100 protein-coding genes, 1 tRNA gene and 1 pseudogene (2 of these 102 cut by a window edge) are annotated in these 113,360 nt (G+C 71.4%); 68 read left to right on the forward strand and 34 right to left on the reverse strand.

Translation table 11 applies throughout. From position 1 onward, the window contains the following. The 3 genes from GA0070612_RS15035 to GA0070612_RS15045 all read left to right on the forward strand — a co-directional run. Positions 1 to 222 carry the end of a glutamate synthase subunit beta gene (locus tag GA0070612_RS15035; RefSeq protein WP_088988464.1) on the forward strand. It extends 1,299 nt beyond the left edge of the window, so 222 of the gene's 1,521 nt are visible here — the last part of the coding sequence; its start codon lies beyond the left edge, outside the window; its stop codon occupies positions 220 to 222. 175 nt (positions 223 to 397) lie between these two features. Next, positions 398 to 1,798 carry an MFS transporter gene (locus GA0070612_RS15040; protein ID WP_088988465.1) on the forward strand — a complete coding sequence of 467 codons (1,401 nt, stop codon included), beginning with the start codon at positions 398 to 400 and terminating at the stop codon, positions 1,796 to 1,798. Between the two features lie 69 nt (positions 1,799 to 1,867). Further along, on the forward strand, positions 1,868 to 2,374 hold the full coding sequence (locus GA0070612_RS15045) for a hypothetical protein (protein ID WP_088988466.1): 507 nt from the start codon (positions 1,868 to 1,870) through the stop codon (positions 2,372 to 2,374). Positions 2,375 to 2,602: 228 nt separating this feature from the next. Here GA0070612_RS15045 and GA0070612_RS15050 read toward each other — a convergent pair whose 3' ends face one another. After that, positions 2,603 to 4,153 carry a M1 family metallopeptidase gene (locus GA0070612_RS15050; protein WP_408630551.1) on the reverse strand — a complete coding sequence of 517 codons (1,551 nt, stop codon included), beginning with the start codon at positions 4,151 to 4,153 and terminating at the stop codon, positions 2,603 to 2,605. 125 nt (positions 4,154 to 4,278) lie between these two features. On the opposite strand from GA0070612_RS15050, the gene GA0070612_RS15055 reads away from it, so the two are divergent. The 4 genes from GA0070612_RS15055 to GA0070612_RS15070 all read left to right on the forward strand — a co-directional run bounded on the left by GA0070612_RS15055 (position 4,279) and on the right by GA0070612_RS15070 (position 11,116). Further along, on the forward strand, positions 4,279 to 6,978 hold the full coding sequence (locus GA0070612_RS15055; protein WP_231924568.1) for a type 1 periplasmic-binding domain-containing protein: 2,700 nt from the start codon (positions 4,279 to 4,281) through the stop codon (positions 6,976 to 6,978). A gap of 98 nt (positions 6,979 to 7,076) precedes the next feature. Then, a complete protein-coding gene (locus tag GA0070612_RS15060; protein ID WP_088988467.1) occupies positions 7,077 to 9,608 on the forward strand; it encodes an FtsK/SpoIIIE domain-containing protein in 2,532 nt (843 codons plus the stop codon). Next, the gene (locus GA0070612_RS32505; RefSeq protein WP_231924569.1) at positions 9,605 to 10,450 is read left to right on the forward strand and encodes a hypothetical protein; all 846 of its coding nucleotides are present in this window, start codon (positions 9,605 to 9,607) and stop codon (positions 10,448 to 10,450) included. Before GA0070612_RS15060 ends, GA0070612_RS32505 begins: the two co-directional genes overlap by 4 nt. A 126-nt stretch (positions 10,451 to 10,576) precedes the next feature. After that, positions 10,577 to 11,116 (forward strand): MauE/DoxX family redox-associated membrane protein, encoded by a 540-nt coding sequence (locus GA0070612_RS15070; protein WP_157742479.1) that lies wholly within the window; start codon positions 10,577 to 10,579, stop codon positions 11,114 to 11,116. Here the strand turns inward: GA0070612_RS15070 and GA0070612_RS15075 are convergent. Beyond that, the gene (locus tag GA0070612_RS15075; protein ID WP_088988470.1) at positions 11,085 to 11,804 is read right to left on the reverse strand and encodes an ABC transporter ATP-binding protein; all 720 of its coding nucleotides are present in this window, start codon (positions 11,802 to 11,804) and stop codon (positions 11,085 to 11,087) included. The two genes, GA0070612_RS15070 and GA0070612_RS15075, sit on opposite strands and share 32 nt — an antisense overlap. Before the next feature lie 136 nt (positions 11,805 to 11,940). On the opposite strand from GA0070612_RS15075, the gene GA0070612_RS15080 reads away from it, so the two are divergent. From GA0070612_RS15080 to GA0070612_RS33055, 4 genes are all read left to right on the forward strand, one after another. Beyond that, positions 11,941 to 12,492 (forward strand): redoxin domain-containing protein, encoded by a 552-nt coding sequence (locus GA0070612_RS15080; protein WP_088988471.1) that lies wholly within the window; start codon positions 11,941 to 11,943, stop codon positions 12,490 to 12,492. After that, on the forward strand, positions 12,489 to 14,291 hold the full coding sequence (locus GA0070612_RS15085) for an ABC transporter ATP-binding protein (protein WP_197699380.1): 1,803 nt from the start codon (positions 12,489 to 12,491) through the stop codon (positions 14,289 to 14,291). The genes GA0070612_RS15080 and GA0070612_RS15085 overlap by 4 nt, the downstream gene beginning before the upstream one ends. Positions 14,292 to 14,712: 421 nt before the next feature. After that, complete coding sequence (locus tag GA0070612_RS15095) at positions 14,713 to 17,454, forward strand: ABC transporter permease (protein ID WP_157742480.1); 2,742 nt, start codon at positions 14,713 to 14,715, stop codon at positions 17,452 to 17,454. A 71-nt stretch (positions 17,455 to 17,525) separates the two neighbouring features. Beyond that, entirely contained in the window at positions 17,526 to 17,912 is a 387-nt protein-coding gene (locus GA0070612_RS33055; protein ID WP_408630570.1) for a S26 family signal peptidase, read from the forward strand. Here GA0070612_RS33055 and GA0070612_RS31455 read toward each other — a convergent pair. From GA0070612_RS31455 to GA0070612_RS15110, 3 genes are all read right to left on the reverse strand, one after another. Next, the gene (locus GA0070612_RS31455) at positions 17,834 to 18,487 is read right to left on the reverse strand and encodes a hypothetical protein (RefSeq protein WP_157742482.1); all 654 of its coding nucleotides are present in this window, start codon (positions 18,485 to 18,487) and stop codon (positions 17,834 to 17,836) included. The genes GA0070612_RS33055 and GA0070612_RS31455 overlap by 79 nt on opposite strands. A gap of 122 nt (positions 18,488 to 18,609) precedes the next feature. Further along, complete coding sequence (locus tag GA0070612_RS15105) at positions 18,610 to 19,029, reverse strand: hypothetical protein (RefSeq protein WP_167393630.1); 420 nt, start codon at positions 19,027 to 19,029, stop codon at positions 18,610 to 18,612. Further along, positions 19,026 to 19,790, reverse strand: coding sequence for a hypothetical protein (locus tag GA0070612_RS15110; protein WP_088988476.1), 765 nt, complete (start codon positions 19,788 to 19,790; stop codon positions 19,026 to 19,028). Before GA0070612_RS15110 ends, GA0070612_RS15105 begins: the two co-directional genes overlap by 4 nt. 498 nt (positions 19,791 to 20,288) lie before the next feature. On the opposite strand from GA0070612_RS15110, the gene GA0070612_RS15115 reads away from it, so the two are divergent. The 7 genes from GA0070612_RS15115 (at position 20,289) to GA0070612_RS15145 (ending at position 23,618) form a co-directional block, all read left to right on the forward strand. Then, a complete protein-coding gene (locus tag GA0070612_RS15115; protein ID WP_088988477.1) occupies positions 20,289 to 20,534 on the forward strand; it encodes a winged helix-turn-helix domain-containing protein in 246 nt (81 codons plus the stop codon). A gap of 183 nt (positions 20,535 to 20,717) precedes the next feature. Continuing rightward, entirely contained in the window at positions 20,718 to 21,035 is a 318-nt protein-coding gene (locus GA0070612_RS15120) for a DUF6244 family protein (RefSeq protein ID WP_231924570.1), read from the forward strand. A gap of 339 nt (positions 21,036 to 21,374) precedes the next feature. Then, positions 21,375 to 21,821, forward strand: a complete 447-nt coding sequence (locus tag GA0070612_RS15125) for a hypothetical protein (RefSeq protein ID WP_088988478.1) — start codon at positions 21,375 to 21,377, stop codon at positions 21,819 to 21,821. Further along, positions 21,818 to 22,300, forward strand: coding sequence for a hypothetical protein (locus GA0070612_RS15130; protein WP_197699381.1), 483 nt, complete (start codon positions 21,818 to 21,820; stop codon positions 22,298 to 22,300). Before GA0070612_RS15125 ends, GA0070612_RS15130 begins: the two co-directional genes overlap by 4 nt. Before the next feature lie 79 nt (positions 22,301 to 22,379). Beyond that, the gene (locus tag GA0070612_RS15135) at positions 22,380 to 22,832 is read left to right on the forward strand and encodes an N-6 DNA methylase (RefSeq protein WP_197699382.1); all 453 of its coding nucleotides are present in this window, start codon (positions 22,380 to 22,382) and stop codon (positions 22,830 to 22,832) included. Positions 22,833 to 22,905: 73 nt separating this feature from the next. After that, on the forward strand, positions 22,906 to 23,217 hold the full coding sequence (locus tag GA0070612_RS15140; RefSeq protein ID WP_088988479.1) for a hypothetical protein: 312 nt from the start codon (positions 22,906 to 22,908) through the stop codon (positions 23,215 to 23,217). A gap of 71 nt (positions 23,218 to 23,288) precedes the next feature. Further along, complete coding sequence (locus tag GA0070612_RS15145; RefSeq protein WP_231924639.1) at positions 23,289 to 23,618, forward strand: hypothetical protein; 330 nt, start codon at positions 23,289 to 23,291, stop codon at positions 23,616 to 23,618. On the opposite strand, the gene GA0070612_RS15150 is transcribed toward GA0070612_RS15145, so the two are convergent. From GA0070612_RS15150 to GA0070612_RS15160, 3 genes are all read right to left on the reverse strand, one after another. After that, positions 23,599 to 24,057, reverse strand: a complete 459-nt coding sequence (locus tag GA0070612_RS15150; protein ID WP_088988481.1) for a nitroreductase family deazaflavin-dependent oxidoreductase — start codon at positions 24,055 to 24,057, stop codon at positions 23,599 to 23,601. The genes GA0070612_RS15145 and GA0070612_RS15150 overlap by 20 nt on opposite strands. 35 nt (positions 24,058 to 24,092) lie before the next feature. After that, positions 24,093 to 25,079: an SEC-C domain-containing protein gene (locus GA0070612_RS15155; RefSeq protein ID WP_088988482.1), complete on the reverse strand. Its 987-nt coding sequence runs from the start codon at positions 25,077 to 25,079 to the stop codon at positions 24,093 to 24,095. A gap of 110 nt (positions 25,080 to 25,189) precedes the next feature. Further along, entirely contained in the window at positions 25,190 to 25,483 is a 294-nt protein-coding gene (locus GA0070612_RS15160) for an antibiotic biosynthesis monooxygenase (RefSeq protein WP_088988483.1), read from the reverse strand. A gap of 59 nt (positions 25,484 to 25,542) precedes the next feature. Here GA0070612_RS15160 and GA0070612_RS15165 point away from each other — a divergent pair, with 59 nt between their 5' ends. Further along, positions 25,543 to 26,175, forward strand: coding sequence for a TetR/AcrR family transcriptional regulator (locus GA0070612_RS15165; RefSeq protein ID WP_088988484.1), 633 nt, complete (start codon positions 25,543 to 25,545; stop codon positions 26,173 to 26,175). A 76-nt stretch (positions 26,176 to 26,251) separates the two neighbouring features. Here the strand turns inward: GA0070612_RS15165 and GA0070612_RS15170 are convergent, their stop codons facing one another. Beyond that, on the reverse strand, positions 26,252 to 27,718 hold the full coding sequence (locus tag GA0070612_RS15170; RefSeq protein WP_088988485.1) for an MFS transporter: 1,467 nt from the start codon (positions 27,716 to 27,718) through the stop codon (positions 26,252 to 26,254). A gap of 220 nt (positions 27,719 to 27,938) precedes the next feature. Here GA0070612_RS15170 and GA0070612_RS15175 point away from each other — a divergent pair, with 220 nt between their 5' ends. Further along, entirely contained in the window at positions 27,939 to 28,520 is a 582-nt protein-coding gene (locus tag GA0070612_RS15175; RefSeq protein WP_197699383.1) for a TetR/AcrR family transcriptional regulator, read from the forward strand. Between the two features lie 41 nt (positions 28,521 to 28,561). Here the strand turns inward: GA0070612_RS15175 and GA0070612_RS15180 are convergent, their stop codons facing one another. After that, positions 28,562 to 29,920, reverse strand: a complete 1,359-nt coding sequence (locus GA0070612_RS15180) for a pentapeptide repeat-containing protein (RefSeq protein ID WP_157742483.1) — start codon at positions 29,918 to 29,920, stop codon at positions 28,562 to 28,564. Between the two features lie 283 nt (positions 29,921 to 30,203). Between GA0070612_RS15180 and GA0070612_RS15185 the strand changes: the two genes are divergently transcribed. From GA0070612_RS15185 to GA0070612_RS15195, 3 genes are all read left to right on the forward strand, one after another. Continuing rightward, positions 30,204 to 30,971 carry an esterase/lipase family protein gene (locus GA0070612_RS15185; RefSeq protein WP_088988488.1) on the forward strand — a complete coding sequence of 256 codons (768 nt, stop codon included), beginning with the start codon at positions 30,204 to 30,206 and terminating at the stop codon, positions 30,969 to 30,971. Between the two features lie 172 nt (positions 30,972 to 31,143). Beyond that, on the forward strand, positions 31,144 to 33,348 hold the full coding sequence (locus tag GA0070612_RS15190; RefSeq protein ID WP_088988489.1) for a M48 family metalloprotease: 2,205 nt from the start codon (positions 31,144 to 31,146) through the stop codon (positions 33,346 to 33,348). 14 nt (positions 33,349 to 33,362) lie between these two features. Then, positions 33,363 to 33,755 carry an effector-associated constant component EACC1 gene (locus GA0070612_RS15195; RefSeq protein WP_088988490.1) on the forward strand — a complete coding sequence of 131 codons (393 nt, stop codon included), beginning with the start codon at positions 33,363 to 33,365 and terminating at the stop codon, positions 33,753 to 33,755. Positions 33,756 to 33,827: 72 nt separating this feature from the next. Here the strand turns inward: GA0070612_RS15195 and GA0070612_RS15200 are convergent, their stop codons facing one another. Beyond that, positions 33,828 to 34,700 (reverse strand): aldo/keto reductase, encoded by an 873-nt coding sequence (locus tag GA0070612_RS15200; RefSeq protein ID WP_088988491.1) that lies wholly within the window; start codon positions 34,698 to 34,700, stop codon positions 33,828 to 33,830. Positions 34,701 to 34,872: 172 nt separating this feature from the next. Here GA0070612_RS15200 and GA0070612_RS15205 point away from each other — a divergent pair, with 172 nt between their 5' ends. The 4 genes from GA0070612_RS15205 to GA0070612_RS15220 all read left to right on the forward strand — a co-directional run bounded on the left by GA0070612_RS15205 (position 34,873) and on the right by GA0070612_RS15220 (position 39,282). Continuing rightward, positions 34,873 to 35,238, forward strand: coding sequence for a YciI family protein (locus GA0070612_RS15205; protein ID WP_088988492.1), 366 nt, complete (start codon positions 34,873 to 34,875; stop codon positions 35,236 to 35,238). A gap of 132 nt (positions 35,239 to 35,370) precedes the next feature. Then, positions 35,371 to 36,747 (forward strand): FAD-binding oxidoreductase, encoded by a 1,377-nt coding sequence (locus tag GA0070612_RS15210; RefSeq protein WP_088988493.1) that lies wholly within the window; start codon positions 35,371 to 35,373, stop codon positions 36,745 to 36,747. A gap of 205 nt (positions 36,748 to 36,952) precedes the next feature. Further along, the gene (gene pyk, locus GA0070612_RS15215) at positions 36,953 to 38,401 is read left to right on the forward strand and encodes a pyruvate kinase (protein WP_088988494.1); all 1,449 of its coding nucleotides are present in this window, start codon (positions 36,953 to 36,955) and stop codon (positions 38,399 to 38,401) included. Further along, positions 38,398 to 39,282, forward strand: a complete 885-nt coding sequence (locus GA0070612_RS15220; protein WP_088988495.1) for an acyl-CoA thioesterase — start codon at positions 38,398 to 38,400, stop codon at positions 39,280 to 39,282. Before pyk ends, GA0070612_RS15220 begins: the two co-directional genes overlap by 4 nt. A 45-nt stretch (positions 39,283 to 39,327) precedes the next feature. Here GA0070612_RS15220 and GA0070612_RS15225 read toward each other — a convergent pair whose 3' ends face one another. Further along, the gene (locus tag GA0070612_RS15225) at positions 39,328 to 39,963 is read right to left on the reverse strand and encodes a YceI family protein (RefSeq protein WP_231924571.1); all 636 of its coding nucleotides are present in this window, start codon (positions 39,961 to 39,963) and stop codon (positions 39,328 to 39,330) included. Between the two features lie 290 nt (positions 39,964 to 40,253). Between GA0070612_RS15225 and GA0070612_RS15230 the strand changes: the two genes are divergently transcribed. Both GA0070612_RS15230 and GA0070612_RS15235 read left to right on the forward strand, forming a co-directional pair. Beyond that, on the forward strand, positions 40,254 to 40,718 hold the full coding sequence (locus tag GA0070612_RS15230) for an RrF2 family transcriptional regulator (RefSeq protein WP_088988497.1): 465 nt from the start codon (positions 40,254 to 40,256) through the stop codon (positions 40,716 to 40,718). 694 nt (positions 40,719 to 41,412) lie between these two features. Then, positions 41,413 to 42,399 (forward strand): sulfite exporter TauE/SafE family protein, encoded by a 987-nt coding sequence (locus GA0070612_RS15235; protein ID WP_088988498.1) that lies wholly within the window; start codon positions 41,413 to 41,415, stop codon positions 42,397 to 42,399. A 283-nt stretch (positions 42,400 to 42,682) separates the two neighbouring features. On the opposite strand, the gene GA0070612_RS15240 is transcribed toward GA0070612_RS15235, so the two are convergent. Further along, a complete protein-coding gene (locus GA0070612_RS15240; RefSeq protein WP_088991518.1) occupies positions 42,683 to 44,107 on the reverse strand; it encodes a pyridoxal-dependent decarboxylase in 1,425 nt (474 codons plus the stop codon). A gap of 260 nt (positions 44,108 to 44,367) precedes the next feature. On the opposite strand from GA0070612_RS15240, the gene GA0070612_RS15245 reads away from it, so the two are divergent. Further along, a complete protein-coding gene (locus tag GA0070612_RS15245) occupies positions 44,368 to 46,617 on the forward strand; it encodes a rhamnogalacturonan lyase family protein (protein WP_088988499.1) in 2,250 nt (749 codons plus the stop codon). Positions 46,618 to 46,817: 200 nt separating this feature from the next. On the opposite strand, the gene GA0070612_RS15250 is transcribed toward GA0070612_RS15245, so the two are convergent. Both GA0070612_RS15250 and GA0070612_RS15255 read right to left on the reverse strand, forming a co-directional pair. After that, on the reverse strand, positions 46,818 to 47,861 hold the full coding sequence (locus GA0070612_RS15250) for an LLM class flavin-dependent oxidoreductase (protein ID WP_197699384.1): 1,044 nt from the start codon (positions 47,859 to 47,861) through the stop codon (positions 46,818 to 46,820). A gap of 12 nt (positions 47,862 to 47,873) precedes the next feature. Further along, positions 47,874 to 48,353, reverse strand: coding sequence for an Lrp/AsnC family transcriptional regulator (locus tag GA0070612_RS15255; protein ID WP_088988500.1), 480 nt, complete (start codon positions 48,351 to 48,353; stop codon positions 47,874 to 47,876). A gap of 83 nt (positions 48,354 to 48,436) precedes the next feature. Here GA0070612_RS15255 and GA0070612_RS15260 point away from each other — a divergent pair, with 83 nt between their 5' ends. Next, on the forward strand, positions 48,437 to 49,615 hold the full coding sequence (locus GA0070612_RS15260; protein WP_088988501.1) for a trans-sulfuration enzyme family protein: 1,179 nt from the start codon (positions 48,437 to 48,439) through the stop codon (positions 49,613 to 49,615). Here GA0070612_RS15260 and GA0070612_RS15265 read toward each other — a convergent pair whose 3' ends face one another. The 3 genes from GA0070612_RS15265 to GA0070612_RS15275 all read right to left on the reverse strand — a co-directional run bounded on the left by GA0070612_RS15265 (position 49,616) and on the right by GA0070612_RS15275 (position 51,219). Continuing rightward, entirely contained in the window at positions 49,616 to 50,266 is a 651-nt protein-coding gene (locus GA0070612_RS15265; RefSeq protein ID WP_088991520.1) for a Rossmann-fold NAD(P)-binding domain-containing protein, read from the reverse strand. Positions 50,267 to 50,358: 92 nt separating this feature from the next. Further along, positions 50,359 to 51,126 (reverse strand): helix-turn-helix domain-containing protein, encoded by a 768-nt coding sequence (locus tag GA0070612_RS15270; RefSeq protein WP_231924572.1) that lies wholly within the window; start codon positions 51,124 to 51,126, stop codon positions 50,359 to 50,361. Positions 51,127 to 51,144: 18 nt separating this feature from the next. Next, positions 51,145 to 51,219 (reverse strand) — tRNA-Leu (locus GA0070612_RS15275). A 97-nt stretch (positions 51,220 to 51,316) separates the two neighbouring features. Here GA0070612_RS15275 and GA0070612_RS15280 point away from each other — a divergent pair. The 8 genes from GA0070612_RS15280 to polA all read left to right on the forward strand — a co-directional run bounded on the left by GA0070612_RS15280 (position 51,317) and on the right by polA (position 61,389). Next, positions 51,317 to 51,940 carry an ANTAR domain-containing response regulator gene (locus tag GA0070612_RS15280; RefSeq protein WP_088991522.1) on the forward strand — a complete coding sequence of 208 codons (624 nt, stop codon included), beginning with the start codon at positions 51,317 to 51,319 and terminating at the stop codon, positions 51,938 to 51,940. Positions 51,941 to 52,000: 60 nt separating this feature from the next. Then, positions 52,001 to 53,179: a hypothetical protein gene (locus tag GA0070612_RS15285; protein ID WP_088988502.1), complete on the forward strand. Its 1,179-nt coding sequence runs from the start codon at positions 52,001 to 52,003 to the stop codon at positions 53,177 to 53,179. A 364-nt stretch (positions 53,180 to 53,543) separates the two neighbouring features. Beyond that, the gene (locus tag GA0070612_RS15290; RefSeq protein ID WP_088988503.1) at positions 53,544 to 54,695 is read left to right on the forward strand and encodes a branched-chain amino acid ABC transporter substrate-binding protein; all 1,152 of its coding nucleotides are present in this window, start codon (positions 53,544 to 53,546) and stop codon (positions 54,693 to 54,695) included. Positions 54,696 to 54,762: 67 nt separating this feature from the next. After that, positions 54,763 to 55,746, forward strand: coding sequence for a branched-chain amino acid ABC transporter permease (locus tag GA0070612_RS15295; RefSeq protein WP_088988504.1), 984 nt, complete (start codon positions 54,763 to 54,765; stop codon positions 55,744 to 55,746). Next, complete coding sequence (locus tag GA0070612_RS15300; RefSeq protein WP_088988505.1) at positions 55,743 to 56,921, forward strand: branched-chain amino acid ABC transporter permease; 1,179 nt, start codon at positions 55,743 to 55,745, stop codon at positions 56,919 to 56,921. Before GA0070612_RS15295 ends, GA0070612_RS15300 begins: the two co-directional genes overlap by 4 nt. Continuing rightward, positions 56,914 to 57,855 carry an ABC transporter ATP-binding protein gene (locus tag GA0070612_RS15305; RefSeq protein WP_088988506.1) on the forward strand — a complete coding sequence of 314 codons (942 nt, stop codon included), beginning with the start codon at positions 56,914 to 56,916 and terminating at the stop codon, positions 57,853 to 57,855. Before GA0070612_RS15300 ends, GA0070612_RS15305 begins: the two co-directional genes overlap by 8 nt. Next, positions 57,842 to 58,555 (forward strand): ABC transporter ATP-binding protein, encoded by a 714-nt coding sequence (locus tag GA0070612_RS15310; protein ID WP_088988507.1) that lies wholly within the window; start codon positions 57,842 to 57,844, stop codon positions 58,553 to 58,555. Before GA0070612_RS15305 ends, GA0070612_RS15310 begins: the two co-directional genes overlap by 14 nt. 134 nt (positions 58,556 to 58,689) lie before the next feature. After that, positions 58,690 to 61,389: a DNA polymerase I gene (polA, locus tag GA0070612_RS15315; protein ID WP_088988508.1), complete on the forward strand. Its 2,700-nt coding sequence runs from the start codon at positions 58,690 to 58,692 to the stop codon at positions 61,387 to 61,389. A gap of 327 nt (positions 61,390 to 61,716) precedes the next feature. On the opposite strand, the pseudogene GA0070612_RS15320 reads toward polA, so the two are convergent. The 4 genes and pseudogenes from GA0070612_RS15320 to GA0070612_RS15335 all read right to left on the reverse strand — a co-directional run. Continuing rightward, positions 61,717 to 62,064: pseudogene (locus GA0070612_RS15320) on the reverse strand (DUF3140 domain-containing protein); the annotation flags it as partial. After that, positions 62,057 to 62,269: a hypervirulence associated TUDOR domain-containing protein gene (locus GA0070612_RS15325; RefSeq protein ID WP_088988510.1), complete on the reverse strand. Its 213-nt coding sequence runs from the start codon at positions 62,267 to 62,269 to the stop codon at positions 62,057 to 62,059. The pseudogene GA0070612_RS15320 and the gene GA0070612_RS15325, both read right to left, overlap by 8 nt. A gap of 35 nt (positions 62,270 to 62,304) precedes the next feature. Continuing rightward, positions 62,305 to 62,907: a Uma2 family endonuclease gene (locus tag GA0070612_RS15330; protein ID WP_231924573.1), complete on the reverse strand. Its 603-nt coding sequence runs from the start codon at positions 62,905 to 62,907 to the stop codon at positions 62,305 to 62,307. 57 nt (positions 62,908 to 62,964) lie between these two features. Continuing rightward, on the reverse strand, positions 62,965 to 63,771 hold the full coding sequence (locus GA0070612_RS15335) for a class I SAM-dependent methyltransferase (RefSeq protein ID WP_088991523.1): 807 nt from the start codon (positions 63,769 to 63,771) through the stop codon (positions 62,965 to 62,967). 465 nt (positions 63,772 to 64,236) lie between these two features. Here GA0070612_RS15335 and rpsA point away from each other — a divergent pair, with 465 nt between their 5' ends. Beyond that, complete coding sequence (rpsA, locus tag GA0070612_RS15340) at positions 64,237 to 65,745, forward strand: 30S ribosomal protein S1 (RefSeq protein ID WP_088988512.1); 1,509 nt, start codon at positions 64,237 to 64,239, stop codon at positions 65,743 to 65,745. A gap of 128 nt (positions 65,746 to 65,873) precedes the next feature. Then, positions 65,874 to 67,055 (forward strand): dephospho-CoA kinase, encoded by a 1,182-nt coding sequence (coaE, locus tag GA0070612_RS15345; protein WP_088988513.1) that lies wholly within the window; start codon positions 65,874 to 65,876, stop codon positions 67,053 to 67,055. A 10-nt stretch (positions 67,056 to 67,065) separates the two neighbouring features. Here the strand turns inward: coaE and GA0070612_RS15350 are convergent, their stop codons facing one another. After that, positions 67,066 to 68,652, reverse strand: a complete 1,587-nt coding sequence (locus tag GA0070612_RS15350; protein ID WP_157742484.1) for a hypothetical protein — start codon at positions 68,650 to 68,652, stop codon at positions 67,066 to 67,068. Between the two features lie 428 nt (positions 68,653 to 69,080). Between GA0070612_RS15350 and uvrB the strand changes: the two genes are divergently transcribed. Together uvrB and GA0070612_RS15360 are read left to right on the forward strand one after the other, a co-directional pair. Next, positions 69,081 to 71,189, forward strand: coding sequence for an excinuclease ABC subunit UvrB (uvrB, locus tag GA0070612_RS15355; protein WP_088988514.1), 2,109 nt, complete (start codon positions 69,081 to 69,083; stop codon positions 71,187 to 71,189). Between the two features lie 788 nt (positions 71,190 to 71,977). Further along, positions 71,978 to 72,835: a helix-turn-helix domain-containing protein gene (locus GA0070612_RS15360; protein WP_088988515.1), complete on the forward strand. Its 858-nt coding sequence runs from the start codon at positions 71,978 to 71,980 to the stop codon at positions 72,833 to 72,835. Positions 72,836 to 72,960: 125 nt separating this feature from the next. Here the strand turns inward: GA0070612_RS15360 and GA0070612_RS15365 are convergent, their stop codons facing one another. Next, positions 72,961 to 73,269: an antibiotic biosynthesis monooxygenase family protein gene (locus GA0070612_RS15365; RefSeq protein ID WP_088988516.1), complete on the reverse strand. Its 309-nt coding sequence runs from the start codon at positions 73,267 to 73,269 to the stop codon at positions 72,961 to 72,963. A gap of 83 nt (positions 73,270 to 73,352) precedes the next feature. Here GA0070612_RS15365 and pnuC point away from each other — a divergent pair, with 83 nt between their 5' ends. From pnuC to GA0070612_RS15380, 3 genes are all read left to right on the forward strand, one after another. After that, the gene (gene pnuC, locus GA0070612_RS15370; RefSeq protein ID WP_088988517.1) at positions 73,353 to 74,021 is read left to right on the forward strand and encodes a nicotinamide riboside transporter PnuC; all 669 of its coding nucleotides are present in this window, start codon (positions 73,353 to 73,355) and stop codon (positions 74,019 to 74,021) included. Positions 74,022 to 74,025: 4 nt separating this feature from the next. Further along, positions 74,026 to 75,105, forward strand: a complete 1,080-nt coding sequence (locus GA0070612_RS15375; RefSeq protein WP_167393631.1) for an AAA family ATPase — start codon at positions 74,026 to 74,028, stop codon at positions 75,103 to 75,105. Positions 75,106 to 75,417: 312 nt separating this feature from the next. After that, the gene (locus GA0070612_RS15380; protein WP_088988518.1) at positions 75,418 to 76,416 is read left to right on the forward strand and encodes a TerC family protein; all 999 of its coding nucleotides are present in this window, start codon (positions 75,418 to 75,420) and stop codon (positions 76,414 to 76,416) included. Positions 76,417 to 76,447: 31 nt separating this feature from the next. Here GA0070612_RS15380 and GA0070612_RS15385 read toward each other — a convergent pair whose 3' ends face one another. Beyond that, on the reverse strand, positions 76,448 to 77,371 hold the full coding sequence (locus GA0070612_RS15385; protein WP_088988519.1) for a C40 family peptidase: 924 nt from the start codon (positions 77,369 to 77,371) through the stop codon (positions 76,448 to 76,450). 60 nt (positions 77,372 to 77,431) lie between these two features. Next, positions 77,432 to 78,529: a mandelate racemase/muconate lactonizing enzyme family protein gene (locus GA0070612_RS15390; RefSeq protein ID WP_088988520.1), complete on the reverse strand. Its 1,098-nt coding sequence runs from the start codon at positions 78,527 to 78,529 to the stop codon at positions 77,432 to 77,434. A gap of 44 nt (positions 78,530 to 78,573) precedes the next feature. On the opposite strand from GA0070612_RS15390, the gene GA0070612_RS15395 reads away from it, so the two are divergent. Continuing rightward, the gene (locus GA0070612_RS15395) at positions 78,574 to 79,371 is read left to right on the forward strand and encodes a tyrosine-protein phosphatase (protein ID WP_088988521.1); all 798 of its coding nucleotides are present in this window, start codon (positions 78,574 to 78,576) and stop codon (positions 79,369 to 79,371) included. A 10-nt stretch (positions 79,372 to 79,381) separates the two neighbouring features. On the opposite strand, the gene GA0070612_RS15400 is transcribed toward GA0070612_RS15395, so the two are convergent. Together GA0070612_RS15400 and typA are read right to left on the reverse strand one after the other, a co-directional pair. Then, positions 79,382 to 80,224, reverse strand: a complete 843-nt coding sequence (locus GA0070612_RS15400; RefSeq protein ID WP_088988522.1) for a serine hydrolase — start codon at positions 80,222 to 80,224, stop codon at positions 79,382 to 79,384. Positions 80,225 to 80,335: 111 nt separating this feature from the next. Beyond that, positions 80,336 to 82,204 (reverse strand): translational GTPase TypA, encoded by a 1,869-nt coding sequence (gene typA, locus GA0070612_RS15405; protein WP_088988523.1) that lies wholly within the window; start codon positions 82,202 to 82,204, stop codon positions 80,336 to 80,338. A 133-nt stretch (positions 82,205 to 82,337) separates the two neighbouring features. Between typA and GA0070612_RS15410 the strand changes: the two genes are divergently transcribed. Further along, on the forward strand, positions 82,338 to 83,744 hold the full coding sequence (locus tag GA0070612_RS15410; RefSeq protein ID WP_088988524.1) for a DedA family protein: 1,407 nt from the start codon (positions 82,338 to 82,340) through the stop codon (positions 83,742 to 83,744). 33 nt (positions 83,745 to 83,777) lie between these two features. Then, a complete protein-coding gene (locus tag GA0070612_RS15415; RefSeq protein WP_088988525.1) occupies positions 83,778 to 84,659 on the forward strand; it encodes a lytic transglycosylase domain-containing protein in 882 nt (293 codons plus the stop codon). A gap of 51 nt (positions 84,660 to 84,710) precedes the next feature. Here GA0070612_RS15415 and GA0070612_RS15420 read toward each other — a convergent pair whose 3' ends face one another. After that, positions 84,711 to 86,837, reverse strand: coding sequence for an MMPL family transporter (locus GA0070612_RS15420; RefSeq protein ID WP_088988526.1), 2,127 nt, complete (start codon positions 86,835 to 86,837; stop codon positions 84,711 to 84,713). A gap of 125 nt (positions 86,838 to 86,962) precedes the next feature. On the opposite strand from GA0070612_RS15420, the gene GA0070612_RS15425 reads away from it, so the two are divergent. The 5 genes from GA0070612_RS15425 (at position 86,963) to GA0070612_RS15445 (ending at position 92,145) form a co-directional block, all read left to right on the forward strand. Continuing rightward, positions 86,963 to 87,478: a MarR family winged helix-turn-helix transcriptional regulator gene (locus tag GA0070612_RS15425; protein WP_088988527.1), complete on the forward strand. Its 516-nt coding sequence runs from the start codon at positions 86,963 to 86,965 to the stop codon at positions 87,476 to 87,478. A gap of 3 nt (positions 87,479 to 87,481) precedes the next feature. Continuing rightward, entirely contained in the window at positions 87,482 to 89,152 is a 1,671-nt protein-coding gene (locus GA0070612_RS15430) for a CocE/NonD family hydrolase (RefSeq protein ID WP_088988528.1), read from the forward strand. Positions 89,153 to 89,311: 159 nt separating this feature from the next. Then, on the forward strand, positions 89,312 to 90,184 hold the full coding sequence (locus GA0070612_RS15435) for a hypothetical protein (RefSeq protein ID WP_088988529.1): 873 nt from the start codon (positions 89,312 to 89,314) through the stop codon (positions 90,182 to 90,184). Between the two features lie 108 nt (positions 90,185 to 90,292). Continuing rightward, positions 90,293 to 90,868, forward strand: a complete 576-nt coding sequence (locus tag GA0070612_RS15440; protein WP_088991525.1) for an ArsR/SmtB family transcription factor — start codon at positions 90,293 to 90,295, stop codon at positions 90,866 to 90,868. After that, positions 90,865 to 92,145, forward strand: coding sequence for an MFS transporter (locus tag GA0070612_RS15445; protein WP_088988530.1), 1,281 nt, complete (start codon positions 90,865 to 90,867; stop codon positions 92,143 to 92,145). The genes GA0070612_RS15440 and GA0070612_RS15445 overlap by 4 nt, the downstream gene beginning before the upstream one ends. A 48-nt stretch (positions 92,146 to 92,193) precedes the next feature. On the opposite strand, the gene GA0070612_RS15450 is transcribed toward GA0070612_RS15445, so the two are convergent. Further along, positions 92,194 to 92,397 (reverse strand): cold-shock protein, encoded by a 204-nt coding sequence (locus tag GA0070612_RS15450; protein ID WP_007072071.1) that lies wholly within the window; start codon positions 92,395 to 92,397, stop codon positions 92,194 to 92,196. Between the two features lie 183 nt (positions 92,398 to 92,580). Between GA0070612_RS15450 and GA0070612_RS15455 the strand changes: the two genes are divergently transcribed. Beyond that, complete coding sequence (locus tag GA0070612_RS15455; protein WP_331716403.1) at positions 92,581 to 93,264, forward strand: class I SAM-dependent methyltransferase; 684 nt, start codon at positions 92,581 to 92,583, stop codon at positions 93,262 to 93,264. Between the two features lie 102 nt (positions 93,265 to 93,366). Then, positions 93,367 to 93,975, forward strand: a complete 609-nt coding sequence (locus tag GA0070612_RS15460) for a DedA family protein (protein ID WP_088988532.1) — start codon at positions 93,367 to 93,369, stop codon at positions 93,973 to 93,975. A gap of 185 nt (positions 93,976 to 94,160) precedes the next feature. Here GA0070612_RS15460 and GA0070612_RS15465 read toward each other — a convergent pair whose 3' ends face one another. Both GA0070612_RS15465 and GA0070612_RS15470 read right to left on the reverse strand, forming a co-directional pair. Continuing rightward, the gene (locus tag GA0070612_RS15465; protein ID WP_088988533.1) at positions 94,161 to 94,814 is read right to left on the reverse strand and encodes an MBL fold metallo-hydrolase; all 654 of its coding nucleotides are present in this window, start codon (positions 94,812 to 94,814) and stop codon (positions 94,161 to 94,163) included. A gap of 7 nt (positions 94,815 to 94,821) precedes the next feature. Continuing rightward, the gene (locus GA0070612_RS15470; RefSeq protein ID WP_088988534.1) at positions 94,822 to 95,538 is read right to left on the reverse strand and encodes a maleylpyruvate isomerase family mycothiol-dependent enzyme; all 717 of its coding nucleotides are present in this window, start codon (positions 95,536 to 95,538) and stop codon (positions 94,822 to 94,824) included. Between the two features lie 178 nt (positions 95,539 to 95,716). Here GA0070612_RS15470 and rsgA point away from each other — a divergent pair, with 178 nt between their 5' ends. The 4 genes from rsgA to uvrC all read left to right on the forward strand — a co-directional run bounded on the left by rsgA (position 95,717) and on the right by uvrC (position 103,083). Continuing rightward, the gene (gene rsgA / locus GA0070612_RS15475) at positions 95,717 to 96,805 is read left to right on the forward strand and encodes a ribosome small subunit-dependent GTPase A (RefSeq protein ID WP_088988535.1); all 1,089 of its coding nucleotides are present in this window, start codon (positions 95,717 to 95,719) and stop codon (positions 96,803 to 96,805) included. 279 nt (positions 96,806 to 97,084) lie between these two features. Then, positions 97,085 to 100,030, forward strand: coding sequence for an excinuclease ABC subunit UvrA (gene uvrA / locus GA0070612_RS15480; protein ID WP_088988536.1), 2,946 nt, complete (start codon positions 97,085 to 97,087; stop codon positions 100,028 to 100,030). Positions 100,031 to 100,224: 194 nt separating this feature from the next. Then, positions 100,225 to 100,707, forward strand: a complete 483-nt coding sequence (locus GA0070612_RS15485; RefSeq protein ID WP_088988537.1) for a Rieske (2Fe-2S) protein — start codon at positions 100,225 to 100,227, stop codon at positions 100,705 to 100,707. Between the two features lie 387 nt (positions 100,708 to 101,094). Beyond that, entirely contained in the window at positions 101,095 to 103,083 is a 1,989-nt protein-coding gene (gene uvrC / locus GA0070612_RS15490) for an excinuclease ABC subunit UvrC (protein ID WP_088988538.1), read from the forward strand. Between the two features lie 79 nt (positions 103,084 to 103,162). On the opposite strand, the gene GA0070612_RS15495 is transcribed toward uvrC, so the two are convergent. Continuing rightward, a complete protein-coding gene (locus tag GA0070612_RS15495; RefSeq protein WP_157742485.1) occupies positions 103,163 to 103,432 on the reverse strand; it encodes a hypothetical protein in 270 nt (89 codons plus the stop codon). A gap of 490 nt (positions 103,433 to 103,922) precedes the next feature. Here GA0070612_RS15495 and GA0070612_RS15500 point away from each other — a divergent pair, with 490 nt between their 5' ends. Beyond that, complete coding sequence (locus GA0070612_RS15500; RefSeq protein ID WP_088988540.1) at positions 103,923 to 104,579, forward strand: C39 family peptidase; 657 nt, start codon at positions 103,923 to 103,925, stop codon at positions 104,577 to 104,579. Between the two features lie 63 nt (positions 104,580 to 104,642). Here GA0070612_RS15500 and recQ read toward each other — a convergent pair whose 3' ends face one another. Further along, on the reverse strand, positions 104,643 to 106,484 hold the full coding sequence (recQ, locus tag GA0070612_RS15505) for a DNA helicase RecQ (RefSeq protein ID WP_088988541.1): 1,842 nt from the start codon (positions 106,482 to 106,484) through the stop codon (positions 104,643 to 104,645). Between the two features lie 248 nt (positions 106,485 to 106,732). Between recQ and rapZ the strand changes: the two genes are divergently transcribed. The 7 genes from rapZ to secG all read left to right on the forward strand — a co-directional run. Further along, positions 106,733 to 107,665, forward strand: a complete 933-nt coding sequence (gene rapZ / locus GA0070612_RS15510) for an RNase adapter RapZ (protein WP_408630552.1) — start codon at positions 106,733 to 106,735, stop codon at positions 107,663 to 107,665. Further along, positions 107,662 to 108,816: a gluconeogenesis factor YvcK family protein gene (locus GA0070612_RS15515; protein WP_088988542.1), complete on the forward strand. Its 1,155-nt coding sequence runs from the start codon at positions 107,662 to 107,664 to the stop codon at positions 108,814 to 108,816. Before rapZ ends, GA0070612_RS15515 begins: the two co-directional genes overlap by 4 nt. A gap of 54 nt (positions 108,817 to 108,870) precedes the next feature. Further along, positions 108,871 to 109,851 carry a DNA-binding protein WhiA gene (gene whiA, locus GA0070612_RS15520; RefSeq protein ID WP_030337350.1) on the forward strand — a complete coding sequence of 327 codons (981 nt, stop codon included), beginning with the start codon at positions 108,871 to 108,873 and terminating at the stop codon, positions 109,849 to 109,851. Positions 109,852 to 110,115: 264 nt separating this feature from the next. After that, positions 110,116 to 111,120, forward strand: coding sequence for a type I glyceraldehyde-3-phosphate dehydrogenase (gap, locus tag GA0070612_RS15525; RefSeq protein WP_088988543.1), 1,005 nt, complete (start codon positions 110,116 to 110,118; stop codon positions 111,118 to 111,120). Positions 111,121 to 111,172: 52 nt separating this feature from the next. Beyond that, positions 111,173 to 112,375, forward strand: coding sequence for a phosphoglycerate kinase (locus GA0070612_RS15530; RefSeq protein WP_088988544.1), 1,203 nt, complete (start codon positions 111,173 to 111,175; stop codon positions 112,373 to 112,375). Positions 112,376 to 112,377: 2 nt separating this feature from the next. Continuing rightward, positions 112,378 to 113,169, forward strand: coding sequence for a triose-phosphate isomerase (tpiA, locus tag GA0070612_RS15535; protein ID WP_088988545.1), 792 nt, complete (start codon positions 112,378 to 112,380; stop codon positions 113,167 to 113,169). Between the two features lie 96 nt (positions 113,170 to 113,265). Next, a protein-coding gene (gene secG, locus GA0070612_RS15540) for a preprotein translocase subunit SecG (RefSeq protein ID WP_088988546.1) crosses the window boundary here: on the forward strand, positions 113,266 to 113,360 show its 5' portion. Its footprint extends 166 nt past the window's final position; 95 of the gene's 261 nt are visible here — the first part of the coding sequence; the start codon lies at positions 113,266 to 113,268; the stop codon falls past the right edge of the window.

Below are 113,360 nucleotides of genomic sequence, written 5' to 3' on the forward strand. Positions count from 1 at the left end.
GTGACCCGCAACCCGCGGGGCGCTGTCGACGCCCGCGACGACTGGCAGACCGACGCCGACGGGGTGTTCGTCGCGGGTGACATGCACCGGGGCGCTTCGTTGATCGTCTGGGCCATCGCCGAGGGTCGGGCGGCGGCTGCCGCCATCCACTCCTACCTCGGTGGTGTGGGTGCGTTGCCGGCCCCGGTCGGCCCGGCCGCGCAGGCTCTCGCCGTTCGCTGACAGGTGGGGTTGTCCGGCCGGTGCGGCAGGCTGCTGCCGCACCGGCCGGGTATTCCCGCTGGTGAAGCCGCTCACAAATGTGGGCAAACAGGTTTAAGGTGGCAAGACTTGTCGGCTGCCGAGCCGCACCGCGATCGGCCTGAATGATCAAGCCGCCGATCGCTGGAGGTTCGTCGTGGCCACGGGTGCCACCTTCGCCGCGCTGCGCCATCGCAACTACCGCATCTGGGCGCTCGCCGGGTTCGTCTCCGTCATCGGCACCTGGATGCAGGTCCTCGGAGTCAACTGGTACGTCCTGAAGGAGACCGGTTCGGCGACGTCCATGGGGTTCGCCGTGCTCCTCCAGGCGGCACCCACACTGCTGCTCAGCGTCTGGGGCGGTGTGCTGGCCGACCGCCTGCCGGCCCGCCCGCTGCTGATCACCGCCCAGGCGGCGCACGCGACGCTCGCCGCCGGGCTGGGCGCGGCCGCCCTGACCGGGTTCGGCGGCCTACCGCTGATCTTCGCGATCTCGCTGGCCACCGGTGCCGTCTCGGCCATCGAGGGGCCGGTGATGGGGCGCTGGGCCTCCACCCTCGTCGACCGGGAGACCCTCGGCAACGCCCTGGCGCTCGGGTCGCTCTCCAACTCCGCCGGCCGCATCCTCGGCATGAGCCTCGGCGCCGTCGTGGTGGCCGCCGTCGGCCCCGCCCTGTTGTTCGGCATCAACGCGGCGAGCTTCGCCGCCGTGGTGGTGGCGCTGTTCGCCGTACGCCCGGGGGCCGTGGCCGGCGTGGCGGTGACCGCCGCCGGCGCGACCCGCAGCGGCGTGCGGGCCGGGTTCGCCTACCTGCGGGGGCAGCCGGTGCTGCTCGTCGCGCTCGCCCTGTCGTTCGTGCTCGGCAGCCTGGGTCGCAACTACCAGGTGACGATGGCGGCGATGAGCGACGGCCCGCTGAGCGCGGGCGCCTCCGGCTACGGCGTCCTGTCGACGGTGTTCGCGATCGGAACGGTGGTCGGCGCCCTCGTCGCGGCCCGTCGCCGCACCCTGGGCTACCGGACGCTCGTCGTCGCCGGCCTGCTCGCCAGCGGGTTGCAGATCGTCGCGGGCCTCGCCCCGGGGACCGTGAGCTTCGCGGCGGTGATCCTGCCGATCGCCGCCGCCGCGGTGGTCATCGACACCACCGTCGGTACCCGCGCCCAACTCGACACCGACGCCGCGATGCGGGGTCGGGTGCTCGCCGCGCTGGCGGTCACCGGCTCGGTCTCCGCCGCGGTCGGCGCCCCGCTGCTCGGCTGGCTCGCCGAGTACGCCGGGCCGCGACAGACGCTCGTCCTGGCCGGGGCCGCCGCGACGATCGCCACGGTCGCGGCGGCGGTCGCCCTGGACCGCCAGCACGCCCGCGCGGCGACCCTCGCGCTGGTCACGCCCCGGCCGCGCCATCCGGTACGACGGGTGGCGTTCCGGGCCGCCCGCATCGTCCGTCCCGCCGGGGCGGTCTGCGTGATCGGGCCCGCCGACGGCGTGCCATCGGGCCCGATCCGGCTCCCCGAGTTGGCCACCTTGGCCACCGCCGGGTCGGTGGCGCGCCGCTGAGACAGCGGTCACCCCCGGTGGCACACGTACGGGACAAGGCGGCACGAAGATCATCGTTACGCTCCGATCATGGACATCGAGGAGCGGCTACGACGGACCCGTCGGTGGCTGTGGATAGTGCTGATCGGGCTCTTCCTGAGCGGTGCCACCGCCTTTCCGCTGGAGATCGAGGTGCGCTGGTTGCTGCGCGCGCTGGACCCGCTCTCCGACCAACTGCCCGCCCTGGTCGCCTGGATCGAGCGGGTGCACACCGGGCTCGTGACGGCCGGCGACGACTACCCGTTCCTGCTGTACGGCACCGACTGGCTGGCCTTCGCCCACCTGGTGCTGGCGGTCGCGTTCTGGGGGCCACTGCGTGACCCGGTGCGCAACGTCTGGGTGGTGCAGGTCGGCATGATCGCCTGCGCGGGCATCGTCCCGTTGGCGCTGATCTGCGGGCCGATCCGGGACATCCCCTGGTTCTGGACGCTCGTCGATCTGTCCTTCGCGGTCGGGGCGTTCCCACCCCTCTGGTTCGCCTACCGGCACATCCGCGCCGTCGAGGCAAGCACCACCAAAACACCCCCAACCCCGTAACCCCCCCCGTCCCCTGCCCTGCCCTCTGCCCTGCCCCCGCCCTCTGTCCCGTCGATCATGGAGTTGTGGTGGGCGATGTGATCGCCTCTGCCCGATATATGGGGCACCACAACTCCATGATCGACGGGGGCGGGGGCGGGGGTGGGGGTGGGGACGGGGGCGGGGACGGGGACGGGAGGGAGGGCGGGGGTGGGTGGGTGGGTGGGGGCGGGGGTGGGTGGGTGGGGGTTAGTGCGACATCAGGTCATGGGATTCGCGGATCTTGGCCCAGGACTTCGGCTCGGCTGGCGGGGCGGCCTTGCGGGCGGCGCTGGCCACGTCGGGGCGGCCGGCGGTGAAGAGCCAGGTGGTGAACAGGTCGTCCAGGTCCAGCCCGGAGATCCGCTCGGCCAGCGCCTGGAACTGGGCGACGGTGCCGTTGCCGTACCGGTGCTCGGTGGCCCAGGCCGGCAGGATCTCGAAGAACGCGTCGTCCCCGACGGCCAGCCGGAGCTGGTGCAACGTCATCGCGCCCCGGTCGTAGACGGCGTTGTCGAAGATCCGGCCCGCACCCGGGTCGCCGGGCAGCACCTGCCAGAACTCGTCGTCGGCCGGGTAGCTGGCGTAGACGAAGTCGAACACCTCCTGCGCGGTGCCCTCACCCTGCTCCTCCGACCACAGCCATTCGGCGTACGAGGCGAAACCCTCGTTGAGCCAGATGTGTCGCCACTCGGCCACCGAGACCGAGTCGCCGAACCACTGGTGGGCGTTCTCGTGCACCACCACGTACGTGTTGGCGCCGCGTCGCCAGAAGCCCGGCCCGTACACCGGTCGGGTCTGCGTCTCCAGGGCGAAGCTGATGCCGTCGACCGGACCGGCAACCCCGCCCTGCGTCTCGAAGGGGTACGGCCCGAAGATCCCGCTGCACCAGTCGACGATCTCGCCGGTCCGCTCGATGCTGGCCCGCGCGGCCGGCCCGAGGGCGCCCAGTGAGGTGCTGTACGCGTTGACCACCGGCTGACCGCTCGGGGTGGTGTCGGTGACGATGTCGTACTGGCCGATGGCCAGGAAAGCCAGGTAGGTGGCCGTGGGGGAGGTGGTCCGCCAGATCCAGCGGGTGCGGTTGCCGGCCTCGGCCGCCGGTGGCCTCGGCTGCACACCGTTGCTGATCACCTCGACGCCGGTGGGCACCGACACCGAGATGTCGAACGTGGCCTTGTCCAGAGGGTGGTCGTTGCTGGGGAACCACCACCACGCCGACTCGGGCTCGTTGACGGCGAGCGCGCCGTCGTCGGTCCGCGTCCAGCCGGTGTAGCCGCCGACCAGGGTCTCCGACGGGATGCCGGAGTAGCGCACCACGATGGTGAGCTGCTGGCCCCGGGTCACCGTGCGGGCCGGGGTGACCACCACCTCGTGGACGCCGGCGGTGCTGGTGGTCGCCGCCCAGCCGTTGACCCGGACCGACTCGACGTCGAGCAGGAAGTCCAGATTGAACGTCGAGAGGTCCTGGGTGGCGGTGGCGAGGATGGTGGTGGTGCCGGTGAGCAGGTCGGTGGCCGGGTCGTGGCGCAGCCGGACGTCGTAGTGCTCGACGTCGTAGCCGCCGTTGCCGTAGTCGGGGAAGTAGGTGTCACCCAGGCCGGACGCGCCGGGTTGCGGCGCGGCGGTGACGATCGGCCGGCCCCAGCCCGTCGGGGCCGCCTGGCCGGGGGTGCCGGCGAGCAGGGTGCCGGCCGTGGTGAGGGTCAGGGCGGCGGTGGCCGCCGTGAGTGCTCGTCGCACGAGGTGGACTCCCTCCATCGGGTGTTCGCCAGGTCAACCTAATCGACAACGGTGAACGTCGCCGCCCACGACACCGCCGATCGGCGTCGATCTCTGGTGTGTCTTGCTCCGCAAGGTCACACTGTGTGGATCGGAGGTGACGCGTGCGGGGGTCCGAGGTGCCCAAGCGGGAGTTGATCGGCCAGCGGCAGGCCGCAGGCAATCGGGACCGGCTGCCGGCCGGCGGGCTGGAGCTGTTCGGGCTGCTCGCCCGGCTGCTGCGGCGACCCCGTCGCGGCGACCGCCGGCTGCCACTGCTCTGGCTGGTCCGCTCGGACACGTCGGACCTGATGACACCGCTGCGCCGGTTCCTCGGGCAGGGCCCCCGGCGGCGGGTGCCGCACGCGGTGCTGGACGCCGACGTGCCGCCGGGTGCCGGGGACGTGTCGGCGCTGCTGCGTGAGCTGCACCGGCAGTTCTCCCTGGAGGCGTTCGGCGCCGCCCGGCTGCGCTTTCGGCACTACCCGCTCGCCGACTGGCTGATGCACCAGAGCCTCAGCTTCAGCGTCGACGCCGACGACAGCCGCGCCGCCCTGGTCCGCCGGTTGCGCGACCGCCGGGGCACCCGTGCTCCCGAGGCGCCGCCCAGCGGCGGTGACGCGGTCAGCATCGTCTCCCAGGTGCTGCTCTGGCTGGTCCGTCGCGCGGTGCCGGGGGTGGTCTTCCGGGCCGCCGTCTCCGGCCGGGTGCCGGTGCTCGGGCGGCACTACAACTGGTTCATGCGCCAGCAGTACCTCGCGCCCCGGCAGTCGGTCACGTTCCTCGGCTTCGCCGAACGCCTCACCGCCGGGTGGCGGGACGGCGAGCAACCCGACCAGGTCAACAAGCTGCTGCTGCACGCGTTCCTGGAGGACCTGCGGCAGGCGTACCGGCGTCGGCCGTGGCGCCCGTCGGACTGGCGGCGCACCGCGTACCCGGTGCTGCTGGTCGACCACGTCGCGCCCGGCAACGTCGGCGGCGAACTGGTCCGTCTGGTCGGCGACGTCCGCACCGAGACGGGCCGCAACGACCCGCTGCTGATCGTCGTGTCCGGCGGGCGACCGCCACCGGAGCTGCCCGAGCCGCACCCGTTGACCGAGGCCGACGAGGCGTACGACGAGTGGGCCGAGGCGCTGCCGGAGATGCGGCGGCTGCGCCGACCGGCCGCCTGGCTGGTGGCGTTGCGCCCCGACGACACCGACACCGGCCCGCCGTCGCGGGGCGGCATCCGCCCGTTCTCCGCGCCCGATCCGCCCTGGTGGTCGAGGCGTTTCCTGCCGGCGGCGCTCTGCCTGGTGCTGGTCGCGGCGCTGGGCGTCTGGGTGGGCAGCCGGTGGGGGCCGGGTTGCCACCCGTCGGTGACCGGCGGCCGGGTGTCGGTCGAGGTGGTCGCCCCCGGCGAGTGTGTCGGCTACAGCGACAGCGCCGCGCAGGTGTTCAACAACGACCCCGGCCAGGACGGGCTGCGGACCATCCAGCGGCGGATCTTCGCGCAGAACCGCGCCGCCGAGGAGGTCTGGGAGCGCAGCGAGCGACGCCGACCCTTCCTGACCCTGGTCTACCTGGGCACCCTGACCGGCAACCTGACCCGCTCCGACGAGGAGTCGTACGTCTCCGAGCGCGAGGAACTCGAAGGCATGGCCACCGCCCAGTACGCGTTGCTGAAGGAGTCGGCCAGCGCCGGCGGCGCGGCGCTGCTGCGGATCGTGGTGGCCAACGGTGGCCGGCAGATGATCTATGCGGACCGGGCCGTGGCGATGCTCGCCGAGTTGGCCGCGGACGACCCCACGGTGGTCGGGGTGGTCGGTCTGGTGGAGAGCCGGACGAGCACCGCCCGCGCGCTGCGCGAGTTGAACCGGGTCGGGCTTCCGGTGCTGGCGCCCACGCTCTCCGCCGATCGGATGGACGCGAACTCCCGCCTCTACCTGCAGATCTCCGCGCCCAACACCGACCAGGTGGAGATGGTCGACGCGTACGCCCAGCAGGTGCTGAAGGTCGACGAGGCGCACGTCTACTACACGACGCTGGAGGGCAGCACGCTCACCGAGGACCTGTACGTGGGCACGCTCGTCGACGGGCTCCGGCAACGGTTCGGTCCCCGGCTGACGCGCCTCGACAAGTGGAGCACCGGTGATCGGCTGACCGACGAGTGCGGCTACCCGGGCCTGCTCTTCTACGCGGGCCGCTGGACGGAGTTCGACGGTTTCCTGCGGGCGTTGCGCGAGTGCGGCGGCAACCCGCCCCGGCATCTCGTCACCGACGACTCGGTCAACCGCTACATGGCCAATCCCGGGCTGCGCGCCGCAGCCCCCGGCAACCTGCCCGTCACGTACGTCTCCAAGGCCTCCCTGGCGACCTGCGCCGCGCTGCGGGCCGCCCAGGACCGACGTGACGACGACGCGCGGGCCACCTTCCTGTCCTGGATCCAGGCCGACGACCTGCTCGACCCGCCGCGCTGCCGACCGGGCTCGGACCACCAGGTCGGCGAACGGGTCAGCCTCTCCTACGACGCGGCGATGATGGTCATCCGAGCGGTGGAGAGCCTCGCCGCCCGGCTGCGCCACGACGACCCGCGCCAACGGTGGGAGCCGACCGCCGTCAACCCGGTGGCCGTGCACGCCGAGGTGCTCCGGCAGAACGCCGGCCAGGGGTACCCGGGGGTGGCCGGGCTGATCCGGTTCACCCCCGACTCCGGGGTGCCGGTCGACAAGCGGCTGGCCCTGCTGCGCGTGGAGCAGGTGCCGGACGTGGTCACCGCGCCGGTCGAGGTGTTCCGCTGCGGGCTTGCCGACACCGCCGAACCGGTGCCGTGCGGGCCCGCGTGACAGGCCCGGCGTGACACGTCCTGGCAGGACTGTCCGGGTGCCACCGACGTCCGTTAGGGTTCCTGGGACCAGGCAGCCGTCGGCGTTGGGGGCAGAGGGTGGGCAGGCTCGCGTCGGCGTACGGGCAGGCGGTCGACTCCCACCGGGCGGCCCGAGCGCATCTGGACAACGCCCGCAACGCGCTCGGCACGGCAACGGCCGCCGTCGGCTCGGCCGGCGTCGACGACCTGGTGACCCGGCTCGCCCGTCTCGGCGGCACCCTCGCCACTCCCGCTCCGGGCGTCACGCCGCTGACCGACGGGCCGGCCGCGGTGCGGATCGGCGCGGCGTCCACCCCGGACGGTGACTTCCCGGTGCTCGTCCCCCTCGGCGGCGGTCACCACCTGGCCGTCGACACCGACGCCCGGTCCCCGCTGGTCGCCGGGTTGCTGCGGGCGTTGGTGCTGCGACTGGTCGCCACCGCGCCACCCGGTCAGGTCCGGGTCGCCGGCATCGACACGGCCGCGCTGGGTGCCACCTTCGGTCCGTTGCGCCCCCTGCTCGACGCCGGGGTGCTCGACCCGCCGGCCACCAGTGAAGCGGAGGTGACCGCGCTGCTCGACGCCGCCGAGCAGCACGCCCGGGCCGCGCAGCACGGCCGGCCCACCGCCCGGCACCTCCTGGTGGTGGTCGCCACCGCCGCGCCGCCGCCGCGCGAGCTGGCCCGGCTCGCCGCGCTCACCCACGCCGGCCCGGCCGCCGCCGTCTGCGTCCTGCTGACCGGCCATCCGTCCCGGCTGCCCGGCGAGACCGCACCGCCGCTGGGCGGCACCACGGCGGTCCGGCTCAACCAGGGGTACGCGCACGTCGGCGACCCACCCGGCGTCCCGTTCAGCGCCGACGGCAGTGGCCTCGCCGCACCCGTGCTGCTCGACGGTGACCCGCCGCCCGCCTCGGTACGCGCGCTCGCCGAGCACCTCGGGGCCGCCACCCGACGCGCCGACGCGTTGCCGTTCACCGACCTGCTGCCCGAGCGGCGGTGGGCCGAGTCCGCCGGCAACGGTCTGCGGACGGTGATCGGCCGGGCCGGCACCTCCCCGCTGACGCTCGCCTTCGACGACGCCACCCCGCACTGGCTGGTCGGTGGGCGCACCGGCGCGGGCAAGACCGTCTTCCTCCTCGACGTCCTCTACGGGCTGGCGGCCCGCTACCCGCCGGCCGAGTTGCAGCTCTACCTGCTCGACTTCAAGGAGGGCGTGAGCTTCACCGAGTTCGTGCCCACCGGCCGCGACCCGTCCTGGCTGCCGCACGCCCGAGCCGTCGGCATCGAATCCGACCGCGAGTACGGTCTCGCCGTCCTGCGCGAGCTGCGCCGCGAGGCGCAACGCCGGGCCGGTGCGCTCAAGCGGCACGGCGTCACCAAGCTCGCCGACCTGCCCCGTGACAATCCGCTGCCCCGCATCGTGGCGGTCGTCGACGAGTTCCACGTGCTGTTGGCCGGCAACGACGCGCTGGCCCGCGAATCCGTGGACCTGCTGGAGGAGTTGGCCCGCAAGGGCCGCTCGTACGGCATTCACCTGGTGCTGGCCAGCCAGAGCATGACCGGCATCGAGGCCCTCTACGGCCGGGCTGAGGCGATCTTCGGGCAGTTCGCGTTGCGGGTGGCGTTGCCCGGCGGGGGTGGGGTGCTCGACCAGCTCAACGACGCCGCCGCGGCCCTGCCGGTCGGCTCCGCGGTGGTCAACACCGCCGCCGGCGCGGTCGGCGCGGACACCGTGCTGCGGTTTCCCGACGCGCACGCCGCCGCCGCTGACCTCGCCGCGTTGCGCCACGCGCTGTGGCAGGCCCGCCCGCCGGGTTCGCGGGCACCGGCGGTCTTCAAGGGGTACGAGGCTGCGCGGGTCGAGAACGACCCGACCTTCGCCGGGCTGCGTCCCGGTGGCCGGCGGCCGATGGCCCTGGTCGGTCGTACCGTCGACGTGCACGGCACCACAGCCCTGTTCCTGATGGACGCAACCCCCGGTCGACACCTCGCCGTGGTGGGCACCGCGCCGACCGGCGCGGACGTGCTGCGCGCGGCGACGGTGAGCCTGGCCCGCCAGCACGCTCCCGGTGACGCCCGGTTCCAGGTTGCCTCCCTGGTCACCGCCGCCGCCCCGGTCGCCGACGACACCGTGGCGGTCCTGCGGGCGGCCGGTCACCAGGTGTCGCGTCTCGACGCGGCCGGGCTGCGCGACCGGATCGCCGCGTTGGCCGCCGAACCCGACGGTCGCGAGTACCTTGTGGTGTTCGGCATGGACGCCGCTGCGCCGGTTCTCGGGGCCGCCGACCCGGGCACGTTCCGCTCCGGCCTGGACGACCTACGCGTACTCCTGCGTCAGGGCCCCGGGCAGGGGGTGCACCTGCTCGGTTGGTGGCGCGGGCTGCGTCGCCTCGCCGACGACCTCGGCGGCACCCAGAACCGCGACGACATCGCCTGCCTGGTCGCCCTCAACGTGCCCGGCGCCGAGTTGGCGCTGCACCTCGGGACGCACGACCTGGCCTACACGCCCCGCGCCGACCGGGCGCTGCTGATCGACCGGCACGACCAGCGCACCCGCCTGATCGTCCCGTTCGCCGGCGACGGGCACGAACCGGACGGGGAGCGGTGACAGTGTCCTTCGAGGAGTACGCGGCGCTGGCCCGACAGCTCTCCGAGCAGCGGCGCGCCGGCGAACAGCACGCCGCCACCGAGGCCGCACGCCGTCGTGACCTGCACGCCGCCGTCGACTACCTCCAGCAGCGGCTGACCGCCCAGGGTCACCGCCTCGACCAGCTCGGCCGCGCCATCGGCATCGACCAACCGCCACCCGGCCCACCGTCGAACGCCGGGTCGGCCCCGTCCGCACCCGGCCCAGGGTCGGCCCCGTCCACCGCACCCGGAACCGGGGACGGGGAAGACGCCGGCGCAGCCGGCGCGCCGGGGCGGCCGGGGGGCGGGGCGTACCCCGAGCTGCCGGCGGGGGAGGCGCGGCTGGCGTTGCCGACCGCGGTGAGCCCGGCGGGCGCCGGGGTGCCCACACAGCGCGCGGCGGCGGTCGACCCGACGGTCGAATTGGAGCTGGCCCGGCGGATGGCCGACGAGGCCGACCGGCACGGGCAGCAGGCGGAGGTGCTGGCCCAGCGGCCGGCGCTCCTGCCGACGTGGTCACCGTTGGCGCGGGCGGTCGCCGTCTATGCCGGGTGCGGCGTTGCCGCCGGGGTGCTGGTGCTGGCCCTGGTGCTCGCCTCCGGGGTCGGTCTGGTCGACGGGTTCACGCTCGGCGCGTGGATCTGCGCGGGGTTGCCGGCGGTGGCGTTCTTCGGCGGGTACCTGGTGCTGGGTCGGTGGGGGAGACCCGCGATGGTCGCCGGAACCCCGCCGCGATATCTGCCGCTCGGGTTCCTGATCTGTTTCCTGGTGGTGCCGATGGCCTACTGCGCCTACCTGCTGCTGGTGCGCGGCCTGCGCTGATCATAATGAGGGCGGGGTCGTCCCTGGGCAGAATGCCGCCCGCGGCCGACATCGCAGGCTCGCTCAGATCGACGGGTGCGGGCGACGGGGTTGTCTTGCACGAGCACGGCGGATACGTTGCCGATCGTGCGGTATCTGGAAGTGGCGTGTCGACTCCTGCTGGTCACGGTCTTCGGTGTGGCCGTCTACACCAAGGTCTCCGGCAGACCCGCCTGGCTGAGTTTCGTCGACTCGCTGCGTCAGATGCCAGTGCCCACCTCCGTCGCACGACCGGCGGCACTTCTGACGGTCAGCGTCGAGGTGCTCATCGCACTGCTGTTGCTGGTTCCGCTGCGCTGGGCCGGCGAGATCGGCTTCGCCCTGGCCGCTGGCCTCCTGGTGGCCTTCACGAGCGTCATCGCGCTGGCGGTCGCGAAGGGCACTCGGGCCACCTGTCGGTGTTTCGGAGCGTCCAGTACCCCACTGGGCTGGCCGCATATCGTGCGTAACGGAACGCTACTGGTCGTGGCCGTGCTCGGGCTGGCCGGTGCCTCGGCACCGGAATCACTCGGGGCGTCCGGCGCTCTGCTCGCCGGTGTCGGCGGGTTGGTCCTCGGCGTCCTCGTCACGGCGATGGAGGACATCTTTGCGCTGATCAGGCCGATCGGGCGGCCTCGCCGGCCATGATCTGGCCATCGCGCATCGAAATGACGTAGTCGCAGGCGTCAGCGACACCCTCGTCGTGCGTGGCGATGATCATCGTCGTGGACCGCTCGGCGGCGACTCGCAGCAGCAGGTCCATGATCTCGGTTCCGGTGGTGGAGTCCAAGCTGCCCGTCGGCTCGTCGGCGAGGATCAGCGCGGGAGAGCCAATCAGCGCACGGGCCACCGCCACGCGCTGCTGCTGACCACCGGACAGTTGAGAAGGCGCTGCGGACTCGCGTCCTGCCAGCCCGACGGCGGCCAGCAGTTCCCTCGCCCGCGCAGCCTTGTCGAACGTCACCCGAACCGGGATGACGGGAGCGAGGACATTGTCCAAGACGGACATCGCCGGAAGCAGGTGGAACCGCTGAAATACCAGCCCGACCCGACGTCGGTGCTGCGTCAGGTGTCGCCTGGTGGCTCGCCCCAGGTCGACCCCAGCGACGACCAACTCCCCCGAGTCGGGCCGCTCGATCCCGGCGAGCAGGTGGAGCAGGGTCGACTTACCCGAACCGCTGGCACCGCGCAGTGCGACCACCGCCCCTGGTGAGACGGTGAACGAGAGATCATCGACGGCGACGATCCGCGCGGCACCGGCTCCGAAGGATCTGGTCACGTGGCTCGCCCGGACGGACGCCCCGGCGTTCTCCACTCGCTGCACAGCGAGGGTCATGAGTGGACACCTGCTCTCCGGCTGGGCGTTGGAGTCTGCCCGGATCCTAGCCGGAGGGTCACGACGGGGCAGCCCGCACGGGGCACCCGCGCTAACCTGAGCCGTTCATCGGGTTTCCACACACGGGGGCTTCACCATGTCAGTCACGTGGGCCGCAATAGCCATCGTCGGCATCATCTGTCTGCTCAATCTCCTGCTCACAGTGGCTGTGATCCGACGCTTGCGGGAGCACACCGAGCTGATCAACCGAACTGGCCAGCAGTTCCCCGAGCAGCAAGACCTCACCCGGCAGCCGGGCGCCCAGGTCGACGAATTCCGGGTGACCACCGTGGACGATCGGGCGCTGACCCGCGACGACCTGCGCGACGGCATGCTCGTGGCCTTCTTCTCGCCACGGTGTCCCTCCTGCGAGGAGCAGAAGCCGGCCTTTCTCGACTACGCCGGCGCCATGCCCGGCGGGCGGGAGAATGTGGTCGCAGTCGTGCTGGGTTCGCCCGAGGAGGTCGCCGGCCTCGTCGCGCAGCTCGAGCAGGTGGCGCAGATCGTCCTCGAGGCGAACGTCGACGGAGCTATGTCCTCGGCGTTCGACCTCCGCGGCTACCCCGCCTTCTGCCTCATGGGCCAGGACGCTGTCCTGGCCGCCACCGGCTACCGGGTCGACATGCTCCCCGAGGCCGCCACCCGGTGACCGACCTGCCCCGCACGGCCCTCGTCGCCTGGCGGATGGCCTGGAAAACGGCTGCGGGGACCACGGTCGCGCAGGTCGTGGTCACGGTGCTCGGCGCGGGTGCGCCGCTTTCTGTGGCATGGCTGACGAAGGTCGTCTTCGACCGGCTGACCGCGTCCGACGACGCGGTGGACCTGACCTGGCCCATCGCCGGCCTGGTCGTGGCGACCATCATGACGGCACTCCTGACACAGCTGTTGCGCTACCTTCGTGCCGAGCAGAGCCGGGCCATTGGTCTCGCCGCCCTGGACCAGCTCTACGCCACCGTCAACCGGCTGGTCGGCCTCGGCCGGTTCGAAGACCCGGAGTTCGCGGACCGGTTGCGCTTCGCCCGCCACGCCGGTGGTGCCGGCCCCGCGCAGACGGTTGCCGTGAGTTTGAACCTGCTCCAGCAGGTTCTGGTGACCGGCGGGTTCGCCGTCTCGCTGGTCACGGTCAGCCCTGCGCTGACAGTCGTGGTCCTGCTCGGCACGCTGCCTGCGGTTGGTGCCGAATTCGCTCTTGCCCGCCGCCGCGCCGAGGCCACGAACAAGGTGGGTCCCATCGAACGCCGCGAGCTGTTCTACGGTCAGCTGCTCTCCGACGTCGACGCGGCCACCGAGGTTCGACTGTTCGGTATCGGCTCGTTCCTGCGCGAACGCATGCTCCGCGAGCGTCGCGTGGCCGACCGGGTGGATCGGTCGATGGACCGTCGCACCCTCGCGGCGGAAGCTCTGCTGACCATGCTGTCGACGGCTGTCGCCGGAGGCTGCCTGGCCTGGGTGGTGCGTGCAGCCGCGGCCCGAACCGTGTCCATCGGTGATGTGGCCATGCTGCTCGCTGCCGTTACCGCTGTGCAGGGGGCGCTGCTCGGCATGGTGCGCGACCTGGCCGGCGCGCGTACCAACCTCATGATGTTCGGTCACTACCTTGCGGTGGTCGAGGCCGCGCCCGACCTGCCGGTGCCGGCGAGCCCTCGTCACGTGGGCCCGCTGCGGCAGGGGATCGAACTGCGTGACGTGTGGTTTCGATATCGGGAGGATCTGCCCTGGGTGTTGCGCGGAGTGTCCCTGACGATCCCAGCGGGCAGTGCGGTCGCTCTGGTCGGGCGCAACGGCGCAGGCAAGAGCAGCATCATCAAACTTCTGTGCCGCTACTACGACCCTGAGCGTGGTGCGATCCTCTGGGACGGAGTGGACGTGCGGGACCTCGACCCGGTCCAGCTGCGTGCCCGGATCGCGGCGGTCTTCCAGGACTTCGTCTCCTATGAACTGCCGGCCGCCGAGAACATCGGCATCGGCGCCATCGAGGCCTTGACGGACCGGCCGCGCATCGAGGTCGCAGCCCGCGAGGCCAGCATGCACGAGGTTCTGCAAGCGATGCCGAACGGCTACGACACGCTGCTCAGCCGCGTGTTCTTCGCCGGTGACGACCTCGACGACGCCACCCCGGGGACGATGCTGTCCGGTGGGCAGTGGCAGCGGCTCGCCATCGCGCGCAGCTTCATGCGCGGCGGTCGCGACCTGCTCATCCTCGATGAGCCGAGCGCGCGGCTGGACCCGGAGGCAGAACACGAGATCCAGCAGGGATTCGAGCGTCTGCGTGGTGGGGGTACGAGTCTGCTGGTCTCGCATCGACTCGGCACTGTGCGTACGGCAGACCTCATTGTCGTACTCAGCGGGGGGACCGTGGTGCAGACCGGGCGACACGAGGATCTGGTCGCCGTTCCGGGGCTCTACACCGAGCTGTTCTCACAGCAGGCGGCGGGATATCGGGACTGACGAATCGATGATCATCTGCACGGACGGGGCGGCGTCATCGATGTATGACTGGTAACTTCTCGAGAACTTGGTCCTCAGGTACGGGGAGGTACAAATGCTCGGTTTTCTCGGCTCGGTCGGCGATCGGATGCTCGCCGTCTTCGTTCCGAAGGTGACTGCACAGGCCGCCTGTGTGACGTTCAAGCGACTCTGCTACTGCGACAGCAACTGCACCAAGGTCGAGCAATGGTGCGACCGTGGCTGTGACAGCACCGGCACGACCTGCGGTCCGTGCAACGTGAGGACCTCGAACGGGTGCCTCGCGCCCTGCTGACTGAAAACGGTCACCCGGCCACGGTCGGGTGACCGTTTTGCACGCGACGGGAACCACTTCTTGCTCCGAATCATCATTGCTCAGCTCAGGTACCGTACGGGCCGTAGTGTGGCCGTTGTCAGCGCCGTCATGTTGGCCACCACCGGTTTTTGTGTGCTCACCGGGGCGACGACGGCCTCCCGGCTGCAGGCCGTCGGCGTCGTTCAGGCCAATTACCGCTCGGCGTACGACATCTTGGTCCGGCCGGCCGGGTCGCGGGGCGAATTGGAGACGCGACAGGGCCTGGTCCGGCCCAACTTCCTCTCCGGCCAGTTCGGTGGTCTCTCGGTCGACCAGTGGCGGACCATCCAGGCAGTCGAGGGCGTCGACATCGCGGCTCCCGTGGCCATGGTCGGCTATGTCAGCATCGATCTCGGCCTGCCGGTGGACCTCACCGACAAGGTCGACCGGCGGCTCAGACAGCAGTTGTTGCGGTTGTCGCCGGAGACGATCGCCGACCGGGGCCTGACTCGCGTTCCCGGCACCCCCGCCTTCGTCTACGTCACCCGTAACCGGTTGATCCCGGTGCGGGACTTCGCCAACGACCGGCAGGTGCACGTGTACGCCGACGGCACCGAACTGTCGGCGGAGTATGTTTCCCAACGCTGTCCCGCCGCCAGCCAACCCCCGCTGGAGATGCTCAGCGACGGTCACCGTGAGCTGGTCTGCGACTGGCTTCGGGACGACGCTCGCAGCCCGGTCAGCCATGCGGTCAGGGCGTACCAGTTGATGGACGACGGCACGTTCCGGGACGCGACGGTGCTGACCCGGGGGCGGACTCTTCCGGTACTGGATCGGCTCGTCGTCAGGCAGCCGGCCCGCTTCTCGTTGTTGGCTGCGGCGGTCGACCCGGATCAGGAGGCCCGGCTGTCTGGTTTGAACCACGCGCTGACCTCGGGGCGCTACCTGGACGGTGCTGAGCGGCCACAGTCCTCGGGGGGAGAGCACCCGGTGCCCCGTGTGCCGATGCTGGCGACCGACCGCCTGGTCAGCGACGAGCAGATCGCGGTCGCGATCAGCGTCCTGCCCGAACCGGGCAGGGTCAGGGCCGGCGACGACCGGCCCGCTTTGGCCCGGCTCGCGGTCGATGCCGGCGCGGCACTGCCGCCCGTGCGGCGAGCGCTGGGCACCGTCTGGACGGACTGGCTGACATCGACCACCGCGAGCGGTGGGACCATCGACATTCACGACATGGTGACGGTGGCGTCACCGTCGTACGACCGGGATGGCGACGCGCTCCGGGTGCGTCCCGCCGACCCACCGAAGCGCCTGCGCACCGCCGCCGACACCGAACGGTTCTCGCCACTGGCCGTGGACACCGCGCTGCGTGCGATCGGGGACGACACCCGGGCAGACCAGGAAGTGGTCGTCGAGGGCACCGTCGTCGGGGCAGTCGACCCGCTCGTCGTCACGCGAGGGCGGGAGTTGACCGGCGCGCCGATGGAAACGTTCGTCGCGCCCCGGGTGAGCGGGGCCGATCAGCGTTCGAGCAGTGCGCTCGGCGGCCAGGACATGCTGCCCACCAGCAGCATCACCGGGTATGTCGCGGCCCCGCCGCAACTGCTCACCAACCTGGTGGCCCTGCCTGATCTGCTTCGTGGCGCCGACGCCGGGCGGGCCCAGGCGCCGCTGAGCGCCGTCCGGGTCCGGGTGGCGGGGATCGACCGCTTCGACGCCGTCGGACGGGAGCGCGTCCGCGTCGTGGCCGAGGAGATCGCCGCACGCACGGGCCTTGATGTGGACATCGTCCTCGGCTCGTCAGCGACGAGGGAGACGTTGGTCCTGCCCGCCGGAAGGTACGGCCGCCCCCCGCTCACCGTGCACGAGATGTGGACCGAGAAGGGAGTGGCGGCGGTGCTCGTGCGGGCGGTCGACCGCAAGAGCAGCGTCCTGCTCGGCATGGTGCTCATCACCTGCGTGCTCTTCGTCGGCAACGCGGTGTCGGCGGCAGTGCGGGACAGGCGCCGTGAGCTTGCCATCCTTGCCTGCCAGGGTTGGCCGGCGCGGCGCCTCGCCGCGTTGATCCTCGGCGAGGCGGGCCTGCTGGGTGTGCTCGCTGGAGTCGCGGCCGGGCTGCTCACCATCCCGGTCGCCGCTGCGGTCGGCATCGAGGTGCCATGGTCGCGAGTCGCGGTGGCCCTCGGAGTCGCCATCGCACTGACGCTCGTCGCGGCGATCGTCCCCGCGGTGCGCGCCGCCGGCGCCTACCCGGCGGCGGCCCTGCAGCCGGCCCTGGCGCCGGCCCGTACACGAGCAGGTACGCACCGGACCATTCTGCGGATGGCGGTGACTGGCGCCCGACGGGTACCAGGCCGTACCGCACTCGCGGCAGTGAGCCTCGCCATCGCCGTGGCCGCGTTGACCTTCGCGGTCGCCGTCGACGTCACCTTCAAGGGGCGGATCATCGGCACGGTGCTCGGTGACGGGGTGTCGTTGACCGTCCGGGAGATCGACCGGGTGACCGTGGTGGGGCTGATGGTGTTCAGCATCGCCGCCGTGGCGGACGTCCTCTATCTCGGTGTGCGGGAACGGGCGACAGAGTTCGCCGTGTTGCAGGCGACGGGCTGGTCGGATGGCGCACTTGTCCGCATGGTGTGTCTGGAAGGGCTTGTCATCGGGGTGCTCGGTGGCGTTGCCGGTGGCGGGATCGCGCTCGGCGCGACCTTTCTCTTCGCTGGTGGCATCACACCCGCGATGCTCCTCGTCGCCGCCGGAACGGCGGGCTTCGGCGTCCTGCTCGCTGCTACCGCCGGACTGCTGCCCGCGGTCCTGGTCCGTGGCATGCCGGCCAGGCACCTGGCCGATGAGTGACGAGGTTGTCGATGCAGTCGGTGATCGCTCTGTTGCTGGTCGTCTCCGCTGCGGTGGCCGTGCTCGTAGCCATGCGGCGGCGGTTCCTGCTAGCGACCGTGGAAGGCCACAGCATGGTGCCGACCCTGGAGCCGGGTGACCGGCTGCTGGTACGTCGGACGTCACTAACCAGCCTGAACGTGGGGGACATCGTGGTGGTGGCGCCCGATGCCCGGATGGCGGGACCACGGCCGCGGGCTGGACTCGTCATCAAGCGGCTGGTCGCTCTGCCGGGAGGCCCGGTGCCCGCAGACGTCCCGTGTCCGGAAGGCAATGTACTGCCTATGGGGCGAATGGCGATTCTGGGAGACAACCCGTCGGCCAGTCGCGACTCGCGGCACTACGGGTTGGTCGCCGAGGATCGGCTCGTCGGCGTCGTCGTCCGTTCCGTCGGGCGGAGGCCGAGCCCGACGCACTGACCCAGGCGGAGGGTCACTTCGAGGTGTGACTCTCGGCGTCTGACGGCCGCCCTCGCCGTCGATCGCGTCCTCGTCTGCTCGCTGCGGTAGCTGAGGCGTCCGGTGTCACTGAACTCCTGCTCCGTGTCGGACAGACCGAAGACGCGGCACGCGCAGCCGTCGCCGGGTTGCTTCGCTGACGCTTCGGCGTAGTACCAGACCTGGCCCACCTGGGCGGTGAACGTTCGAGTGGTCCGCAGCGGCACCTCGACCGCCCGGTGTGGCCGGCACTCGGCGTCGAAGAGCCAGAGCACGTACGGCTCGCTGGACGTCGAAACAGTTCCGCGTACCGGGTCTCCCCAGCGGTCCGCCGGAATGTCCCGCAGGAACAGCGCCGCCGCCTCCTGGCCCTTGAGCCGCACGACGCAGTCCCGGCTGACCTGGCCCGGCGGAGCCGCCGGTTCGGATGCCGCTTCGGGTGCGGGCCTCTCGCGGAAGCCGGTCGCGAGCAGGAGGGCCAGCAGCAGCACGAGACCACCGCCCAACCCGGCGGCGAGAGCCAACCGACGTCGGCCGGGCGTACCCGCAGCTGTCACGTTGCCGCCCCCATCCCGCGTCGGCCGTCACCCTCGCCGTCCGCGGACTCTACGGCGCTGCCCGCCCCGGCGCCGCCCCGCGAGGGCTTGGTGGAGGTGTCGGTCCTTTGCCGTTCGGCGTCCTACGCCGGGGCGTCGACGGCCTGCGCGGCGGCAGCGAGGATCTCGTCGCGTTCGCCGTCGGTGAGACCTTCGTCCTCAAGGAGTCCGAGCAGCAGCACCGTCCGGGCGACGACCGCCGCCGCGCTGTCGGGCACCGGTGGCCGCTCGCCGAGTGCCGCCCAGACCAGCGCCTCGGCCAACACCGGATCGACGTCGTGTCCGCCGGTGTCGTAGCGTTCCCGCGCGGACGCCACGAACCGGATCACCGGCGCCCGATCCTGCCCCGCGACGAATCGCCGCCGCACCGCCACCAGCAGCGCCCCGGCGAGTAGATCGCCGTACCGCCGCCAGTCCCGTTCGGTGAACCGGCGCAACCGCCGTTCGTGGCCGCGCAGCCTCCCGGTCAGAAGCTCGCGCAGCGCCGCGTGTGGATCGGTCACCATCGTCTCCTCCTGATGCTTCGTGGGCGTCGCCCGGCAACCAGGGCGCTCGCCGCGTGGCAGCCGCAGGCGATCTGCTCGGCGCGGACCCTGTCGCTGTCGGCGTCGCGGGTGTCGCCTCCGGCATCGCTTGCGCTGTTGCTGGCGTGGTGGGTGGCACCTGCGGCGTTGCTCCTGGCGTTGCGGTTGTCGCTTGTGGTGCTGTCCGTCCGGTGGGCGTCGCCGTTGGTCGAGGTGCCACCGCTGCGTACCGGCGGTGCCGCCAGCACACCGATGAGCGCCGCCGCCGACCGGTCGATCCGGCGGCCTCCGACCGCGAGCCGGGCCCCGACCAGGTCCAACCGGGTGATGGCCGCCGCGAACTGCCGGGCCGCGACCGCGTCCGCCACGATTCGGGTACGCCGAAGCTGGTCCTCGGCCGCACCCAACCGCCAGCGGACACGGGCGGCCAACGCGACGGCCCGATCCGCATCGACGCGAGCAGCGGACAGACCGGCGAGCAGGCCTCCGACCGAGCTTCCCGATGATCGTGTGTCCGAGCCTGCCTGCGATCGCCTGGCCGAGGTGCCCGGCGGTTGCGTGCTCGCGGCCAGGCCGGCGTAGACCAGACTCAACGCTCGCCAGCACTCCGTGACGGCGTCCTGCCAGGGCAACCGTCGGCCGAGCGGCCCCGCCCCGTGCAGGTGCGCGCCGGCCCGGTCGGCGGCGGAGATCGTGGCCAACCAGGCGTCACGCAGGTCGTCTACCGTGTCGGTGCTCATTCGCCCGCCTCGGCGCTGGACTTCACCAGGAGGGCGAAACGCACATCAGTGCAGGGGTAGTCGACTCCGCACTCGCAGAGCCAGCGACGCACCACGCGCGGTGGATGAGCGAACAGGACATCGTCGGCGTCTTCGACGTCCTGCGCGGAGACGAGGCGAGGACGCTGTCTGGGTGTGGGTGCTGGTTCGGGTGCGGCTGGTGGTTCGGTGGGGGATTCGTCGGGTCGATCGGGCATCGGAGGCTCCCGTCGGGTCGTACTCCTTGCTGTTCCTGGCATTGCCGGGTGCTGTTGGCAGGGCGTGGGGTGGCGTGCGGGCACGCCCCGGCACGTCCGGCCGGAAGGGGGGACCGACCGACCGGACGCTCCCTGCGCGGTGGGAACGACCAGCTCCGGTTTGCAGACCTGGGAGCCAGCCAGAGGCAAGCGTATATAACAGGTGATGTAAGCACAAGCACTGTCCGCGCATTGCTTGCTATACAAAGTTGCTCGTGATCGAATGGCGGGGCAGACCTGGGAGACACCAATGCCCGCCAAAGCGAAGTGGGCGCTGATCGCCGACGGCATCCGCGCCCAGATCAAGTCCGGCGAACTCGCGCCGGGCGACAAGCTGCCCTCGACCTCCGAGCTGTGCCGTCAACATGACGTTTCGGCCATCGTCGTTCGCCAGGCCATCAACGCGCTGAAGGTCGAAGGCTTGGTGGAGGGTGTCGGTGGGGTCGGCGTGTTCGTCGCCGAGCGCTGACCGAGCCCGGATTCGGGGTGTCCACTCCAGATCTTGGACACTTTTCGTTCGCGCGTGACGGAAACTGTCCAAGATCTACCGTCGCCGTACTCGGTCGACGTCTTGTCCGCCAATTCCGTCAGCGTGGTCACGATTGGGCGAGCGAGCGGTCGCGCTGGGTGCGCGGATCTCGTACGCTCCCAGGTGGTCTCCGCCGGTGCGGTGGTGGAGGCGATGGTCGACCACGGGGAGGTGCGCGTGAGCGCGGCACAGATCATCGCGAGGTTGGCGGCGGCGTCGCAGAAGCTGGACGAGGCGAAGGCCAAGACCGCAGCGGCGGCACAGGATGCAGCCGAGGCGCGGGCACTCGTCGCCGGTGCCCTGGAAGGTGTGGCTGCGGGTCCGCTGGTCGGCATGATCGACGCGTACCGCCAGGCGCTGGCGCAGGCGTCCCAGGGTGGCGACCCGGCCAAGCAGCACGTCCAGGAGACGATCGCCAAGGTCCGAGCGCTGGGAAACTGACAACGGGTGGTGGCAGCGCAACCCACCAACCACCCGCAACGGCGGACATCACCTTGCGGCCTGCGGTTCCGCGCTTGGAGCTGGCAATGGCCGACCGCGACGGACGACGCGAGGCACGGAGTCGGGAGGGCCGGGAGGCGCCACCGCCCACACGGCGGAAGAAGGTCAGCCCAGAGGCGATTGCTGTTGGTGGCTCATCGGCGGCGACAGCATGGGCGACCGTCTCGGAGTTTCTGCCAGCGCTGCCGAAGGCGTTGGCCGGCGTCGTACTCGGAGCGGTAGCCACCTGGGGATCTCTCAAGGCTTACAAGGCGAGATCGCACAACGACGGAGGTTCAGTTGAAGATCGATGAGCGAGTCGAGCAGCTCGTCCGCGACGCGTTGCACTGGGCCGTCAAGCGGCAGCCGGGCGAATTCGACGAGGCACTGAAGACGTTCTCCGACGAGCCAACGCGACGGTCGGCCATGGAACTGCTCTTCGCTATCTCTGCCTTCGTCAGTGCTGACATCTGCGCGGGAAGACCGTCGCCACAACAAGTTCAGCAGTTGGCGGCCGAGGTAGCCGAGGTCGAGGCCTGGAGTTCCGTGACCTCTGGCGAAGTCGAAGCCTTCCTCGACGCCGTGCTGACCGGCCGACCGCTGTCAGGAGTGCTACCAGCCGGCAGTGCAGTCGTCCTTGCCTTCGTCGTGGCGGCGAGTCTCCTGTCGCTCCGCCCGAAGGACGAGGGGGAGTGGTGGTTCAACTATCTGGACAAGGTGGAGGCGGCGATCGAGGCGGCCGGGTGACGGGTGTGCCCGACCAAGCTGCCCGCGACGGTGGAGACCTGGACGGCTTTCGCATCAGCTTCGTGCCGTCGGGCGTCGGTGACCTGGTGTCGGACTTCACCTCCGAGTGGGAGGACGTCACTGTCTCCACGCGGGTCTGGGAGCGCCAGGTCGAGGACGGCCACCGGGTCGACCTGCGCGTGCACGTGCTCAGGGGAGAGCGGCTCGCAACCCTCGCCGAGTTACGCGACTTCCTGGCCGAGTACCACGAGCGCGATCCTGCTGACGGGGCGTTCACCGAGTTTCAGCACGGCGAGGATCCCGGCCTTATCGGTGCCGCCGAAGCGTTCTGGCTGGCCGCGCCAGGGGTGGCAGTCGACGTGCTATTCGATCCGGAGCGGTTGACTGTGGACAATCTGCGGTCGATTGCGCTGGGAGTCACCGCAGCCGCGGCAGGTTCCGCCAGCCCGTCGGACTCAGAGGGTCCACTCGTCCAGTAAGTCGTGCGAGCCTCTGTCGGAGAGCTCTCACCAGGTGTGGCGGGGCACTGCACGGCGGCCATTGTCTCTATCCTGACGTGTGCTGCCGGACAACGTGCTCTTCGAGGGCGGCGCTGGCGAGACGATCCGCCGTCGGCTGCTCAAGCAGTACGACCTGCACACGATGTTGCGCCTGCCCACCGGCATCTTCTACGCCGGTGGGGTGAAGGCCAACGTGCTCTTCTTCGAGCGCAAGCGCGCCCGTGAAGAGCCGTGGACCCAAAAACTCTGGGTGTACGACTTCCGCACCAACCAGCACTTCACGCTGAGGCAGAACCCGCTGCGTCGCGAGCACCTTCAGGATTTCGTCGACTGCTACCTGCCGGGCAAGGACCGTGTCGAGCGGGTGGAGACCGAGCGGTTCAAGCCGTTCTCGTATGAGGAGCTGATCGCCCGCGACAAGGTGAACCTCGACATCACCTGGCTCAAGGACGCCTCGCCGCTATCGCGGACGCCCTGTCGTCGCGTGCCGCCCAGACCAAGGACACCCTGAGCGGACGACGTCACTATGCGGTAGCCCTGCGTGTCGCCGCCGATCCGTGGTGCGATTCGGTAGGCTCGCTGGTATGACCGGATCGGTGAGCAAGAAGTCGTTCTCGCTTCCGCAGGACGTGGCGGAGCGCTTGGAGCGGGAGCCCAACGCCAGCGCGTACGTGGTCGACACGATCCGGGCACGAATGCGCGCGGAGGATCTCGACGCCGAGTTGGCCCGCCGGGGGATGACCGTGTCGGCGGAGGGCCAGGCCCGGGCCAGGGCCCAACGCGCCCAGGTCGAGCAGGAGTGGTCCCCTGGCCGACGCGCCGCGCTGCGGGACCGTTCCCGCCGTGCGGCGGCGGAGATGCTCGACGGTTCAGGCAGTCAGGCGCCGGCGGCGTGACGGGCCCCGAGGGGCCGGCGGTCCGGCTGATACTGGACCGGTCCGCGCTGCTCGCCTACGTGGCTGGCTCGATGGATGTTGCGGAACCCATCCACGAGGTCGCCCAGGATGGGGTGCGGTTCGGTGTTCCGGCGGTGGTCGCGGCCGAGGTGCTGGCGGTGGTGGACGACCCGGGTGAGCGGGCGGTGCTGCACCGACTGCTCGAACGTCCCGCCTGCGCGGTGTTGCCGACCTGGGGTGAGGACTGGCAGGAGCTGGCGTACTGGCGGGTTGTCACCGGTCGGGTCGACCTGGCCGCCGCCGTGATGGCTGTCCTGGAGCACGACGCCTCGGTGCTGACCAGCGAAGGTAAGGCGTACGGCGACGGCGGCGACCTTCCCGTCATCCGCTTCCCTCACTAGCGCGTTCGACGATGACCAGGGGAATCTCCCGCTCGGTGCCCTTCTGGTAGCGCGCGTACGTCGGGAAGACCTTCGTCATCACCGGCCACAGCCGGACGCGCTCCTCGGCGGTCGCCGTCCGGGCCCGGCCGACGAACCGCTCCGCGTCGACCTGGATCTCCACGGTCGGGTCGGCGCTCAGGTTCAGGTACCACGCCGGGTGCCTGTCCGCGCCTCCGTTGGACGCCACCAGCAGGTGGTTGTCGCCGTCGCGTCCGTACATCAGGGCGGTGCGGCGCAGTGTGCCGCTGCGACGTCCGCGGGTGGTGAGCAGCAGCGAGGGTACGCCGTGGAAGGTGCCGCCGTCCGCGCCGTCGGTCCGCACGTAGCGCCGGATGTGGCTGGCGACCCAGCCGACCGGGCTGTCCTCGACTGTCTCGTGCTGCTCCTGCTCGGTCACGGCATTGCCTCCTCGGGAAGAGCGACGGGCTGCCGTCAGCCGCGCGAGCGGGGCAGGCAGCACTTCTTGTACTTGCTACCCGACCCGCACCAGCAGAGGTCGTTGCGGCCGGGTGGCCAGGCGGTCACGCCGGCCTCGTCGAGGCTGTCGGCGTACTCGTCGAGGGTTTCCTCCTCGGTGGGGTCGCTGCCGGCGCTTTCGGTGAAGGCCGCCAGGCCCGCGACCGTGCCGGCGGCCACGCCCAGGTGGGCGCCGCCCAGCCCGGAGGCGTCGGCGAAGGCGCGTTCGAGGTTCGCGCGGTGTTCGTCCCAGGTGGGCGGGTAGGTCGCGGCGAGCGCCGGCCACCGCACCAGCAGCGCGTCGAACTCGGCCTTGGGCCAGAAGAGCAGCGTCGCCGGGCCGTCGTCCAGGGCGTCGAGGGCGTGGTCGGTGGCGGCGCGCAACCGGTCGGCGAGGTTGTCGTACTCGTCGTGCGGCAGACCCAGGTCCTCGCGCAGGTCGTGCCGTTGCTGGGTCAGGCCGAAGATCATGGCTGCGGCCTCGTCCTGGGCGTCCTCGGACTCGTGCTGCTGGGTGCGGGTCCGTTCCAGGATCGCGTCGAGCGCCCCGGTCAGCCACTCCAGCGCCGTCTCGGTGTGGTCGGATTCGACCAGTTCGTCGATCAGGTACGTGGCGTCGGGGCTGGTCTCCAGCAGCGGGCGGAGCGCGGTCAGCTCGGCCATACCCTCGTCGGCGCGGCCGAGGCGCAGCAGCAGGCCGCCGCGGACCGCCCGGGCGTACGCGCCCTCGTCGGGTTGTTCGGCGATGGCGCGGGTGGCCAGGGCGAGCGCGTCGGAGCGGTCGCCGGCCTGTTCCAGGATGTCCGCGGCGACCAGCAGGGCGTACCCGGTGTCGGCCGGGTCCGCGACCCGGCCCTCGTCGACGGCACCCACCAGTTCGGCGACGAGCGCGGCCGGGTCGGGGCTCCTGACGCCCAGGGCGCCGATCTGTTCGATGCGGTCGGCGGTCAACAGTTCGGGCATGGACACATCCTGGAGGCGGCGCGCGGGCGGGAGTGGTCAGCCTATCCCCGGGTCGGCCGCACCCGGTGGAGCCCGGGCGCGGCCGACCTCCACCAGGGTTCGTCGGTCGATCAGCGTTCGTCGACGAGTGGGATCTCCTCGGCCGTCGGGTGGTCGTCGACCAGCGCGAACGCCGCCGTGGCGGCGGGGCTGCCCGGTGCCACCTCCCGGGCCGCCGCCAGTTGCTCGGCCGACTCCCACCGCCACACGCCCACCCACTGCCGCTCGTCGACGCGACCGAGTCGGGCCTCGATCGGGCCGCCGACGGCCGCCCGCGTCGCCGACACGAGGTCGGCGTGGCGGGTGGGCACCTGCTCTGCGTGAGCGGGGTCGGCGCTGAACCGGGTGATCACGAGCAGAGACATAGCTGTAGTTCCTCTCTAGAGTTGACTTCTAGTGACTTGTTCTAGAGATAATCTCCCGCATGAGCGATGTCAAGGGCTCCGGACTACGCAGCCAGAAGGCGCGACAAACCCGGCAGAAGATCCTGGCGGCCGCGCGGGAGTTGTTCGTCGAGCGCGGCTACGGCGCGACGAATCTTCAGGACGTGGCGGCGGCGGCCCAGGTGGCGGTGCAGACGATCTACTTCGCCTTCGGCAACAAGCGCACGCTGCTCAAGGAGCTGGTCGACGTCACAGTGGCCGGAGACGACGAGCCGGTGGCCACCATGGACCGCGAGTGGTTCCGTGCCGCCATGGCCGCCGGGACGGCGCAGGAGCAGTTGCGGGCGCACGTGGACGGCACCGCCGTGGTGCTGGACCGGGTCGCGCCGATCATCCGGATGCTCGATGCCGCCGTCGCCACGGACGCCGAGGTCGCCGCGATCTGGCCGCGGGGAGTCGACCCCCGGTACGTGGTGCACGAAGCCGCGGCGACGGCGCTGATGAGCAAGCCGGGCGCGCGTACCGATGTGTCCGTCGCGCAGGCGGCCGACGTGCTCTACGCCCTGCTCGGCCCGGAGCTCTATCTGATCCTGGTGCGGGAGCGGGGTTGGTCGCCGCAGCGCTGGGCGGAGTGGAGCTTCGCCACGCTGAGCGCCCAGCTCTGCGTCACCTGACGGCGGAGCCCGGAGCCCGGGAGACGGCGGAGCCCGGGACGGTTGACCGTCCCGGGCTCCGACTGGTCGACGAACCTCAGCGGGTCGCGGGCATGGTGGCGAACTCGCCGGCTAGCTCCGACTCGATGATCGTCGTGGTGGACGGCCCGCGACCGGCCGACGATCGCCGGGCGGACGGGACGGCCAGGGCCGCGATGGTGGCCGCGACGGCGATCGCGGTGAGGAGGAGAAACCCCATCGTGAAGTCGGTCTCCCGGGGCAGGCCGCTGGCCTGCGGGTGGGCCGTGATCACGCCGCTGACGACGGCCGCGCCGATCGCGCCGCCGATCGTGCGGATGTTGGCGTTCATGCCGGTGGCCACGCCGGTCTGGCTGGCGGGCACGCTGGCGACGATCAGGTTGGCCATCGACGCGAACGCCAGGCCGATGCCGAGACCGGCCAGGCCACCGGCGACGGCGACCTCCCAGCGGGTGTCGTGGGCGGTGGCCAGCATGGCGGACGCGGCCACGTTGAACGCGGCACCGGACGCGAGCTGCGCCTTGGCGCTGAACACGGCCTGGAGACGGCCGGCGACGATGCCGGCGACGAACATCGCGACGAGCATCGGCAGCATGAGCAGACCGGCCTGGCTGATGCTGGCGCCGAAGCCGTAGCCGGCGACGGTCGGGGTCTGCACGAACTGCGGGAGGAACGCGTACACGGAGAACATCGACGCGCCGTAGAGCAGGGCGACCAGGTTGGTGGTCCATACGCCGGGCAGGCGCATCATCCGCATGTCGATCAGCGGGTTGGCCGAGCGCACCTCGGCGACCAGCCAGCCGGCCAGCAGCACCACGGCGAGCGCGAGCAGACCGAGAACCCGGGGGGAGGTCCAGCCCCAGGCCGCGCCCTGGCTGATCGGCAGCAGCAGCGCGACCAGCCAGCCGGAGAGCAGCACCGTGGCGCGCCAGTCGATGCGTCCGGGGGTGCGGACCGGCGACTCGGGGATGAACAGGTGGGCGGCGACGGCGGTCAGGCCCACCACGACCATCGGGATCCAGAACAGCCACCGGTAGTCCAGCGCGGTGACGATCGGGCCGGCCAGCACGATGCCCAGGCCACCGCCCGCCGCGACGATCGCCGAGATGGCGCCGACTGCCGAGGAGACCCGCGCGGCCGGGAACTCGTCCCGGATGATGCCGAACGAGAGTGGGAAGACGGCGCCGCCGATGCCCTGCACGACGCGGGCGACGATGAGGACGCCGATGTTCGGGGCGACGGCGGCCACCAGGCAGCCGAGAGCGAGCGCGGCGAGCGACGCGACGAGCATCCGCTCCTTGCCGACCATGTCGCCGACCCGCCCGAGGATCGGCGTGAAGATCGACGCCGAGAGCAGGTAGGCGGTGAGCACCCAGGTCACGGTGTTCTGGGAGGTGTGCAGGTCCTGCTGGATGGTCGGCAGCACCGGGGTGATCAGCGACTGGAGCATCGCGAAGAACCCGGCACCGGCCGCGAGCACGGTGAAGGTGAGCCGACGCGAGCTGCGTCGGGAGGTCACTGCCACGAGAGAAGACTCCTGATAACGGTACGGAGGGAGGTGTGTCACCCGTCGTCTCTGGCGGGCGGGCTTGTCGGGTCCGGGCGATCGGGGTGGCCAGGCGGCGATCGTGCGGGTCCCGAGGTAAGCTAACCGGAGGCAGGCCTCCGGCAATTCCGGAGGGGTGCCTCCACTAAGCTAGCGGAGGGGTGCCTCCGGATGCAACCAGGTTGAGGTGACGCACGTCATGAGCAGCGCGGGGCAGGCGCCCGAGGTCTTCGCCCAGCGGCCCAGGCGGGCCGATGCGCGGCGCAACTACGACTCCCTGATCGCCGCTGCCCGCGAGGCGTTCGCCGAGCACGGCGCCGCCGCCTCGCTGGAGGACGTGGCCCGGCGGGCCGGGGTGGGCATCGGCACGCTCTACCGCAACTTCCCGAGCCGGCGGCACCTGTTCGAGGCGGTCTACGTCGAGGAGGTCCGGGCGCTGAGCAACTCCGCCGAGGACCTGGCCGAGCTGCCGCCGTGGGACGCGCTGGTCGCCTGGCTGCACCGCTTCGTCGCGTACGTCGCCACCAAGCGGGCGCTCGCCGAGCAGCTGCTGCACGACTCCGAGATCTTCCAGAGCTGCCGGACGGAGATCTACGCCGCCGGTGAACCGCTGATGCGACGGGCCCAGGCTGCCCGCGTGGTCCGCGACGACATCGGCTTCGACGACGTGGTGCGGCTGATCAGTGGCCTCACCATGGCCCAGTTCCCGTCACCCGAGCAGCGCGACAGGGTGCTCGGCGTGGCCCTGGACGGGCTGCGCCCGCCGGCCGCGTCGCACTGACGATCGGCCGACCCCGTTGCGCCGACCGCGCCAGCGCCCGGTCAGCTGTCGACCAGCAGGAGCCACTCGTCGTCGAGGCGTTCGGTCACCGTGCCCGCCGGCCAGCGGTGACCGGCGTCGACCATCGCCCGGGCCTGCTCCACCTGCGGTGGTCGGCTGAACTGCGCGTCCCGGAAGCTCGCCATGCTGTGGAACCGGGCCCGGCCGAAGTTCGCGGCGTCGGCGAAGTGGGCCCTGTCGAATAGCGCCTCCGCGCCGAACACCGTCCAGCGGAACAGCGCCATGTTCGAGAAACGGGTGGAGTGGAAGGCGGCCGACCGGCCGAACTCGGTGTGCTCCATCGACAGGGCGCCCTCGAAGGCGGCGTCCTGGAACGAGACGGCGTCCTCGAAGCGGGTCGCGTCGAAGGTGGTCGGCTGGCCGAAGGTCGCCCGACGAAACGAGACCTGGCCGGCGAAGCCGGCGCGCCGGCAGGACAGGCCCCCGGTGAAGGCGGCCCCGTCGAAGCTGGCCTGACCGACGCCCCGAACCCCGTCGAGCAGGACCTCACCGTCGGCCGTGAGGCCCTCGAAGACCACGTCGCCGAAGGTCGCCGCCCCGAGCAGGAGGCGCCCCCGCGCCGTCGCGCCCGCGAAGGTCGTCGCGCCGGTGAACACCGCGCCGGTGAAGTTCGCGTCGACGAGCGTGCAGCCGGCGACGTCGAAGTCGACCAGCCGGGCGCCGACCAGGTTCAGCATGACCTCCGGCCAGTGGGTCGCGTCGTCCGCGCGCAGGTGCCGGGTGAGCACACGCTGCGCGGTGCGCCGGACCTCCGTCTCGCGTGGCTCGTCGTCGGGCGCCGGCATCCGCAGGTACGCGCAGAGCACCGCCGCGATCGTCGTGCGCTGCCCCGGGTTGTCCTGACCGAGGCGCTCCAGCGCGTGCAGGCCACCGAGGCGTACCGCCGCGCTGTCGTTGCCGAGCAGCTCGACCGCCCGGGTGTAGAGCTCGGTAAGCCGCCGTTCCGCCGCGTCGTGCTCGGCGGCCGAGGACTGCCGGTCCTGGTGGCGGTGCGCGGCCTCGGCCACCGACTCGGCGTGCGCCTGGACCCGGTCCCGGTGTGCCTGGTCCCGGGCGGCGACGCTCTCCTGGTGGCGCTGGGCGCGCTCGGTGATCCACTGTCGGCGGGCGGCCAGCAGCAGGGCGAGCCCTCCACCGGTGCCGGCGACCACGGTCAGGCCGGTGCGGATCGCGTCGATGCGCAGCGTGGCCCGGGTGTCCGGCTGGGTGGCCCGGTCCGCCTCGGTGAGCAGCAGATCCAGCACCAGCCAACCCAGGGCGGCGGCGATCAGCAGCCCGACCAGGACCAGCCACCAGGGCATCACCCGTAGCTGGCGCTCGGGGGGTTCCTCCGTGGCCACGGCCACAGCATGCCATCCGCCGCCACGACCCAGGGGTACGCGCCAGCGGCGCTCGGGCCGTCCACGCGACCTCCCGCAGTGGCGCGGCGATCCGACAGTCCCGCCGTCCGATGGGGACGGCCGGCGAAATGCCGGTTTGCACCCCCGGCGGGACAACGGGTTACCGGCGCGTAACAAGTCATTGACGGTGCCGAATTGTTACGGGGATGATCGTCGCACGGTCGACCGGACACCCCCACCCACCTGCCCGGTTCGCCGGGCGCCTCCCCCCGGAGGTGCAGCCGTGCTGCTCCGAAAGACCGCCCTCGTCGTGTCCGTCGCCGTCGCCGCCCTGATCGCCTCCGCCGGCACGGCGAACGCCGCCCCCGCTGCCGCCGCCCCGACCGCCGCCGCGGCCAACCCGGTGATCGTGGTCGGCGGGCTCAGCGGCGTCGCCGTCGCGTACGAGCCGATCGCCGCCCGACTACGCGCCGACGGTTACCGCGCCTTCATCTACCAACTGCCCGGGCTGGGCCTCGGCGACATCCCCACCTCCGCCCGCGCGTTCGCCACCTACGTCGACCAGGTGCGCGCCAGCACCGGGGCGTCGACAGTGGACCTCGTCGCCCACTCCGAAGGCGGCCTGGTCAGCCGCTACTACCTCAAGCGGCTCGGCGGCACGGCCACCGTCGGTCGCTACGTCAGCCTGGGCACTCCGCAGTACGGCACCTACGTCGCCACCATCGTGGCCTTCCTGGGCCTCGGCAGTTGCGCCGGCATCGTGGCCTGTCAACAGATGACCATCGGCTCGGCCTTCCTCGCCGACCTCAACACCGGCGACGACACCCCGGGGGCGGTGCGCTACACCACCATCCGCACCCTCCAGGACGAGCTGGTCCGGCCCACCGGCAACGCCGTGGTCAACGACGGCGCGACGAACGTGCTGATCCAGTCGTACTGCCCGCTGCGGGTGGTGGGCCATCTCGGTCTGGTGCTCGACGGCACGGCGTACACCATCGTGCGCGGCGCCCTGGTCGACGGCCCGGTGCGACCCCACTGCCTCGCGCTCTGACCCGGGCCGTGGGGGTGGCCCCGACGGGGCCACCCCCACTGTCGCGGGCCGGTGACTGTCGGTTGCCCGACGTTACGGGGAAAGGGTGTGGCAGGCATCAGATGTGCTCGATAGCCTGCGTCGGCTGTCCATTGGCGACAGAGGACGTGACCTTCCCGAAGGAGCAGCGCGCATGACCAAGCCGCACGCCGTGCCCCCGGAGAGCACCCCGCCGACCGTGCCACAGCTCGACGTCCGGGCCGCCGAGCCACCGGCCGCCGACCCGCCGTCGACCGGCACCGGGTTCGCCGACCGCCCTCCGGGTTATCCCAGCGCGCTGGTCTGGCTGCGCGCCGGGATCCTGCGGGACTGGCGCGGCGTGCTGGGCGCCTTCGTCGCCACCTGGTTCTACCTGCCGGTGGCGTTGCTCCTGGCCTTCTGGGGCGGCCTCAGCTTCGGCATCGTCGGCCTCTTCGCCGGTGGCCTCGGCGCCGACGACCAGGTGCCGCAGGTGCTCCGTGACGCGCCGCTGATCGGCTCCCTGCTGGAGTCGTTCCTGAGCCGCTCCGGCGGGGTGCTCGGCGGCGTCGCCGGCTTCGCCGTCGGTTTCCTGGTCGGTTTCGTCTCCGTGCTGGTGCTGCCCTGGATCGGCGGTGGCGGGCCGATCCCCGTGGTCACCGGCCTGATCGGCACCGTCGCCGCGGCGGCGCTGATCGGGGTCCTCTACACGCTCTACCGGGTGCTGCTGGAACCGCGACTGCTCGTCGTCTCCGGTGCCCGCCAGCCCAGCCGCCGCGAGGCCGCGCGGCTGCGACCCGTGCTGGAGGACTGCGCCCGACGGCTCGGCCTGCCCAGCGTGCCACGGCTGCTGATGGAGGACGACCCCGTCCTGAGCAACGCCCGCACGTACGCCCGGCACGTCGTGGTCACCACCGCCGTGCTCACCGAGCCGGACGACGAGATCTCCGCGCTGTTCAGTCACGAGCTGGTGCACTGGCGCACCGGGGACGAGATCACCAGCGCCTTCGTGCGTGGTGTCGGCCTGCCGCTCACCCTCGCGCACGCCCTGCCGGCCTGGCTGATGCGGACGTTCCCGCACCCGGGCACCAACTTCGTGGTCTTCCTGTTCTTCTGGCCGGTGCTGCTCACCATGCGGTACGTGGTGCTGCCGCTGCACGCCCGCGACGTCCGGGCGGCGGAGTACCGGGCCGACCTCGGCGCCGTGCTCAGCGGGCACGTCGAGGCGATGCGACGCATCCTGGAACGACGGCTGTCCTTCGAGACCGGCCGCAGCGGTTGGGACGAGGCGGTCTGCGCCACCCACCCGCCGCACGAACTCCGGCTCGACGCGCTGGAACGAGCGACGGTGACCGGTGCGCCCACCGGGGTGGCCGAGCCGGTCACCGTCGAGCGGCTGTTCCACCAGCCCGGCCCGGTCGGCACCCGCCGCACCTGGCTGCTGGTCGGTGTCCTCGCCCTGGTCGCCTGCGCCGGCACCGGTGGGCTCGGAGTGGTGCAATGGGCGTTCTTCCGCCCCCAGGCGGCGGTCGAGGGCTTCTTCTCCGCGCTCGCCGACCGGGACAGCGAGGCCGCGCTCGGCCACCTGACCGACCAGGGCGCCGGCACCGACACCACGCTGCTGGACCGACTGCTGCGCGGTGAGGGCTACCAGCCGCCGACCGACGTCGAGGTCAGCTCGCTGGAACGCGACGGCGACAAGGCGACCGCCACCGTGGCGTACCGGCTGGCCGACGCGCGGCAGACCGCCACCCTCACGCTGGAGCGCGACAAGGAGTCCACCGCCGGGTTGTTCCACGGTTGGCGGTTGACCGGTGGGCCGATCGCGCTCAACTCCTCGATCGCCGACCCCGGGGTGCGGCTCAACGGGGTGGAGCTACCGGTCGCCACCGAAGGGCCGCCGCTGGTGCTGCTGCCCGGCGTCTACACCGCCACCGGCCCGTCCAACGCGCTCAGCGAGACGCCGACCGCGACGGTGGTGGCCGACCCGGGGCAGAGCGCCGCCACCCTGCAACTGACCCCGGTGCTCAAACCGGCGGCGGTCGAGGCCGTCGACGCCCAGGTCCGCGCCTGGCTGGACGAGTGCGCCAAGCAGACGGTCGCCGCGCCACCGGGTTGCCCGTTCCGCTACTACGGCGGGTCCGCACAGAAGGTCACCTGGAAGATCCTGGAGTACCCGAAGCTGGCCCTGGAGCTGACCGGCCCGGCCAGCGCCCAGGTGACCACCCCGTCCGAGACCAGGGGCAGGGTGCAGGTCAGCGGCACCACCACGTACTTCGGCACCAGCTCGCCGTTCACCGACGACAACGCGCTGACCGTCACCGGTGTCGCCACCGCCGACGGCGACGCCGTCACCTTCCGACCCGCCTCCGACGACTGACCGGGAGACCCCCCGTGCCCGACAGCGACACCGCCGCCCGGCTGCCGGTGCGGCTGACCATCAACCCCCGCCGGCGCCAGCAGCCGTCGGTCGACCTGCTGACCTGGATCCACCGGCAGCCGGAGTACCGGCCGGTGGTCCGCCGGGCCGGTGGCGGCGGGGGCCGGCCCGGCTTCAGCGACGCGGTGATCATCGCGGTGCTGGCTCAGGGTCTGCTGCCCGGGCTGTTCAACCTGTTGCAGTCCTGGGTCGACCAGCAGCGCACCGAGGCCAGCATCCGGATCCAGGCCGGGGACACGGAGGTGGAACTCCAGGTGAGCGGACGAACCGACTCCGCGCGCCTGCTGGCCCAGGCCACCGAGGCCCTACGGGCCGCCCGCGAACCCGGCCCGGACGCCGTCGACTGAGACGACGGCGTCCGGACCGACTGGGACGGCGGCCCCCGGGTCGCCTGGTCCGCCGGCGTCCTGGGGGAGCGGTCAGCTGGCCTTGGCGAGCGCCTCGAACTCGTCGTCGGTGAGCCGCACGTCGGCCGCTCCCACGTTCTCCTCCAGGTGCGCCACCGAGGAGGTGCCGGGGATGGGCAGCATCACCGGCGAGCGGCGCAGCAGCCAGGCCAGCGCGAGCTGCGCGGGCGACGCGCCGTGCGCCGTGGAGATCGCGTCCAGCGGGCCGCCCGGGCGGGCCAGTTCACCGGTGGCGATCGGGAACCACGGAATGAACGCGAGGTCGTTGCGCTCGCAGTACTCCAGCACGTCCTCGGCGCTGCGGTTGGCCAGGTTGTACAGGTTCTGCACGGACGCGATCGTGGTGATCTTCCGGGACTCCTCGATCTGCGCGACGCTCACCTCGGACAACCCGATGTGCTGGATCTTGCCTTCCTGCCGCAGCAGCGCCAGCTCGCCGAGCTGGTCGGCGAGCGGCACCTGGGGGTCGATCCGGTGCAGCTGGTAGAGCGGGATGCTGTCCAGGCCGAGGTGGCGCAGGCTCAGCTCACACTGCTGACGCAGGTACTCCGGGCGGCCCAACGCGCGCCAGTCGCCCGGCCCGGAACGGCTCAGCCCCGCCTTGGTCGCGATGACCAGGTCGTCGGCGTACGGGTGCAGGGCCTCACGGATCAGCAGCTCCGAGACGAACGGCCCGTACGAGTCGGCGGTGTCGATGAACGTCACGCCCAGCTCGACCGCGCGACGCAGCACCCGGACCGCCTCGGCCGGGTCCTTCGGATCTCCCCAGACACCGGGGCCGGTGATCTGCATCGCCCCGTAGCCGAGCCGGTTGACGGTGACGTCGCCACCGATGCGGTACGTGCCGGACGCCTTCGCGGGCTGCTCACTGATGTTTGTCGCCATGGGTAGATCATCCCCCGGAATGGGACAGTGACACCGCCGGTCCGCCGACTGTGCGACCGGACACGTCACCTGTCCCACCGGTGGTTACCCGGAAGCGACAGGTACGGGCAGGGCCCACGTGCGACGCTGGCCGGAGCCGGTGCGAACCGGTGCGACGGCGGAGGGAGCACCCATGGCGGGAGTGCCGCAGGTCAACTTCGCGCTCGACACGTACGAGTGCATCGTGCTCTATCCCGGCGCGGCCGGGCGGGTCCTGCCCGCCGAGACCGTGCAACGGTTGCAGGCCGAACACGCCGAGCACATGCAGGCGCTGCAGCGACGCGGCATCATCCTGGTCTCCGGCTCGATCGACGGGACGACCAGCAACCCCGAGCCCCCGATCGGCTTCGGGCTCGCACGCACCGGCAGTGTCGAGGACGTCCGCAGCGTGGTGGAGGCCAACCCGGCGGTGCAGGCCGGCCTGTACCGGGTGGACGTGCTGACCTTCCTCTGCCCGGCCGGTTCCCTGGAGTTTCCGCTGGTCAAAGCCGGGAGCTGACTGGTCGGTCAATCGGCGGCTGTCGTGATGGTGACGGCGCTCGGCGGCCCTTGAGTGCTACGGTCGCGCCCAGCGAGGGCCGCCGCCGGGGCGCACCCGGAGCCATCGATCGGCCCCGGTCGAGGAGTTGCCATGAGCTCCGCCACCACCGGTGATGTCGCGACGGCCGCCGCCCGACTGCGTGCCCTGCTGGGCGACCGGCTGCACGAGCCGGGCGACAGCGCGTATTCCACCACCACCCGGCTCTGGAACGGCGCGGTCCAGCGCTCGCCCGCCCTGGTCGCGCGGTGCCTGGACGCCGCCGAGGTGGCCGACGCGGTCCGTATCGCCGCCCGATGCCACCTGCCCCTGTCGGTCCGCTCCGGCGGGCACGACTGGGCCGGCCGGGCGCTGCGCGACGGCGGGCTGGTGCTCGACCTGACCGGGTTGCGTACCGTCCGGGTCGACCCGGCCACGGCCACGGTGACCGTCGGCGGCGGCACCACGGCCGCCGAGCTGCTCGCCGCCGCCCGCCCGTACGACCTGGTGGTGCCCACCGGCGTGGTCGACGCCGTGGGCGTGGCCGGGCTGTCCCTCGCCGGCGGGTACGGCCCGCTGTGCGGCCGGTTCGGCCTGACCGTGGACAACCTGCTCGGCGCGGAGGTGGTCCTCGCCGACGGCCGCCGGGTCACCGCCGACCCTCGGCACGACGCCGAGCTGTACTGGGCGCTGCGCGGCGGCGGCGGGAACCTCGGCATCGTGACCGAGCTGCGTTTCCAGGCGCACCGGCTGCCCGGGGTGCTGGCCGGCATGATCATGTTTCCGCTGGCCGAGGCGGCGGACGTGCTGCGCGGCTACGGCGAGCTGGTCGCCGACGCCCCGGACGAGCTGACCGTGATGACCGGTTTCCTACCCGGCCCGGCCGGCGAACCGGTGATCTTCGTCTGCCCGTTCTACAGCGGCCCGGACCTGGACGCCGGCCTGCCCTGGCTGGACCGACTGCGCGCCCTGGGCACCCCGCTGGTCGACCAGATCGCCCCGATGCCGTACGCGGAGGCGTTGCGGATGTTCGACGGCGGCATGGTCGACGGCAACCACTACCTGCTGCGTACCCGCTGGCTTCCCGCGCTCACCGACAGCGCCGTGGACGTGCTCGTCGACGCCGCCCGGCAGGTCAGCTCGCCGTTCTCCGCGCTGGCCGTGCACCACTTCCACGGTGCGGCCACCCGGGTCCGGGTCGCCGACACGGCGTTCGGGCTGCGCACCGACCACCTGCTCACCGAGATCATCGCGGTCTGGGCGCCCGGCGAGCGGGCCGCGCCGCACCGGGAGTGGGCCGAGCGCACCTCGGCGCAGCTCGCCCCGCACGCCCTGCCCGGTGGTTACCCCAACCTGCTCGCCCCGGAGGAGACCGACCGGGTGCGGCTCGCGTACGGCGCGAACTGGCCCCGGCTGCGCCGGGCCAAGCACCGCTACGACCCGCGTGAGCTGCTCACCGCGGTGCCCACCCTGCCGCCGTCGGCGCACTGATGGCAGGCCGCCGCCGGGAGCACCCCGACAGCGCACGTCACCGGAGGCGTACGATTCCCGGCGCGCGGTCGCTGTTGCCCGTCGCCACAACGTTCCCGGTGTGGTTCCGCCCGCCGGCCCGACGCGCGCCGCGCGTCGTTGGACACATGTTCCCCTGCCTGCAATGGGTCGGTCCCGAGTCCGACCTGAAGGAGAGACTAGCCTGATGGGCGTGACACGCCGCGCGAAGATCGTCTGCACTCTTGGTCCCGCCACCTCGTCCCCGGAGCGCATCCGCGGTCTTGTCGAGGCCGGCATGAACGTGGCGAGGCTCAACTTCAGCCACGGCAGCCACGCCGACCACGAGGCGGTCTATCGACTGGTCCGGGAGGCGTCCGAGGCGGCAGGTAAGCCGGTGGCCGTCCTCGCCGACCTCCAGGGCCCCAAGATCCGGCTCGGCAAGTTCGCCGACGGCCCGCACGAGTGGCGCACCGGTGACTCGGTCGTGATCACCGGCGACGACATCCTCGGCACCAAGGATCGGGTCTCCTGCACCTACACCAAGCTGCCGCACGAGGTGAAGCCCGGCGACCGGCTGCTGATCGACGACGGTCGGGTCGCCGTCGAGGTCAGCGACGTCACCGGCAACGACATCCGCTGCCTCGTCACCGAGGGCGGCCCGGTCTCCAACAACAAGGGGGTCTCGCTGCCCAACGTGGCGGTCAGCGTCCCCGCCATGTCGGACAAGGACGCCGAGGACCTGCGTTTCGCCCTCGGGCTCGGCGTCGACCTGGTCGCGCTCTCGTTCGTCCGCTCCGCGGAGGACATCAAGCTCGTGCACGGGATCATGGCCGAGGAGGGCGTGTTCCGCCCGGTGCTGGCCAAGGTCGAGAAGCCGGAGGCGGTGGAGCACCTCGAAGCCATCGTGCTGGCCTTCGACGGCGTCATGGTCGCCCGCGGTGACCTCGGTGTCGAGATGCCACTGGACCAGGTCCCCCTGGTGCAGAAGCGCGCCGTGCAGCTGTGCCGGGAGAACGCCAAGCCGGTCATCGTGGCCACCCAGATGCTCGACTCCATGATCGAGAACTCCCGCCCCACCCGCGCGGAGGCCTCCGACGTCGCCAACGCGGTGCTCGACGGCGCGGACGCGGTGATGCTCTCCGGCGAGACCAGCGTCGGCAAGTACCCGGTGCTGACCGTCAGCACCATGGCCAAGATCGTGACGACCACCGAGTCCGGCTCGATCGGCGTTCCCCGCCTGCAGCACGACCCGCGTACCCACGGTGGCGCGCTCACCGTCGCCGCCTCGTCGATCGCCCGGGCCATCAACGCCAAGGCGCTCGTCGCCTTCTCGCAGACCGGCGACACCGTCCGACGGTTGTCCCGCCTGCACTGCGACCTGCCGCTGCTGGCCTTCACGCCGGTCCCCGAGGTGCGCGACCAGCTCGCCCTCACCTGGGGCGTGGAGACGTTCCTGATGCCGTTCGTGCAGCACACCGACGACATGTTCCGTCAGGTCGACCAGGCGCTGCTCGGCCTCAACCGGGCCAACCCCGGCGACTACGTGGTGATCGTGGCGGGCAGCCCGCCCGGCACCCCCGGCTCGACCAACACGCTGCGCGTACACCAGCTCGGTTCGCTGGTCGACGCGGCGTCGGCGCGGGCCCTGCAGTGAGCGACGGTCGGGTCGCGGTCGGCCAGGCCGCCGTGGACCAGCTCCTGGAAGTGCTGGACCTCGACCCGACCGGCGAGATGACCTTCCGGGGGATGAGCCCCCCGGTCGGTCCACAACGGGTGTACGGCGGCCAGGTTGCCGGTCAGGCCCTGGTCGCCGCCGGCCGCACCGTCGACCCGGAGCGGTTCGTGCACTCCCTGCACGGCTACTTCGTCCGCCCCGGCGACCCGGCCGAACCGATCGAGTACCAGGTGGAGAACATCCGCGACGGACGGTCGTTCTCGGTGCGCCGCTCGGTCGCCCTCCAACACGGCAAGCCGATCTTCTTCATGTCGGCGTCCTTCCAGCGGGCCGAGGAGGGTCTGGACCACCAGGTCACCGCCCCGCTGGACGTACCCCTGCCGCAGGACGTGCCGACGATGTCGGACCGGCTCGCCCGCTACCCGGAGCGGCTCGGCATCTGGGGTCAGATCCCTCGGCCGATCGACGTGCGCTACGTGGGGGAGCCCGGCTGGGTGCGCCCGGGCGACCGGCCGGCCGACCCGCACCAACGGGTCTGGATGCGCATCGACGGCAAACTGCCCGACGATCCGCTGCTGCACGCCTGCGCGCTCACCTACGCCTCGGACCTCACCCTGCTCGACTCGGTGCTCTCCGCGCACGGCGAGGTGTGGGGGCCCGGCGGGTTGGTCGGCGCGAGTTTGGACCACGCCCTGTGGTTCCACCGGCCGTTCCGTGCCGACGAGTGGTTCCTCTACGACTGCCTGAGCCCGTCGGCGTCCGGAGCCCGGGGGTTGGCCACCGGCCGGATGTTCACCATCGACGGCCAACAGATCGCCAGCGCCGTCCAGGAGGGTCTGCTCCGCCGCGTCGGCGCCTGACGCTGTCGATCATCCCCGCCCGGCCCCTGGCGGGGATGACGAGGGTCAGCCCTGGTAGATCGCCTCGCCGGCGATCTCGATCTGCACCGTCTTACCGACCAGCACCCCGCCGCTCTCCAGGACGACGTTCCAGAGCAGGCCGTAGTCCTCGCGGTTGATCTCGGCCGTCGCGCTGAACCCGAAGATGTTCTGCCCGTACGGATCCTGACGTGCGCCGCCGAAATTCACCTCCAGATCGACAGCCCGGGTGATGCCCTTCACCGTCAACTCACCGGTGAGGACGAATCGTCCGGGCATGTTCTCGGACTGCGGCGGAAGAATGTGACTCCGGCCTCGTCCGCCCAGCCGATGGTTGCGCAGACGGGCCCACTGGAATATGGGGTTGTCGTTGCCCTGCCAGGTGATGCCGGTGCTTCGATATTCGAGGGTCGGATAGCGCTCCACGTCCAGGAAGTCGGCGCTCTTGAGATGGGTGTCCCGGTCGACGCTCCCGGTGGTGATGCTGGCCGTCATGATGGTCGCCGTCACCGAGGAGAGCAGCGGGTCCTCCGCCACGAAGACCTGCGCGGTGGCCTCGGCGAACTCACCGCGTACCGGGCTCACCATCATGTGCCGGGACAGGAAACCGATCCGCTTGTGCGCCTGATCGAGGAGATAGGTGCCGGCCACCGGGATGGTCATGCCATCCCAGGTACGTGTCGCGGTATCGGTCATCGTGGTGCCTTCCCCCCGAGGGTGCCCGGGCGTTTATCAATATCGTGCCGGCGGTCGGGTAAACAGCCAGACAGTCGTACTCCCGCCCAGCATAGGGACGCTCCGGAGCGGCTTTTCGGCAGCCACCTTGTCGTCGATCATGACGCACTTCACTGGCCCTCTCCGAGGAGCGCGAATTCGCGGATTACCGTCGATGCGTGTCCGATCGGCCGAGGGTCGTCCGCCCGCCCGGACGACCAACGGCTAACCTTGCCGACATGCGCCTCTCCGCCCGGGTCGACTACGCCCTCCGCGCGGCCGCCGAGCTCGCCGCGACGGCCAGTGGTCCGGGACGCGGCCGGCCGGTCACGGCCGACCAGATCGCCCGAGCCCAGGAGATTCCGCCGAAGTTCCTGGAGAGCATCCTGCTCCAGCTGCGCCGCGGCGGCATCGTGCACGCTCAGCGCGGCCCGGAAGGCGGCTACTGGCTGGCCCGCCCCGCCGAGGAGATCTCCCTCGCCGAGGTCATCCGGGTGATCGACGGGCCCCTCGCGCACGTACGCGGGCAGCGCCCCGAACAACTCGGCTACCACGGCCCGGCCCGCGCGCTCCAGGAAGTCTGGATCGCGTTGCGAGCGAGCGAGCGCGAAATCCTCGAACTGGTCAGCGTCGCCGACGTCGCAGCAGGCACCCTGCCCGCGCGGGTCACCGAGTTGGTCGCCGACCCGCGCGCCTGGACCTGAGCGCTCGCCAGCCACACGCCGTGCGCCGGCGCTAGCGCGTCGTGGCGGGCAGTGCCGCCGCGCTTACGATGGCGTGGCCTGCGGTGTCGCCGTGCTTGCGGTGCCGTGGCCTGCGGTGTCGCCGTGCTTACGGTGCCGCCGTGCTTGCGGTGTCGTGGCCTGCGGTGTCGCCGTGCTTGCGGTGTCGTGGCCTGCGGTGCCGCCGTGCTTACGGTGCCGCCGCGCTTGCGGTGTCGTGGCCTGCGGTGTCGTGTCGCGCTCCGCTGTGGTCGCGTCTCGGCTGGGCGTGTCGCGTCGTGCCGGCTGCGCCGCCGCGCCCACCGCATGGAGCTGGCACATCCTCGATGCCCGCCTCCTGTCGCGCGGGTTTCGCCATCCACGCGCGGCCCCGGCGCACCATCCGGCACCAGCGGTCTTGGCCCTGCACCGCCAGCGCACCCGCGACCCGCCAGCGTCGAGATCTTGGACAGTTTCCGATCGCGCTGAACGGAAACTGTCCAAGATTTCGTCGTGCTGGCACATCCGGCGGCCCGAGCCGGCGGAATCGCCGTGCCTGCGGCGCGTCGCGCGGTCGGCCCGAGGAGGCGCGCCACGCGGTGGCGTCCCATCCACCGATCGGGGGCTTGACCCTGACTGCCCCGTGCCGCATTGTCGACCAAGTCGATAGGAGATACCGAAAAGTCAGGGGGCGCTCGTGCGCAAGCTACTGGTCCTCGCTCTGGTCGGGCTCGTCGCGCAGTTGATCGATGGTTCGCTCGGCATGGCGTACGGGTTGACCTCGTCCACGCTGCTGCTGGTCGCCGGAGTCGCCCCGGCAGCCGCCTCCGCGTCGGTGCACCTGGCCGAGATCGGCACCACGCTCGCGGCGGGGGTCGCGCACTGGCGGTTCGGCAACGTCGACTGGCGCGTGGTGACCCGCATCGCCCTGCCCGGCGCGATCGGTGCTTTCGCCGGCGCCACAGTGCTCAGCTCGATCTCCACCGAGGCCGCCGCGCCCTGGATGGCCGGCATCCTCTTCACACTCGGTGCGTACCTGCTGATCCGCTTCGCCCGCCCGTTGCGCACCGGTCGGGTCGGCGGGCGGCTGCGCGGTCGCTTCCTCGGCCCGCTGGGCCTGGTCGCGGGCTTCGTCGACGCGACAGGCGGCGGCGGGTGGGGCCCGGTGGCCACGCCGGCGTTGCTGGTCTCCGGCCGGATGGAACCCCGCAAGGTGATCGGCTCGGTGGACACCGCCGAGTTCGTCGTGGCCGGCGCGGCCAGCGTCGGTTTCCTGATCGGGCTGGGCACCGAAGGCTTCCTGCTCCCCACCGTCGCCGCGCTGCTGGTCGGCGGGCTCATCGCCGCCCCGCTGGCCGCCTGGCTGGTGCGGATCGTGCCCGCCCAACTGCTCGGCGCGGCGGTCGGCGGCGTGATCGTGCTGACCAACGCCCGCACCCTGATCCGCTCCGCCGACCTGGACGGCCCGGTCCGCCCCACCCTGTACGCCCTCCTGGCCGTCGGCTGGCTTGTCGCCCTGGTGCTGGCCATGCGAGCCCTGCGCCGCACCCGGCGGGCGCGCGCCGAGGCCGCCCAGGCCGCGGACTCTTCCGCCGCGCCCGCTCCGGCCCCCCTCGTCGGCGCCACCGCCGCCGTCGCGGTCCCGGCCGAACTGACCCCGACAGGTACGCCCAACCCGCGCTGAACCCGCCCCGACAGCCTGTTCGCCGGCCAGCCCGACGGCCGTCCGCGCCAGCGCCCGGGGCGCCGTGCTCCGTGCTCGGTGCTCCGTGCCCCGCAACCCACGCCCCAAGCCCCGCGCGCTGCGCCCCGCGCATCGCAAGATCGCGCAACATCCAGGATGTAGTGGCATCCCGTGGCTTCGTGGCCACTACATCCTGGATCGAGCGTGACCTTGGGCCGGTGCGGGTGTTGTGCCCCGCTCCCGGTTGGCCCGCGGGGCGCGGATCCGGGGCGGGGGGCGCGGGTCAGGGGGTGAGGAGGTCCTTGGCCGTGGTGGCGAGCAGGGTCCAGGCGTCGTCGATGTGCGTTGCGGTGGTCTGTGGGGAGCCGATGGCCATCCGCAGCGTGTAGCGGCCGGCGAGCCGGGTGTGCGTCAGGTGTACGCGTCCGGTGGCGTTCACCGAGGCCAGCAGTGCGGCGTTGACGTCGTCGTCGGCGCGTAGCCGGAAGCAGACCAGCGCGAACGGGTGTGCCGCCGCCAGCTCGAACCGGTCGTCGGCGCGCACCTGGTCGGCGAACCGTTCGGCGAGCCGCACTCCGGAGCGGATGTGTGCCTGCAACCCTTCGGCGCCGTACCAGCGCAGGACGAACCACAGTTTCAGGGCCCGGAAGCGTCGGCCCAGTGGCACCTGCCAGTCGCGGTAGTCGATCACCGCGCCGGAGTCGGAGGCCGCGTTGCGCAGGAATTCCGGCAGTACTGTCAGCGCCTCGATCAGCTCGGCCCGGTCGGCCACCCAGAACGCGTCGCAGTCGAAGCCGGTGAGTAGCCACTTGTGCGGGTCGAAGCAGTACGAATCGGCGTACTCCAGGCCGGCGTGTGACCACCGTAGTTCGGGGCAGACGGCGGCGGCGCCCGCGTACGCGGCGTCGACGTGCAGCCAGATTCCGTACTCCGCGCAGATGGCCCCGATCTCCGGTACCGGGTCGACGGCGGTGGTGGAGGTGGTGCCGATGGTGGCCACCACGATGGCCGGTACGTCTCCGGCGGCCAGGTCGGCTTCGATGGCGGCGCGGAGCGCGGCGGGCAGCATGGCCTGGGTGTCCGGGTCCACGTCGATGGCGCGGGTTCCGTCGCTGCCCAGCCCGGCGATCCGGGCGGCCTTCTCGATGGAGGAGTGCCCGTGGGTGGAGGTGTAGGCGCGGTAGCGTCGGTCGATGCCGGTGTCGCGCCAGCGGCCTCCGCTGGCCCGGTGCAGGGCGGCGAGGGTGGCCACCAGGGTGGCCGAGGAGGCGGAGTCCTGGATGACGCCGCCGCCGGTGCCGGTGGAGCGGAACCGCTGCGGCAGGTCCAGTAGGTGCGCCAGCCAGTCCATCAGCACCGTCTCCAACTCGGTGCTGGCGGGGCTGGTGGCCCAGAGCATGCCCTGCACGCCGAGCCCGGAGCTGACCAGGTCGCCGAGCACGCTGGGGCCGGAGGTGTTGGCCGGGAAGTAGCCGAAGAAGCTGGGGTGCTGCCAGTGCGTCAGCCCCGGTACGACGATCGCGTCCAGGTCGGCGAGGACCGCCTCGACCGGTTCGCCGCCGGTGGTGGGTGGCGTGGTGGGGAGGGCGGCGGCGACGGTGCCGGGCGGGTCGGACGGGGTGACGGGCCGTTGCCCGACTGTCGCCCAGTAGTCGGCGATCCAGTCGACGACGGCGTGGCCGGCGCGGCGGAATTCCTCGGGGTCCATGTGCGGGGCGGTCACCTCAACGAGTTGATCAGGCATCGATGTCCGGCGCAAGACCCGGCATGAGGACGACGGTCATCGATATTGCGGAGCGGAAAGCGCTTGCCCTACGATGCGGCTTGAGCCGGATCCGTGAGTTCCAGGGCGTTCACCCCGATCAGATCGCCGTCCGCCGCCGCCGCCGCGGCCGGGCCGATCCACTGTGCTTCCCGGGCAGGGCCAGTGGGCCACAGCGGTCGTCACCGGATCCCCGGAGGCACTCCATGCACCAGTCCAGACATCGGCTGATCCTGCTCGCCGGCACCACGGCCGCCGCCGTCGTGGCCGGCACCCTCGCCACGGTCACCGCCTCGGCCGCCGCCGTCGGCTGCCGCGTCGACTACCAGATCACGAACCAGTGGCAGGGCGGCTTCGGTGCCAACGTCGCCGTCACCAACCTCGGCGACCCGGTGAACGGGTGGGCCCTCACCTGGTCGTACGCCACGGGCCAACAGGTCACCCAGGCGTGGAACGCCGTCGTCACCCAGTCCGGTGCCCAGGTCACCGCCCGCAACGTCGACTACAACGCGAACCTGGCCACGAACGGCTCCGCCTCGTTCGGGTTCAACGGTTCGTGGACCGGTAGCAACCCGGTGCCGAGCAGCTTCGCGCTCAACGGCACCGTCTGCACCGGCATCCCGCCCACCGGGGAGCCCACCACCCCGCCTCCGACCACACCGCCGCCCACCACGCCGCCGCCCACCACACCACCGCCGACCGGCGGGGGGATGCAGATGGAGAACCTGGACCGAGGGCTGATCAGTGTCCGCTCCGGCGGCGGCAACCTGGTCTCCTGGCGGCTGCTCGGCACCGAGAACTCCGCGGTGTCGTTCAACCTGTACCGGGGCTCCACCAGGGTCAACGCCAGCCCGATCACCGGCGCCACCAACTACCTCGACAGCGGAGCGGCGGCCGGCTCGGCGTACACCGTGCGGGCCGTTGTCGGCGGTGTCGAACAGGCGGCGTCGGCGCCGGCGTTGCAGTTCGGCGCGGGTTACCTGGACGTGCCGTTGCAGGTTCCGGCCGGCGGCAGCACGCCCAGCGGCGAGGGTTACACCTACAGCGCCAACGACGCCTCGGTCGGTGACCTCAACGGCGACGGCACCTACGAGATCGTGCTGAAGTGGGATCCGTCGAACGCCAAGGACAACTCCCAGTCCGGGTACACCGGCAACGTCTACGTCGACGCGTACACCCTCACCGGCACCCGGTTGTGGCGCATCGACCTGGGCCGCAACATCCGGGCCGGCGCCCACTACACCCAGTTCCAGGTGTACGACTACGACGGTGACGGCCGCGCGGAGGTGGCCATGAAGACCGCCGACGGCACCCGTTCCGGCACCGGTCAGGTCATCGGGTCCTCGTCGGCCGACCACCGCAACTCCAGCGGTTACGTGCTCAGCGGCCCGGAGTACCTGACCATGTTCAACGGTCAGACCGGCGCGATCCTCTCCACCGTCAATTACGACCCGCCGCGCGGCACGGTGTCGTCCTGGGGCGACTCGTACGGCAACCGGGTGGACCGGTTCCTCGCCGGCACCGCGTACCTGGACGGGCAGCGCCCCTCGCTGGTCATGGCTCGGGGTTACTACACCCGCGCGGTGATCGCGGCCTGGGACTTCCGCAACGGCACGCTGACCAAGCGGTGGACGTTCGACTCGAACTCCTCCGGTAACGGCGCCGCCGCGGGACAGGGCAACCACCAGCTCTCGGTGGCCGACGTCGACGGTGACGGCCGCCAGGAGATCGTGTACGGCGCGGCCACCGTCGACGACAACGGTCGGCTGCTGCACTCGACGGGTAACGGGCACGGCGACGCCCTGCACGTCGGGGACCTCGACCCGAGCCGCTCCGGCCTGGAGGTGTTCAAGGTCGACGAGGACGGCAGCAAGCCCAGCTCCTACTTCGCCGACGCCCGTACCGGTCAGGTGCTCTGGTCCACGCCGGCCTCCGGCGACAACGGCCGGGGTGTCTCGGCGGACATCTGGGCGGGCAGCCCCGGCGCGGAGTCGTGGTCGTCGGCGGCCTCCGGGCTGGCCAACACCAGGGGGCAGAACATCGGCCGTAAGCCGTCGTCGGCGAACTTCCTCGCCTGGTGGGACGGCGACCCGGTGCGGGAACTGCTCGACGGCACGAAGATCGACAAGTACGGCACCGGCGGCGAGACCCGGCTGCTCGACGGCAGCGGGGTGGCCTCCAACAACGGCACCAAGTCCACGCCGGCGCTCTCCGGTGACATCCTCGGTGACTGGCGCGAGGAGGTGATCTGGCGGACGACCGACAGCCGGGCGTTGCGCATCTACAGCACCCCCACCCCGACCAGCGTCCGGCTCTACACCCTGATGCACGACCCGCAGTATCGGGTGGCCATCGCCTGGCAGAACACGGCGTACAACCAGCCGCCGCACCCGGGGTTCTTCATCGGCAACGGCATGGCCAGCACCCCACCCACGCCGAACATCCACCTACGCTGATCTGACCCCTGGTGGCCCCGGACGGGGTCGCCTAGGGTGGCAGGCACCGGGCCGCAGCCGCGGAATCCGCTCAGCTCCGGCCCGGTGCGCCACACCGCGGCAATCTCGACCCGTCCCGACCGAGAGTGCCGTACCACCACCGGCACTAACATTAGGCACCGTCCGGGTCGGCGGGGTGACGCTGACGTGAAGATCGTGTTTCACGCCGTCCGGTGCAGACCGCCCGCCACCTGCTCGGCGATCAGCTCGTACGACCGCACCCGGTCGGCGACGTCGTACACCAGCGTGGTCAGCATCAGCTCGTCCGCGCCGGTGCGCTCCACCAGCTCGGTCAGCTGCCGACGCACCGTCTCCGGCGAGCCCATCGCCTGACCGTCCCGCCGTTGCAGCACGAACTCCCGCTCGAACTCGGAGTACGGGTACGCCGCCGCCTCGTCGGGCGTCGACAACGGTTCGGGCTTCCCGGAGCGCAGCTTCAGGAACGACAACGCGCTCGGCCCGGCCAGCCACTCGGCCCGCTCGTCGGTCTCCGCGCACACCGCGTTGACCGCCACCATCGCGTACGGCTTGTCCAACCACTGCGACGGCCGGAAGTGCTGCCGGTACAGGGCCAGCGCCGGCAGGGTGTTCCCCGAGCTGAAGTGGTGCGCGAACGAGAACGGCAGACCGAGCAGACCGGCGAGTTGAGCGCTGAACCCGCTGGAACCCAGCAGCCACACGGCCGGTTGGGCGCCCTGGCCCGGCATGGCGATGATCTGCCCCGGCTTCTCGCCGCTGAAGTAGTTCATCAGGTCCGCCAGCTCGCGGGGGAAGTGCTCCGCGGACAGGCCCTCCATGGTGCGCCGCAACGCCAGCGCCGTCACCTGGTCGGTGCCCGGCGCCCGGCCGATGCCCAGGTCGATCCGACCCGGGTGCAGCGCCTCGAGGGTGCCGAACTGCTCGGCCACCACCAGCGGCGCGTGGTTGGGCAGCATCACGCCGCCCGAACCGAGGCGGATCGTCGAGGTGTTAGCGGCCAGGTGAGCCAGCAGCACCGCCGGAGCCGAGCTGGCGATCGCCGGCATGTTGTGGTGCTCGGCCACCCAGAACCGGCGGTAGCCCAACTCCTCGGTGCGTCGCGCCAGCTCGGTGGTGGCCTCCAGGGCCGCGCCGACAGTGGTGCCCCTGGCGACCGGGGCAAGATCAAGAACAGACAACGGTACGGTGATCACACGGTGTGCCAACTCCCCGGCCTGCCCGTTCATTCCACCCGACGCTCACCCCACCCCGCGCGCCTGCTCGAAGATCAGGCTGGTCTGGGTGTGCTGCACCACCGGGTCGACGGCCAGATGGTCCAGCACGAAGTCCCGCAACGCGTCACCGGACGCCGCCCGTACGTGCAGCACGTAGTCGTCCGCGCCGGCCACGTGGAACACCGACACCACCCCCGGCAGTCGCACCGACCGGGCCCGGAACGCGTCCACCGCCGCCCGCTCGTGCGCGGTCAGCCGCACCGACACCAACGCCTGCAACGGCAGACCGAGCGCGGCCGGATCCACCTCGGCGTGGAAACCACGGATCGCGCCCCGCTCGCGCAGCGCCCGGGTGCGGGTCAGACACGTCGACGGCGCGACCCCCACGCGCTCGGCGAGGGCGTTGTTCGGCAGGCGGCCGTCCGCGGCCAGCTCGGTGAGGATCGCGCGGTCCACCTCGTCCAGGGCCGGATACGGCCGCACATCGTTCGGCTCAGGGGGCATTGCGCCATCCTCGCCCGAATCCACCAGCGAAACCAAGCCCCTTGACAGAATGATCTGCCGAGCCATTGCCTGTTCGCTGGTAGATGTTCGACGCTACCGGCATGACGACGGTGGACACCCGAGCCGTACACGCCGGCCGCGACGACCTGCGCGCCCTCGGCGTGCACGTACCCCCCATCGACCTGTCCACCACCAACCCGCTGCCCTCCGTCGACGACGGCGGCGCCGCGTACGAGCAGCTCGCCACCGGCGGCACCCTCCCCGCCGACGGCAGCGCCGTCTACCAGCGGCTCTGGAACCCCACCGTCGCCCGCTTCGAAACCGCCCTCGCCGAACTGGAGGGCACCGCGCAGGCCGTCGCCTTCGCCAGCGGCATGGCCGCCCTCACCGCCACGCTGCTCGCCGCCGCCCGCGACGACCGGCGGCACGTCGTCGCCGTCCGCCCCCTCTACGGCGGAACCGACCACGTCCTCGCCACCGCCCTGCTCGGCACCACCGTCACCTGGGCGCGCCCCGACGAGGTCGCCGCCGCCATCCGCCCCGACACCGCGCTGGTCATCGTCGAGACACCCGCCAACCCCACACTCGACCTGGTCGACATCGCCGCCCTCGCCACCGCGGCCGGCGACATCCCACTGCTGGTCGACAACACCGTCGCCACCCCCGTGCTGCAACAACCCGCCCGGCACGGCGCCACCCTCGTCCTGCACAGCGCCACCAAGAGCATCGGCGGACACGGCGACGTGCTCGCCGGCGTCGTCGCCTGCGACGCCGACTGGGCCACGCGGCTCCGGCAGGTCCGCGCGGTCACCGGCGCGATCCTGCACCCGCTCGGCGGCTACCTCCTGCACCGCGGCCTGCAAACCCTGCCGCTGCGGGTCCGCGCCCAACAGGCCACCGCCGAGAAACTCGCCGGCTGGCTCGCCGACCACCCCGCCGTACACCGGGTGCACCACCCCTCCGTGGACGACCCGGCGGCGCTGGTCGGCCGCCAGATGGCCGGACCCGGCAGCCTGCTCGCCTTCGAGGTACGCGGCGGCGCACCCGCCGCGGCGACCGTCGCCGGCGCCTGCCACCTCATCACCCACGCGGTGTCCCTCGGCGGCGTCGACACCCTCATCCAGCACCCGGCCTCGCTCACCCACCGGCCCGTCGAGGGCGACGCGAAACCCAACGCCGGCCTGCTGCGCCTCTCGGTCGGCCTCGAAGACCCCGAGGACCTGCGCGCCGACCTCGCCCAGGCCCTCGACACGATCGCCTGATCAGCGCAGCTCGCGGTTGCCCAGCACGCGCGTCGGCGACCCCTCCCGAGCCACCCGCAGCATCGCCCGACCGATCCCGTCCGTCGTGGTGACCTGATTCGGAAACAACCGCCGCAACACCGGGAACAGCGGACGCGTCACCGCATACCCGATCCGGTACGCCCGGGTCCGCGACACCGCCCCGTAGGTCGGCTTGATGAAACCCGGACGCGCCGCGTAGCCGTTGGGCAACAACTCCATGATCGCGTTCTCGGTGCGGCCCTTGACCCGCGCCCACATGACCCGACCCTGCCCGGTCGAGTCGGTGCCGACCCCCGAGACGTAGACGAACGTGACCTGCGGACTCACCTCGGCCAGCAACCGCGCCGCGGCGAGGGGGTAGTCGTAACTCACCCGGGTGTACGCGGCCTCGTCCAGACCCAGCGAGGACACGCCCAGGCAGTAGAAACACGCGTCCACGTCGGTCAGGTCGGCGCGCACCGACGCCAACTCGCCCACGTCCGCGACCGTCAGCTCCCGCAGCTTCGGATCCCGCTGACCGGTCGGCCTGCGGCCGACGGTGAGCACCTCCCGCACGTCCTCGGCGAGCAGCGCCTCCCGCAAGACGCCCTGGCCGACCATCCCCGTCGCACCGAAGATCGCCACCCGCATCAGCACCCACCCCTGTCGTCGATCACCGTCTGCGGCCATCCGCCCGCGCGTCCGCCAGGCTGCCACGGTCTGCGTGACCCGCGCGGTGCCAGTCAGGACTTCGGGCCAACGTGCCGGTCCAGTGTGGCGACCGCGTCGCGCCGGGCCACCGACAGTGAGTTGCGTCGGTTCATCCGCCAGGCGACGCCGAGCAGGTCGAGGCTCCACTGGCAGAGCCCCATGATGTCGGTCGACTCGTTGACGAACATGTAACGCGGATAGATGTAGTGCCGACCTCGCGTCGTGACCCGGTTGGCTGTTCGGCAGCCGTCGGAGTGGAAGAGCCCGCGCAGGAAGTCGCCGGGATGATCTTCGAGAATCGGCCGTTGCCAGTCGGTCAGGACGATAGGTCGCTCGTGCTTCTTGCCCGGACCGTGCTGTGGCAGAAGGCACGGCCAGTGGCTGCCGTAACTCTGCACGCCGACGCAACCCTGTTTCTGGACCCGCTGCACCTTCGCGGCGAGCACCGCGCGCATGGCCACATCGCACGCCTCGATCAGTCCTGGCCAGGTATTAGAGCAGTAGATGCGCAAGACCGGTACCCGGGCCGTCGTGACCAGATGGCCATCGCCGAGGTACAGACCGAGCAGATAGGCGTAGGCACGGGGGTCTGTCGGACTCTCGACACCCTCACGGCAGCGGAAGCACCTGAGCTGCGTGCCCTGGAACTTCGCCTCTGGTCGGTCATTGCACCAGTGCCAGACCGTCCGATAGGGCAGGCCGGTAGCACGAGCCGTGTCGGCAACCGTGCTGCCAGCAAGGAACAGTTGCCGCGCACGCGCGCGGATCTCGGGTGGATGCACGAGTTCATGCTCGAACATCCGTACGACGTTATTTTGTGCCCTCGGTGGGATTCGAACCCACACTGTATGGAGTTTGAGACCATTGCCTGCTGCCAGTTGGGCTACGAGGGCGCTTCCCTGATTCAGCACTGACAGGATACCCACTACGCTGAGGGCGGTGACACCCGGCTGGGCGGGTGCCGCGTTCGAACTGGTGGGGGTAGGGCTGGTGGCTGAGATGCCGACGGATGCCGAGCGCAGGCGCGTACTGATCGCCGAGGACGAGGCGCTGATCCGGCTGGACCTCGCCGAGATGCTTGTCGAAGAGGGTTACGAGGTGGTGGGGGAGGCCGGAGACGGTGAGACAGCCGTCCGCCTCGCCGAGGAGCTGAAGCCCGACCTGGTCATCCTTGACATCAAGATGCCGATCATGGATGGGCTGGCCGCCGCGGAGCGCATCGCCGGCGCCCGGATCGCTCCGGTGATCATCCTGACCGCGTTCAGCCAGCGTGACCTGGTGGAGCGGGCGCGGGCGGCCGGCGCCATGGCGTACCTCGTGAAGCCTTTCCAGAAGAGCGACCTGGTCCCGGCGGTGGAGATCGCGCTGTCGCGTTACTCGGAGGTCGCGGCCCTGGAGGCGGAGGTCGCGAGCCTGACCGACCGCCTGGAGATCCGCAAGGCGGTGGAGCGGGCCAAGGGCGCGCTGATGACCACCTACGGGATGACCGAGCCGCAGGCGTTCAAGTGGATCCAGCGCACGGCCATGGACCACCGGATGACCATGAAGGAGGTCGCCGAGCGGATCCTCGCGGAGACCGCCGGCGGCGAGGTGTCGCAGCAGCCGACCGTCTGAGCGCCTGACCCGGCCCGCGCGGGGCCGCCCCGTGTGACCTGCGGTGGTTAGCATCGACGCGTGTCCGTCCGACGGGTGATCGCGGTGTTCGGCCTCTTCGCGCTGGCTCTTGCCGGCTGTGACGGGCCGAGTGGCGGCGGGCCGACGACGGCCGCCGCGCCGGCGTCGCGGCCGGGTTGGCAGCCTCTGACGCTGCCGGCGCCGCCGGGTGGCGCGGGGCGTCCGGTGGTACGCGACGCGGCGTCGTGCGCGGGCCGGTGGTTCGTGGTCGGTGGCGTCGTCGACGCCGAGGGCGGCACGCGTCCGGCGGCCTGGACCAGTGTGGACGGTACGACGTGGACGGTGCTGCCGGTGCGTCCGGATTCGTTCTACGGTCGGCAGAACGTGTTCCTGTCGGTGGCCTGCCGGGACGGGAGGGCGGCGCTGATCGGTGCGAAGGTCGGTGGCGCGCACGGTTATCCGCGGGTGAGCACGTGGCGGCAGGTGGCCGACGGCGCGCTGGTCGAGGTGCAGGCGTCGTTCGAGACGTACGGCGGGCCGACGGCGGTGAACGTGTCCCGCCTGACGGCCGGGGCGCGGGGTTGGTTGATCGTCGGCAACCGTTCGGCGGGGGCGGCCTCCTGGGTGGGTTCGCCGGACGCGGCGGAGTTCGCGCTGGTCGAGGGCGCTCCGGAGCTGGCCAGTGACGCGGTGGGGGTGACCTGGGCGTTCGACTCGGTGGCGACGTCGTCGGGCTGGTTGGCGGTGGGTGGTCTCCTGCCGGCGGGTCGGATCGACCGGGATCCGGCGGTCTGGTCGTCGCCGGACGGGCGGTCGTGGCGGCGCACGGTGCTGCCGGGCGGTGCGGAGTACGAGGAGTTGCAGCGGGTGGTGCTGGCCGGCGGTGTGCCGGTGGCGGTCGGGCTGCGGGGGTCGACGTTCGGCGCGTGGCGGCAGGAGGCGGCGGGCTGGGTGGCGGCCGGGGCGTTCGGGCGGCGGGCCGGCGCGGGGGTGCCGGCGGTGACGTCGTTGGTGTCGTCGGGGGATCGGCTGTTCGCCGCGGTGGTCGACGGTGCGCGGCATGCGGTGTGGGTGTCGGGGGATCGTGGCGGGTCGTGGCGGGAGGCCGCGATGCCGCTCGACGTGCCGGCGGGTGTCGACCGGGATGTGACGCTGGTGGCGGTGGGTGACCGGTGGTGGTTGGCTGCGGACGACGGCAGCCGGGCCGGGTTGTGGTGGGCGGCCGGCTCCGGGGTCTGATAGCCGACTGTGCTGTGCTGCGGCACGCCCGAGTGCGACCTGTGGAGCGGTTTTCGCAGTTCAGCGATGTTTTTCCGGGTCGGAGCGGCCTGCGTGAGCGTGGGTGGGATGCGGGCGGGCGCGGGCTTAAGGAGTGTCTGGCCGGTTGACCTGTGACGGACATCGACGAGATTGCCCACGTCTTCGTAACGGTTTCGCAGACCCCGCGTTCAGGCCTTCCGGGACGGTATGCGGTGTCGGTACGCTCCGCCATCACGAGCCGTAACGCAGGGGGAGTCCCTGCGGGGTGGGTGGAATTGCGGTCTGCTGCTGTCGCCGTCGCTTCGGGTCAGCCGGGTCCGCATCTGGAGGAGGTCAGGAAGCCGTGAGGCGAAGCTATGTACGGGCGCTGGGCACCGTTGCGCTCGCCGCGACCCTGGTGGTCGCGGCTGGTTGCCAGGATTCCGGCGGCGGCGAGGGTGGGACCGCGTCCGGTGACTGCGGTGGCAAGATCGCGATCTTCGGCGCGTTCACGGGTGACAACGCGGGTCTGGTGATCCCGTCGCTGAACGGCGCGAAGCTCGCCGTGGAGCAGTTCAACACCGCGAACCCGAACTGCAAGGTCACCATGCAGGAGTTCGACACCCAGGGTGACCCCGCGGTGGCGACCCCGTTCGCGAACCAGATCGCGGGCGACAACTCGTTCCTCGGTGTCATCGGTGGTCACTTCTCCGGTGAGTCGGACGCGACGATGCCGATCTACCAGGCCGCCGGCCTGGCGATGGTCAGCCCCTCGGCGACCCGCACGGACCTGACCCAGAAGGGCAACACGTCCTTCTACCGCGTGGTCGGCAACGACGGCACGCAGGCCGGTGCGGTGGCGAGCTACCTGAAGACCCAGAACGCGCAGAAGGTCTTCATGGTCGACGACGCCAGCGCCTACGGCGCCGGCATCACCGACGAGCTGGGCAAGCAGCTCGGCCCGCTGGTCGTGAACAAGGACAAGATCCAGGAGCGGCAGACGCAGTTCGACGCGACCGTCTCCAAGATCAAGGCCGCTCAGGCGGACTTCGTCTTCTACGGTGGTTACACCCGTGAGGCCGCTCCGCTGGTGAAGCAGATGCGTGCCGCCGGTGTCCAGGCCAAGTTCGTCGGCCCGGACGGTCTGTACGACACCGCGTTCCCGAAGGGCGCCTCCGGTGGCGCCGAGGGCGCGATCATCACCTGCCCGTGCCTCCCGGCCGACAAGGCCGGCGGCACCTTCTCCGCCGACTACCAGAAGAAGTTCGGCATCCCGCCGGGCTCCTACGGCGCTGAGGGCTTCGACGGCGCGACGATCTACCTGGACGCCTTCAAGGCTGGCAAGAAGACCCGGGCGGACATCCTGGCGTTCGTGAAGTCGTACGACAAGCAGGGTGTGTCGAAGTACATCAAGTTCGACGCCAAGGGCGACGTTGACCCGACGAAGGTCGTCATCTGGGCCTACCAGATCAAGGGCGAGGCCATCGAGGCGCTGCAGGAGCTCAAGCTCAGCTGACGCCCCACGCAATGGAGTGCGGCCGGGGTGACTCACCCCGGCCGCACTCGATTCAAGGAGACCCCCGGTGCATTTCGATGAACTGATCGGCCATCTCGGCCAGCACACGGTCGATGGCCTTTCCAAGGGCGCCATCTATGCCCTGATCGCCCTTGGCTACACCCTCGTCTACGGCGTCCTTCGCCTGATCAACTTCGCGCACTCCGAGGTGTTCATGGTCGGTACCTTCGCGGTGCTGATCCTCTGGAACCAGATCGGGGTGGAAAATAACCCGCCTGTCGGACAGGCGATCCTGTTCCTGGTACTCGGCCTGGTCGTCGCGGCGGCAGCCTCGGGCGGTACGGCTCTCGCGCTCGAGCGGGTCGCCTACCGGCCGTTGCGGCGCAAGAACGCGCCGCCGCTGATCTTCCTGATCACCGCTATCGGTTTGTCCCTGGTCTTCGTCGAGCTCTTCGGGCAGGTGCTGCCGAAGCTGCTCGGCGGCGCGTTGCCGGACGTGTTCGGTCGGCCCCGGCAGATCGTCGGTATGCCGACGATCATCCAGCAGGAGACGCTGTTCACCATCGGCAACACGGCGATCACGAACATCCAGCTGATCGTCTTCGTCGCGGCTGTGGCGATGATGGCGCTCCTGGACTGGTTCATCAACCGCACCCGGTACGGCCGGGGCGTGCGGGCGGTGGCCCAGAACCCGGAGACCGCCGCGCTGATGGGCGTCAACCAGGAGCGCGTGATCATGCTGATCTTCGTGCTCGGTGGCATCATGGCCGGCGCCGCCGCGCTGTTGTGGAGCATGCGGTTCGGCTTCACCCAGAACAGCATCGGCTTCGTGCTCGGTCTGAAGGCGTTCACGGCCGCGGTGCTCGGTGGCATCGGCAACCTGCGCGGCGCGCTGCTGGGTGGCCTCTTCCTGGGCATCGTGGAGGTCTACGGTGCGACGCTCTTCGCGTCCAACTGGGAGGACGTCATCGCCTTCGTGGTGCTGATCGTGGTGCTGATGTTCCGGCCCACCGGCCTGTTGGGTGAGTCGCTCGGGAGGGCCCGCGCATGATCGACAAGATTCGCACCGCAGACCGCCGCCGGGTCGGTTTCCTGACCTCGATGAGCGAACGCTGGCAGGCGCTGCCGAAGTGGCAGAAGGCCATCGGCGTGCTCGCCCTGCTCGTCTTCGTCTACTCCCTGCCGTACCTGGGCAAGCTGCCCGGGGGTCTCATGATCCCCGGTCTGAACGACCTGCGTACCGACTCGATCGAGGGCGGCAACAACTGGGCGGGCGTGCTCTTCGTCTGCGCCATCTACGTCCTGGTCGCGATCGGTCTGAACGTGGTGGTCGGCCTCGCCGGCCTGCTCGACCTCGGCTACATCGGGTTCTTCGCCATCGGCGCGTACAGCGTGGCGCTGTTCGGTTCGGTGAACTCGCCGGTGGTCAAGTGGATCCAGCAGGAGTTCGACCTGCCGCCGACGTGGGCGGTGACCTGGGGCATCTGTCTGCTGATCGCGATCGTGCTGACGATGATCTCCGGGGTGCTGCTGGGCTGGCCGACGCTGCGGCTGCGCGGTGACTACCTCGCGATCGTGACGCTCGGCTTCGGTGAGATCATCCGGATCGTGGCGCGCAACGCCACCGGGGTCACCAACGGTCCGGTCGGCATCTCGGCCATTCCCGGCCCGGAGGGTGCGCCCTCGGCGGACAACAAGGTCTTCGGTCTGATCGACGCGAAGCCCTGGTACTGGTTGGCGATCACCTTCGTGCTGCTGATGGTGATCGTGGTCCGCCGGTTGGAGCACAGCCGGGTGGGTCGTGCCTGGCTGGCGGTCCGTGAGGACGAGGACGCGGCCGCGGTGATGGGCGTGTACCCGTTCAAGTTCAAGCTGTGGGCGTTCGCCATGGGTGCGGCGCTCGGTGGCCTGGCGGGCTTCCTCTTCGGCAGCCGCAACGCGTTCATCGACCCGACCCAGTTCAACGCGAACCTCTCGATTCTCTTCGTCGCGATGGTCGTCGTCGGTGGCTCCGGCAACATGCTCGGTGTCTCGCTCGGCGCGGTGCTGCTGGCGTACCTGCCGGAACGGTTCCGCGACTTCGCCGACTACCGGTGGCTGGTCTTCGGTCTGGCCATGGTGCTGGTGATGATCCTGCGTCCGCAGGGTCTGATCCCGAGCCGGCGGCGAGCCCGCGAGTTGAAGGACCGCGCGGCGGAGGCAGAGGAGGCGCCCGCTCATGTCTGACCAGACCACCAGCACGTCCGCGCCGAAGATCCCGGCGCAGCCCGGACCTCGGTCGGTGCTGCTCGAAGTCGACGACGTCACGCTCCGCTTCGGTGGTGTCGTCGCCCTCGACAAGATCAATTTCCAGATCTACGAGGGCGAGATCCTCGGCCTCATCGGGCCGAACGGCGCCGGCAAGACCACGAGCTTCAACGTGATGACCGGGGTCTACAAGCCGACCTCGGGTGCGGTCCGGTTCCGTGGCCAGAAGGTGACCGGCCGCAAGCCGCACCAGATCAGCCAGCTGGGCATCTCCCGGACGTTCCAGAACATCCGTCTCTTCCCGGAGATGACGGCCCTGGAGAACGTCATGGTCGGCACCGACTCCCGGCATCGGACCAGCGTGCCGGGTGCGATCTTCCGGGTGCCCCGGATCAAGCCGAAGCCGCACGAGTTGCCGCAGGTGACCGCCGAGGCGGGCATCCAGCGGACGTGGCAGGAGATTCGCCGGACGTTCGCCAAGACGTTCGGGTTGTCCCGGCACATCCTGGAGGAGCGGGCGGCCGAGGCCAAGGCGTTGGAGTTGCTGCGTTTCGTCGGCATCGCCGACCGGGCCAACGACGAGGCGCGCAACCTGCCGTACGGCTACCAGCGCCGGTTGGAGATCGCCCGGGCGCTGGCCACCGAGCCGAAGCTGATCTGCCTGGACGAGCCGGCCGCCGGCTTCAACCCGGCGGAGAAGGAGGAACTCCTCGCCCTGATCCGCAAGATCCGGGACATGGGCCTGACCGTGTTGCTCATCGAGCACGACATGCGGCTGGTCATGGGTGTCACCGATCGGATCGTGGTGCTGGAGTTCGGCCGCAAGATCGCCGAGGGTGCGCCCGCGGAGGTCAGCCGCGATCCGAAGGTGATCGCCGCGTACCTGGGGGAGTCCGCCGATGACGCTGCTTGAGTTGGAGAACGTCACCGTCGCCTACGGTCGGATCGAGGCGCTGCACGGCATCAGCCTCACCGTCAACGAGGGTGAGGTGGTGGCCCTGATCGGCGCGAACGGCGCCGGCAAGACCACCACGATGCGGGCCATCTCGGGGACCCGGTCGCTGTCCGAGGGGAAGATCACCTTCAACGGTGAGGACATCAGCAAGCTCCGGGCCGACCTGCGGGTGGTCCGGGGGCTGTGTCAGTCGCCGGAGGGGCGGCAGATCTTCCCGGGTATGACGGTGATGGAGAACCTGGACATGGGGGCGTACACCCGGCGGGACTCCGCCGGCATCGCCGCCGACCTGGACCGGGTGCTGACCCTCTTCCCGCGGCTGGCCGAGCGGCGCAAGCAGGCCGGTGGCACGCTCTCCGGCGGCGAGCAGCAGATGCTCGCGGTCGGCCGGGCGCTGATGAGCCGTCCGAAGCTGCTGCTGCTCGACGAGCCGTCGATGGGGCTGGCCCCACTGGTCATCCGGCAGATCTTCGACATCATCACGGAGATCAACCAGCAGGGCACCACCATCCTGCTGGTGGAGCAGAACGCCCAGCAGGCGCTGTCGCGGGCACACCGCGGCTACGTGCTGGAGACCGGTCGGATCGTGAAGGAGGGGTCCGGTCAGGACCTGCTGCACGATCCGTCGGTCAAGGAGGCGTACCTCGGCGTGGCCTGAGCCAACCGGGCGGCGGCCGGTCACCCCCTCGCGGGGGTGGCCGGCCGTCGGCGTTCGGGCCGGCTGTGGTTTCGGTGTCGCGTCGCCGGTGCCGCCGGCCGGGGATGTCGGTGCGACGGACTAGAGTCGCTGCCGTGACAGCTACGACGCCGCGCCTGCTCCTCGTCGACGGACATTCCATGGCATACCGGGCCTTCTTCGCCCTGCCTGTGGAAAACTTCTCCACCACGACGGGTCAGCCGACCAACGCGGTGTACGGCTTCACGTCGATGCTGATCAACGTCCTGCGCGACGAGCAGCCCACCCATATCGTGGTGGCCTTCGACGTCTCCCGCCGCTCCTTCCGCACCGAGCAGTACGCGGAGTACAAGGCCGGCCGCAGCGAGACCCCGAACGACTTCAAGGGCCAGGTCAGCCTGGTCAAGGAGGTCCTCGCCGCGCTCCAGATCCCGGTGGTGGAGAAGGAGGGCTTCGAGGCCGACGACGTCATCGCCACGCTCGCCTGTCAGGCCCGCGACCAGGGCATGTCGGTGCTGATCAGCAGCGGTGACCGGGACGCGTTCCAGTTGGTCGACGACCAGATCACCGTCCTCTACCCGCGCAAGGGCGTCTCCGACCTGGCCCGGATGGATCCGGCGGCGATCGAGGCGAAGTACGGCGTCGGCCCGCAGCAGTACCGCGACCTCGCCGCGCTGGTCGGCGAGACCAGCGACAACCTGCCGGGCATTCCCGGCGTCGGCCCGAAGACCGCCGCCAAGTGGATCACCACGTACGGCGGGGTGGAGGGCGTGATCGCCCGCGCCGACGAGATCAAGGGCAAGGCCGGTGACAGTCTGCGGGAGCGTCTTGCCGACGTGATCCGCAACTACGAGATCAACCGGCTCGTCTCCGACCTGGAGCTGCCGCTGCGCCCGGAGGACACCCGCTGGACCGGATGGGACCGGGAGGCCGTGCACCAGGTCTTCGACACCCTCGAGTTCCGCATCCTGCGCGACCGCCTCTACCAATACCTGGAGGCGGTCGAGCCGGAGGCCGAGTCCGGGTTCGACCTGGCCGGTGAGGTGCTGACCGAGCCCGGGGCGCTGGCCGGCTGGCTGGGCACGCACGCGCCGACCGGCACGCCGGTCGGGCTGGCGGTCAAGCTCGACACCGGCGTCAACCGCCGGCACACCGCCTCCATCACCGGTCTGTCGCTGGCCACCGCCGGCGGCGCGGCGGCGTGGGTCGACCCGGCGCGGCTCGACCCGGCCGACGAGGGTGCCCTCGCCGGCTGGCTGGCCGACGCGCAGCGACCCAAGGTGCTGCACGACAGCAAACCGGCCGTGCTGGCCTGCGCCGCGCACGGCTGGCAGCTCGCCGGCATCGTCCGCGACACCCAGATCGCCGCGTACCTGGCCCGCCCCGACCAGCGCTCCTACGACCTCACCGACCTGGCGCTGCGCTACCTGCACCGGGAGCTGCGGGTCGACGTTCCGGAGTCGGGCCAGCTCACCCTCGACGGGCTGGGCGACGAGGGCGTCGCCGAGCAGAACCTGATGCTGCAGGCCCGGGCCACCCTCGATCTGGCCGACGCGATCGACGCCGAGCTGTCCCGCGACGGTGAGCAGTCCGCCCGGCTGATGGCCGGGGTGGAGTTGCCGTTGATGCGGGTGCTGGCCGGCATGGAGAGCACCGGCATCGCCGCCGACACCCACTACCTGTCCGAGTTGGAGGCGCACTTCGCCGCCGAGGTGAAGGCCGCCGCGCAGGGCGCGTACGAGGCGGTGGGTCGGGAGTTCAACCTCGGCTCACCCAAGCAGTTGCAGGAGATCCTCTTCACCGAGCTGGGCCTGCCGAAGACCAAGAAGATCAAGACGGGTTACACCACCGACGCCGACGCCCTGCAGTGGCTCTACGCCCAGCAGCCGCACCCGGTGCTGGCGCACCTGCTGCGCCACCGTGACGTGGCCAAGCTCAAGTCGACAGTCGACGGTCTGCTGAAGTCGGTCTCCGACGACGGTCGGATCCACACCACCTTCAACCAGACGGTGGCGGCCACCGGTCGGCTCTCCTCCACCGAACCCAACCTGCAGAACATCCCGATCCGCACCGAGGAGGGCCGGCGCATCCGCCGTGCCTTCGTGGTGGGGGAGGGTTACGAGTGCCTGCTCACCGCCGACTACAGCCAGATCGAGATGCGCATCATGGCGCACCTGTCGTCGGACGACGCGCTCATCGAGGCCTTCAACTCCGGCGCCGACTTCCACGCCGCCACCGCCTCGTCGGTCTTCGGGGTGCCGCTAGACGAGGTCACCCCCGACCAGCGGCGCAAGATCAAGGCCATGAACTACGGCCTGGCGTACGGGCTCAGCGCGTTCGGCCTGTCCCAACAGCTCAGCATCAGCACCGAAGAGGCGCGCGGGCTGATGGAGAACTACTTCGCCGGCTTCGGTGGGGTGCGTGACTACCTCCAGCAGGTCGTCGCCCGCGCCCGCCAGGACGGCTACACCTCGACGATCCTGGGTCGCCGCCGCTACCTGCCCGACCTGGTCAGCGACAACCGGCAGCGCCGCGACATCGCCGAGCGGATGGCGCTCAACGCCCCCATCCAGGGCTCCGCGGCCGACATCATCAAGGTCGCGATGCTGCACGTCGACACCGCGCTCGCCGACGCCGGGCTGCGCTCGCGGATGCTGCTGCAGGTCCACGACGAGTTGGTCTTCGAGGTCGCCCCCGGTGAGCGGGAGGCGCTGGAGGCGCTGGTCCGTCACGAGATGGGCGGGGCGTACCCGCTGTCGGTGCCCCTGGAGGTGTCGGTGGGCGAAGGCCGGGACTGGAACAGCGCCGACCACTAGGTCTTGATCGTGAAAAGGGGTTTGCGGGGCAACCTGGCCCGTTGCGGTGTGGGGTTCCGGGGCAGCCCGCCCCGCTCCGGGCGGTCAGGCTTGATCCCTGCGCGGGTCGGGCTGCCCCGGAAGCCTGACGTGGTCACCCCAGTCGCGTTGCTGCCTGTATGTGTCGCCGCACTCGATCCCGCTGAGCCGGTTTCGTCCCGCCGGGCACGTGCTTCATCCGTACAACGTCGGGGAAGTGCTGGGTCGTAGCGTTCTGAGGCACCAACGTCGCCGACGTTGTGCGGACCTTGCGCCAGGTGAGCCCGTGCGGGCGGGCCGGGTCGTTCACTTCATCGGGTCGTGGCCCCAGTTCATCAGCGACCAGCGCCACTTGGTGTCGCGGACGTTGCCGGCGGGGCGTTGTGCCATGTGTCGGCGTACGTAGCCGACCACCTTGCGCATGTGCTTGTAGTCGCCCTCGGACAGATCGCTGCGTTTACGACGCAACAGGTTGATGATCTTCCGGCCGGACTCGTGCCCGACGGACTCGCCGCCACCGGAACGGCCGCCCTTGTGCCAGCCAACCTGCTTCGACTCGTCGGTCTCCAGCCAGGTGGACAGCTCACCGGGCTTCATGTTCACCGCCTCGGTGAACTCCCGGTAGGTGTCCCGCCCCTGGTCGTCAGCCCTACTCATGGCGCAGCGCCTCGGGGCGGTGGGCCACGTCGCGGCCCGACCCGTCACTGCGAACCCGGTACTGCGGGTCGTCGGGCGTCGCGTTCACGGCCCGTCCCCGGATCCGGGTCCGCTCGGTGATGGTCTCCTGCACCACGCCGTACGCGCGGCTGCCATGGGCCGACCAGGAGACATGGTCGCCCTTGTGAAATCTCGGTTCGGCCATGCCGCTGGCTACCCGACCCCGTCGGGGCGAAACGGCTACGGCGTGATCTCGGCGATCGGCAGCTTGATGTCGAACGGCTCGGCCAGCTCGATCACGTCCGCGCCGTCGTCGACCAGCTCGTACTGCCGCTCACCGCCCGGACCCACCCGGTCGCCGATCCGGTACGCGTAGACGTGCACCGGGTCCTGCTCGATCCGCCAGTAGAACGGGATGCCGGCGGCGGCGTACTCACCGGGCTTCGCGAACCGGTCGATCCGTCGCGTGCCGGGCGAGACGATCTCCACGGCGAGCACGACGTCCGCCGGCCGTAACGTGGACCGGTTGGACGGCACCTCGGCGCGACAGAGCAGCACGTCCGGCTGCCGGCTGGTGTTGCGGCTGAGTGCGACTCCGACTGCTTGGGCGGCGCGAAGATTCGCCGGGGCGTGCGAGCGCAGCCACAGCCACAGCAGGCTGCAAATGTCTTGATGGCCCAGGGTGGGGGAGGGTGTCACCTGGATAACTCCGTCGACGAGTTCGACGCGGGGGGCGTCGTCCGGCAGGGCGAGCAGGTCCTCCAGCGTGTAGTCGGCACGCTGCTGCCGCATCGGATCCGGACACCAGGGGCCAGGTGATGTCGGGATGGGCTCGGCGCTCATGGGTCCGAGCCTACCGGCGATCGATGGATCGCAGGTCGGACCGCGGGTGCGACGCGCTCACCCCGCGGGCTTCTCGGTGACGAAGATGGCGGTGCCGGGGAAGAGCCGTCCGCGCAGCGGACTCCACTGCCCCCAGATGCCCTCGTGCCCCTCCGGCCACTCCGGCTCCACCAGGTCCACCAGCCGGAAGCCGGCCCCGACCAGCTCCCGGACCCGGTCGCCGAGCGTGCGGTGCTGTTCGACGTAGGTGGCCACGCCGGATTCGTCCTGCTCCACGTAGGGGGAACGGTCGAAGTACGAGTGCACGGCGGTCAGCCCGCCCTCGCCGGGGTCGTCGAGGAAGATCCAGCGCATCGGATGGGTCACCGAGAACACCCACCGTCCGCCGGGGCGCAGCACCCGGTGCACCTCGGCGTGCAGGGCCGCCGAGTCGTCCACGAACGGGATCGCGCCGAACGCGGTGCAGGCGAGGTCGAAGGACCGGTCGGCGAACGGCAGGGCGAGGGCGTCGGCCTGCACCAGCGGTACGCGTACCCCGGTGGTGTCGGCGGCCGTGGCGGCGTGCCGCAACATGCCGGCGGACAGGTCGAAGGCGACCGGTCGGGCGCCCTGGGTGGCGAGCCAGCGGGCGGCGGCCGCCGCGCCGCAGCCGACCTCCAGCACACGCCGCCCGGACACCTCGCCGAGCAGGTGGGCGTCGGCCTCGCGGAGACCTTCCGGACACCAGACGAAGTCCACGTCGCCGAGGAACGCGCCGTGCTCGGCCTGGTAGTCGTCGGCGTCGGTGTCCCACCAGCCGCGGTTGGCCCGTCGGACCTCGGCGTCGGCCACCCGGCGCCGGGTGACCCTGCTGTCGTCATCCACGGCGCACACGCTAGGCCCTCCCCGTCGCGTGGGGAGCGGCGACGCGGCCACGATTCGTCGAGCGGCGCTGCGGTCGACGCGGTGCCCGAGCGGTCGCGGTGTCCGAGCCGCCGGGGTTGCGGGCGTGGGGACGGCCGCTCGCCGCCCGTCCCACCAGGGTCGAAAGTGACTGCTGTGACGCACGAGACAGCAGGGGTCGTTTCCGGGCGATTGTTCGCCTTTCGCAGGTCACCGCACGGAGAGAAGCCGGGAGGGCTTGCACGCTGTGGTAATGCGCACGGTAGGCTAGACGATGCGCTCGCGGATCGCGTTGCCTCGGCAGGGAGCAGGTGCGCGGTCGACGGAGCCACATCATGATCTCAACTTGCGATCGTTCGGTGTGCCCGGCGACGGATCCGCTGGCGCGAACAGGTCACCGCGACACCAGCCTGCTGTGACAACCCACCGACCGGAGCAACCGCCCACATGACGAGCAGCATCGAGGCCCCCTCGAGCGCCACCCGGGTCACCCACGACGATCTCGGTTCCGAGGAGGCTTTCCTCGCCGCGATCGACGAGACCATCAAGTACTTCAACGACGGCGACATTGTCGAAGGCACCGTCGTCAAGGTCGATCGGGACGAGGTCCTGCTCGACATCGGCTACAAGACCGAGGGCGTCATCCCCTCTCGGGAGTTGTCGATCAAGCACGACGTGGACCCCGCCGAGGTTGTGACGGTTGGTGACCACATCGAGGCCCTGGTCCTCCAGAAGGAGGACAAGGAGGGGCGTCTGATCCTCTCCAAGAAGCGGGCGCAGTACGAGCGGGCCTGGGGCACGATCGAGAAGATCAAGGACGAGGACGGCGTCGTCCGCGGTTCGGTCATCGAGGTGGTCAAGGGCGGCCTCATCCTCGACATCGGGCTGCGCGGCTTCCTGCCCGCGTCGCTGGTCGAGATGCGTCGCGTGCGTGACCTGCAGCCGTACGTCGGGCGGGAGCTCGAAGCCAAGATCATCGAGCTGGACAAGAACCGCAACAACGTGGTCCTGTCCCGCCGGGCCTGGCTCGAGCAGACGCAGTCCGAGGTGCGCACCGAGTTCCTCAACAAGCTGCAGAAGGGCCAGGTCCGCAAGGGCGTCGTGTCCTCGATCGTCAACTTCGGCGCGTTCGTGGACCTCGGCGGCGTCGACGGTCTGGTGCACGTCTCCGAGCTGTCCTGGAAGCACATCGACCACCCGTCCGAGGTCGTCGAGGTGGGCCAGGAGGTCGAGGTCGAGGTCCTGGACGTCGACCTGGACCGCGAGCGTGTCTCCCTGTCGCTGAAGGCGACCCAGGAGGACCCGTGGCGGCAGTTCGCCCGCACCCACGCGATCCAGCAGATCGTGCCGGGTAAGGTCACCAAGCTGGTTCCGTTCGGTGCGTTCGTCCGCGTCGACGACGGCATCGAGGGCCTGGTCCACATCTCCGAGCTGGCCGAGCGCCACGTGGAGATTCCGGAGCAGGTCGTCCAGGTCGGCTCCGAGGTCATGGTCAAGGTCATCGACATCGACCTGGAGCGCCGCCGGATCTCGCTGTCGCTCAAGCAGGCCAACGAGGGCTTCGTCGAGGGCGAGGAGCACTTCGACCCGACCCTCTACGGCATGGCCGCGACGTACGACAACGAGGGCAACTACATCTACCCGGAGGGCTTCGACCCGGAGACGGGCGAGTGGCTCGAGGGCTACGACAAGCAGCGCGAGACCTGGGAGAACCAGTACGCCGAGGCTCGTCAGCGCTGGGAGGCCCACACCAAGCAGGTGCAGACCTCTCGGGCCGCCGACGCCGAGGCCGCTGCCAACCCGGCCCCGGCCGTCGCGGCCGCTGCCGGTGGCGGCGGTGGCACCACCTCCTCGTCCAGCCCGGCCCCGAGCCGGCAGGCCGAGGAGCCGGCCGGCACGCTGGCCACCGACGAGGCGCTCGCCGCACTGCGGGAGAAGCTCGCCGGCGGTAAGTGACCCGCTGAACGACGACGGGCCCCGTCCCCGCGATCTTCGGATCGCCGGGGGCGGGGCCTTCGCCGTGAGCGGGTGCCAGCTGCTGAGCGGGTTTGGTGGTGGGCTCGGGCATCCGGTTGACTGGTCGGGTGTTGAGAGTGGGATTGACCGGCGGTATCGGGTCGGGCAAGAGCGCGGTGGCGGCGCGGCTGGTCGAGCGGGGCGCGGTGCTCATCGACGCCGACCAGGTGGCGCGGGAGGTCGTGGCACCGGGCACGGACGGGCTGGCCGAGATCGTCGCCGCCTTCTCCGACAGGGTGCTGGACGCCGACGGCGCGTTGGACCGTGCCGCACTCGGCGCACTGGTGTTCGCCGACGAGGCGGCGCGCCGTCGACTCGAGTCGATCACCCACCCTCGGGTTCGGGCCCGTACCGCTGAGCTGACCGCCGCCGCGGCACCCGACTCGATCGTCGTCAACGACGTACCGCTGCTGGTCGAGGTGGGGCTCGCGCCCACGTACCACCTGGTGATCGTGGTGCAGACGGCCGTGCCGACCCGACTGGAACGGCTGGCGCGGGCCCGGGGGATGAGCCGCGCGGACGCCGAGCGGCGGATCGCCGCCCAGGCCGACGACGCCCGCCGGCGGGCCGCCGCGGACGTGGTGCTGACCAACGACGGCAGCCTGGCGGACCTGCACGACGCCGTCGACGCGCTCTGGGTGCGGCGGTTGTCGCCCTACGAGGACAATCTGCGCGAGCGGCGGGTGGTCCCACCGGGTCGGAGCGACCGGGTCGGCGCCGACGAGACGTGGCCGGCGCAGTACGCGCGGCTGGCCGCCCGGATCCGACACGCGCTGGGCTCGCACGCCCTGCGGATCGACCACATCGGTTCGACGGCGGTGCCCGGCCTCGCCGCCCAGGACGTCATCGACGTGCAGGTGGCCGTGTCCAGCCTCGCCGACGCCGATGGTGCGCTGGCCGACCGACTGGCGAACGCCGGATTCCCCCGGGTGCCGGGGCAGTGGTGGGACGACCCGCGTCCGGCTGGCAGCGATCGCTGGCAGAAGCGGTTGCACGGTAGCGCCGACCCGGCCCGCCCGGTTCGCCTGCACGTGCGGGTGGCCGACTCGCCGGGCTGGCGGTACGCCTTGATGATGCGCGACCACCTGCGTGCCGACCCGGATCAGCGGTCCGCGTACCTGCTGCTCAAGCGGGACCTCGCCGACGCGGCACCGGAGGTCGGCGAATCGGGTACGGCCAGCGATCCGTGGTTCGACGAGGAGTACCTGCGGGCTGAGCAGTGGGCCGAGCAGACCGGCTGGCGACCCTGAGCGACACCGGTCAGCGGGCAGGGTGGGGTCGAGGGGCGGCGGGCCGGGGGATCGGGGCGAGCCGGGGCACCACTGTGGGACGGAGATCCAGGTGAGCCCACGCGTCGGCGTCGGTGTGCAGTTCCAGCCGGTGTAGCCACCCGTCGCGGTCGATCCAGTAGCGCAGCCGCGTGCCGGCCGAGCCGACCTCGACGACGTCCACGGTCTGTCCGTCGGCGACGTCCTCGCGTACCCGCACGGCCGTACCCCGTGGCCCGACCGACCCGGCGGCCACGGCCGCGTCCACCAGCACGCTCACCGCGTCGCCGCCGGCGCGGGAGACGCGCCACGGCCCGGCCGGGGGTGGCAGCGGCGGCCGTTCGGGCTGTTCCGCGGTGCCGCCACCGGCGGCGCCGGCGGGCAGGTCCGCCCGGGCCAGGCCGGTGGTGTCGCGCCGCAGCAGGGTCCGGCGGTCCGGCACTCCCAGGTCGGCAACCGCGAGGTACGCGGTACGTGTGGTCCAGTTCAACCAGCCGGCGGCCCGCAGGTTCGTGTCCGTGCCGACGGGTGCGGTCAGCGTCAGCGTGGCACCGCTCTTCGCCCGCAACCGGGCCGGTAGCTGGTCCAGTCGACGCCGTTCGGCGTCGGTCAGCGCGCGGGGCAGGCCGGGCCGGCCACCGAGGGCGTCCACCGGGTGCAACGTCGGCCGGTCCGTCCGGTTGAGGACCACGGTGACCGGGCCGACGCCGGGCAGCCGCGTCACCAGTTTGTGCAGGCGGGCGTCCTGGTCGAGCCAGAACCGGGCCTGGCCGTCCGGCTCGGCGCTCGCCGAGCCGGAGGTGCCACCGGGTGTCGCACGAGGCGCTGGTGTTCCGGGCAACGGCGCCTGGAGGACGTCCACCGGCCCGGCGGCCACGGTGTCCCGGGCGATCCAGCGAGCACCACTGTCGGGTGCCGCCCGTGTCGCGTCCGGACGGTCGGCGGCGAGGCCGAGGAGCAGGTCGAGCACCGGCGCCAGGCTCGTCCCAGGTGCGAGGCGGTGCAACCGCCAACGGTCCGTGGGGGGCACCAGCGGTGGTGCGGCGGGAGTGGGTACGGCCGCGGGGTCGGGTCGGACCACCAGGACCGCGCCGACCCTCTGCACCAGCCCTCGTTCGGCGCCCGCGCCCGGCCCACCCACGTCGAGGTAGAGCAGGGACCGCGACCAGTCCACCCAGCCCACCAGTTCGATCCGGGCGGCGTCGACGCCGGCGGTGACCCGGACCCCGGAGCGCAGGTCCCGCAGGTTGGTGACCCGTACGGCGGCCAGCCGCTCGCCCTCGGCGAGGGTCAGCGGCCGGGACGGCTCGGGTGGGTCGGGCGCCCAACTCAACAGCCCGAGCACCAACGCCGCCGCGGACGTCACAGCGGTCAACGCGAGCAACAGCAGCACGGTACGCCGACGGCGGTTGACCGGGGTGCGGCCGTCCGTCGGCTCGGCGGCAGGTGCGGAGGTGTCGTCGGCGCGGGTGGTCGGTCCGGCCCTGTCGAGACGTCGCCCGGTGACGGGTCGGCGCTTGCCGGCGGGCCGCCCGCTGCCGGTCCGGGCGGTGGCGGGTCGGCTGGTGGTGGGCCGCACAGCGGCGTCGGAGGGACTCCCCGCGTCCCCGGTGTCGGTGCTGCCCGCGGTGGAAGCCCGCCGTCTGTCATCGGCCCTGCGGCCGGCGCGTGTGGTGGTGTCGGGAGCCGGGGTCGGAGAGGTGTCCACGGAGATGAAACGGGCGGGGAGGCGCGGGGGTGACGAGCAGGGGCGCTCGCGGCGGCCGGTCTGCGCGGTGAGCGCGACCACACCGGTGCGCACGCCGGACGAGCCGGGTGCTGCGACCGCAGTGCCGGGGACGGCCGGCCGTGATGACGGCCTGGCCACCTGCCCGGTCGGCCGCCGCGAGCGGCCTACACGAAGAGGGTAGTCCCGGTGACATGGGCCACACAATGGGAATATTGAAGCCGATCACGTACCTGGCGTGACGGCCGTTCCTGTCGGACCTCCGGCGTACCGTTGACGGTATGGCGCTCGACATTCCCCGGCTGGACAGCCGCTTCCAGGTCGTCAGTGAGTTCCAGCCGGCCGGCGACCAGCCGGCCGCCATCGACGAGCTTGCGCGTCGGGTCCGGCGCGGCGACCGTAACACCGTGTTGCTCGGCGCGACCGGCACCGGCAAGAGCGCCACCACGGCGTGGCTGGTCGAGCGTCTCCAGCGCCCGACCCTGGTGCTCGCCCCCAACAAGACGCTCGCCGCGCAGCTGGCCAAGGAGTTCAGCGAGCTGCTGCCGCACAACGCTGTCGAATACTTCGTCTCGTACTACGACTACTACCAGCCCGAGGCGTACATCCCGCAGACCGACACCTACATCGAGAAGGACTCCTCGATCAACGAGGAGGTCGAGCGACTGCGGCACTCGGCCACGATGTCGCTGCTCACCCGCCGCGACGTGATCGTGGTGGCGACCGTCTCGGCGATCTACGGTCTGGGCACCCCGGAGGAATACCTCGACCGGGCGGTGAAGGTGCAGGTCGGCCAGGAGCTCGACCGCGACCAGCTGCTGCGTCGGCTGGTCGACATCCAGTACACCCGCAACGACATGGCCTTCCAGCGGGGCACCTTCCGGGTCCGCGGCGACACCCTGGAGATCATTCCGGCGTACGAGGAGTTGGCCGTCCGTGTCGAGCTGTTCGGTGACGAGGTGGAGAAGCTCTACTACCTCAACCCGTTGACCGGTGACGTGGTCCGCGAGGTCGACCAGCTGGTGATCTTCCCGGCGACGCACTACGCGGCCGGCCCGGAGCGGATGGAGCGGGCGATCCGCGACATCGAGGTGGAGCTGGCCGAGCGCCTCGCCGAGCTGGAGCGGCAGGGCAAGCTGCTGGAGGCGCAGCGGTTGCGGATGCGCACCACCTACGACATCGAGATGATGCGGCAGGTGGGCTTCTGCTCCGGCATCGAGAACTACTCGATGCACATGGACGGGCGGCTGCCCGGCAGCCCGCCGCACTGCCTGCTCGACTACTTCCCCGACGACTTCCTCACCGTGGTCGACGAGTCGCACGTGACCATCCCGCAGATCGGCGGCATGTACGAGGGCGACGCGTCCCGCAAGCGGATGCTCATCGATCACGGCTTCCGGCTGCCCAGCGCGGCCGACAACCGGCCGCTGCGCTTCGACGAGTTCCTGGAGCGGGTCGGTCAGATGGTCTTCCTCTCCGCGACTCCCGGCACCTGGGAGATGGAGCAGGCGCAGGGCGAGTTCGTCGAGCAGGTCATCCGGCCCACCGGCCTGGTCGACCCGCAGGTCGTGATCAAGCCGACCAAGGGCCAGATCGACGACCTCATGCACGAGATCAAGCTGCGGACCGACCGCGACGAGCGGGTGCTGGTCACCACGTTGACCAAGAAGATGGCCGAGGACCTGTCCGACTACCTCCTGGAGAACGGCATCCGGGTGCGTTACCTGCACTCGGAGGTCGACACGCTGCGCCGGGTGGAGTTGCTGCGCGAGCTGCGCAAGGGCGACTACGACGTGCTGGTGGGCATCAACCTGCTCCGTGAAGGTCTGGACCTGCCCGAGGTGTCGCTGGTGGCGATCCTCGACGCCGACAAGGAGGGCTTCCTGCGCAGCGGCCGTTCGCTGATCCAGACCATCGGGCGGGCCGCTCGTAACGTCTCCGGTCAGGTGCACATGTACGCCGACAAGATCACTCCGTCGATGGCGGCGGCGATCGACGAGACCGATCGGCGTCGGGCCAAGCAGATCGCGCACAACGAGGCGCACGGGATCAGCCCGGAGCCGTTGCGCAAGAAGATCCACGACATCCTGGACGACATCTACCGCGAGGCGGAGGACACCGAGAACTCCCGGGTCGGCGGCGCCGTGCGTCAGCTCTCCCGGGGCAAGGCGCCGGTCAAGGAGACCCGCAGCAGGAGCCGGTCCGCGGCTGCCACCACCTCGCGGGAGGGGATGGCCCGCGCCGACCTGGCGCAGCTGATCCAGGAGCTCAACGACCAGATGCTGGCCGCCGCCCGCGAACTGCAGTTCGAGCTGGCGGCTCGGATCCGCGACGAGGTCTCCGACCTGAAGAAGGAGCTCCGCGGTATGGACGCTGCCGGCGTGACGTGACGGACGGCGAGATCCTCACGGGCGGCCCGATGTCCGCCCGTGACCTGGCTCCCACCGTCTGGTCCTTCGGCGCCTACCGCCCCTGATCCGGTACCGGCGCGAGTGCCGTGCCCACCTGCCGCAACCCGGCCGAACCGTGCTGGCGTGCGTCCCGAACGTGCCGATACGGCCCCTGCCCAGCCGGCGGGGGCCGTAGGTGTCGATGACGGGGGTCGGAGGTGCGTCGCTGGTGGGTCGGTGGTGGGGCTTGGGGGGTGGCGGTCGCTGGGTTCGGAGGTGGGTCGGTGGTGGGGCCTGGGGAGTGGCGGTCGCGGCGAGCGGAGGTGAGTCGGTGGTGGGGTCCTTTGGAGTTGAATCGTTTGTGGCATCACGGCCGCGTGCCAGCCATGCCCGGCAGCCACCCTGCGGCCCGTTCGTCCGGCGGTTCCTCGACCGGCCTCGCTGACGGCTGAATCGTTAGCGATATCAGCTCCATAGCGACCGCCGGTGGCAATGCCTCCTCGGCCTGCCATGGTTCGGGGTTGCGAGGTCGGGCTGGGACGACACACCGGGTTCGCGCCGAACCGGTCTGTCCCGTCGGGCCGCAGGCCCCACACGGCCTCTGCCGCCTGAGAAACGCTCGCCCTGCGCTCGCTCGCCCTGCGCCGAGGACTCGGCGCGGGGCGGTGGTAACAGCACTTCTGGCCCTCGGAATCGGCGACGCGACCGAATGCCCTGATTGCGGTGTGCGAGCAAACTATTGCACTGGGTGATCGTCCTGCGTACTCTCCCTCGGTGGGGAGGCCGGGATGCCGCTACCAACAAGTCCTGTCATTCGACGAGCACGTCTGGGCGCAGAGTTGCGCCAGCTACGCCGGCGCGAGGCGCTGACCCTGGAGCAGGTCTGCGACCGGCTGGGGTGGGCCTCGACGTCGAAGTTGTCCCGCATCGAGTTGGGTCAGAGCCGTCCTGACCTCGCCGATGTGCTGGATCTGCTGGACGTCTACAAGGTGCCCTCACCCGCCCGCGAAGCGCTGATCGTGATCGCCCGGGACGCGGCGACCAGCCGCGGCTGGTGGAAGACGCTGGGCGAGATGAGCGAACGGCAACGCACCTACGCCGAGTTGGAGGCGGGCGCGGCGGACATCGTCGAGTACCAGCCGTCGGTCGTGCCGGGGCTGCTCCAGACGCCCGCGTACGCCAGGGTGCTGGTCACGGCCGGCGCGCGACTCACGCCCGAGGTGGACGTGGAGGCCGAGGTGCGTGCCCGTGCGCTGCGGCAGGAGGTGTTGCGGCGGGCCTACCCGCCGCGCTACACGGCGGTGCTCGCCGAGGCGGTCTGCGACCCGGGTGACCTGCCGGAGGCGGTCTGGCGTGAACAGCTGCGGCACCTGGTGGCCGTGACCGGGCTGTCGCACGTCACGGTGCGGCTGCTGCCACGCGGGGTGGCCGGCGGCGGGCTGCACCCACTCACGCCGTACTCCTGCTATGCCTTTCCCGACCCGGCGGACCCGCGGACGGTGATGCTGGAAGCGTTGACCACCGACGTGCGGTTGGCCACCGTGCTCGACGTCGACCGTTACCAACGGATGACCGAGGCGCTGCTGGGGGCGGCGTTGTCACCGGAGGAGACCGTCACCGCGCTGGCCCGCCGCGTCGGCGAGTAGGAGTCGTGGTGCCGCGCGGCCACCGGGCCCGGCGCCCCCGAGCCCGTCGGGACCGGCGGCCGGCGCGTGCGCGGGCACGATAACCGCGGGGTACGACAGCGCCCGCGGGTGTACGACGGCGGCGCTCAGGCCGGTGCGTCGAGGGCCGGTACGTCGAGGAAGTGTTCGACCACGGGCGGCCCGGCGAAGTGCGGGCCGATCAACGCGCGCCACCGCTCGAAGCGATCGGTGGCGCGGAAGTTGTCCTCGTGGGCCTCGACCGAGTCCCATTCGACGAGCAGCACGAAGCGGGTGGGGGATTCGATGCCCCGCGTCATCCGCACCGAGCGGCAGCCGGTCGCCCCGGCGAGCACCGGGTGACCCTCGGCGTACGCGGCGGCGAACGCGTCCTCGTGTCCGGGTAGTACGTCGATCAGCGCGACTTCGAGCACCATGCCGCAAAGCCTCCCACGACGGGCGGGGCCGATGGTGTCCCGGGGGTCTGTCCCAGCCGGGAGGGTGCCCCTAGGGTGGCACAGTGATCATCGATTGGCTCACCGGCACCGCGTTCCAGGTGGCCGGTACGGGCACCACCTGGGCGGAGCTGTTGGGGTTCGCCACTGGTGTGCTCAACGTGTGGTTGGTGGCCCGGCAGAAGATCGCGAACTGGCCGATCGGCATCGCCAACGTGCTGCTGCTCATGCTGCTGTTCTGGACCGCCGGCCTGTACGCCGACGCCGGGCTCCAGGTCGTGTACGTCGCGCTCGGCTGTTACGGCTGGTGGCACTGGTTGTTCGGTGGCGAGCGGCGGAGCCGGCTCACGGTGAGTCGTACCGGGCGACGGGAGTGGTTGGCGCTGGCCGTGGTCGGTGTGCTGCTCACCGCCGGCCTGTGGGTCCTGCTGGACCGGGCCACCGACTCCACGGTGCCGTTGCCGGACGCGTTGACCACGGCGCTGTCGCTGCTGGCGACGTACGGGCAGACCCGCAAGCGGGTGGAGAGCTGGTGGCTGTGGATCGCCGCCGACCTGATCTACATCCCGTTGTACGCGTACAAGGGACTGCACCTGACCGCCGTGCTCTACCTGATCTTCCTCGCCCTGTGCGTGCTCGGGTTGCGGGCCTGGCGGGCGGACCTGCGTCGGGTCGACCCGCCGACCCCGGTGCCGCCCGGCCCGGCGCCGGTAGCACGCAGCGCAGCGGAGTGACGGCATGAGCGAGCGGGCACCGGAGTTCGGGCACGGGATGGTGGTGGGCAAGTTCTACCCGCCGCACGCCGGGCACCACGCGCTGATCGAGGCGGCGGCCGCCCGCTGCGCGGAGGTCACCGTGGTGGTGGCGCCCGCGCGCCGGGAGTCCGTTCCCCTCACCCTGCGGCTGGACTGGTTGCGGGAGGTGCACGCGGACACGCCGTGGGTCCGTTTCGTCGGCCGGTACGACGACCATCCCGTCGACTACGACGACCCGGCCGTCTGGGACGCGCACTGTGCGGTGTTCCGGGCGGCGGTCGGTTCGCGCCGGGTGGACGCGGTGTTCTCCTCCGAGGCGTACGGCGTCGAGTTGGCTCGGCGCTTCGACGCCGTACCCGTGTCGGTGGATCCGGATCGGCGGACGGTGCCGGTGTCCGGCACGGCCGTGCGTGCGGACCCGACGGCGCACTGGCGGTGGTTGAGCCCGCCGGTGCGTGCCTGGTTCGTCCGGCGGGTGGTGGTGGTCGGCGCCGAGTCGACGGGCACCACCACGATGGCCGAGGCGCTCGCGGCGCACTACGGCACGCCCTGGGTCCCGGAGTACGGCCGGGAGTTGACCGCCCGCAAGCTGGCCCGGCTGCGGGAGCGTGTCCCGCAGGCGAGCGTCTTCGACGTCACCTGGGACCGGGACGACTTTCGCACCGTGGTCCGCGAGCAGCAGGCCGCCGAGGACGCGGCGGCGCGCACGAGTGGTCCGCTGCTGATCTGTGACACCGACGCGCGGGCCACGGCGGTGTGGGAGGAGCGTTACCTGGGCAGCGCGTCGCCGGAGGTCCGGGCCGCGGCCCGCCGGCCGGCGCTCTATCTGCTCACGGATCACCAGGGGGTGCCCTTCACCGACGACGGGCTGCGCGACGGTGAGCATCTGCGGGCCTGGATGACCGAGCGGTTCCGTACCGAGCTGGCGGGGTGCGGGGTGCCGGTGGTGGAGCTGTCCGGGTCGCATGCCGAGCGGCTGGCACGGGCGGTGCGGGCCTGCGACGACCTGCTCGCCGCCGGCTGGTCGCTCGCCGACCCGATCGCCGCACCCGACAGGGCCTGAGGGCCTAGCCTCCTAGGACACTCAAGGGGGTGTGCGGCGTGTGCGGCGCCACCGACGGCCCGGGGTGTGATCACGGGCGGTGGTGGGCAACAATGGTCACCGAGGAGGGGAGTATTCCCCCGCAACGGAGTCGTCAGCACGGTCGATCGTCGGAACCTCGGCGTCCCGACCCGGCTCCGTCGGTCGCCTCCCGGTAACGGGTGGCGGCGGAAGAGACCTCCGACAGTCACCAGAGTGAGCGACAGCGGCACACCGGCCCCTCCGGGGGCGTACGGTGTGCCCGACGCCGCGTGTCTGCCGGAGGAATGAACGTTGGACGTGTCCGGATTGGTGTGGGCGGGAACGCTCGTCGCACTGACTGCGGTTCTGCTCGTCGACCTGTTGATCATTGGTCGGCGCCCGCACGAGCCGAGTGTGCGGGAGTCGAGCCTCTGGGTCGCCTTCTACGTCGGTCTCGCCCTGCTCTTCGGCGCCGGTGTCTGGTTGACCTCCGGGGCCAGCGCGGCCGGGCAGTTCTACACCGGTTGGCTCACCGAGTACAGCCTCTCGGTGGACAACCTCTTCGTCTTCGTGATCATCATGGCCCGCTTCGGGGTGCCCCGGCAGTACCAGCAGAAGGTGCTGCTCGTCGGCATCGTGCTGGCGCTGGTGATGCGCGGTGGGTTCATCGCCGCCGGCGCCGCGTTGATCACGCAGTTCTCCTGGGTCTTCTACATCTTCGGCGCGTTCCTGATCTACACCGCGGTGAACCTGGCCCGGCAGGGTGAGCCGGACGAGGACGAGTTCTCCGAGAACGTGCTGATCCGGTGGAGCCGCAAGGCGCTGCCGATCTCGAAGGACTACGACGGCGCGAAGCTCACCACCCACGAGGCCGGCAAGCGGCTGTTCACCCCGATGCTGATCGTGATGATCGCGATCGGCACCACCGACCTGATCTTCGCCCTGGACTCGATCCCGGCGATCTTCGGCATCACCCAGGAGCCGTACCTGGTCTTCACCGCCAACGTCTTCGCGTTGATGGGCCTCCGGCAGCTCTACTTCCTGCTCGGCGGCCTGCTCGACCGGCTGATCTACCTCAGCTACGGCCTGGCCGTGGTGCTCGGCTTCATCGGCGTCAAGCTGGTGCTGGAGGCGTTGGCCGACAACAACCTGCCGTTCATCAACGGTGGCGAGCACGTCGGTTGGGCTCCGCACATCCCGATCTGGCTGTCGCTGCTGGTCATCATCGGCACCCTGGGCATCGCCACCGCCGCCAGCCTGATCAAGTCCTCCCGGGACCGACGCCGCGAGCTGGTCGACGCCCGCCGCTGACCGAGCACGGGTCTAGGGCGCGTTCCGCGCCCTAGACCCGGTGCGCGCCCACCAGGGTGGCCGTCCGGTCGGCCGGCAACGGTTCCTCGATGACCCGCCGACGGCGGTAGCAGGCGTGCAGCATCCGCCGCTCGCCGCCGTCACCGGGTGGGGCGGTGACGATACCGATGTGGTGGATCTTGCGGCCGGGTCGGGCGAAGAAGTACAGGTCGCCGGGGCGTTCCGCGCCCAACGTCAGCGGCGTGGTGGCGGCGGCCTGGTCGTCGGCGTCGCGGGGCAGCAGCACCCCGAGCCGCCGCCAGGCCAGGTGCACCAGCCCGGAGCAGTCGATGCCGTGCGCCGAGAGGCCACCCCAGATGTAGATCACGTCCAGCAGCCGCTGCGCCACCGCCAGCGCCTGCTGGGCGTTCGGCGCGGCGGCGGGCGTCGCGACGAGGTGGTCGTCGGGCAGCCAGAGCGGCTCGGCCTGGCCGGGCACGTGTACCGGCCGCCAGTCGTCGCGTGCGGGGCCGGCGGGGACGAGGCGGGTGCCGACGACGATGCCGGGCACCACCACCGGACCGCCCGGCGCGGCGTGCAGCCCGGTGACAGTGGTGTCCACCACCAGCGGTGGTGCGGTGCCGGTGGCGGCCGGGTCGACGGCTGTCAGTTGCTCGACGGGGAGCCATCCCGGGTAGCCGCGCGGATCGAGCTTGGCGGCGGGCTGCTCGACGGCGACGACCCGTGCCCAGCCGTCCGGTCGGAGTTCGCTGACGAGGACCCGCTCGCCGAGCAGAAGTTGGCTCAGTACGCAGTCGCCGACCTGCTGGTCGGTGTTCATCCCGGAGACCCAGGCCAGGATGTCGGCGCGGGCGGTCAGTGCCGGGCCGTCGACGGGGCGGACCGCCTCGGGGGAGGTCCACAGCGTTGCCACCGCGACCCGGACGACGGCCTCACGGCCCGGTTGCAGCTCCACGTCAACCCCCAGATCGTGTCGGCTGTCCAGGGGAGACCCTATGAAAGAAACCAACGATCATCAACCGCGCGTCTGCACCTTTGCTTCAGCAAGGCCAGAGATGCCCAGGCCAGGGGCATTCGGCAACACCACTGTCGACCCGTCGTACCGGATGCCTCCCTGCACCGGCGACCACGCCAGCCACCAGGCGGCGTCCAGGTCGGAAACCGCCGTGGTGCCGTACGCGGCGACCAGGCTCGCCGCCGCCCCGATGCCGACCTGACTCTCCATCATCGAGCCGACCACGGTGCCGAGCCCGTGGGCGCCGGCCAGGTCGAGGAGGGTACGCGCCGGGTGCAGCCCGCCACACTTGGCCAACTTGACGTTGACCAGGTCGGCGGCCCGACGGCGGATCACCTCCACCAGGTCACGGACCCCGAAGACCGCCTCGTCGGCCAGGATCGGCACGGACACCCGGTCGCTGACCCAGGCCAGCCCGTCCAGGTCCCAACGGGCCACCGGCTGCTCGACCAACTCCACGTCGAGCCCGGAGTCCTCCATGCCCCGGATCACCCGGACCGCCTCCCGGGGCGTCCACCCCTGGTTGGCGTCCAGCCGGATCCGGACCCCCGGCCCGACGGCCGCGCGGACGGCCCGCACCCGGTCCAGGTCGCCGCTCGCGTCGGTGCCGACCTTCACCTTGAGCACGCCGAAGCCGTCGGCCTGCCGCTGCCGGGCCGCCGCCGCCAGGTCCACCGCGTCGCCCGCCGCCAGCGTCACGTCCGTCGGCACCCGCAGCGTGGTGCCCCCGAGCAACCGCACCAGGGGTACGCCCAGCCGCCGGGCGGCGAGGTCGTGCAGCGCCACGTCCACCGCCGCCTTCGCCGCCTCGTTGCCGACCACGGCGCGCTGCACCTCGACGCAACGCGTCACCAGGTCGTCCGGATCACGACCGATCAACTGTGGGCCGAGCAACTCGTGGACGCAGGCCCCCGCCCCCGCCACCGACGCGCCGGTGACCTGCCACACCTGGGGCGCCTCACCGAAGCCGGACCGGCCGTCGGAGTCGACCACCTCGACGACCAGGGTCTCCACTGTGGTGGTACGACGCAGGGCGGTGACGAACGGCGTGTGTAAGGGGGCGGAAACCCGGTGGGTGCGTACCTCCGAGATCGTCATGTCGGGCACCCTATACGGAGGCGCACGGCGGGAGGGGAGACCGGATGACCGGGCAGGGCTGGGAGTTGGTGGGCGCACCGAACGCGCGTGAGCTGGGCGGGCTCGTCGGCGCGGGCGGGCGGCGGGTCCGGGTGGGGCAACTGATCCGTACTCCCGCGTTGGGTCGGCTCACCGACGACGACCTGCCGGTGCTGGCGAAGCTGGGGCCGGCGTGCGTGGTCGACCTCCGGGCCGACTCGGAGATCGCGGTCGCCCCGGCCGACCGGCTCGCCGGTGAGCCGCGGGTGGTGTGCCTACCGGTGCACGACCCGGAGCACCCGGTCTTCACGTACGTCTCGGCGGTGCTGCTCGGCCACGACCTGGACGCGTACGCGGAGCTGGCCCGGCAGGGCACGGCGGGCGCGATGGCGGCCATCTACCGGTGGTTCGTCACCGGGGAGTCGGCCCGGATCGGCTTCGCCGAGGCGGTGCGGCTGGCCGGCCGGCCGGAGAACCTGCCGTTGGTCTACCACTGCTCCGCCGGCAAGGACCGCACCGGCTGGCTCACCGTCATCCTGTTGACGGCGCTCGGGGTGGACGAGGCGGCGATCCGCGCCGACTACCTGCGCAACAACGAGTTGACCGACAGCCTGCGCGCGGTGATCGTCGAGGCGATGCGACGGCGGCAGCCCGACCTGGACGTCAACGCGGTGCTTCCGGTGCTGGAGGTCCGCGCCGAGTACCTCGACGCCGGATACGACGAGGTGCGCCGGGTGCACGGCTCGTTCGACGCGTACCTGCGGGACGGGCTGGGGTTGACCGACGGCGACATCGGGGCGCTGCGGGCGCACCTGCTGGAGTGAGCGGCTCGGGTCAGAGGTCGTGGCGGGCGGCCCAGACCCGCGCGGAGACGTCCGCGATCAGCAGGCAGGCGTCGTCGGCGACCCCGTCGTCCGGGTCGGTGGTGGTGCAGACGGCGATCAGGTACGCAGGGGCGTCGTCGGGCAGCACCACGCCGACGCCGTGCCGGACTCCGCGTACCCACCCGTTCTTGTGCGCGATGCGGGTGCCCTCGGGCAGACCGGCGGCCAGGTCCTCGCGGTGCTCCTGGGCGAAGAGGACGTCCAGCATGGCGGCGCACGCGGCGGGCGAGGCGATCGGGCCGGGGGAGTTCGCGCCGGAGGCGAGCGCGCCGAGCAGGGCGGCCAGGTCGGCGGCGGTGACCGTGTTGGTGATGCCGGCCTCGCGGGCCGCGAAGTCCTCGATGCCCCGGCCGGTGACGCTGGTGCGGGCGCCCGCCGACGCCCAGACGTCGGCCACCGCCGGAAGCCCCACGTGACCGATGACCACGTTGGTGGCCAGGTTGCTGGACCGCACGATCATCCGGTCGGCCAACCAGCGCAGGGTGGCCGTCGCGCCCAGCCGGTCCCAGACCGCGTCGTCGTTGTCGTAGGGCTGGGCGCAGGAGAACCGGGGCGCGCCGGGTCGGGCGGAGTCGAACTCGTTGACCACCGCGACCGGGGCGTCCAGGTCCAGTGTGCCGGCCTCGGCGGCGCGGTGCAGCGCGGCGAGCACCGCCACCTTCATGGTGCTGGCGGCGTAGTGGGCGGCGTCCGGGTGGCGGGTCCAGGTCGGCGGCGCGTCGAGTCGGCCCACGTACGCCGAGACGGTGCCGGGCACCCGGTCCAGGTGGGCGTCGAGATCATCCCAGGTCATGCGGGTGACCGTAGCGGATCAAGGGGCGGAGGGGCCCGCGTACCCGGTGGGGAGACGGACGGGCGCGCCGGCCGCAAGCGGCCGACGCGCCCGGTCTCGGGTGCCGGTGGGTCAGTTGGCGTGCTTGCGGCGGGCGGCGGCGCGGCCCCGCTGCTGCTGGTCGAGCACCACCTTGCGGATGCGCACCGCGGTCGGGGTGACCTCGACGCACTCGTCCTCGCGGCAGAACTCCAGTGCCTGCTCCAGCGAGAGCTTGCGCGGCGGGATCAGCTTCTCGGTCTCGTCGGAGGTCGACGCCCGCATGTTGGTGAGCTTCTTCTCCTTGGTGATGTTGACGTCCATGTCGTCGGAGCGGGAGTTCTCCCCGACGATCATGCCCTCGTACACCTCGGTGGTCGGCTCGACGAAGAGCTGACCGCGCTCCTGAAGGTTGATCATCGCGAAGGCGGTGACCGCACCGGACCGGTCGGCGACCAGCGAGCCGTTGTTGCGGGTCCGCAGCTCACCGAACCACGGCTCGTACGACTCGAAGACGTGGTGCAGGATGCCGGTGCCCCGGGTGTCGGTGAGGAACTCGGTGCGGAAGCCGATCAGGCCGCGCGCCGGGACCAGCCACTCCATCCGGATCCAGCCGGTGCCGTGGTTGACCAGCTGCTCCATCCGCCCCTTGCGGGTGGCGAGGAGCTGGGTGATCGCGCCCAGGTACTCCTCCGGGGCGTCGATGGTGAGGCGCTCGACCGGCTCGCAGGTCTTGCCGTCGATCTCCTTCGTGACGACCTGCGGCTTGCCGACGGTCAGCTCGTAGCTCTCCCGGCGCATCTGCTCGACCAGGATGGCCAGGGCCAGCTCGCCACGGCCCTGCACCTCCCAGGCGTCCGGCCGCTCGGTGGGCAGCACCCGCAGCGACACGTTGCCGATGAGCTCCTTGTCGAGGCGGTCCTTGACCATCCGGGCGGTGACCTTGGAGCCCTTGACCCGGCCGACCAGCGGGGAGGTGTTGGTGCCGATGGTCATCGAGATGGCCGGCTCGTCGACGGTGATCAGCGGCAGCGGCTCCGGGTTCTCCGGGTCCGCGAGGGTCTCACCGATCATGATGTCCGAGATGCCGGCGACCGCGATGATGTCGCCCGGGCCGGCGGTCTCGGCCGGCTTACGCTCCAGACCCTCGGTCATCAGCATCTCGGAGATGCGGACCCGCTGGGTGCTGCCGTCGGTGCGGCACCAGGCCACCGTCTGACCCTTGCTGATGGTGCCCTGGCGGACGCGGCACAGCGCCAGCCGGCCGAGGAACGGCGAGGCGTCCAGGTTGGTGACGTGGGCCTGAAGGGGGGCGCCGTCCTCGTACGCGGGGGCCGGGATGGTGTCCAGCAGGGTGCGGAACAGCGGCTCCAGGGAGGTGCTGTCGTCGGGCACCGAGCCGTCGGCGGGCTGGGTCAGCGAGGCGATGCCGTCGCGCGCGCACGCGTAGACGATCGGGAAGTCGATCTGCTCCTCGTCGGCGTCCAGGTCGAGGAAGAGCTCGTAGGTGTCGTCCACGACCTCCTTGATCCGGGCGTCCGGCCGGTCCACCTTGTTGATCACCAGGATGATCGGCATCCGGGCCCGCAGCGCCTTGCGGAGCACGAAGCGGGTCTGCGGCAGCGGGCCCTCGCTCGCGTCGACGAGCAGCACCACGCCGTCGACCATGGTGAGGCCGCGCTCCACCTCGCCACCGAAGTCGGCGTGACCGGGGGTGTCGATGATGTTGATGGTGACCGGGTCGGAGCCGTCCGCCGGCAGGTAACGCACGCCGGTGTTCTTGGCCAGGATCGTGATGCCCTTTTCCCGCTCCAGGTCACCCGAGTCCATGACCCGCTCGGTGTTCTCGCCCCGGGCGCCGTACGCCCCGGCCTGCCGCAACATGGCGTCGACCAGGGTGGTCTTGCCGTGGTCGACGTGAGCGATGATGGCGACGTTGCGGAGGTCGGTGCGAAGCTGCATACCCTCTATCCTTCCGCCTGCGCTCGCGCAGGCCGCGTCGGGGTCACCCCCAGGTGCCCCTGATCTATGGTGAAACTGCTGTGCCGGTGGTTCTCCCGGCTGGCATGCTGGCTCCCGTGTCCCGGGGGCCTGAGTGCACGACCTGCTGACCTGGGTGCAGAGTCTGCCCACCCTGTGGATCTACCTGGTCGCCGCGCTGATCGTGGCGGGCGAGACCGCGGTGATCTTCGGCCTGCTCGTGCCGGGTGAGGCTACCCTGCTGCTCGTCGGCTTCCTCACCTACAACGGTACCTTGCGGCTCGGGCCGGCGTTGCTCGCGATGATCGTCGCGGCGGTCGCCGGGGACGGGCTGGCCTTCCGCGCCGGACGCCGGTACGGCCCCCGGCTGCGCGCCGGGCTGGGTCACCGGGTCGGGCCCGAGCGGTGGGGCCGGGCCGACGCCATGCTCGCCCGGCTGGGCGGGCGGGGCGTGTTCGCGGCCCGCTGGGTGGCCTTCGCCCGCACGCTGGTGCCCCGGCTGGCCGGTGCGGCCGGCATGCCGTACCGCCGGTTCGTGCTGTGGAACCTGGCCGGTGTGGTGACCTGGGTGGGCGGTTCGGTCCTGCTCGGTCACCTCGCCGGTGAGTCGTACGACACGGTGTCCCGGCTGCTCGGTCGGGCCACCGGCGCGGCGCTGGTGCTGCTGGCGGGCCTGTTGGCCGTGGTGCTCGCCGGCCGGTGGCTGGGTCGCAACCCCGATCCGGTTCGCGCGTTGCTGTCCCGGGCCGGCGCGTTGCCCCCGGTGCGCTGGCTCACGGCGCGCTACGGGGTGCTGTTCTTCCTGGTGGCGATGCGGGTCGGGCCGGCGTGGACGTTGCTGCTCAACCTGGCCGCCGGGCTCCTGCTGCTCTTCGCCGCCGGGCTCGCCATCGCCGGCCTGCTCGCCGTGGCGGTGCGCAACAGCGGCCTGGCCGCACTGGACGACGCCGTCGCGGGCTGGTTCGCCGCCCGGCGTACCCCGGATGCCGCCGACGTCACGGCGGTAGTGGTGTCGGTGGTACGCGGGTCGGTGTTGATCCTGTTGGTGGCGCTGGTGGCGGCGGTGCTGGCGTGGCGCAGCCGGCCCTGGCGCACCGACCTGCTCAGCGTGGTCGGCACGGCGGGCGCGTTCGTGCCCCTGGTGGTGCTGGCCGTGGTGGCCGAACTGACCGGGCCGCACGGCGGCGGTGGGTCGGCCCCGCTGCCGACCCAGAACGCCGTGGTGGCGGCGAGCTTCTGCACCCTGGCCTGGCTGGTGTCGCGCGGTGCCCGGTGGCCGGTGGCCGTGGCGGCCTGGACGACCGCCGCGGCGGGGGTGCTCGGGGTCGGTGGCGCGCGGCTCTACCTGGGTCTGGACACGGCGAGCGGGAGCGCCGCGGCGGTGCTGCTCGGGGTGCTCTGGACGGTGGTGTTCATGGTGGCGTGGGCCACCCGGGACCGGGCGGTGCGGGAGTTGGAGCAGCCGGTGGACCACGCCCAGCCGTCGTCCGAGGGGCATCGCAGCCCGGTCGAACCTTGCTAGTGTGCGGCGACTGTCACACGGGGAGGCATCGGCATGATTCGACGGACCGGCCGGCTGGGCGTCGCGGCGCTCGCCGGGTTCCTGCTGGCGAGCGCGCTGGTCGGCTGCGCCGCCAAGGGGGAGACGCCGCAGGACCTGGCCGCGCCGGTGGCGGTCACCGACGCGCCGACCGACACCCCCGGCGACGAGGTCACCGAGGAGCCGAGCCCCTCGGCGAGCGCGGTGGAGTCGATGGGCGCCGCGCCGAGTCGCAGCGCGACCCCGACGCCGACGAAGAAGCCCACGAAGAAGCCGACCCGCACCGCGACGAAACCCCTCGCGGTGGCGAAGCCGCCCACCGAGACGCAGGTCCCGCCGGCACCACCGAAGCCCGCGCCGAGTTCCTGCAAGCCGAGCTACAAGGGCACCCAGGCGACCCGGGCCGAGGTGAAGGCGGCGCTGACCGACGCGGCCGGCCGCACCTACTGGCCGTCCTCCGCACCGGACATCACGATCCCGCTCAACCTGCTCAAGGCCACCGCCTGGCAGGAGAGCGGCTGGCAGTCCAACATCTACGCCTGTGACGCTGGCGTCGGGCTGATGCAGGTGATGCCGGCCACCGCGACCTGGATGAACCAGCGGTTCGAGAAGAGCTACGAGATCGACGCCTACCGGGACAACGCCTACCTGGGCGCCACCTACCTGGCCTGGGCGACGAAGTACATCGGCGACATGTACTTCGAGTCCGACTTCCGACTCGACCCGGCCCTGTGCACGTCCGAGCTGAATTCCTGCCTGCTCAACGCGGTGATCGCCGCGTACAACTACGGGCACGGGGCGGTGGCGCAGGAGGGGAAGCCGCTGGCCATCCCCAACCCGTCGTACGTGCGCAACGTCCGCGCGCTGATGTCCGAGTGCGTCTGCCTGGACTACTGACCGCGACGAGGGCCGTGACGGTGTCGCCACGGCCCTCGTCGCGCCGGTCGGTCAGTCGCGGGCGGCAACCGGCTCCGGCGACGCCGGGACGTCCTCGGCAGACTCGCGGGTGATCCGGCCGGGCCACCAGAAGCGCTCACCGAGCAGGAACGCCAGCGCCGGCACCACGACCGTGCGGACCAGCAGGGTGTCCAGCAGGACGCCGATGCAGACGATGATGCCGATCTGGGTCAGGGTGATCAGCGGCAGCACGCCGAGGACGGCGAACACCGCGGCGAGCAGCACCCCGGCGCTGGTGATCACGCCGCCGGTGACCCGCAGGGCGGAGAGCATGCCCTCCCGGGTGCCCACGCTGCGGGCGTCCTCCCGGGCCCGGGTGACCAGGAAGATGTTGTAGTCCACACCGAGCGCCACCAGGAACACGAAGGCGAGCAGCAGGACGCCGCTGTCGAGCGCCGGGAAGTCCAGCACGTGGTCGAAGAGCAGCCACGCCGCCCCGAGGCTGGCGAAGAACGACGCGATCACGGTGAGCACCAGCAGCACCGGTGCGAGGAGCCCGCGCAGCAGGAGCACGAGCACCGCGCCGACCAGCAGCAGGATGATCGGCAGGATCAGTCGCAGGTCACGGTCGTTGGCCTCGTCGGAGTCGTACGTGGCGGCCACGGAACCACCGACGATCGCCCCGGACGGCGCGTCCGCGCCGGCGGCGGCCGGGGGAGCGGAGTCGGGCACGGCGGCGACCGCCGTACGCAACGCCTCGATCGCGCGGTCCGAGGCGGTGGTGCCGGGTTCGGCTTCCAGGACGACGTCGACCTGGGCCACGGCCTCACCGGCGTCGCCGGGACGCGCCGAGGCGACGCCGGGAACGGCGGCGGCGGCGTCGGTGACCGCCCGCACCGCCGCCGGTGTGGTGATCACGGCCACCGGTTGGGTGCTGCCGGCGGGGAACGCCCGAGCCAGCGTCTGCGCACCGGTCACCGCCTCGGGCTCGGCCCGGAACTGCTCGGTCTCGGACAGGCCGGTGCGGATCCCGAGCCCACCCAGGGCCAGGCCGCCGAGCAGCACGGTGGCCAGCACGGCGACCACCACCGGACGGCGTTCCACGGCCGCGCCGAGCCGACCCCAGAGCCGCCCCTCCCGGGCGGGGCCCCCGACGCGGGGGACGAACGGCCAGAACAGGCCCCTGCCGAACAGCACCAGGACGGCGGGGAGCACGAACAGGGCCGAGAGCATGGCGAAGACCACACCGGTGGCGCAGGCCACCGCCAGTGCCCGGTTGGTCTCCTGCTCGCTGAGCAGCAGGGTGAGAACGCCGAGCACCACGGTGCCACCGCTGGCCAGGATCGGCTCGGCGGTGCGGCGCAGCGCGGCGCGCATCGCCGCGAAGCGGTCCTCCGTACGCCGCAGCTCCTCCCGGTATCGGGCGATGAGCAGCAGGGCGTAGTCGGTGGCGGCGCCGAAGACCAGCACGCTGGCGATGCCGGTGACCTGGCCCGGCTGGAGGTTGATGCCGACGGCCGGGACGATGGTGTCCACCGCGCGCAGGGTGAGTTGCTCGGTCGCCGCGACCACCACCAGCGGCACGATCCACAGGAACGGGCTGCGGTAGGTGATCAGCAGCAGCACCGCCACGACGGCGGCGGTCACCGCGAGCAGGGTGATGTCGGCGCCGTCGAACACCGAGGAGAGGTCGGCTGTGAAGGCGGGTGCGCCGGTCACGTCGGCACCCAACCCGCCGGGCAGGTCCGAGAGCGTCTCGCGCAGATCGGTCACCGTCGCGGTGACGGCCTCCTGCCCGCCGGCGGTGTCGACCGGCACGACGACCAGGGCGACGGTGCCGTCCGGGGAGACCTGGGCGGGGCTGACCTGGCCGCCCGCCGCGAAGCGGCGCAGCTCGCCGGCGCGGGTGTCGACGCTCGCCCGGTCGGCCTCGCTCAGCGCGGCACCGTCGCCGCGGCTGACCACCACGACGGCGGGCTGCACGTTGTTGGAGGGCAGCTGGTCCTGGAGGCGTTGCACCTGGGTCGACTGCCACTGCGCGGACAGGCCGGTGGCCGAGACCGGCGCCGGGTTGTCCGGCTGGGGGGTGCCGAAGACGATCGCGGCGACGACGATCGCCGCGGCCACGGTCAGCCAGGCGGCCAACCGGCCCCGGGCGACTCTGGTGAAGACAGACATCAGGATTGACCTCGGGGTCCTTCGGGGGTCGAGTATCTTGATAATCGAGATTATCGGCGGCTGTTCTATGCTGCAACCCGGGACACGGACGACGGGGGAAGCGGCGCGAGGTGGCGACTCACGGCATGTACCGGCGGCGCGACACACGCCGCGAACAGCTGGTCGCGGAGATCACCAACAACCTCCGGCGGTACGCGTCCGACGCCCAACAGGTCGGCCACGCCTTCGCCAACCTGCACGGGCTCAACCCGACCGACCTGCAGGCGCTGATCGCCGTGATGGACGCCGAGCTGCTCGGTGAGCCGATCACCCCCGGTCGCCTCGGTGAGCACCTCAACCTCTCCTCCGGCTCCGTCACCGCCCTGATCGACCGGCTCGAGCGGGCCGGTCACATCCGCCGGGACCGGGACACCACCGACCGGCGCAAGGTGCTGCTGCACTACGCCGACCAGGGCGCCGCCCTCGCCATGGAGTTCTTCCGGCCACTCGGCGCGCGTACCGACACGGTGATGGACCGCTTCGGCGACGACGAGCTGGAGATCGTGCACCGGTTCCTGGCCGAGATAGGCGAGTCGTTGCGGGACCACCGGGACGAGGTACGCGCCGCCCGCCCCGAGCCGCCCCGCCGCCCGACGGGCTGACCGGTGCCGGACCGGCTCCTCGCCCGCCTCGCCGCAGCCGCGCTGCGGCTACCACCCACCCCACCCGGTCCGGTGCGGGTCACCCGCGACATCGCCGTTCGGGCCCGCGACGGTGTGGTGCTGCGCACCGACCACTACGCCCCGGCGGCCCGGGACGCGCCGACGGTGCTGATCCGCACCCCGTACGGGCGGGGTGGACCGCTGCGGCTGCTCGGACGGCTGCTCGCCGCCCGGGGCCGGCACGCGGTCATCCAGGCCTGCCGGGGCACCGACGGCTCCGGCGGCACGTTCGCCCCGCTGGTGCACGAGCGTGACGACGGTGTGGACACCCTGGACTGGCTGCGCCGCCAACCCTGGTGGGCCGGGCGGCTCGGCATGTTCGGGGTCAGCTACCAGGGCTTCGCGCAGTGGGCGCTCGCCGCCGACGCCGACGAGGACCTGCGCGCGATGGTCGCGGTGGTGACCGCGTCGGCCACCCGGGACTCGACGTACGCGGGGGAGTCCTTCGCCCTGGACACCGTTCTGACCTGGGCGGAGTTGCTGCACGCGCAGACCGTGACCTGGCTGGCCCGGCAGTGGGAGCTCAAGCGTGGGCAACCACGGCTCGCCGCCGCGCTGCGGCACCTGCCGTTGGTCGACGCCGACCGGGTGGCCACCGGAGTGACCATCCCCTTCTTCCAGGAGTGGCTGCGCCACCACGAGCCGGACGCCGCCTACTGGCGGACCCGGGTCTTCGCCGACCGGGTGGCCCGGGTGCGGGCGCCGGTGGCCATGGTCACCGGCTGGCACGACATCTTCCTGCCCGCCCAGCTCGACGACTACGCCACGCTGCGCGCCACCGGAGCGCGGCCGCGCCTCGTGATCGGGCCGTGGACGCACGGCAGCCCCGGCCTGTTCACGGCCGCCCTGCGCGAGGGACTGGCCTGGCTCGACGAGCACCTCACGGCCGTACCCCGGTCGCCCGTCCCGGCCCGGACGCCCGTGCGCATCCACCTCGGCGGTGCCGGCGGCGGCTGGCGGGACCTGCCGGACTGGCCACCTCCGGCCGTCGAGACCGCCTGGCACCTGCATCCGGGTGGCGAGCTGGCGGTGCGCCCGCCGGTCGCGTCGACGCCGGACACGCTCCGGTACGACCCGGCCGACCCGACCCCGTCGGTGGGTGGCCCGCTGCTCGTCGCCCAGCGGGCCGGCCGGGTGGACAACCGACCCGTCGAGGCTCGCCCCGACGTGCTGACCTACACCAGCGCCCCGCTGAGCGCGCCGGTCGAGGTGATCGGCCCGGTACGCGCCGAGATTCACGTCCACGCCGAGCTGCCGTACCTGGACGTCTTCGTTCGACTGTGCGACGTGGACCGTCGAGGTCGCTCGTGGAACGTGTGCGACGGCCTGGTGCGGGTCGCACCCGAGCGCCCTCCCGCCGATTCCGACGGTGTGCTGCGGGTGTCGGTGTCGCTCTGGCCGACCGCGTACCGGTTCGCCGCCGGACACCGACTGCGGGTGCAGGTCTCCGGTGGGGCACACCCGCGCTGGGCGCGTAACCCCGGCACCGGTGAACCCCTCGGTACGGCGGTGACGCTGCGTGCTGGCTGGCGGCAGGTTCTGCACAACCCGGCGCACCCTTCGGCGGTGCTGTTGCCGATCGTCCACTCTGCCGCGGTGCACCCTCCCATCTGAACAGACCCCGTCTGAGCTGGGCATTCACGACGATTGCGGGCTATGGTGGAGTCAACGCCCGGCGCCGTGCACCAGCAGACCGGGCTCGTCGAAAGCCCAGCACCGCGTACGCGGTGTGACGTTGTGCCCGGTCCCCGCCCCACCGGAGAGGGGGACCCCATGACCCGGGCCCCGGCAAACCTGTTGGCCCTTCGAAGTCTGCTCCTCACTCACCTCGACAACGCCCCCGGCCCGGACGACCTGGAGCCGGCGGAGGTCGGCATCGTCGGCGACCCGGCCCACCGGGGCGGCTACCACTGCGGCTCGGACCGGGTCGTCGCAAACGACTACTCGGTGGTCGAGTCACCCCGGGACCGGGCCGGCCTGACGCTCGACGCGGCGGCGCTCGATGTCGGCCAGTTCGACGTCCGCTCCGGTGGCCGTTCGAACACCCTGTCCAGCTTCTCGGTCTGGTGCGTGGCGCAGTGCGCCGCGAACGCGGCCGACACCCAGGACATCCGCGAGATCATCTACAGCCCCGACGGCACCACCGTGAAGCGGTGGGACCGCCTCGGCAAGCGCACCACCGGCGACAGCTCGCACCGCTGGCACACCCACTTCAGTTTCTTTCGTGACGCGATCAAGGCGGGTCGCGACCAGCGGCCGTTGTTCCGCCGCTACCTCAGCTCCATCGGACTACTGGAGGACGACGACATGACCCCTCAGGAGCACAACTGGCTGGCCACCGTCCACAAGAACCTCACCGTGCTGGACGGCCGCAACCCGATCGGACAGATCTACACCCGGATGGCGGAAGGCCGGGACGAGACCGGCGCCTCGGTGACCGGCAACTGGAACCTGCGGGCGATGACGGCGCAGCTCACCGACCTGCAGAACAAGCTCAACGCACTGGCCGCGAAGGACTTCACCGACGAGGCGGCGATCGTGCAGGGCGTGCTGGCCGGGCTGACGCCGGAAGAGATCGCGGCGGCGATCCCGCCCACCATCGCCCAGCAGGTCGCCGACGAGCTGGCCCGCCGGCTCGTCGCCTGAGCGGAGGGACGGCCCGTAGCCGCCGGGCCGTCCCTCTCCCACCACTCCGCAACGATCGTTGGGCAACATCGATTGCGCAACAGCTCTTGTGGATGTCATGGTGTGACCATGAAAAGTCCCGACGTACGCCAGATCACCGACTCGCGGGCGCTGGCCGCCATGGCCCACCCGCTGCGCCGCCGCCTGATGGACGTGCTCAAGGTGCACGGCCCCTCGACCGTCGGCCTGCTCGCCGAGCGCACCGACCAGGCGCCGGCGAACGTCAGCCACCACCTCAAGGTCCTCGCCGCCGCGGACCTGGTCACCGAGGCCCCCGAGCTGGCCCGGGACCGGCGCGAGCGGTGGTGGCGGCCGGTCAGCCGGGGCCTGCGCTGGTCCAACGCCGACTTCGACGCCGACCCGGCCGCCCGGGTGGTCGCCGACGCCGCCACCTCGCTCAACCTCGACCGGCACGTCGCCCTGGCGCGCGCATGGCACGCCACCGACGAGGCCAGCCAGGCCGCCTGGGAGGACGCGCCGTTCTCCACCGACCACTGGATGCATCTCACGCCGGGCGAACTCGCCGAGCTGAGCCGCGAGGTGATCGACCTCCTCGCCCGCTGGGCCAACCGGGACCTGCCCGACGACGACGCCGACCGCCAGCCGGTCTTCGTGTTCGTCCACGGTGTACCGGCCCGGCCGTGACCACCACCACCCGCAGTGGCCCGACGCCCGTCCGCGAGGCCGGCGGGTTGCTGCGGCACCGCGACTTCCGGCTGCTCTGGGCCGGTCAGACGATCAGCAGCGTCGGCAGCAACGTCACCACCGTCGCGCTGCCCCTGGTCGCCGTCGCCGTCCTCGACGCCGGCACCTTCCAGGTCGCGGTGCTCACCGCCGCCGCCTGGCTGCCGTGGCTGCTGATCGGTCTGCCGGCCGGCGCGTGGGTGGACCGGCTGCCCCGCCGGTCGGTGATGGTGGTGTGCGACCTGTTCTGCGCGGTGGCCTTCCTCAGTGTGCCGCTCGCCGCCGTGCTGGGCTGGCTCACCGTCACCCACCTGCTGGTGGTCGCCCTCAGCGCCGGTGCCGCCCGGGTCTTCTTCGAGACCGCAGACCAGGTCTACCTGCCGGTGCTGCTGCGACCCGAGCAACTAGCCGAGGGCAACGCGAAGCTCCAGGCGACGCAGACCGTGAGCCACGTCGTCGGGCCCGGCCTCGCCGGCCTGATCGCCCAGCTCACCGGTGCCGTCGCCGCCCTGCTGCTGGACGCGCTCACGTTCCTCGCCTCGGCGGTGTTGCTCCTGCGGATCCGCACCCGGGAACCACGCATGCGTCGGCCGGACCGATCCCGGTCCCTGCGTCAGGACATCGCCGAGGGGCTGCGCTTCGTCGTCCGGGACCCGTACCTGCGAGTGCTGACGGCCTTCGGCGCGGCCAGCAACCTCGGGCTGAGCGGCTACCAGGCCGTCCTGGTGGTCTTCCTCGTCCGCGAGCTGCGTCTCGAACCCGGCCTGGTCGGTGCGCTGGTCGGGGTGATGAGCGCCGGAGGGATCATCGGGGCGCTGGTGGCCACCACTGTCGGTCGGCGCTGGGGCACCGCCCGGGCCCTGCTGATCGGCGGGGTGCTCGCCGGCCCGCCGGCCCTGCTCATCCCCCTGGCCGCGCCGGGCGTCGGGTTGACCTGGCCGGCGCTCGGTGGCGTGCTGGTCGGCCTCGGCGTGGCCGTCGGCAACGTGGTCAAGGGCGCCTTCCGGCAGACCTACACGCCGCACCACATGCTGGGCCGGGTGACGGTGAGCATGCATCTGCTCAACTACGGCACGATCCCGGTGGCGGCCGTGCTGGCCGGTGTGATCGGCGCGCGCTACGGCGTCGGCACAGCAGTGTTCGTGATGACCGCCTGGCAGGCGTTCACCCCGATGATCCTGTTGATCGGGCCAATCCGGAGGCGGCGGGACCTGCCCGCCGCCCCGGTGGCGTCTTGAGTGCGCTGCGACGGCGGCCGGAGACCGGCCGCCGTCACCGGCACGGAGCTACATCGGGCGGACGTTGTCCGCCTGCGGACCCTTCTGCCCCTGGGTCACCTCGAACTCGACCTTCTGGCCCTCGTTGAGCTCCCGGTAGCCGCTCGTCGCGATGGCGGAGTAGTGGACGAACACGTCCGGCCCTCCACCGTCCTGCTCGATGAAGCCGAAGCCCTTTTCCGAGTTGAACCACTTAACCGTGCCGGTTGCCATGCATCTCTCCCTGTTCAAAGCGGCTGACCCTCGGCCTCTGGCCGATGATCGCCCGTACCTGTTCGACAGTAACGGGCAAAACCCCGATCTGCTGGCCGAAGTGCCGTAGGTCTTCGAGTGAACTCTGCGCGGCGGCACGTGAAAGCCGCCCCGACCTCGCGCCGCTGGGGCATGCTTGCGCCGATGACGGGTGCCGCAGCCGACGCGCTGACCGAGCTGGAGCGCGAGATCGACGCTCCCGGCACCGGCCTGGACCGGCTCCGGCTGGTCCCCACCCCGTTCGTCCCCGAGGTGCGACTGCACCTGGCCGAGGACGCGATCGTCTGGTGGGCCCGGATGGAAGCCACCGCCGGCCATGCGATGCCGGCACCGTACTGGGCGTCCGCCTGGGCCGGAGGCCAGGCACTGGCCCGCCACCTCCTGGACCACCCGGAGCTGGCCGCCGGTCGCCGGGTGCTCGACCTCGCCGCCGGGTCGGGACTGGTTGCCATCGCGGCCGCGCTGGCCGGCGCCACGCGGGTGATCGCCAACGACATCGACCCGTACGCCGTCGCCGCCGTCACCATCAACGCGCGGGCAAACCAGGTCGCTGTCGACGCGGTCGGGGACGACCTGCTCGACAGCGTCGACGCGGAGGCCGACCTGGTGGTCGCCGGGGACGTCTTCTACGACCGCGCGATGGCCGACCGGATGCTGCCGTTCCTGGAACGGATCGCCGCCGCGGGCGCCGACGTGCTGGTCGGTGACCCCGGCCGGGAGCACCTGCCGGTCGACCGACTGACGGTGCTCGCCGACTATCCGGTGCCGACCACCGAACCGTCGGTGGACTCGCCACTACGCCGGGTGCAGGTGCTGCGACCCGTCTGAGCGCCCCCGACGTCTCAGGGGCGACCCCGAGACCGAAGCCAGGGGTGGCTGGGGGCAACAACCGGATGTCCGAAGTGGTGCGGCGGCCATAGCGTACGAGGCATGACGCAATCGCTGGCCCAGATCGGTGAACTGCCCGTTCTGCTGCTGATGGGCACGCTCGGGCTCGTCATGCTCTTCGACGCCGTACCCCTGCTGGGTGTCCTGGTCCCCGGTGATGTGGCGATCCTCGCCGCCGTCGGGATGGGCCGCCCGACCACCGGCCTGGCCACCTTCGCCGCCGTCCTGGTCGGCTGCCTGGCCGGCTGGTCGCTGAGTTTCCTGATCGGCCGCCGCTACGCCGAGCAGCTCCGACACAGCCGGATCGGCGGCTGGATCGGCGAGACGCGCTGGGTGGCGGCGGAAGGAATCCTGCGTCGCGGTGGCGGCCGGATGATGATCGTCGCGCCGTTCCTGCCCGTGTTCAACGCGCTGCTGCCGCTGGCCGCGGGCGGGCTGCGGATGTCGTACCGCCGATTCCTCGGTTGCGCCACGCTCGGCGCGGCCGCCTGGGCCGGCCTCTACCTCGCGCTGGGCACCGCGGCGCGGTCCATCGCCGGGCTGCTGCCCGGTGAGCCCAGCCCGCTCGTGATCACGATGGGGGTCGGGGTGGTGTTGGCTTCCGTCGTGTTGCTGGGGGCGCGGCGGCGGCTGTTCGCTGTTGCTTCTTGATCTTTGGGTGGTTGCGGTGGTGGGGCGGGGGCCCGCCGTGCCCGGCTCCGGGCGGTCAGGCTTGATCCCTGCGCCGGGCACGGCGGGCCCCCGCCCCCTCGTGGTCGACCTGCGTCTGTTCGTGCCGCCCCGCCGGTGGGTTTTGATCTTTGGTGGTTCTCGGTCGTCGTGGGGTTCTCTGGTTGTTACCAGCCTCTGGCTTTCCACTGGGGGAGGGCGGGGCGTTCGGCGCCCAGGGTGCTGTCCTTGCCGTGACCCGGGTAGAACCAGGTGTCGTCGGGGAGGCGGTCGAACAGCTTGTGCTCGACGTCGTCGATCAGCGCGGCGAAGCGCTCCGGGTCCTTGTCGGTGTTACCAACGCCACCCGGGAAGAGACTGTCACCGGTGAAGAGGTGCGGGGTGCCGGCGGGGTCGCGGTAGAGCAGCGCGATCGAGCCCGGGGTGTGCCCCTTGATGTGGATGACCTCCAGCGCGCAGTCGCCCACCGGCACGGTGTCGCCATCGGACAGACGCTCCGCCTCGATCGGCAGCCCGGAAGCGTCGTCGGCGTGCACCAGCGCCCGGGCGCCGGTCGTGGCGACCACCTCCTCCAACGCCACCCAGTGGTCCATGTGCTGGTGGGTCGTCACCACAGCGGTGAGCCCGCCGTCGCCGACCAGCTCCAGCAGCCGGGGCGCCTCGTTGGCGGCGTCGATCAGCACCTGGTCACCGGTGCTCGTGCAGCGCAGCAGGTAGGCGTTGTTGTCCATCGGACCCACCGACAGCTTGCTGATGGTGAGCCCGTCCAGCTCGCGTACCGCCGGCGCTCCGCCGGGGGTCGCGTCTCCGCTGTATGTCATGACGTTGTCAGATCCATTCCGGTGGAGTAGGCAGGGGACCGTCAGGGGTGACGGAGAGCGGGGCGCCGTCGGCGCGGCCGATCAGCCAGGCGGCGAGGTCGGGGGCGGGACCGGCGACGACCGGGGCGCCGTCCCGGTCACCGATGACCACCTCGTGCGCGCTGCCGTCGAGACGCAGCACCACCGACGGCGGTGTCGGCCCCATGGCGTGGTGGCTGGCCGCCTCGCGCAGCAGCCGGTGGGTGAACGTGTCCGACCAGTCCGCGGCCCGGTAGTCGGCGGCCAGGTCGAGGTGGTGCACCTCGATCTCGCGGAGGCGGCCCCAGACGAGCAGCGCGGCCGGCCAGGGGCCCCTGCGCGCCTGCACCGTCGCCGCCCACGCCTCGGCGGGCATCGCCGCGACCGCCTCGGCGAACAGGTCCGCGCTGCGTCGCAGGTCGTCCACGTGCGCGGCGGGCGGGCGGCCCGAACCGGTCTCGATGTCCGACGCGCGGACCTCCAGCGAGGCGTACATCGGCAGGTCCCGCCCGGTGCGGGCCGCGGTGAGCAGGTTCACGAAACCGTCCGCGTTGCGGGCCAGGTGCGCCAGCACGTGGCCGCGCGACCAGCCCGGCAGCAGCGACGCGGCGGCCAGGTCCGCGGTGTCGAAAGAAGCGGCGGTACGCAGAAGCCGGTCGGTGGCCGCGTCCACCTCGCCCATCAGCAACTTCGGATCCGTGGTCACCCGTCGACCCTAGTGGTCCGCCGTCGCGGCGTCGCCGGGGAAATCGCTTTCGGCGCGTCGGCCGGGGACCTACCGTCAGCGGCAGACGCGGCACCGGGACATCGGACGGAGGTGGTGATCATGCCGGACGTGGCACGCGTGTTCCGCCATCACCAGCTTCGACACCGATGAGGATGCCATGACCATCGATCTGACCGCCCTCGGCTGGGACGCCGAGCGGGCGGCGTACGCCGAGCGAGCCTCCTCCGCCGAGCGACGCCCCGAGCAGCACCCGGGTCGGGTGGCCCGGGTGGACCGGGGTGTCTGCACCGTACTCACCGCGACCGGCCCGGTCCGGGCCAGCCTGGGCGGGGCGGTGCTGACCGCCGCCGCCCGGGATCCGTCCGCGCTGCCCTGCGCCGGAGACTGGGTGCTGCTCACCCACTGGCCGGACCGTCGCGTCACCGTCGAAGGCGTGCTGCCGCGCCGGAGCGCGCTGGTCCGGCGTACCGCCGGCAAGGACGCCAGCGGGCAGGTCCTGGCCGCCAACCTCGACGCCGCTGCCGTGGTGGAGCCGGTGCACCCCGAGCCGGACGTGGGCCGGATCGAACGGCTGCTGTCCCTGGCCCACGAGTCCGGCGCGCGGCCGTTGGTCGTGCTGACCAAGGCCGACCTCGCGGCCGACCCGGCCGCGCTGGCCCGCCAACTCGCCGCTGTCGCGCCCGGCGTGCCGGTGCTGCCGGTCAGCGCCGAGCGGGGCGACGGGCTGGACCCGCTGCGCGCCGAAGTCACCGCGGGCCGCACGCTCGGCCTGCTCGGGCCCTCCGGCGCGGGCAAGTCCAGCCTGGTCAACGCGCTCGCGGGCACCGTGACGATGCCGACGCAGGCGATCCGCCGGGTCGACGGCAAGGGGCGGCACACCACCACCTGGCGGGCCCTCGTACCGATCCCCGGCGGGGGTGCGGTGATCGACACACCCGGTGTCCGGGCGGTCGGCCTGCTCGACGGCGTGGCCGGGCTCGACCGGGCGTTCGCCGACATCGCCGGGCTGGCCGAGGGCTGCCGGTACGCCGACTGCGGGCACGACGGCGAGCCCGCCTGCGCGGTCCGGGAGGCGCTGCACACCGGCGAACTCTCGACCCGGCGGTGGGAGAGCTGGCGGCGGCTGCAGGGGGAGGTGGCCCACGAGAGCCGACGGCGGGAGGCGCGGGTGGCGGCGGAGCGGCGCGGCGGCTGGCGGTCGGCCCGACGCCGTGCGGCCCGCCCGCCGACGCCCGGAGGCTACTGACCGGGCTTGATCCACTCGGCTTCGCCGATATCGCGGTATCCCAGTGCCGGCGATACCCCGACTTCAGGCGAAACGGAGTGGATCAACCCGGTGCGCGCCCGGTCGGCCTCGGCGCGCCGCGGCCGACCGGGCTGAGCTGGGGGAATGCGCGGGCGAGGGAAAGTGTCGTACCTCAGGGCTAGAGTTGCCGAGGCGTGTTTTCCGCGCCCGTACGACCGCTCAAATCACCCAGAGCGGGACACATTCTTCGCTTCGTCTTCTCCCGGGAGTACACGTACTGTGGCCGACCGACTGATCATCCGTGGCGCGCGCGAGCACAATCTGCGTGACGTCAGTCTCGACCTGCCCCGGGACGCACTCATCGTGTTCACCGGGCTGTCCGGGTCGGGCAAGTCGAGCCTGGCCTTCGACACGATCTTCGCCGAGGGCCAGCGCCGCTACGTCGAGTCGCTCTCGTCGTACGCCCGGCAGTTCCTCGGCCAGATGGACAAGCCGGACGTCGACTTCATCGAGGGCCTGAGCCCCGCCGTCTCCATCGACCAGAAGTCCACCTCGCGCAACCCCCGTTCGACAGTCGGCACGATCACCGAGGTCTACGACTACCTGCGTCTGCTCTTCGCCCGCATCGGCGAGCCGCACTGCCCGGTCTGTGGCGAGCGGATCTCCCGGCAGAGCCCTCAGCAGATCGTCGACCGGGTCCTCGCGATGGCCGAGGGCACCAAGTTCATGGTGCTCGCGCCGGTCATCCGGGGCCGCAAGGGTGAGTACGTCGACCTCTTCGCCGAGTTGCAGGCCAAGGGCTACGCCCGGGCCCGGGTCGACGGCGTGGTGCACCCGCTGACCGAGCCGCCGAAGCTCAAGAAGCAGGAGAAGCACACCATCGAGGTGGTGATCGACCGGCTCACCGTCAAGCCCAGCGCCAAGCAGCGGCTGACCGACTCGGTCGAGGCCGCCCTGGGTCTCTCCAGCGGCCTGGTGCTGCTCGACTTCGTCGACCTCCCCGAGGACGACCCGGACCGGGAGCGCCGCTACTCCGAGCACCTGGCCTGCCCCAACGACCACCCGCTCGCCATCGAGGATCTCGAACCCCGGGTCTTCTCCTTCAACGCGCCGTACGGCGCCTGCCCGGAGTGCACCGGTCTGGGCACCAAGAAGGAGGTCGACCCGGAGCTGCTGATCCCCGACCCGGAGCGCAGCCTCCGCGAGGGCGCCATCCAGCCCTGGTCCACCGGGCACAACCTGGAATACTTCCTGCGCCTGCTGGAGGCGCTCGGCGAGGCCCAGCACTTCGACATCGACACCCCGTGGCGGGCGTTGCCGGCGCGGGCGCAGAAGACGATCCTGCACGGGTCCGACGACCAGGTGCACGTGCGCTACCGCAACAAGTACGGCCGCGAGCGCTCCTACTACACCGGCTTCGAGGGCGTGGTGCAGTGGATCGAGCGCCGGCACTCCGACACCGAGTCCGAGTGGTCCCGCGACAAGTACGAGGGCTACATGCGCGACGTGCCGTGCGCGGCGTGCGGGGGCGCCCGGCTCAAGCCCGAGGTGCTCGCGGTCACCCTCGCGGGCAAGAGCATCGCCGAGGTCTGCAACCTCTCCGTGGGGGAGTGCGCCGACCTGCTCGCCGGCATCGAGCTGAGCGACCGGCAGAAGCTGATCGCGGAACGGGTCCTGAAGGAGATCAACGCCCGGCTGCGGTTCCTGCTCGACGTCGGTCTGGACTACCTCTCCCTGGACCGGCCGGCCGGCACCCTGTCCGGCGGCGAGGCGCAGCGCATCCGCCTCGCCACCCAGATCGGCTCCGGCCTGGTGGGTGTGCTCTACGTGCTGGACGAGCCGTCGATCGGGCTGCACCAGCGTGACAACCACCGGCTGATCGAGACCCTGCTCCGGCTCCGCGGGCTCGGCAACACGCTGATCGTGGTCGAGCACGACGAGGACACCATCCGCGTCGCCGACTGGATCGTCGACATCGGGCCCGGCGCGGGTGAGCACGGCGGCAAGATCGTGCACAGCGGCTCGGTGCCCGCGCTGCTGAAGAACAAGGAGTCGATCACCGGGGCGTACCTGTCCGGGAAACGGTCGATCCCGACACCCGCGACGCGTCGCCCGCAGACCAAGGACCGCGAGCTGGTGGTGCACGGCGCGCGGGAGCACAACCTGCGCAACCTGACCGTCGGGTTCCCGCTCGGGCAGCTGATCGCGGTCACCGGGGTCAGCGGTTCGGGTAAGTCGACGCTGGTCAACGACATCCTGTACGCGGTGCTCGCCAACCAGATCAACGGCGCCCGGCTGGTGCCCGGCCGGCACACCCGGGTCTCCGGCCTGGAGCACGTCGACAAGGTCGTCGGCGTGGACCAGTCGCCCATCGGCCGTACGCCGCGCTCCAACCCGGCCACCTACACCGGGGTCTGGGACCACGTCCGCAAGCTCTTCGCCGAGACCACCGAGGCGAAGGTCCGGGGGTACGGCCCGGGGAGGTTCTCGTTCAACGTCAAGGGCGGGCGCTGCGAGGCGTGCTCCGGCGACGGCACGATCAAGATCGAGATGAACTTCCTGCCGGACGTGTACGTCCCCTGCGAGGTCTGCAAGGGCGCCCGGTACAACAGGGAGACCCTCGAGGTGCACTACAAGGGCAAGACCGTCTCGGACGTGCTGGAGATGCCGATCGAGGAGGCCGCCGAGTTCTTCTCCGCCATCCCGGCCATCCACCGGCACCTCAAGACCCTGGTCGACGTCGGTCTCGGCTACGTCCGCCTCGGTCAGCCCGCGCCCACCCTCTCCGGCGGTGAGGCACAGCGGGTCAAGCTCGCGTCCGAGCTGCAGAAGCGCTCCACCGGACGGACGGTCTACGTGCTCGACGAGCCGACCACCGGTCTGCACTTCGAAGACATCCGCAAGTTGCTGATGGTGCTGGAAGGTCTGGTCGACAAGGGCAACACCGTGATCACCATCGAGCACAACCTCGACGTGATCAAGTCGGCCGACTGGCTGATCGACATGGGTCCGGAGGGCGGCCACCGGGGCGGCACCGTGCTCGCCACCGGCACGCCCGAGGAGGTCGCCGAGGTCGCCGAAAGCCACACCGGTGAGTTCCTGCGCCAGGTCCTCAAGCTCGACGGCGAGGCCAAGGGCGCAGCCGCCGCCACCAACCGCGCCGCCAAGGCCAACGGCGTGACCAAGGCGCGGGCCAGCCGGAAGGTGCCGGCCGGAGCGCGCTGACCGTACGGCGCACGGTCGTCGGGCGGGTCGGGTCGGTTCCACGCGTGTCAACACGGCACGGGTGGGCTTGTCCGACCCGCCCGTCCCATTTCCCGGGTCGGCAACATGCCCGGATGAACCATCCGGCACAGTTGCCCGTGTGGAGAAGTGTGGCCGGCTTCGGACCGGCGCAGCGGGCAAGAGAGAGGCGAGGCATGAGTGACGATCAGGCGCTGACCGGTTCGGGTACCCAGACACGCCGTACCCTGCTCACCGGCGTCGGGGCGGTCGGCGCGGCCGTCGTCCTGGCGGCCTGCGGCAGCGACGACGGCAGCGGCAGCGACGCTCCCACCAGCGGAGGCCCGGCCGTCCCCAGCACCGGTGACGCCGGCGGCGGCGACCGGCAGGGCGCCCAGTCGCTGGCCACCACCGCCGACATCCCGGTCGGCGGCGGCAAGGTCCTCGCCACCGAGGGCGTGGTCATCACCCAGCCCACGGCCGGCCAGTTCAAGGGCTTCAGCCCAATCTGCACCCACCAGAACTGCCCGGTGTCGAACGTCGACGGCGGCACCATCAACTGCACCTGCCACGGCAGCAAGTTCTCCATCGAGGACGGCTCGGTGAAGGCCGGTCCGGCCACCAAGCCGCTGCCGCCCAAGAACATCAAGGTCACCGGGGACCAGATCTCGCTGGCCTGACCGGCGCGGTGGGGCCGTCACCGGCCTGCCGCGTGCCGGTCGGTGCGTGCCGCGTGTTCGGCCGGTGCCGTGTGCTGGGCCGGTTCGTGTGCCGCGGTGCTCGGCCGGTGCGTTGTTCGGCCGGTGCGTGTGCCGCGGTGTTCGGCCGGTGCGTGCGCCGTGTGCTCGGCCGGTGCGTTGTTCGGCCGGTGCGTGTGCCGTGGTGCTCGGCCGGGTCGGCCGGGCCTGCCGCGTGATCGGCGGCGCTGGGCGGTGGCTGCCGCGTGATCGACTCGTGTTTCGGGACGTCGGGGTGTTCGTGACGGTTCGACACCCCGACGTTTCCGGACACGGAGTGGATCTAGAGCTTGCGCCGGGCTGTCGGTGCCGCGGACTAGGCTTGCTGACGTGGCTGACCCCTCGACCTACCGCCCCGCACCCGGCACCATCCCGGAGCTCCCAGGGGTCTACCGCTTCCGCGACGGCACCGGCCGGGTGATCTACGTCGGCAAGGCGAGAAACCTGCGCAGCCGGCTCAACTCCTACTTCGGCGACGTGTGGAACCTGCACGAGCGCACGCGCCAGATGGTCACCACCGCCGAATCGGTGGACTGGATCACCGTCGCCACCGAGGTCGAGGCGCTCCAGCAGGAGTTCACCTGGATCAAGCAGTACGACCCTCGGTTCAACGTCCGTTACCGCGACGACAAGTCGTACCCCTATCTGGCCGTCACCCTCAACGAGGAATACCCACGGCTGCAGGTGATGCGTGGCGCCAAGCGCAAAGGGGTGCGCTACTTCGGTCCATACTCGCACGCCTGGGCCATCCGGGAGACCCTCGACCTGCTGCTGCGGGTGTTCCCCGCCCGCACGTGCTCCGCGGGTGTCTTCAAGAGGGCCGGTCAGGTCGGCCGCCCCTGCCTGCTCGGCTACATCGGCAAGTGCTCGGCGCCGTGCGTCGGCACCGTCTCCGCCGACGAGCACCGCGCCATCGTCGACGGGTTCTGCGACTTCATGGCCGGACGCACCGACACCATGGTTCGCAAGATCGAACGCGAGATGACCGAGGCGAGCGAGCAGCTCGAGTTCGAACGGGCCGCCCGGCTACGCGACGACGTCGCCGCGCTGCGCCGCGCCATGGAGAAGCAGACAGTGGTGCTGGGCGACGGCACCGACGCCGACGTGGTCGCGTTCGCCGACGACCCCCTCGAAGCGGCAGTGCAGGTCTTCCACGTCCGCGACGGCCGGGTTCGCGGCCAGCGCGGCTGGGTGGTGGAGAAGACCGAGGACCTGACCACCGGCGACCTGGTCCACCACTTCTGCACCCAGGTGTACGGGGGCGAGCACGGTGAAGCCGACGTGCCCCGGGAACTGCTGGTGCCCGAGTTGCCCGCCGACGCCGACGCGTTGGCGGACTGGCTCTCCCACCACCGGGGCAGCCGGGTGTCGCTGCGCGTGCCGCAGCGCGGTGACAAGCGCGCGCTGATGGAGACCGTCGAGCGCAACGCCAAGGACGCGCTGGCCCGGCACAAACTCAAGCGCTCCGGAGACCTCACCACCAGGGGCAAGGCGCTGGACGAGATCAGCGAGGCGCTGGGCATGCGCACCTCGCCGCTGCGCATCGAGTGCTTCGACATCTCCCAGATCCAGGGCACCGACGTGGTGGCCAGCATGGTGGTCTTCGAGGACGGGCTGCCCCGCAAGAGCGAATACCGGCGGTTCATCGTCCGTGGCGCCACCGACGACCTCTCCGCGATGTCCGAGGTGCTGCGCCGCCGCTTCGCCCGCTACCTGGACGCGCGGGCCGAGACGGGTGAGGTGGGCGTCGAGTCCGCCGACGACCCGACCGCTCCGGAGGACGCCGTCGAGCCGCAGGTCGGTGTCCTGATCGACCCGACCACCGGCCGACCGCGAAAGTTCGCGTACCCGCCGCAGTTGGTGGTCGTCGACGGCGGCGCCCCGCAGGTCGCGGCCGCCGCGCAGGCCCTCGCCGACCTGGGCATCGACGACGTGGCGCTGTGCGGGCTCGCCAAGCGGCTGGAGGAGGTCTGGCTGCCCGACGACGAGTTCCCGGTCATTCTGCCGCGCACGTCGGAAGGTCTCTACCTGCTGCAACGGGTCCGCGACGAGGCCCACCGGTTCGCCATCACCTTCCACCGGCAACGCCGATCGAAGCGGATGACCGAGTCGGCGCTCGACCACGTGCCCGGCCTCGGCGAGGTGCGACGGAAGGCGCTGTTGCGGCACTTCGGCTCACTCAAGCGGCTCTCCGCCGCGACAGTCGAGGAGATCACCGAAGTGCCCGGCGTGGGCCGGCGTACCGCCGAGGCGATCCTGGCCGCCCTCGACAAGGACACGAAAACCGACGAGGCCGTGGAATCGAACCCGACGACCTGACACCGCCCTCTCGGCTGGTCGCGATCGGGGCAACATCGCGGGTTCGGCGTGGGGCAGCAGTCTTCCCGACGTTGCGCGATCACGAACGGGGTGATGCTGCGCCGGTCGCGGTGACAGGTCGTTTCTTGGACGATCGGGCGCGATCCAGGTTGTAGTGGGGCAGGCCGGCGGGGATGGGGTGGCCGGTGTAGTGGGGCAGGCCGGCGGGGATGGGGTGGCCGGTGTAGCGGGGCAGGCCGGCGGGGGTGGGGTGGCCGGGGATGGGGTGGCCTCGGGTGAGGCAGGGGTTGTCGATTCCGTTGGGGCTGATCGGGCAGACCGCCCACGTGGCGTAGGGGTTCACGCGCACCCAGGACGCCCCGGGGCGCGTGAACCGCACTTTGCCGCGCGTACGGGTTGATCCACTCGGTTTCCATGAAGTCGGGGTATCCCCGGCGCTCGGATACCGCGATATCGCCGATCCCGAGTGGATCACGGCGGGTGCGCCGCCGTCGACCGGTGAGGGCTGTCCGGTGTGCGAGGTTTGTCGGGTGGTGGGGGTCACCCGGGTGGCGGAATCGGGGGCCGGGCGGGGTCGTTATACCTGGCACGGCCGCGACGCCGGGTCGCGGTGAGCGGCAGCAGCCGGGAACACCGGCCCGGCAGCCCGGGTTACACCCCCCGCACCGCCGAGCAGCACGGGCCGTGGAGCCCGGCGGAATGATCCGCTGCCCCACCTGGTTGCACCGTCTCCCGATGCCGGCCCCGCCGGGTCGCCGGGCAGGTGAGCTTTCCCGCATGGCCGTCGCCCGTGTGTCGTGCGGTATCCCCCGCAGAGTGAAGCAGAGGAGCACGCCATCATGCGTACCGATCTGATTCGGAAGACCGCCCTGACCGCCGCCGGCCTCGCCTTCACCGGCGGCGCGATCGCCGGACCCGTCACCACCGCCTTCGCCGCCCCGAACACCAGCAAGCCCGCGACGCAGACCCAGACCGACCGCAAGAGCGGTGAGCGGGAGTTGGGTGTGCGCTACGAAGCCCAGCCGAACTTCTACTACTGCGGGCCCGCCGCGACCCGTAACGCGTTGAGTGTGCAGGGTAAGGACATCAACGTGGACGCCATGGCCAAGGAGATGGGCACCACCGAGGCCGGCACGAACTCGATCAACGACATCACCCCGGTGCTGAACAAGGAGACCGGCACGAACGCCTACCGGTCGGTGGAGATCTCCCACCCGGACGCCGACGCCAAGCAGACCGACACCCTGCGCGCCGACATCGTGCGCACCGTCGACGACGGCCGGGCCGTGGTCGCGAACATCGCCGGCACCACCACCGACACCGACGGGGTGAGCCACTCCTACGAGGGCGGGCACTACATCAGCGTCGTCGGCTACCACGACAACGGCAACACCGTCACCATCGCCGACTCCGCCGACCCCAACCAGGCCTCCTACCACGTCACCGTCGAGCACCTCGCCGACTGGATCGCCACCCGCGGCTACGCCACCAACTGACCCACACGCACACGCACACCGAAGGGCCGGACCCCACCACGGGGCCCGGCCCTTCACCATGTCTCAGTCGCTGGCGAGCACGGCCAGGATCTGCTCGCCGTACTTGGCGAGCTTGTTCTCGCCGACCCCGCTGACGCGGGACAGTTCGGCAAGCGTGCCCGGTGCGTCGTTGGCGATCTGGCGAAGAGTGGCGTCGTGGAAGATCACGTACGCCGGAACGCCCTGCTCCTTGGCGGTGGTCGCCCGCCAGCCGCGCAGGCGCTCGAAGACCGGCGCGGCGGTCGGGGTCAGCTCGGCGACGACGGTGGCCGAGCCGCGCGGCTTCGACGAGCGGCTCGACGTCGGCCGCTCCGGCTCGCGGCGCATCGTGACGGTACGGCGGCGGCCGAGCACGTCGGCGCTGGCGTCGGTCAGGGCGAGCGTGCCGTAGTCGCCCTCCACGGCGAGCAGCCCTTCGGCGAGCAGTTGCCGGACCACCCCCCGCCACTCCGCCTCGCTCAGCTCGGCGCCGATGCCGAAGACGGTCAGCGAGTCGTGGCCGTACTGGCTGATCTTGTCATTGTGTTTGCCGAGCAGGATGTCGATGCAGTGCCCCGCCCCGAAGCGTTGGTTGCGTTCCCGGTCGAGGCGGAAGACCGTGGAGAGCAGCTTCTGGGCGGCGACGGTGCCGTCCCAGGACTCCGGCGGGTTGAGGCAGGTGTCGCAGTTGCCGCAGGCGGGCGTGGAGGTCTCGCCGAAGTATTCGAGCAGTTGGACGCGCCGGCAGCGCACCGTCTCGCAGAGGGCGAGCATCGCGTCCAGGTGGGCGGCGAGGTTGCGACGGTGGGCGAGGTCGCCGTCGGACGTCTCGATCATCTTGCGTTGCTGCACCACGTCCTGCAGCCCGTACGCGAGCCAGGCGGTGGACGGCAGGCCGTCCCGCCCGGCGCGGCCGGTCTCCTGGTAGTAGCCCTCGACCGACTTGGGCAGGTCGAGGTGGGCGACGAAGCGTACGTCCGGCTTGTCGATGCCCATGCCGAAGGCGATCGTGGCGACCATCACCAGGCCGTCCTCCCGGAGGAAGCGTTGCTGGTTGGCGGCGCGCGTGGTGGCGTCCAGGCCCGCGTGGTAGGGCAGTGCGGCGATGCCGTTGGCGACCAGGAACTCCGCCGTCTTGTCGACGGAGGCCCGGGACAGGCAGTAGACGATCCCGGCGTCGCCCGGGTGCTCGTCGCGCAGCAGTGCCAGTAGTTGCTTGCGGGGCTCCCGCTTGGGCACGATCCGGTACTGGATGTTGGGCCGGTCGAAGCTGGCCACGAAGTGGCGGGCGTCGTCGAGCTTGAGCCGGCTGGCGATCTCGGTGCGGGTGGCGCTGGTAGCGGTGGCGGTCAGCGCGATCCGTGGCACCTGCGGCCAGCGTTCGTGCAGCATCGACAGCGCCAGGTAGTCGGGGCGGAAGTCGTGCCCCCACTGGGACACGCAGTGCGCCTCGTCGATCGCGAACAGGGAGATGCGCCCCCGGTCCAGCAGGGCGAGCGTGGAGCGGACGCCGAGCGCCTCCGGGGCGAGGTAGAGCAGGTCCAGGTCGCCGGCGACGAAGGCGGCCTCGACCCGGCGTCGGGCGTCCAGGCTCTGGGTCGAGTTGAGGAACCCGGCGCGGACGCCGACGGCGGTGAGCGCGTCGACCTGGTCCTGCATGAGGGCGATCAGCGGCGACACGACGACCGCGACACCCTCCCGGACCAGGGCCGGGATCTGGTAGCACAGTGACTTGCCGCCACCGGTCGGCATCAACACCAGCGCGTCGCCGCCGTCGACGACGTGGTCGATCACGTCCTGCTGGAAGCCGCGGAAGGCGTCGTAGCCGAACACCCGGCGCAGCACCGGCAACGCGCCCTCGGTCCGCAGGTCGGTGGGGGAGGCCATCCGGGGAGTCTACGAGCCGACCCCGACAGCGCCCCCCCGGCGCACCCGGGCGGCGACTGTCACCCGCCGGGCTGTCTGGTCTGACCTGCGAAGATCGCGAAGAGCGTGTTCGTGACTACTGATCGTCAGCAAGAGTGAGGGGTGGTGGGCCGTGGCGGGTGCGCGGACTCGACCCGGTAGCGGGATAGAGTCGCTGATTGACCAATCGCGGCCACTGGCGGCCGCGGCGCCACGGCTTGGGGGTACGGGTGAGCGAGGCGCGCACAGTCGGTGACGAGATCGGCGACCCGAACGGGGTCGACGGGCAGTCGACGGCGGAGGCGGAGACCACACTCGTGGTGGTCACCGGGCTCTCCGGCGGCGGCCGCAGCACTGTCGCCCGGGCGTTGGAGAACGTCGGCTACTACGTGGTCGACAACCTGCCACAGGCGCTGATGTTGGACATGGCCGAGCTGGCGGTCAAGGCGGGCGGCGCGGCTCGGCGTACCGCGATGGTGTTGGACGTGCGGTCGCGGGCCTTCTCCACCGACCTGGCCGGGGCGATCCGGGAGCTCAAGGAGCGCGGGTTCTCGCCCCGGGTGGTCTTCGTCGACGCCGACGACGAGGTGTTGATCCGACGGTTCGAGAGCGTTCGCCGGTCGCACCCGTTGCAGGGGGACGGGCGGCTCGCTGACGGCATCGCCGTGGAGCGTGGCCTGCTGGAGGAGGCCCGCGACCAGGCCGACGTGATCATCGACACCAGCCACCTGAACGTCAACCAGCTCCGCCGGCGCATCGAGGAGTTGTTCGGCGGCGAGGACGCGCGCCGGCTGCGGGTCACGGTGCTGTCCTTCGGCTTCAAGTACGGCCTGCCGCCGGACGCGGACTTCGTGCTGGACGCCCGGTTCCTGCCCAACCCGTACTGGGTGCCGGAGTTGCGCGAGCACACCGGGCGGGAGGAGGCGGTCAGCGCGTACGTGCTGGGGCAGGAGGGCGCGGACGCCTTCGTCGCCTCGTACGCCGACCTGGTCAACGCCACCACCACGGGCTTCGAGCGGGAGGGCAAGCGGTACCTCACGGTGGCCGTGGGCTGTACCGGTGGCAAGCACCGCAGCGTGGCCATCGCCGAGGAGTTGGCCGGGCGGCTGCGCCACTCCGGGTTGGCGGCCAACGCCCAGCACCGCGACCTGGGGCGGGAATGACGGCCCGGCGGGTGGTGGCGTTCGGCGGCGGGCACGGCCTGTCCGCCTCGTTGCGCGCGCTGCGGCACTGCGCCCCCGAACTCGACCTCGACATCACCGCGGTGGTCACCGTCGGGGACGACGGCGGCTCCAGCGGCCGGCTGCGTGCCGAGCGGGGCGGTCTGCCCCCGGGTGACCTGCGCCAGGCGCTGGTGGCGCTGGCCGGAGACCACCCGGCGACCCGGCGCAGCGCCGGATTGTTCCAGCACCGCTTCGCCGCCGTGCCGGCCGGCGTACCCCCGCGCGGCGCAGCCGACCCGGACCCGGCGGCGAGCGACGGCCGCGACCCCGACCGGCAGGGCGACGGCCGCGATCCCGACCGGCAGGGCGACGGCCGCGATCCCGACCGGCAGGCCGACGGGCGCGACCCCGGCGCGGCGGCGACCGGCGCGCACGGCCGGGAGCCGCAGACGGCCCGCGTCGACGGGTTGGCCGGGCACGCGGTGGGCAACCTGGTGCTCTGCGGTCTCATGGAGCTGCTCGGCGATCCGGTGGCCGCGCTGGACCACGCGGGAGCGATGCTCGGCGCGGTCGGTCGGGTGCTGCCGATGTCCCGGCAGCCGGTCGGCATCGAGGCGCAGGTACGCGGGATCGACCCGGACGCCCCGGACGAGGTGCGTACCGTGCGCGGCCAACACCAGGTGGCGGTCACCACCGGCCGGGTCGAGTCGCTGCGCCTCACGCCCACCGCACCGCCGGCCTGCGCCGAGGTGATCGAGGCGATCATGGCGGCGGACTGGTTGATCTTCGGGCCGGGCAGCTGGTACACGAGTGTGCTCCCGCACCTGCTGGTGCCGCAGGTGGCCGACGCGATCGTGTCCACCTCGGCCCGGCGGTTGGTCACGCTGAACCTCGCCGCGGAGAAGGAGACCCTCGGGCTCTCCGTCGCCGATCACCTCGCGGCTCTGCACTGGTACCTGCCCGAGCTCAAGGTCGATCTCGTGCTCGCCGACGCCAAGGCGGTGGGTGACCCCGAACCGGTCGAACGTGCGGCAGAATCGCTGGGTGCCCGCCTGGTCCTCGCCCCCGTCGCCGTCACCGGTGGCACTCCCCGCCATGATCCGGCTGCCCTGGGCGCCGCACTGGTGCCTGTCCTGGGTGCCGATCGTTAGACACGTACGTAATCTCCGGCGACACGCCGGAACCGGTCCGTGAGGGGACGCACAATGGCGATGACGGCCGCGGTCAAGGACGAGCTGAGTCGGGTCGACGTGCCCAAGCCCTGCTGCCGGCGGGCGGAGATGGCCGCGCTGCTGCGCTTCGCCGGCGGCCTGCACATCGTCTCCGGCCGTGTGGTGGTGGAGGCGGAACTGGACACCGGGGCGGTGGCCCGGCGGCTGCGCCGGGAGATCGCCGAGGTCTACGGCTATCCCAGCGAGATCCACGTGCTGGCCTCCGGTGGGCTGCGCAAGGGCAGCCACTTCATCGTGCGCGTGGTCAAGGACGGCGAGGCCCTCGCCCGGCAGACCGGCCTGCTCGACGTGCGCGGTCGCCCGGTGCGTGGCCTGCCCCCGCACGTGGTGGCGGCGAACGTCTGCTGCGCCGTCTCCGCCTGGCGGGGCGCGTTCATGGCGCACGGGTCGCTGACCGAGCCCGGCCGATCCAGCGCGCTGGAGATCACCTGCCCGGGGCCGGAGTCGGCGCTGGCGCTGGTCGGCGCGGCCCGCCGCATCGGCATCACCGCGAAGAACCGTGAGGTACGCGGGGTGGACCGGGTGGTCGTCAAGGACGGCGACGCGATCGCCGCGCTGCTCACCCGCATCGGCGCGCACTCCAGCGTGCTGGCCTGGGAGGAGCGCCGGGTACGCCGCGAGGTGCGCGCCACCGCCAACCGGCTGGCCAACTTCGACGACGCCAACCTGCGCCGGTCGGCGCGCGCCGCGGTCGCCGCCGCCGCCCGGGTCACCCGTGCCCTGGAGATCCTCGCCGACGAGGCGCCCAACCACCTGACCGACGCCGGGCGGCTGCGCCTGGAGCACCGGCAGGCGTCGCTGGAGGAGCTGGGCGCGTTGGCGGACCCGCCGCTGACCAAGGACGCCATCGCCGGGCGGATCCGCCGACTCCTGGCACTGGCCGACAAGCGGGCCCGGGACCTCGGCATCCCGGATACCGAAGCGGCAGTCACGCCCGACATGCTCGTGGTCTGATAGGACGGTAAGGCCGCACGGTGCGTCCGGGAGCACGACCCGGCGCAGCGTGGTCTCGCACGCTCGGATAGGGTCGCTGAGTACGGCAAGGGGGCCGACACAGGCACTCCTCGTCGTGCACACCGCCTCGGGCGGTCAAGGTCCTCAGACCGCGGCGGGGTGGCCGAGACGAACCGTCAACGGCCGGCTCCAACGGTCGGCGCACACCACTCCGCCGGCCCGTTGTCTGAGGCCGGCAGACCAGAACGCGAGGAGATGGGACCTGTGACCATCCGGGTTGGCATCAACGGCTTCGGCCGAATCGGCCGTAACTTCTTCCGGGCAGTGCTGGCGTCCGACGCCGACATCGAGGTCGTGGCGGTGAACGACCTGACCGACAACGGCACGCTTGCCCACCTGCTCAAGTACGACAGCATCCTGGGCCGCCTGCCCTACGAGGTCAAGGCCACCGCCGACGAGATCACCGTCGGTGGCAAGACCATCAAGGCGTACGCCGAGAAGGACCCGTCGAAGCTGCCGTGGGGCGAGGTGGGCGCCGACGTAGTCATCGAGTCGACCGGCTTCTTCACCGACGCCACGAAGGCCAAGGCGCACGTCGACGGCGGGGCCAAGAAGGTCATCATCTCCGCCCCGGCGAAGAACGAGGACGTCACCGTCGTCATGGGTGTCAACCACGACACCTACGACCCGGCGAAGCACACCATCATCTCCAACGCTTCGTGCACCACCAACTGCCTCGCCCCGATGGCGAAGGTCCTGCACGACACGTTCGGCATCCAGCACGGTCTGATGACGACGATCCACGCGTACACCCAGGACCAGAACCTGCAGGACGCGCCGCACTCGGACCTGCGTCGTGCCCGGGCCGCCGCGCTGAACATCGTGCCGACCTCCACCGGTGCCGCCAAGGCGATCGGCCTGGTCCTGCCGGACCTCAAGGGCAAGCTCGACGGGTACGCCCTGCGGGTGCCGATCCCGACCGGCTCGGTCACCGACCTCACCGTCAACGTGGGTCGCGAGACCACCGTGGACGAGGTCAACGCCGCGCTGAAGGCCGCCGCGGACGGCCCGCTCAAGGGCATCCTGGTCTACAACGAGGACCCGATCGTCTCCACCGACATCGTGACCGACCCGGCGTCGTGCATCTTCGACGCGCCGCTGACCAAGGTCGTCGGCAACCAGGTCAAGGTCGTCGGCTGGTACGACAACGAGTGGGGCTACTCCAACCGCCTGGTCGACCTCGTCAAGCTGGTCGGTTCGTCGCTGTGAGCGCGAGGAGTGCGCTTGCGAGCCCCGCAGTCGCGAACGGAAGGCTAGCTCTGTGAGTGCCCTCCGGACCCTCGACGACCTGCTCGCCGAGGGGGTGTCGGGTCGGCGCGTGCTGGTGCGCGCCGACCTGAACGTCCCGCTCGACAAGCAGACCGGTGCGATCACTGATGATGGTCGGATCCGCGCGGTGCTGCCGACCCTCGGCGCGCTGGTCGAGGCCGGCGCGAAGGTGGTCGTCTGCTCGCACCTGGGCCGCCCGAAGGGCGCGCCGGACCCGCAGTTCAGCCTGAGCCCGGTCGCCGGGCGGCTCGGTGAGCTGCTCGGCGCTCCGGTGCACTTCGCCACCGACACCGTCGGCGAGTCGGCCCGTTCCACCGTCGCGGACCTGGCCGACGGCCAGGTCGCCCTGCTGGAGAACCTGCGCTTCAACGCGGGCGAGACCAGCAAGGACGAGGCCGAGCGGGGCGCCTTCGCCGACCAGCTCGCCGCGTTCGGCGACGCGTACGTGGACGACGCGTTCGGTGCGGTGCACCGCAAGCACGCCAGTGTCTTCGACGTGCCGGCCCGGTTGCCGCACGTCGCGGGTCGACTGGTGCTGCGTGAGGTCGAGGTGCTGTCCAAGCTCACCGGTGACCCCGAGCGGCCGTACGTGGTCGTGCTCGGTGGGTCGAAGGTGTCCGACAAGCTCGCCGTGATCGAGGCGCTGCTGCCCACTGTCGACCGGCTGCTCATCGGCGGCGGGATGTGCTTCACCTTCCTCAAGGCCCAGGGCCTGGAGGTGGGCACCTCGCTGCTGGAGAAGGACATGGTCGACACCTGCCGCAACCTGCTGGAGCGGGCCAACGGCAAGATCCTGCTCCCGGTCGACGTGGTGGTCGCGGACGCGTTCGCCCCGGACGCCGCGCACGACACGGTGCGCGTGGACGGCATCCCGAGCCACCGGCTCGGTCTGGACGTCGGCCCGGAGACGGTGGCCGGCTTCAGCGCCGCCCTGTCCCAGGCGAAGACGATCTTCTGGAACGGCCCGATGGGCGTGTTCGAGATGCCGGCGTTCGCGGCGGGCACCCGAGGAATCGCCGAGGCGATCACCAAGGCCGACGCGTTCAGCGTCGTCGGCGGCGGTGACTCGGCGGCGGCGGTCCGTGCCCTGGGGCTGGACGAGTCGTCCTTCGGGCACATCTCCACGGGCGGCGGCGCCTCCCTGGAATACCTCGAGGGCAAGACCCTCCCCGGCATCGCGGCCCTGGAGAACTGAACATGGCGAGCACCACCCGTCGGCCGCTGATGGCCGGCAACTGGAAGATGAACCTCAACCACCTTGAGGCCAACCTGCTGGTGCAGAAGCTGGCGGCCAGCCTCACCGAGAAGCAGCTCACCGAGGTCGAGACGGTAGTGCTGCCGCCCTTCACCGACCTGCGTACCGTGCAGACCGCGGTGGACGGCGACAAGCTGCTGATCGGCTACGGCGGGCAGGACCTCTCCCCGCACGCGTCCGGCGCGTACACCGGGGACATCTCCGGTCCGCTGCTGGCGAAGCTCGGCTGCACGTACGTGGTGGTCGGGCACTCCGAGCGGCGGGCCTACCACCACGAGGACGACACCGTCGTCAACGCCAAGGTGAAGGCGGCGCTGACGCACGGCCTGACCCCGATCCTCTGCGTGGGGGAGGGGCTGGACGTCCGCGAGCAGGGCACCCACGTGGCGCACTGCGCCGACCAGCTCGACGGGGGACTCGCCGGCCTCACGCCCGAGCAGGTGCGGCAGGTCGTGATCGCGTACGAGCCGGTCTGGGCGATCGGCACGGGCAAGACCGCGACCCCGGAGGACGCCCAGGAGGTGTGCGGGGCGGTCCGGCAGCGACTGGCGGAGCGCTTCGACCAGGACACCGCCGACCAGGTCAGGGTCCTCTACGGCGGCTCGGTCAAGGCGTCCAACGTCGCTTCGATCATGGCCCAGCCGGACGTGGACGGGGCCCTGGTCGGGGGCGCCAGCCTGGACGCGGAGGAGTTCGCGCAAATCTGCCGCTTCCCGGAGCACCTCGCTCGCTGATCGCTCGGTATCCTGGACACCGCCCGTCCGCCGGTCGGTGCCGCCGTGCCCGATCAGACCGGGCGAGGATCGCTACGAGAGGAACTGACCCCAGCCATGCCGATCTGGTTCGCATACACGTTGATCGTGTTGCTGGTCATCACGAGCATTCTGCTCACCCTGCTGATCCTGCTGCACCGCGGCAAGGGCGG

The organism is Micromonospora chokoriensis, assembly GCF_900091505.1.
GTDB classification, from domain to species: Bacteria; Actinomycetota; Actinomycetes; order Mycobacteriales; family Micromonosporaceae; genus Micromonospora; species Micromonospora chokoriensis.

What these genes read in the sequence shown, in the direction of transcription:
- tpiA (WP_088988545.1), top strand. Translation starts at nt 112,378, where the DNA reads ATGGCGAGCACCACCCGTCGGCCGCTGATGGCCGGCAACTGGAAGATG.
- GA0070612_RS15360 (WP_088988515.1), top strand. Translation starts at nt 71,978, where the DNA reads ATGCCGCTACCAACAAGTCCTGTCATTCGACGAGCACGTCTGGGCGCA.
- GA0070612_RS15515 (WP_088988542.1), top strand. Translation starts at nt 107,662, where the DNA reads ATGACGGCCCGGCGGGTGGTGGCGTTCGGCGGCGGGCACGGCCTGTCC.
- rsgA (WP_088988535.1), top strand. Translation starts at nt 95,717, where the DNA reads ATGACCATCGATCTGACCGCCCTCGGCTGGGACGCCGAGCGGGCGGCG.
- GA0070612_RS15190 (WP_088988489.1), top strand. Translation starts at nt 31,144, where the DNA reads ATGACCAAGCCGCACGCCGTGCCCCCGGAGAGCACCCCGCCGACCGTG.
- GA0070612_RS33055 (WP_408630570.1), top strand. Translation starts at nt 17,526, where the DNA reads ATGCGGCGGCGGTTCCTGCTAGCGACCGTGGAAGGCCACAGCATGGTG.
- GA0070612_RS15160 (WP_088988483.1), bottom strand. Translation starts at nt 25,483, where the DNA reads ATGTCTCTGCTCGTGATCACCCGGTTCAGCGCCGACCCCGCTCACGCA.
- GA0070612_RS15155 (WP_088988482.1), bottom strand. Translation starts at nt 25,079, where the DNA reads ATGCCCGAACTGTTGACCGCCGACCGCATCGAACAGATCGGCGCCCTG.
- GA0070612_RS15485 (WP_088988537.1), top strand. Translation starts at nt 100,225, where the DNA reads ATGAGTGACGATCAGGCGCTGACCGGTTCGGGTACCCAGACACGCCGT.
- GA0070612_RS15250 (WP_197699384.1), bottom strand. Translation starts at nt 47,861, where the DNA reads ATGAACGGGCAGGCCGGGGAGTTGGCACACCGTGTGATCACCGTACCG.
- GA0070612_RS15465 (WP_088988533.1), bottom strand. Translation starts at nt 94,814, where the DNA reads ATGACATACAGCGGAGACGCGACCCCCGGCGGAGCGCCGGCGGTACGC.
- GA0070612_RS15245 (WP_088988499.1), top strand. Translation starts at nt 44,368, where the DNA reads ATGCACCAGTCCAGACATCGGCTGATCCTGCTCGCCGGCACCACGGCC.
- GA0070612_RS15045 (WP_088988466.1), top strand. Translation starts at nt 1,868, where the DNA reads ATGGACATCGAGGAGCGGCTACGACGGACCCGTCGGTGGCTGTGGATA.
- GA0070612_RS15390 (WP_088988520.1), bottom strand. Translation starts at nt 78,529, where the DNA reads ATGACGATCTCGGAGGTACGCACCCACCGGGTTTCCGCCCCCTTACAC.
- GA0070612_RS15375 (WP_167393631.1), top strand. Translation starts at nt 74,026, where the DNA reads ATGAGCGAGCGGGCACCGGAGTTCGGGCACGGGATGGTGGTGGGCAAG.
- GA0070612_RS15325 (WP_088988510.1), bottom strand. Translation starts at nt 62,269, where the DNA reads ATGGCCGAACCGAGATTTCACAAGGGCGACCATGTCTCCTGGTCGGCC.
- pyk (WP_088988494.1), top strand. Translation starts at nt 36,953, where the DNA reads ATGGGCGTGACACGCCGCGCGAAGATCGTCTGCACTCTTGGTCCCGCC.
- GA0070612_RS15255 (WP_088988500.1), bottom strand. Translation starts at nt 48,353, where the DNA reads ATGCCCCCTGAGCCGAACGATGTGCGGCCGTATCCGGCCCTGGACGAG.
- GA0070612_RS15440 (WP_088991525.1), top strand. Translation starts at nt 90,293, where the DNA reads ATGAAAAGTCCCGACGTACGCCAGATCACCGACTCGCGGGCGCTGGCC.
- GA0070612_RS15395 (WP_088988521.1), top strand. Translation starts at nt 78,574, where the DNA reads ATGACCGGGCAGGGCTGGGAGTTGGTGGGCGCACCGAACGCGCGTGAG.
- GA0070612_RS15075 (WP_088988470.1), bottom strand. Translation starts at nt 11,804, where the DNA reads ATGACCCTCGCTGTGCAGCGAGTGGAGAACGCCGGGGCGTCCGTCCGG.
- GA0070612_RS15450 (WP_007072071.1), bottom strand. Translation starts at nt 92,397, where the DNA reads ATGGCAACCGGCACGGTTAAGTGGTTCAACTCGGAAAAGGGCTTCGGC.
- GA0070612_RS15205 (WP_088988492.1), top strand. Translation starts at nt 34,873, where the DNA reads ATGGCGGGAGTGCCGCAGGTCAACTTCGCGCTCGACACGTACGAGTGC.
- GA0070612_RS15265 (WP_088991520.1), bottom strand. Translation starts at nt 50,266, where the DNA reads ATGCGGGTGGCGATCTTCGGTGCGACGGGGATGGTCGGCCAGGGCGTC.
- GA0070612_RS15200 (WP_088988491.1), bottom strand. Translation starts at nt 34,700, where the DNA reads ATGGCGACAAACATCAGTGAGCAGCCCGCGAAGGCGTCCGGCACGTAC.
- GA0070612_RS15400 (WP_088988522.1), bottom strand. Translation starts at nt 80,224, where the DNA reads ATGACCTGGGATGATCTCGACGCCCACCTGGACCGGGTGCCCGGCACC.
- GA0070612_RS15460 (WP_088988532.1), top strand. Translation starts at nt 93,367, where the DNA reads ATGACGCAATCGCTGGCCCAGATCGGTGAACTGCCCGTTCTGCTGCTG.
- GA0070612_RS15500 (WP_088988540.1), top strand. Translation starts at nt 103,923, where the DNA reads ATGCGTACCGATCTGATTCGGAAGACCGCCCTGACCGCCGCCGGCCTC.
- GA0070612_RS15140 (WP_088988479.1), top strand. Translation starts at nt 22,906, where the DNA reads ATGACCGGATCGGTGAGCAAGAAGTCGTTCTCGCTTCCGCAGGACGTG.
- typA (WP_088988523.1), bottom strand. Translation starts at nt 82,204, where the DNA reads ATGCAGCTTCGCACCGACCTCCGCAACGTCGCCATCATCGCTCACGTC.
- GA0070612_RS15420 (WP_088988526.1), bottom strand. Translation starts at nt 86,837, where the DNA reads ATGTCTGTCTTCACCAGAGTCGCCCGGGGCCGGTTGGCCGCCTGGCTG.
- GA0070612_RS15050 (WP_408630551.1), bottom strand. Translation starts at nt 4,153, where the DNA reads ATGGAGGGAGTCCACCTCGTGCGACGAGCACTCACGGCGGCCACCGCC.
- GA0070612_RS15415 (WP_088988525.1), top strand. Translation starts at nt 83,778, where the DNA reads ATGATTCGACGGACCGGCCGGCTGGGCGTCGCGGCGCTCGCCGGGTTC.
- GA0070612_RS15310 (WP_088988507.1), top strand. Translation starts at nt 57,842, where the DNA reads ATGACGCTGCTTGAGTTGGAGAACGTCACCGTCGCCTACGGTCGGATC.
- GA0070612_RS15300 (WP_088988505.1), top strand. Translation starts at nt 55,743, where the DNA reads ATGATCGACAAGATTCGCACCGCAGACCGCCGCCGGGTCGGTTTCCTG.
- recQ (WP_088988541.1), bottom strand. Translation starts at nt 106,484, where the DNA reads ATGGCCTCCCCCACCGACCTGCGGACCGAGGGCGCGTTGCCGGTGCTG.
- GA0070612_RS15145 (WP_231924639.1), top strand. Translation starts at nt 23,289, where the DNA reads ATGGATGTTGCGGAACCCATCCACGAGGTCGCCCAGGATGGGGTGCGG.
- whiA (WP_030337350.1), top strand. Translation starts at nt 108,871, where the DNA reads ATGGCGATGACGGCCGCGGTCAAGGACGAGCTGAGTCGGGTCGACGTG.
- GA0070612_RS15425 (WP_088988527.1), top strand. Translation starts at nt 86,963, where the DNA reads ATGTACCGGCGGCGCGACACACGCCGCGAACAGCTGGTCGCGGAGATC.
- GA0070612_RS15435 (WP_088988529.1), top strand. Translation starts at nt 89,312, where the DNA reads ATGACCCGGGCCCCGGCAAACCTGTTGGCCCTTCGAAGTCTGCTCCTC.
- GA0070612_RS15175 (WP_197699383.1), top strand. Translation starts at nt 27,939, where the DNA reads ATGAGCAGCGCGGGGCAGGCGCCCGAGGTCTTCGCCCAGCGGCCCAGG.
- GA0070612_RS15230 (WP_088988497.1), top strand. Translation starts at nt 40,254, where the DNA reads ATGCGCCTCTCCGCCCGGGTCGACTACGCCCTCCGCGCGGCCGCCGAG.
- GA0070612_RS15305 (WP_088988506.1), top strand. Translation starts at nt 56,914, where the DNA reads ATGTCTGACCAGACCACCAGCACGTCCGCGCCGAAGATCCCGGCGCAG.
- GA0070612_RS15225 (WP_231924571.1), bottom strand. Translation starts at nt 39,963, where the DNA reads ATGACCATCCCGGTGGCCGGCACCTATCTCCTCGATCAGGCGCACAAG.
- GA0070612_RS15455 (WP_331716403.1), top strand. Translation starts at nt 92,581, where the DNA reads ATGACGGGTGCCGCAGCCGACGCGCTGACCGAGCTGGAGCGCGAGATC.
- GA0070612_RS15270 (WP_231924572.1), bottom strand. Translation starts at nt 51,126, where the DNA reads ATGTTCGAGCATGAACTCGTGCATCCACCCGAGATCCGCGCGCGTGCG.
- uvrB (WP_088988514.1), top strand. Translation starts at nt 69,081, where the DNA reads ATGGCGCTCGACATTCCCCGGCTGGACAGCCGCTTCCAGGTCGTCAGT.
- GA0070612_RS15210 (WP_088988493.1), top strand. Translation starts at nt 35,371, where the DNA reads ATGAGCTCCGCCACCACCGGTGATGTCGCGACGGCCGCCGCCCGACTG.
- GA0070612_RS15260 (WP_088988501.1), top strand. Translation starts at nt 48,437, where the DNA reads ATGTTCGACGCTACCGGCATGACGACGGTGGACACCCGAGCCGTACAC.
- GA0070612_RS15165 (WP_088988484.1), top strand. Translation starts at nt 25,543, where the DNA reads ATGAGCGATGTCAAGGGCTCCGGACTACGCAGCCAGAAGGCGCGACAA.
- GA0070612_RS15115 (WP_088988477.1), top strand. Translation starts at nt 20,289, where the DNA reads ATGGCGGGGCAGACCTGGGAGACACCAATGCCCGCCAAAGCGAAGTGG.
- GA0070612_RS15110 (WP_088988476.1), bottom strand. Translation starts at nt 19,790, where the DNA reads ATGAGCACCGACACGGTAGACGACCTGCGTGACGCCTGGTTGGCCACG.
- GA0070612_RS15330 (WP_231924573.1), bottom strand. Translation starts at nt 62,907, where the DNA reads ATGAGCGCCGAGCCCATCCCGACATCACCTGGCCCCTGGTGTCCGGAT.
- GA0070612_RS15240 (WP_088991518.1), bottom strand. Translation starts at nt 44,107, where the DNA reads ATGGACCCCGAGGAATTCCGCCGCGCCGGCCACGCCGTCGTCGACTGG.
- rpsA (WP_088988512.1), top strand. Translation starts at nt 64,237, where the DNA reads ATGACGAGCAGCATCGAGGCCCCCTCGAGCGCCACCCGGGTCACCCAC.
- GA0070612_RS15080 (WP_088988471.1), top strand. Translation starts at nt 11,941, where the DNA reads ATGTCAGTCACGTGGGCCGCAATAGCCATCGTCGGCATCATCTGTCTG.
- GA0070612_RS15365 (WP_088988516.1), bottom strand. Translation starts at nt 73,269, where the DNA reads ATGGTGCTCGAAGTCGCGCTGATCGACGTACTACCCGGACACGAGGAC.